This window comes from Prosthecobacter fluviatilis, from assembly GCF_042655725.1.
In the GTDB taxonomy this organism is placed as follows: Bacteria; Verrucomicrobiota; Verrucomicrobiia; order Verrucomicrobiales; family Verrucomicrobiaceae; genus Prosthecobacter; species Prosthecobacter fluviatilis.
The window spans coordinates 922,745-1,036,153 of the sequence record NZ_JBHSMQ010000001.1; the positions used below are offsets into that span (position 1 = coordinate 922,745).

General features: G+C 58.6%; 96 protein-coding genes and 1 tRNA gene (2 of these 97 only partly in view). 54 read left to right on the forward strand and 43 right to left on the reverse strand.

The window, feature by feature from the left end:
• Positions 1–574 carry the 3' portion of an ABC transporter permease gene (locus ACFQDI_RS03505; RefSeq protein WP_377163451.1) on the forward strand. It extends 413 nt beyond the left edge of the window, so 574 of the gene's 987 nt are visible here — the last part of the coding sequence; the start codon falls outside the window, past its left edge; the stop codon is at positions 572–574.
• Between the two features lie 25 nt (positions 575–599).
• On the opposite strand, the gene polA is transcribed toward ACFQDI_RS03505, so the two are convergent.
• On the reverse strand, positions 600–3,401 hold the full coding sequence (polA, locus tag ACFQDI_RS03510; RefSeq protein WP_377163453.1) for a DNA polymerase I: 2,802 nt from the start codon (positions 3,399–3,401) through the stop codon (positions 600–602).
• A 110-nt stretch (positions 3,402–3,511) separates the two neighbouring features.
• Positions 3,512–5,539, reverse strand: coding sequence for a monovalent cation:proton antiporter family protein (locus ACFQDI_RS03515; RefSeq protein ID WP_377163455.1), 2,028 nt, complete (start codon positions 5,537–5,539; stop codon positions 3,512–3,514).
• A 49-nt stretch (positions 5,540–5,588) separates the two neighbouring features.
• Here ACFQDI_RS03515 and ACFQDI_RS03520 point away from each other — a divergent pair, with 49 nt between their 5' ends.
• Positions 5,589–5,726: a hypothetical protein gene (locus tag ACFQDI_RS03520; RefSeq protein WP_377163457.1), complete on the forward strand. Its 138-nt coding sequence runs from the start codon at positions 5,589–5,591 to the stop codon at positions 5,724–5,726.
• 50 nt (positions 5,727–5,776) lie between these two features.
• Here the strand turns inward: ACFQDI_RS03520 and ACFQDI_RS03525 are convergent, their stop codons facing one another.
• The 3 genes from ACFQDI_RS03525 to ACFQDI_RS03535 all read right to left on the reverse strand — a co-directional run bounded on the left by ACFQDI_RS03525 (position 5,777) and on the right by ACFQDI_RS03535 (position 10,745).
• Positions 5,777–7,471 carry a cation:proton antiporter domain-containing protein gene (locus ACFQDI_RS03525; protein WP_377163459.1) on the reverse strand — a complete coding sequence of 565 codons (1,695 nt, stop codon included), beginning with the start codon at positions 7,469–7,471 and terminating at the stop codon, positions 5,777–5,779.
• 196 nt (positions 7,472–7,667) lie between these two features.
• A complete protein-coding gene (locus ACFQDI_RS03530; protein WP_377163462.1) occupies positions 7,668–9,542 on the reverse strand; it encodes an ABC transporter ATP-binding protein in 1,875 nt (624 codons plus the stop codon).
• 72 nt (positions 9,543–9,614) lie between these two features.
• Positions 9,615–10,745: a glycosyltransferase gene (locus tag ACFQDI_RS03535; protein WP_377163464.1), complete on the reverse strand. Its 1,131-nt coding sequence runs from the start codon at positions 10,743–10,745 to the stop codon at positions 9,615–9,617.
• Between the two features lie 603 nt (positions 10,746–11,348).
• Here ACFQDI_RS03535 and ACFQDI_RS03540 point away from each other — a divergent pair.
• The 13 genes from ACFQDI_RS03540 (at position 11,349) to ACFQDI_RS03600 (ending at position 23,414) form a co-directional block, all read left to right on the forward strand.
• On the forward strand, positions 11,349–12,644 hold the full coding sequence (locus ACFQDI_RS03540) for a nucleotide sugar dehydrogenase (RefSeq protein ID WP_377163466.1): 1,296 nt from the start codon (positions 11,349–11,351) through the stop codon (positions 12,642–12,644).
• A complete protein-coding gene (locus ACFQDI_RS03545) occupies positions 12,641–13,588 on the forward strand; it encodes an NAD-dependent epimerase/dehydratase family protein (protein WP_377163468.1) in 948 nt (315 codons plus the stop codon). Before ACFQDI_RS03540 ends, ACFQDI_RS03545 begins: the two co-directional genes overlap by 4 nt.
• A 37-nt stretch (positions 13,589–13,625) precedes the next feature.
• On the forward strand, positions 13,626–14,702 hold the full coding sequence (rfbB, locus tag ACFQDI_RS03550) for a dTDP-glucose 4,6-dehydratase (RefSeq protein ID WP_377163470.1): 1,077 nt from the start codon (positions 13,626–13,628) through the stop codon (positions 14,700–14,702).
• Positions 14,703–14,709: 7 nt separating this feature from the next.
• Entirely contained in the window at positions 14,710–15,579 is an 870-nt protein-coding gene (gene rfbA, locus ACFQDI_RS03555) for a glucose-1-phosphate thymidylyltransferase RfbA (protein ID WP_377163472.1), read from the forward strand.
• 13 nt (positions 15,580–15,592) lie between these two features.
• On the forward strand, positions 15,593–16,321 hold the full coding sequence (locus ACFQDI_RS03560; protein WP_377163474.1) for a WbqC family protein: 729 nt from the start codon (positions 15,593–15,595) through the stop codon (positions 16,319–16,321).
• Positions 16,318–16,545: an acyl carrier protein gene (locus ACFQDI_RS03565; protein WP_377163476.1), complete on the forward strand. Its 228-nt coding sequence runs from the start codon at positions 16,318–16,320 to the stop codon at positions 16,543–16,545. The genes ACFQDI_RS03560 and ACFQDI_RS03565 overlap by 4 nt, the downstream gene beginning before the upstream one ends.
• Positions 16,542–17,294 (forward strand): SDR family NAD(P)-dependent oxidoreductase, encoded by a 753-nt coding sequence (locus ACFQDI_RS03570; protein WP_377163478.1) that lies wholly within the window; start codon positions 16,542–16,544, stop codon positions 17,292–17,294. The genes ACFQDI_RS03565 and ACFQDI_RS03570 overlap by 4 nt, the downstream gene beginning before the upstream one ends.
• 12 nt (positions 17,295–17,306) lie before the next feature.
• Positions 17,307–18,854: an amino acid adenylation domain-containing protein gene (locus tag ACFQDI_RS03575; RefSeq protein WP_377163480.1), complete on the forward strand. Its 1,548-nt coding sequence runs from the start codon at positions 17,307–17,309 to the stop codon at positions 18,852–18,854.
• Positions 18,851–19,531 (forward strand): acetyltransferase, encoded by a 681-nt coding sequence (locus ACFQDI_RS03580; RefSeq protein ID WP_377163482.1) that lies wholly within the window; start codon positions 18,851–18,853, stop codon positions 19,529–19,531. Before ACFQDI_RS03575 ends, ACFQDI_RS03580 begins: the two co-directional genes overlap by 4 nt.
• Before the next feature lie 3 nt (positions 19,532–19,534).
• Positions 19,535–20,410 (forward strand): formyl transferase, encoded by an 876-nt coding sequence (locus ACFQDI_RS03585; RefSeq protein WP_377163484.1) that lies wholly within the window; start codon positions 19,535–19,537, stop codon positions 20,408–20,410.
• Between the two features lie 88 nt (positions 20,411–20,498).
• Positions 20,499–21,467, forward strand: coding sequence for a glycoside hydrolase family protein (locus tag ACFQDI_RS03590; protein WP_377163486.1), 969 nt, complete (start codon positions 20,499–20,501; stop codon positions 21,465–21,467).
• Between the two features lie 25 nt (positions 21,468–21,492).
• Complete coding sequence (locus ACFQDI_RS03595; RefSeq protein ID WP_377163488.1) at positions 21,493–22,617, forward strand: DegT/DnrJ/EryC1/StrS family aminotransferase; 1,125 nt, start codon at positions 21,493–21,495, stop codon at positions 22,615–22,617.
• Positions 22,618–22,706: 89 nt separating this feature from the next.
• Positions 22,707–23,414, forward strand: a complete 708-nt coding sequence (locus ACFQDI_RS03600; protein ID WP_377163490.1) for a class I SAM-dependent methyltransferase — start codon at positions 22,707–22,709, stop codon at positions 23,412–23,414.
• 103 nt (positions 23,415–23,517) lie between these two features.
• Here the strand turns inward: ACFQDI_RS03600 and ACFQDI_RS03605 are convergent, their stop codons facing one another.
• The 6 genes from ACFQDI_RS03605 to ACFQDI_RS03630 are packed head-to-tail and all read right to left on the reverse strand — an operon-like array spanning position 23,518 to position 30,085.
• On the reverse strand, positions 23,518–24,453 hold the full coding sequence (locus tag ACFQDI_RS03605) for a hypothetical protein (RefSeq protein ID WP_377163492.1): 936 nt from the start codon (positions 24,451–24,453) through the stop codon (positions 23,518–23,520).
• Between the two features lie 33 nt (positions 24,454–24,486).
• The gene (locus tag ACFQDI_RS03610) at positions 24,487–25,716 is read right to left on the reverse strand and encodes a glycosyltransferase (RefSeq protein ID WP_377163494.1); all 1,230 of its coding nucleotides are present in this window, start codon (positions 25,714–25,716) and stop codon (positions 24,487–24,489) included.
• Positions 25,717–25,775: 59 nt separating this feature from the next.
• Complete coding sequence (locus ACFQDI_RS03615) at positions 25,776–26,927, reverse strand: hypothetical protein (RefSeq protein WP_377163496.1); 1,152 nt, start codon at positions 26,925–26,927, stop codon at positions 25,776–25,778.
• Between the two features lie 36 nt (positions 26,928–26,963).
• Positions 26,964–27,938, reverse strand: coding sequence for a glycosyltransferase family protein (locus ACFQDI_RS03620; protein WP_377163498.1), 975 nt, complete (start codon positions 27,936–27,938; stop codon positions 26,964–26,966).
• Positions 27,935–28,930: a putative lipopolysaccharide heptosyltransferase III gene (gene rfaQ / locus ACFQDI_RS03625; RefSeq protein WP_377163500.1), complete on the reverse strand. Its 996-nt coding sequence runs from the start codon at positions 28,928–28,930 to the stop codon at positions 27,935–27,937. Before rfaQ ends, ACFQDI_RS03620 begins: the two co-directional genes overlap by 4 nt.
• A 45-nt stretch (positions 28,931–28,975) precedes the next feature.
• Entirely contained in the window at positions 28,976–30,085 is a 1,110-nt protein-coding gene (locus ACFQDI_RS03630; RefSeq protein ID WP_377163502.1) for a glycosyltransferase family 61 protein, read from the reverse strand.
• Positions 30,086–30,295: 210 nt separating this feature from the next.
• On the opposite strand from ACFQDI_RS03630, the gene ACFQDI_RS03635 reads away from it, so the two are divergent.
• The 4 genes from ACFQDI_RS03635 (at position 30,296) to ACFQDI_RS03650 (ending at position 34,723) form a co-directional block, all read left to right on the forward strand.
• Positions 30,296–31,117, forward strand: coding sequence for a hypothetical protein (locus tag ACFQDI_RS03635; RefSeq protein WP_377163504.1), 822 nt, complete (start codon positions 30,296–30,298; stop codon positions 31,115–31,117).
• A 43-nt stretch (positions 31,118–31,160) separates the two neighbouring features.
• Positions 31,161–31,994 (forward strand): class I SAM-dependent methyltransferase, encoded by an 834-nt coding sequence (locus ACFQDI_RS03640; RefSeq protein WP_377163506.1) that lies wholly within the window; start codon positions 31,161–31,163, stop codon positions 31,992–31,994.
• A 186-nt stretch (positions 31,995–32,180) separates the two neighbouring features.
• A complete protein-coding gene (locus tag ACFQDI_RS03645) occupies positions 32,181–32,585 on the forward strand; it encodes a type II secretion system protein (protein WP_377163509.1) in 405 nt (134 codons plus the stop codon).
• Between the two features lie 80 nt (positions 32,586–32,665).
• Entirely contained in the window at positions 32,666–34,723 is a 2,058-nt protein-coding gene (locus ACFQDI_RS03650; RefSeq protein ID WP_377163511.1) for a prolyl oligopeptidase family serine peptidase, read from the forward strand.
• 14 nt (positions 34,724–34,737) lie between these two features.
• On the opposite strand, the gene ACFQDI_RS03655 is transcribed toward ACFQDI_RS03650, so the two are convergent.
• Positions 34,738–34,947, reverse strand: coding sequence for a transposase (locus ACFQDI_RS03655; RefSeq protein ID WP_377163513.1), 210 nt, complete (start codon positions 34,945–34,947; stop codon positions 34,738–34,740).
• 261 nt (positions 34,948–35,208) lie between these two features.
• Here ACFQDI_RS03655 and ACFQDI_RS03660 point away from each other — a divergent pair, with 261 nt between their 5' ends.
• Positions 35,209–36,147 (forward strand): TPM domain-containing protein, encoded by a 939-nt coding sequence (locus ACFQDI_RS03660; protein WP_377163515.1) that lies wholly within the window; start codon positions 35,209–35,211, stop codon positions 36,145–36,147.
• A gap of 3 nt (positions 36,148–36,150) precedes the next feature.
• Complete coding sequence (locus tag ACFQDI_RS03665; protein WP_377163517.1) at positions 36,151–36,357, forward strand: hypothetical protein; 207 nt, start codon at positions 36,151–36,153, stop codon at positions 36,355–36,357.
• 3 nt (positions 36,358–36,360) lie between these two features.
• On the opposite strand, the gene ACFQDI_RS03670 is transcribed toward ACFQDI_RS03665, so the two are convergent.
• Together ACFQDI_RS03670 and ACFQDI_RS03675 are read right to left on the reverse strand one after the other, a co-directional pair.
• Positions 36,361–36,921, reverse strand: a complete 561-nt coding sequence (locus tag ACFQDI_RS03670) for a hypothetical protein (RefSeq protein ID WP_377163519.1) — start codon at positions 36,919–36,921, stop codon at positions 36,361–36,363.
• A 5-nt stretch (positions 36,922–36,926) separates the two neighbouring features.
• On the reverse strand, positions 36,927–37,292 hold the full coding sequence (locus ACFQDI_RS03675) for a HesB/IscA family protein (RefSeq protein WP_377163521.1): 366 nt from the start codon (positions 37,290–37,292) through the stop codon (positions 36,927–36,929).
• Between the two features lie 153 nt (positions 37,293–37,445).
• Between ACFQDI_RS03675 and ACFQDI_RS03680 the strand changes: the two genes are divergently transcribed.
• The 3 genes from ACFQDI_RS03680 (at position 37,446) to ACFQDI_RS03690 (ending at position 39,806) form a co-directional block, all read left to right on the forward strand.
• Entirely contained in the window at positions 37,446–37,766 is a 321-nt protein-coding gene (locus tag ACFQDI_RS03680) for a hypothetical protein (protein WP_377163523.1), read from the forward strand.
• A 2-nt stretch (positions 37,767–37,768) separates the two neighbouring features.
• On the forward strand, positions 37,769–38,251 hold the full coding sequence (locus ACFQDI_RS03685) for a hypothetical protein (protein WP_377163525.1): 483 nt from the start codon (positions 37,769–37,771) through the stop codon (positions 38,249–38,251).
• A 178-nt stretch (positions 38,252–38,429) separates the two neighbouring features.
• Positions 38,430–39,806 (forward strand): Gfo/Idh/MocA family protein, encoded by a 1,377-nt coding sequence (locus tag ACFQDI_RS03690; protein WP_377163527.1) that lies wholly within the window; start codon positions 38,430–38,432, stop codon positions 39,804–39,806.
• A gap of 5 nt (positions 39,807–39,811) precedes the next feature.
• Here ACFQDI_RS03690 and ACFQDI_RS03695 read toward each other — a convergent pair whose 3' ends face one another.
• The 3 genes from ACFQDI_RS03695 to ACFQDI_RS03705 form a co-directional block, all read right to left on the reverse strand.
• Positions 39,812–40,066, reverse strand: a complete 255-nt coding sequence (locus tag ACFQDI_RS03695) for a chaperone modulator CbpM (RefSeq protein ID WP_377163529.1) — start codon at positions 40,064–40,066, stop codon at positions 39,812–39,814.
• Between the two features lies 1 nt (position 40,067).
• Entirely contained in the window at positions 40,068–41,030 is a 963-nt protein-coding gene (locus ACFQDI_RS03700) for a DnaJ C-terminal domain-containing protein (RefSeq protein WP_377163531.1), read from the reverse strand.
• 67 nt (positions 41,031–41,097) lie between these two features.
• Entirely contained in the window at positions 41,098–42,354 is a 1,257-nt protein-coding gene (locus ACFQDI_RS03705; RefSeq protein WP_377163533.1) for an MgtC/SapB family protein, read from the reverse strand.
• A 92-nt stretch (positions 42,355–42,446) separates the two neighbouring features.
• On the opposite strand from ACFQDI_RS03705, the gene hisC reads away from it, so the two are divergent.
• Complete coding sequence (gene hisC, locus ACFQDI_RS03710; RefSeq protein WP_377163535.1) at positions 42,447–43,541, forward strand: histidinol-phosphate transaminase; 1,095 nt, start codon at positions 42,447–42,449, stop codon at positions 43,539–43,541.
• Between the two features lie 59 nt (positions 43,542–43,600).
• Positions 43,601–45,124, forward strand: coding sequence for a L,D-transpeptidase family protein (locus tag ACFQDI_RS03715; protein WP_377163537.1), 1,524 nt, complete (start codon positions 43,601–43,603; stop codon positions 45,122–45,124).
• A 25-nt stretch (positions 45,125–45,149) separates the two neighbouring features.
• On the opposite strand, the gene ACFQDI_RS03720 is transcribed toward ACFQDI_RS03715, so the two are convergent.
• Positions 45,150–45,890 carry a glycosyltransferase gene (locus ACFQDI_RS03720; protein ID WP_377163539.1) on the reverse strand — a complete coding sequence of 247 codons (741 nt, stop codon included), beginning with the start codon at positions 45,888–45,890 and terminating at the stop codon, positions 45,150–45,152.
• 143 nt (positions 45,891–46,033) lie between these two features.
• Here ACFQDI_RS03720 and ACFQDI_RS03725 point away from each other — a divergent pair, with 143 nt between their 5' ends.
• Positions 46,034–46,789: a DUF3313 family protein gene (locus ACFQDI_RS03725; RefSeq protein WP_377163541.1), complete on the forward strand. Its 756-nt coding sequence runs from the start codon at positions 46,034–46,036 to the stop codon at positions 46,787–46,789.
• An 11-nt stretch (positions 46,790–46,800) separates the two neighbouring features.
• On the opposite strand, the gene ACFQDI_RS03730 is transcribed toward ACFQDI_RS03725, so the two are convergent.
• The 3 genes from ACFQDI_RS03730 to ACFQDI_RS03740 form a co-directional block, all read right to left on the reverse strand.
• The gene (locus ACFQDI_RS03730) at positions 46,801–47,889 is read right to left on the reverse strand and encodes a L,D-transpeptidase family protein (RefSeq protein WP_377163543.1); all 1,089 of its coding nucleotides are present in this window, start codon (positions 47,887–47,889) and stop codon (positions 46,801–46,803) included.
• A gap of 116 nt (positions 47,890–48,005) precedes the next feature.
• Complete coding sequence (locus tag ACFQDI_RS03735) at positions 48,006–49,274, reverse strand: glutamate-5-semialdehyde dehydrogenase (protein WP_377163545.1); 1,269 nt, start codon at positions 49,272–49,274, stop codon at positions 48,006–48,008.
• Positions 49,275–49,319: 45 nt separating this feature from the next.
• Positions 49,320–50,201: an alpha/beta hydrolase fold domain-containing protein gene (locus ACFQDI_RS03740; protein ID WP_377163547.1), complete on the reverse strand. Its 882-nt coding sequence runs from the start codon at positions 50,199–50,201 to the stop codon at positions 49,320–49,322.
• A gap of 152 nt (positions 50,202–50,353) precedes the next feature.
• Here ACFQDI_RS03740 and ACFQDI_RS03745 point away from each other — a divergent pair, with 152 nt between their 5' ends.
• From ACFQDI_RS03745 to ACFQDI_RS03760, 4 genes are read left to right on the forward strand one after another with little or no spacing between them, the layout of a single operon-like run.
• Complete coding sequence (locus ACFQDI_RS03745; protein ID WP_377163549.1) at positions 50,354–51,703, forward strand: tetratricopeptide repeat protein; 1,350 nt, start codon at positions 50,354–50,356, stop codon at positions 51,701–51,703.
• A 3-nt stretch (positions 51,704–51,706) separates the two neighbouring features.
• The gene (gene lptE / locus ACFQDI_RS03750) at positions 51,707–52,273 is read left to right on the forward strand and encodes an LPS assembly lipoprotein LptE (RefSeq protein ID WP_377163551.1); all 567 of its coding nucleotides are present in this window, start codon (positions 51,707–51,709) and stop codon (positions 52,271–52,273) included.
• Positions 52,274–52,288: 15 nt separating this feature from the next.
• Complete coding sequence (gene rsmI / locus ACFQDI_RS03755; protein WP_377163554.1) at positions 52,289–53,068, forward strand: 16S rRNA (cytidine(1402)-2'-O)-methyltransferase; 780 nt, start codon at positions 52,289–52,291, stop codon at positions 53,066–53,068.
• A 23-nt stretch (positions 53,069–53,091) separates the two neighbouring features.
• Entirely contained in the window at positions 53,092–55,554 is a 2,463-nt protein-coding gene (locus tag ACFQDI_RS03760; protein ID WP_377163556.1) for a glycogen/starch/alpha-glucan phosphorylase, read from the forward strand.
• 68 nt (positions 55,555–55,622) lie between these two features.
• Here the strand turns inward: ACFQDI_RS03760 and lpxB are convergent, their stop codons facing one another.
• The 7 genes from lpxB to ACFQDI_RS03795 all read right to left on the reverse strand — a co-directional run bounded on the left by lpxB (position 55,623) and on the right by ACFQDI_RS03795 (position 63,523).
• Positions 55,623–56,744 carry a lipid-A-disaccharide synthase gene (gene lpxB / locus ACFQDI_RS03765; RefSeq protein WP_377163558.1) on the reverse strand — a complete coding sequence of 374 codons (1,122 nt, stop codon included), beginning with the start codon at positions 56,742–56,744 and terminating at the stop codon, positions 55,623–55,625.
• Positions 56,741–57,694: a Gfo/Idh/MocA family oxidoreductase gene (locus ACFQDI_RS03770; RefSeq protein WP_377163560.1), complete on the reverse strand. Its 954-nt coding sequence runs from the start codon at positions 57,692–57,694 to the stop codon at positions 56,741–56,743. Before ACFQDI_RS03770 ends, lpxB begins: the two co-directional genes overlap by 4 nt.
• A 22-nt stretch (positions 57,695–57,716) precedes the next feature.
• The gene (gene ffh, locus ACFQDI_RS03775) at positions 57,717–59,150 is read right to left on the reverse strand and encodes a signal recognition particle protein (protein ID WP_377163562.1); all 1,434 of its coding nucleotides are present in this window, start codon (positions 59,148–59,150) and stop codon (positions 57,717–57,719) included.
• Positions 59,151–59,240: 90 nt separating this feature from the next.
• Positions 59,241–60,554, reverse strand: a complete 1,314-nt coding sequence (locus tag ACFQDI_RS03780; protein WP_377163564.1) for a polysaccharide deacetylase family protein — start codon at positions 60,552–60,554, stop codon at positions 59,241–59,243.
• A gap of 4 nt (positions 60,555–60,558) precedes the next feature.
• Positions 60,559–61,329, reverse strand: a complete 771-nt coding sequence (locus ACFQDI_RS03785) for a hypothetical protein (protein WP_377163566.1) — start codon at positions 61,327–61,329, stop codon at positions 60,559–60,561.
• Entirely contained in the window at positions 61,326–62,813 is a 1,488-nt protein-coding gene (locus ACFQDI_RS03790; RefSeq protein WP_377163569.1) for a hypothetical protein, read from the reverse strand. Before ACFQDI_RS03790 ends, ACFQDI_RS03785 begins: the two co-directional genes overlap by 4 nt.
• Complete coding sequence (locus ACFQDI_RS03795; protein WP_377163571.1) at positions 62,810–63,523, reverse strand: hypothetical protein; 714 nt, start codon at positions 63,521–63,523, stop codon at positions 62,810–62,812. The genes ACFQDI_RS03790 and ACFQDI_RS03795 overlap by 4 nt, the downstream gene beginning before the upstream one ends.
• A gap of 118 nt (positions 63,524–63,641) precedes the next feature.
• On the opposite strand from ACFQDI_RS03795, the gene ACFQDI_RS03800 reads away from it, so the two are divergent.
• From ACFQDI_RS03800 to ACFQDI_RS03825, 6 genes are all read left to right on the forward strand, one after another.
• Positions 63,642–65,516, forward strand: a complete 1,875-nt coding sequence (locus ACFQDI_RS03800; RefSeq protein WP_377163573.1) for an alpha/beta hydrolase-fold protein — start codon at positions 63,642–63,644, stop codon at positions 65,514–65,516.
• Between the two features lie 200 nt (positions 65,517–65,716).
• Complete coding sequence (locus ACFQDI_RS03805) at positions 65,717–66,865, forward strand: hypothetical protein (protein WP_377163576.1); 1,149 nt, start codon at positions 65,717–65,719, stop codon at positions 66,863–66,865.
• Positions 66,866–66,867: 2 nt separating this feature from the next.
• Complete coding sequence (locus ACFQDI_RS03810) at positions 66,868–67,104, forward strand: hypothetical protein (protein WP_377163578.1); 237 nt, start codon at positions 66,868–66,870, stop codon at positions 67,102–67,104.
• Positions 67,105–67,126: 22 nt separating this feature from the next.
• Complete coding sequence (locus tag ACFQDI_RS03815; protein WP_377163580.1) at positions 67,127–68,710, forward strand: sulfatase family protein; 1,584 nt, start codon at positions 67,127–67,129, stop codon at positions 68,708–68,710.
• A 102-nt stretch (positions 68,711–68,812) separates the two neighbouring features.
• A complete protein-coding gene (locus ACFQDI_RS03820) occupies positions 68,813–69,841 on the forward strand; it encodes a sugar phosphate isomerase/epimerase family protein (RefSeq protein WP_377163582.1) in 1,029 nt (342 codons plus the stop codon).
• A gap of 403 nt (positions 69,842–70,244) precedes the next feature.
• The gene (locus tag ACFQDI_RS03825) at positions 70,245–70,913 is read left to right on the forward strand and encodes a L,D-transpeptidase family protein (RefSeq protein ID WP_377163584.1); all 669 of its coding nucleotides are present in this window, start codon (positions 70,245–70,247) and stop codon (positions 70,911–70,913) included.
• 4 nt (positions 70,914–70,917) lie between these two features.
• On the opposite strand, the gene ACFQDI_RS03830 is transcribed toward ACFQDI_RS03825, so the two are convergent.
• A complete protein-coding gene (locus ACFQDI_RS03830) occupies positions 70,918–71,550 on the reverse strand; it encodes an NAD(P)H-dependent oxidoreductase (RefSeq protein WP_377163586.1) in 633 nt (210 codons plus the stop codon).
• Positions 71,551–71,655: 105 nt separating this feature from the next.
• Positions 71,656–73,170 carry a hypothetical protein gene (locus tag ACFQDI_RS03835; RefSeq protein ID WP_377163588.1) on the reverse strand — a complete coding sequence of 505 codons (1,515 nt, stop codon included), beginning with the start codon at positions 73,168–73,170 and terminating at the stop codon, positions 71,656–71,658.
• Positions 73,171–73,292: 122 nt separating this feature from the next.
• Here ACFQDI_RS03835 and ACFQDI_RS03840 point away from each other — a divergent pair, with 122 nt between their 5' ends.
• The 3 genes from ACFQDI_RS03840 to ACFQDI_RS03850 all read left to right on the forward strand — a co-directional run bounded on the left by ACFQDI_RS03840 (position 73,293) and on the right by ACFQDI_RS03850 (position 77,487).
• Entirely contained in the window at positions 73,293–73,868 is a 576-nt protein-coding gene (locus ACFQDI_RS03840) for a DUF4339 domain-containing protein (protein ID WP_377163590.1), read from the forward strand.
• Between the two features lie 111 nt (positions 73,869–73,979).
• The gene (locus tag ACFQDI_RS03845; RefSeq protein ID WP_377163592.1) at positions 73,980–76,148 is read left to right on the forward strand and encodes a DUF1549 domain-containing protein; all 2,169 of its coding nucleotides are present in this window, start codon (positions 73,980–73,982) and stop codon (positions 76,146–76,148) included.
• Between the two features lie 37 nt (positions 76,149–76,185).
• Positions 76,186–77,487 carry a DUF1501 domain-containing protein gene (locus ACFQDI_RS03850; RefSeq protein WP_377163594.1) on the forward strand — a complete coding sequence of 434 codons (1,302 nt, stop codon included), beginning with the start codon at positions 76,186–76,188 and terminating at the stop codon, positions 77,485–77,487.
• Positions 77,488–77,587: 100 nt separating this feature from the next.
• On the opposite strand, the gene ACFQDI_RS03855 is transcribed toward ACFQDI_RS03850, so the two are convergent.
• Positions 77,588–79,018 (reverse strand): Gfo/Idh/MocA family protein, encoded by a 1,431-nt coding sequence (locus tag ACFQDI_RS03855; protein WP_377163596.1) that lies wholly within the window; start codon positions 79,016–79,018, stop codon positions 77,588–77,590.
• Positions 79,019–79,171: 153 nt separating this feature from the next.
• On the opposite strand from ACFQDI_RS03855, the gene ACFQDI_RS03860 reads away from it, so the two are divergent.
• Positions 79,172–80,518 carry an alanine/glycine:cation symporter family protein gene (locus ACFQDI_RS03860; protein ID WP_377163598.1) on the forward strand — a complete coding sequence of 449 codons (1,347 nt, stop codon included), beginning with the start codon at positions 79,172–79,174 and terminating at the stop codon, positions 80,516–80,518.
• Positions 80,519–80,582: 64 nt separating this feature from the next.
• Positions 80,583–80,656, forward strand: a tRNA-Gln gene (locus tag ACFQDI_RS03865).
• Between the two features lie 94 nt (positions 80,657–80,750).
• Here the strand turns inward: ACFQDI_RS03865 and ACFQDI_RS03870 are convergent.
• The 4 genes from ACFQDI_RS03870 to ACFQDI_RS03885 form a co-directional block, all read right to left on the reverse strand.
• Positions 80,751–81,098, reverse strand: coding sequence for a hypothetical protein (locus tag ACFQDI_RS03870; RefSeq protein ID WP_377163600.1), 348 nt, complete (start codon positions 81,096–81,098; stop codon positions 80,751–80,753).
• Between the two features lie 78 nt (positions 81,099–81,176).
• Positions 81,177–81,464, reverse strand: a complete 288-nt coding sequence (locus ACFQDI_RS03875; protein WP_377163602.1) for a GIY-YIG nuclease family protein — start codon at positions 81,462–81,464, stop codon at positions 81,177–81,179.
• A 28-nt stretch (positions 81,465–81,492) separates the two neighbouring features.
• Complete coding sequence (locus ACFQDI_RS03880; RefSeq protein ID WP_377163604.1) at positions 81,493–82,857, reverse strand: DUF1501 domain-containing protein; 1,365 nt, start codon at positions 82,855–82,857, stop codon at positions 81,493–81,495.
• 63 nt (positions 82,858–82,920) lie between these two features.
• Entirely contained in the window at positions 82,921–83,814 is an 894-nt protein-coding gene (locus ACFQDI_RS03885; protein ID WP_377163606.1) for a metallophosphoesterase, read from the reverse strand.
• 42 nt (positions 83,815–83,856) lie between these two features.
• Here ACFQDI_RS03885 and ACFQDI_RS03890 point away from each other — a divergent pair, with 42 nt between their 5' ends.
• Both ACFQDI_RS03890 and ACFQDI_RS03895 read left to right on the forward strand, forming a co-directional pair.
• On the forward strand, positions 83,857–85,365 hold the full coding sequence (locus ACFQDI_RS03890) for a N,N-dimethylformamidase beta subunit family domain-containing protein (RefSeq protein ID WP_377163608.1): 1,509 nt from the start codon (positions 83,857–83,859) through the stop codon (positions 85,363–85,365).
• A complete protein-coding gene (locus tag ACFQDI_RS03895) occupies positions 85,362–85,730 on the forward strand; it encodes a hypothetical protein (RefSeq protein ID WP_377163610.1) in 369 nt (122 codons plus the stop codon). Before ACFQDI_RS03890 ends, ACFQDI_RS03895 begins: the two co-directional genes overlap by 4 nt.
• A gap of 18 nt (positions 85,731–85,748) precedes the next feature.
• Here ACFQDI_RS03895 and ACFQDI_RS03900 read toward each other — a convergent pair whose 3' ends face one another.
• Complete coding sequence (locus tag ACFQDI_RS03900; protein WP_377163612.1) at positions 85,749–86,864, reverse strand: zinc-binding dehydrogenase; 1,116 nt, start codon at positions 86,862–86,864, stop codon at positions 85,749–85,751.
• A gap of 102 nt (positions 86,865–86,966) precedes the next feature.
• Here ACFQDI_RS03900 and ACFQDI_RS03905 point away from each other — a divergent pair, with 102 nt between their 5' ends.
• Together ACFQDI_RS03905 and ACFQDI_RS03910 are read left to right on the forward strand one after the other, a co-directional pair.
• Positions 86,967–89,150, forward strand: coding sequence for a hypothetical protein (locus tag ACFQDI_RS03905; protein WP_377163614.1), 2,184 nt, complete (start codon positions 86,967–86,969; stop codon positions 89,148–89,150).
• A gap of 13 nt (positions 89,151–89,163) precedes the next feature.
• Positions 89,164–90,942, forward strand: coding sequence for an ABC transporter ATP-binding protein (locus ACFQDI_RS03910; RefSeq protein WP_377163616.1), 1,779 nt, complete (start codon positions 89,164–89,166; stop codon positions 90,940–90,942).
• Between the two features lie 266 nt (positions 90,943–91,208).
• On the opposite strand, the gene ACFQDI_RS03915 is transcribed toward ACFQDI_RS03910, so the two are convergent.
• Both ACFQDI_RS03915 and ACFQDI_RS03920 read right to left on the reverse strand, forming a co-directional pair.
• Positions 91,209–92,399, reverse strand: a complete 1,191-nt coding sequence (locus tag ACFQDI_RS03915) for an ABC transporter permease (protein ID WP_377163618.1) — start codon at positions 92,397–92,399, stop codon at positions 91,209–91,211.
• A gap of 43 nt (positions 92,400–92,442) precedes the next feature.
• Positions 92,443–92,988, reverse strand: coding sequence for a YidB family protein (locus ACFQDI_RS03920; protein WP_377163620.1), 546 nt, complete (start codon positions 92,986–92,988; stop codon positions 92,443–92,445).
• A 44-nt stretch (positions 92,989–93,032) separates the two neighbouring features.
• Here ACFQDI_RS03920 and htpG point away from each other — a divergent pair, with 44 nt between their 5' ends.
• A complete protein-coding gene (htpG, locus tag ACFQDI_RS03925) occupies positions 93,033–94,871 on the forward strand; it encodes a molecular chaperone HtpG (protein ID WP_377163622.1) in 1,839 nt (612 codons plus the stop codon).
• Positions 94,872–95,062: 191 nt separating this feature from the next.
• Complete coding sequence (gene ruvA / locus ACFQDI_RS03930; protein ID WP_184343852.1) at positions 95,063–95,668, forward strand: Holliday junction branch migration protein RuvA; 606 nt, start codon at positions 95,063–95,065, stop codon at positions 95,666–95,668.
• A gap of 356 nt (positions 95,669–96,024) precedes the next feature.
• On the opposite strand, the gene ACFQDI_RS03935 is transcribed toward ruvA, so the two are convergent.
• A complete protein-coding gene (locus ACFQDI_RS03935; RefSeq protein ID WP_377163624.1) occupies positions 96,025–98,778 on the reverse strand; it encodes a DUF6797 domain-containing protein in 2,754 nt (917 codons plus the stop codon).
• A 176-nt stretch (positions 98,779–98,954) separates the two neighbouring features.
• Between ACFQDI_RS03935 and ACFQDI_RS03940 the strand changes: the two genes are divergently transcribed.
• On the forward strand, positions 98,955–100,667 hold the full coding sequence (locus ACFQDI_RS03940; protein WP_377163626.1) for a chloride channel protein: 1,713 nt from the start codon (positions 98,955–98,957) through the stop codon (positions 100,665–100,667).
• Positions 100,668–100,682: 15 nt separating this feature from the next.
• Here ACFQDI_RS03940 and ACFQDI_RS03945 read toward each other — a convergent pair whose 3' ends face one another.
• Positions 100,683–101,912, reverse strand: a complete 1,230-nt coding sequence (locus tag ACFQDI_RS03945; protein ID WP_377163628.1) for a serine hydrolase domain-containing protein — start codon at positions 101,910–101,912, stop codon at positions 100,683–100,685.
• Positions 101,913–101,998: 86 nt separating this feature from the next.
• Here ACFQDI_RS03945 and ACFQDI_RS03950 point away from each other — a divergent pair, with 86 nt between their 5' ends.
• The 4 genes from ACFQDI_RS03950 (at position 101,999) to ACFQDI_RS03965 (ending at position 109,139) form a co-directional block, all read left to right on the forward strand.
• Positions 101,999–103,075 (forward strand): sugar kinase, encoded by a 1,077-nt coding sequence (locus ACFQDI_RS03950; protein ID WP_377163630.1) that lies wholly within the window; start codon positions 101,999–102,001, stop codon positions 103,073–103,075.
• Positions 103,076–103,237: 162 nt separating this feature from the next.
• Complete coding sequence (nspC, locus tag ACFQDI_RS03955; RefSeq protein ID WP_377163632.1) at positions 103,238–104,434, forward strand: carboxynorspermidine decarboxylase; 1,197 nt, start codon at positions 103,238–103,240, stop codon at positions 104,432–104,434.
• Between the two features lie 397 nt (positions 104,435–104,831).
• Positions 104,832–105,650, forward strand: coding sequence for a 3-keto-disaccharide hydrolase (locus ACFQDI_RS03960; protein WP_377163634.1), 819 nt, complete (start codon positions 104,832–104,834; stop codon positions 105,648–105,650).
• A 138-nt stretch (positions 105,651–105,788) separates the two neighbouring features.
• Positions 105,789–109,139, forward strand: a complete 3,351-nt coding sequence (locus ACFQDI_RS03965; RefSeq protein WP_377163636.1) for a PVC-type heme-binding CxxCH protein — start codon at positions 105,789–105,791, stop codon at positions 109,137–109,139.
• A gap of 112 nt (positions 109,140–109,251) precedes the next feature.
• Here the strand turns inward: ACFQDI_RS03965 and ACFQDI_RS03970 are convergent, their stop codons facing one another.
• Both ACFQDI_RS03970 and ACFQDI_RS03975 read right to left on the reverse strand, forming a co-directional pair.
• On the reverse strand, positions 109,252–109,728 hold the full coding sequence (locus tag ACFQDI_RS03970; RefSeq protein WP_377163638.1) for a glycine cleavage system H family protein: 477 nt from the start codon (positions 109,726–109,728) through the stop codon (positions 109,252–109,254).
• A gap of 123 nt (positions 109,729–109,851) precedes the next feature.
• Positions 109,852–111,615, reverse strand: a complete 1,764-nt coding sequence (locus tag ACFQDI_RS03975) for an ATP-binding cassette domain-containing protein (protein ID WP_377163640.1) — start codon at positions 111,613–111,615, stop codon at positions 109,852–109,854.
• An 89-nt stretch (positions 111,616–111,704) separates the two neighbouring features.
• Between ACFQDI_RS03975 and ACFQDI_RS03980 the strand changes: the two genes are divergently transcribed.
• A complete protein-coding gene (locus tag ACFQDI_RS03980; RefSeq protein WP_377163642.1) occupies positions 111,705–113,354 on the forward strand; it encodes a UxaA family hydrolase in 1,650 nt (549 codons plus the stop codon).
• Positions 113,355–113,380: 26 nt separating this feature from the next.
• Here the strand turns inward: ACFQDI_RS03980 and ACFQDI_RS03985 are convergent, their stop codons facing one another.
• Positions 113,381–113,409: the 3' portion of a HEAT repeat domain-containing protein gene (locus tag ACFQDI_RS03985; protein WP_377163644.1), read on the reverse strand. Its footprint extends 529 nt past the window's final position; the window shows 29 of its 558 coding nt (coding positions 530–558); its start codon lies beyond the right edge, outside the window — the gene reads right to left on this strand; its stop codon occupies positions 113,381–113,383.

Sequence of the window (113,409 nt, forward strand, 5' to 3'; positions counted from 1 at the left end):
GCGCATCCTCTTCATCATGATCCTAATCGCCGCGCTGGATGATTACGTGAAGGAGTGGGTGGATGGCTTGCGGCTCTACGCGCAGGCGCATGGCTGGCCGAAGTTTGCCGCCATGATGACCGACCTTAAGGCCTACTCCAAGGTGCTGGTGATGATCGTTTCCCTGGGGCTGGTGGAGTGGCTCACCATGGCGCGCATCGTGCGCGGCCAGGTGCTCGTGCTGCGGGAGATGACCTTTGTGACGGCTTCCCGTGCCATGGGCCAGAGCCCCTGGGGGGTGCTGCGGCGGCACCTGCTGCCGAACCTGAGCACCATCATCCTCACCTACCTCACACTCACCATTCCTGCGGTCATTTTGGATGAATCCTTCCTGAGCTTTCTCGGGCTCGGCATCGAGGATCCCGCTGCCAGTTGGGGCTCTCTGCTCAAGGATGGTGCGCAGGTCATCAACCCGATCGAGAGCAAGTGGTGGCTGCTCGTCTTCCCCGCACTGCTCATGTCAGCCAGTCTGCTGGCCCTAAACTTTCTCGGTGATGGATTGAGAGATGCGTTTGATCCGAAAAGTGGGGAGTAAGAGAGCTTGTCTTGATGTTTAAATGTTAATGCGCCTGCAGCCAGTTCAGTCCGGTCCCGGCCTCGACTTCCACGGGCACGCCTTCCAGAGGCAGGGCGTTTTTCATGGCTTCGAGGATGATGGGGCGGGCCTGCTCCACTTCGCCTGCGGGCATTTCAAAGAGGAGTTCATCGTGCACCTGGAGGAGCATGCGGGCCTGCAGTCCGGCTTTGGTCAGGGCGGCGTCCACGTGGATCATGGCCAGCTTGATCATGTCGGCGGCGGTGCCCTGGATGGGGGTGTTCATGGCTACGCGCTCGGCCTGGCCGCGCACGGTGGCGTTGGCGCTGGTGAGATCGCGGATGACGCGGCGGCGGCCCGTGAGGGTCTCCACATGGCCGCTCTTTTTGGCGTCTTCGACGATCTTCTCCATGAAGCGTTTGATGCCGGGGAACTGCTTGAAGTAGTTCTCAATGATGGTGGCGGCTTCACCGCGTGGGATGCCAAGGCGCTGGCTGAGGCCGAAGGCGGAGATGCCGTAGATAATGCCAAAGTTCACCATCTTGGCGGTGCGGCGCATCTCGGGAAGCACGCCGTCTAGCTCCACGCCATACACACGCGCGGCGGTGGCCTGGTGAATGTCGTGCCCGTTGGCAAAGGCCTCGATCATGGCCTTGTCCCCGCTGAGAGCGGCCATGACACGCAGCTCGATCTGCGAGTAGTCCGCACTCAAGAGCACCCAGCCATCAAAGCCCGGCACGAAAGCCTTGCGGATCTCGCGGCCCAGATCGGAGCGGATGGGGATGTTTTGCAGATTGGGGTTGGTCGAGGCCATGCGGCCCGTGGCGGCCATGAGCTGATGGAAGGTGGTGTGCACCCGCCCTGTGACTTTGGAGACTGCATGCGGCAGCGCCTCGACGTAGGTGCTGTTCAGTTTGGTGACCTCGCGGTAGTCCAGAATGTCCTGCACGATGGGGTGCAGACCCAGCAGGGACTGCAGCACCTGCTCGTTGGTCTGGTACTGACCGGTGGCGGTCTTCTTGGGTTTTTCGAGCAGCTTGAGGCGGTCAAACAGCACCTCGCCGAGCTGCTTGGGGCTGTTGAGGTTGAAGGGGGCGCCCCCGTATTCCTGAATGCGGCGCTGCAGCTCTTGCGCCTTCTTTTCCAGCTCCAGACCGTACTCGCGCAGCGCCTGCACGTCGATCTTCACACCAAAGTTTTCCATCTTCGTCAGCACAGGCAGCAGCGGGCACTCGACCTTTTCAAAGACATACTGCTGCTGTTTCAGCTCAGGACGCATTTTGGCGGCCAGCTGCCACGTCACATCCGCGTCTTCGGCGGCGTAGTCTGCCACCTTGCGGGCGTCCTTCTCCGCCACGTCGGCCATGGTGGCCTGGCTGAAGAGGTCGTCTTTCTCCGTGCCGATGAGGCTGGAGATGGGCACGGGTGTGTAGTGCAGGTACACCTCCGAGAGGTAGTCCATGCCATGGCGCTGCTCGGCGTCGATGAGCGAGTGCGCGAGCATGGAATCGAAGTACGGACCGCTGACCTCCACGCCATGCGCGAGCAGCACACTGAGGTCGAATTTGAGATTATGTCCGATCTTCTCCACACCCGGCCGTGTGAGCACCTCGCGGAATTCTTCCAGCGTGGCCTTGGCCGCTGCCTTGTCGCGCGGAAAGTGCACAAACCAGCCCTCATGCGCCTGCCATGACAGAGCGATGCCGACAATCTGCGTGTCGCGCGGATCGAGGCCTGTGGTCTCCAGGTCAAAGCAGAAGGATGAAAGTGTAGCAAGCTGCGCGATGAGCTTCTGCCGCTCCTCGGCTGTCTGCACGAGGTGGTAGGTGTGAGGTGTGTCTGCGATGGTGCTGAGCTTGGCCGGCGCGGGGGCGGAAAAGAGATCATCCTGCGCAGGCGCATCGGCTGCTGCGGGGCTGGCGGCCTCCATCTTGCGGCTGCGGCCTGCCTTGAAGTCATCGCCATAGAGTCGGCGGCCGAGCGCGTTGAATTCAAATTCGGTGAAGAAGGCTTTCAGCACTTCATCGTTGTGCGGCTTCACCACGAGATCCGCCACCTGAGCCTCGTAAGGCGCGTCGTGGAAGATGGTGGCCAGTTTCTTGGAGAGCAGGGCGTCTTCCTTGCTGGCCTCCAGCTTTTCCTTCTGCTTGCCTTTGAGCTGGCCGACATTGGCCAGCAGATTTTCCACGCTGCCAAACTGTTGGATGAGCGCCGTAGCGGTCTTTTCGCCAAAGCCTTTCACACCAGGGATGTTGTCCACGGCGTCTCCCATGAGTGCGAGAATGTCGATGACCTGCTCCGGGCGCTCGATGCCCCAGCGCTCGCAGACTTCCTTCACACCGAGGATCTCGGTGTCCGCCCCGGAGCGCCCAGGCTTGTAGATCTTCACATGCTCGGAGACGAGCTGGCCGAAGTCCTTGTCAGGCGTGACCATGAAGGTCTCGATGCCTTCTTTTTCGGCACGCTTGGCCATGATGCCGATGATGTCGTCCGCCTCGTAGCCGTCGCGCACCAGGATGGGCACGTTCATTGCCTCCATGAGCCGCTTGATTTGCGGGATGGCCATGCTGATGTCTTCTGGCATCTCCTCGCGCTGCGCCTTGTAGGCGGGAAACATCTCGTGGCGCGGCGTTGGTGCCGAGGTGTCCAGCGCCACGGCGAGATGCGTGGGCTGCTGGTTTTTCAGAATGTCGAGCAGCGTGTTGGCAAAGCCGTAGAGCGCAGACGTGTTCAGGCCGTCGCTGGTGCGGATGGGAGCTTTGATGAAGGCAAAGTGCGCGCGGTAAAGCAGCGCCATGCCATCGAGGAGGAAGAGGCGTTGGGACATTTGTCCAAAGACTAAACAGCCCAGAGACATGCGCAAACGAAGCTGCTCAGGGCGGTGCCCGGAATCGCGCAGCTTTTCACCGCCCGCTCACTGCGCCAGTGCGCTCAGGACTAGGCATGAACCAGCAAAGTGCGCGCCTTTTCGATCTGCGTCTCACTGCCCAGCAGTAGTACGGAATCTGCTGCATGGATTTCCTCGGAGATGCCGGGATTGATGATGCTCTCCCCCTGCCTCTCAATACCGACGATGCTGGCCCCGGTGAAAGTGCGCAGTTTGAGATCGGCGAGCAATTTCCCGACGGCCGGAGAGCCGGTAGGCACCGTTACCGTCACCAGAGAGGCGTCCCGCAACAGGGATGGCAGGGCTGGGGCGCTCGCATCATGGTGAGGGAGCGGTGTCTCGTTGAGCGTCTCATGCAGGGCGAACTGCGCTTTCGTATGCAGCTGGATGAAGGTGCGCCGCAGCAGGAAGGCGATGGCCACCAGTACGGGCACCAAGGCGATAAGCAGATTTCGCGAAGGGAGCACGGCCGTGCTAAGCACCAGCATGAATAGGAAGAGTCCGGCGCATCCGGCCAGGAAGATGACAGAGGACACGATGCCACGGAGTCCCTGAGTGCGCTCGCCCGCAGCGGCGCGGGTCACACTCATCTCGCTGACCATCATTCCAAAGGCCTGCCACTTGCGCACGACGGCGATGGTCATCGGCAGGCTGAGGATCATGGCGCTGAGCCAGAGCATTCCTTTGATGCCATCCATCCCGCCCGGTGCCTCGGGCCACCAGCGCTGCACACGGTCCTTGAGGAAAACAGCTCCGATAAAAACGGCGGCGATGAGCAGCAGGTTCAGCGCGATCTGCCAGCCCCACTTGCGCAGAAACTTGCCGGGTGTTTTCTTGTTGCCGCTGCCTGCCAGGTTGCCCACCCAGATGGTGTAGGCGTCCAGCATGCGCATGAGCCCCCCGGGCATGATCTTCTCCATACCTCGCACGGCCGCGTCCGAGCCCTTGATGAGATACGGAGTGGAGAGAGTCGTCAAAGCCGACACCGCCACGACGATGGGGTAGAGAAACTCGCTTGTCACCTTCAGTGAGAGGCCGAGTGCGGCGATGATGAAAGAGAATTCGCCGATCTGCGCCAGCCCCATGCCGACGCGCATGGAGGTCCGCATGTCATTGCCCGCGACATAAGTGCCGAAGCCGCAGGAGATGACCTTTCCAGCGATCACCACAAGGGTGATGATCACCACCGGACCGATGTGCTCCATGATCACATGAGGGTCGATGAGCAGACCGATGGAGACGAAGAACACAGCGCTGAAGAGATCCCTCACCGGATGCATCAAGGTCTCGATATGGGCAATGTGGCGGGCCTCGGCAATGATGGCGCCGATGAGGAAGGCCCCCAGTGCCACGCTGTAGCCCATCTTGACCGCGAGGAGTGAAACTCCAAAGCAGAGGCCGATCACCGTGACGACGGTCGCCTCGTTGCTCTTAAACTTGGCGACCCAGTTAAGCAGGCGTGGCACCACAATGAGTCCGGCAACGAGCAGCACACCGAGGAAGGCGGCCAGCTTGCCCACAGTCGTGGCCACATCGCCCATGGCCAGGGAGCCCGTGGTGGCGAAGCCTGAGAGCATGGCAATCATGAGAATGGCCAAAATGTCCTCGACGATGAGAATGCCGAAGATCATCTGGGCAAAGCGCTCCTTGGTCTTTCCCATCTCTTCCAGCGCCTTGATGATGATCGTGGTGGAGGAGATGGAGAGGATCGCGCCCAGAAAGACACTGTCCATCGTAGCCCAGCCGAAGGCCCGGCCAATCTGGTAGCCAGCCCAGGTCATCAGAAAGATCTCAAAGAGGGCGCCCAGCAGCGCTGTTACACCCACTTTGGTAAGCTTTTTGAGGCTGAACTCCAAGCCCAGCGCAAACATGAGAAAGATGACTCCCAGCTCTGACAGCGTCTCGATGTTATGCAGATCATTGATCAGCAAAAAAGGCGGCGTGTGCGGCCCGATGATGACCCCTGCCAGGATATAACCGAGCACGACCGGCTGCTTGATGCACCGAAATAACAAGCTGACCACCGCGGCGATGATCATGACAACGGCAAGGTCTTGGAGGAATACAACGTGGTGCATCAGAGGTTAACTTATTGAGGGTTTTCTGCATGCCGCCCAGGAACCATTCATGGACGCCTTTTTTACCCTGCACGCCGGGGACGATGCAGGACACTGCTTATACGCTTCACGAGACGGTTTGGCTCCCGTGGAATTAAAAAAAGATCATGCCAAAAATGCCCCCGAAACTGCAATGAAAATGATTTAAGCGAAGGGAGAAAGGTCAAAGTGAAGGAGCGGCCATCGGCTGCTCTCCGATCATGTTCCTTGCAGCATTTCAGCCTGCTCTACGATGGAATTTGCAGCCTCCGTCTCATCATTGACGACCTGAGTCGCCCCTAAGCGTTTGAGACGTTCGACGTCCGAGCTAAACCGGGCACGGGCAAGCACCGCAATGTCTGGGCGCAGCGCCCGGATCAAGCTCAGGGCCTGTGCATTGATCGTGGCATCGGGGAAGGTGAGCGCGACGATCCGTGCGTTTTTCAGGCGCGTGAGTTCCCAGGTTTCCTCATGGCATGCGTCGGCAAAGAGCACAGGCTGCCCTTCACGATGGAGCTTGCGGACGGTCTCAGCATTCAGTTCTACGACGAGGGTCTGCACGCCTGCATCAAGCAGGGCATTGTTGAGCTTTTCGCCCACGGGACCATGCCCGCAGATAATGGCGTGGTTCGAGAGCAACGCGACACGCTGGCGGAGGCTGCCTGCGTCAAACTTCACCGGCTTGCCGCGGCCCCAGCCGCGCTTCACCAGCCAGTCGCCGAGAGGAATGCCGAATTTCAACAGCGCCGGAAGCAGTCCCATGGAAAGCGCGCTGGCCACCAGCATCGTCTGCTGTGTGTCATCGCTCCATAGGGCGGCGGCGCGCGTTTGCTGCAGCAGCACGAGGGAAAACTCCCCCGCGCTGCACAGGCCGATGCCGGCCATCAGAGCCTGCTTTTGCGCCAGTCCCAGGCGGCGCGCCACGAAGGTGATGATGACTGCCTTCGCCAGCATGAAAACCAGTGTGAGGGCGGAGATGGGCATCCACAGCCGGGCTGCCGTTTTGATGTCAATCATCAAGCCGACCGAGACAAAGAAGAGCGTGAGGAAGAGATCCTTGAGCGGCATCACATCCGCGAGGATGCGATGTTTAAAGATCGACTCGCTAACCGCCAGGCCAGCAACAAAAGCTCCGAGCGCGAGGCCCAGGCCTAGAAGGCCTCCTGTGAAGGCAAGGCTCACACAGCAACCAATGACCGTGAGCGTGAAAAGCTCCCGGTTGCGCGTGCGCGTCACCGCATTGAGCAGCCAGGGAATGACCCAGCGCGCCATCACGCCGGACAAAACCACAAACGCTCCGCCACGCAGGACGAGGGAACCGAGACGTGGCAGGATGGCCTCGTCGGGTCCTTCATGCGGCAGCAGCAGCGGCAGAAACATGAAGAAGACGATGATGAAGAGGTCCTGAAAAATCGCCACGGCCAGCGCCATGCGCGCGCCGGGGCTGGCTTCGAGCCCGAGATCCTGAAAGCTTTTCAAACTGACTGCGGTGGAGCTCAGGGAGAGCGCTACCGCGAGGATGACGCCTCCATGCCATGAGCTGGTATGGAGCACACTGGAAACCGCTGCAACCACGATGCCGCAAAGCCCCATCTGCCAGCCGCCGCCAACGAACGCCAGCCGTCGCAGGAATCGTAGCTCACCGAGTGAGAATTCCAGCCCAAGTGTGAACATCAGCAGCACGACGCCGAACTCCGCCATCTGCGAAATCTGTTCGTGTGATGCTCCCCCCCCGAGAATCCCCAGCACGCCGGAGTTCGCAATCAGCACGCCGCAGATAAAGTAGCCGGCCAGCATGGACTGCCGCAACCGCAGCAGCAGCAGGGACACCAGCACCACGCCTGCAAGCATCAGTGCCAGCAGCGCAAAGAGCGGTGGGATGGCGGAGGTGGCGATGGTGAAATTCTGAATCATGCGCTGCCTCTTTCTTGGCGGTTCAAGTGCGACAGATCAAGTTTTGATGAATGGCTTTCCCCTCAAGCCGTGAATGAATTGAGTTAAAGAAAACATTTAGCCCATGCTCTGTCAGCACTGATTCATTGTGGCTTTCTCACATCGCCAGCGGAGGCATTTCACTCAGCAATGATGTGTCAGTGGCAAGCCCTGAAGATCAGGCGTCCCTCCGCTCGTCAGCGCTATACTGCAGGTTATACAGGTTTTGGTAGATGGCATTGCGCGTCAGCAGTTCCGCATGCGGACCGCGGTCTACGATGCGGCCCTGGTCCATGACAATGATCTGGTCTGCCTCGAGGATGGTGGAAAGGCGGTGGGCAATGGCCACCACCGTTTTGCCAGCGGACAAAGTGTGGATGGCGTCCTGCACAATCTTTTCGCTCTCGGTGTCGAGTGCCGAATATGCCTCGTCCAGCAGCAGGATGGGGGCGTTGCGCAAAACGGCGCGGGCTATGGCGATACGCTGCTTCTGCCCACCGGAAAGATTGCAGCCGCCCTCACCCACAACCGCATCATAGCCATTGCTGATCTGCACGATGAATTCATGAGCATGAGCCTTTTTCGCGGCAGCGATGATCTGCTCTTCAGTGGCATCGGTGCAGCTGTAGCGGATGTTTTCACGAATGGTGTCGTGAAACAGGAAAGTGTCCTGGTTGACGATGCCGATGTTGCCGCGCAGGGACTTTTGTGAGATCGATTTCACATCCCGACCGTCCAGCAGCACTGAGCCCTGGTCGGGATCATAAAAACGCAGCAGAAGAGAGAAGAGAGTGCTTTTACCAGCGCCACTGCGTCCGACAAGTGCGTAAAACTTGCCAGGTTCCAGGTGGAGATTGATGTCTGTCACGGCGGGAAGATCTTTTTTCTCCCCATTGCTTTCGCGGTAGTAGAGAGCGGTGTTTTGAAAGGTGATTTCACCCCGTGAGCGTCCGATGTCCACGGCGTTAGGTGCGTCCTGAATGTCCGGAGTGCGTTCCAGCAGTTCAAACACCATGCCCGCCGCCACGGTCGTTTTGTGCAGCATCATTTGCACGCGGCTCAGTTCTTTCACGGGAGGGTAGATCTGAGTGAGCGCCATCACCATGATGAAAAAGTTTTCCGCCTCAAGGCCCCGGTCCCATGCATACACAAGGCCTGCGGCGATTCCGAGCGAGGCAATCGTTTCCACACTGGGGCCGACAATTTCGATGGCCTTGGCCCAGCGGATCATGTTGCGCGTCATGCTGGCGTTGGTCCGTTCAAAGCGGTCCTCGGCGTGCTTTTCACCGGCATAGGCCTTCACCAGCCTGATGCCGGCAAAGGATTCCTGCATGGCCACCATCAGTTCTCTGGAGTCATATTCTTCCCGCGCCCCGCTCTTGCGCACCTTTTTGCCGATGCGGATGATCGGCAGCAGGCATGCGGGGAAGATAACGAGGGACATGAGGGTGAAAAGCCAGTCCTGCGCAAAGAGGACGACCAGAATGGAAATGATCGTCAGTGGGCGCTGCGCGACGATTTGAATGATCTGCATGGCATTCCGCTGGACCACCGCCGTCTGACTGGTGACCGTCTGCATCAGTTCACCAGTCTTGGCGGAATTGAAGAATGCGGGGGACTGACGCATGACGCATTGAAAGGCGTCATTGCGCATCTGGTAGGCCACCTTGCTGGTCACCCAGGCCTGCATGTAGGCGGACAGGTAACCAAAAAAGCCGCGAAAAAAGATCAGCACCGGTATGAAGGAGCACGCGATCATGACTCCCGTCAGGCCAATGGGGGCGTCAGCATCGAGGTTGAACATCTTTGCCAGGTTGATTTCACCCACCAGAGGCAGATCAGTCCCCTCTCCCAGAGTGCGGGTCTTGCCTTTTAGAACCAGGGAAAAAATGAGCTGAAACCCGATGAGCATGAACCCGTTGAAGGCTGCACTCACCATTCCCAGCAGCAAGCTCAGCACGAAACGCCCGCGATAGGGAAGCAGATACTTCCAGATGGAGGCGAGCGTCTTTTTGATCAGGATTGAGAACTGAGGGTCTTCTGGATGTTGCATGTGAAAATTGCGAGTGGGGAGTGCTGGCTCTCACCGGGGACACTAACTGCCTTTACAACCTGAGCACAAGGCTCAACAACCGCCCAAATGCTGGCAGTAAACGGCCTCGAGCCGGTCAAGCATGGCCTCAAGGCTGTGCTGAGAACGGACAAGCTGAAGCCCCGCCTGCCGCATGGCTTGTGTCTGGGCTTTTTGCTCCAAGGTTTCGCGAATGGCAGCCGCCAGAGCGACGGCATTTTCAGGAGGTGCGAGGCGGCCTGTTTCACCATTCCTGATGATGCTGGGTATTCCTCCGACGTCACTGGCAACGACCGGGATGCCTGTGGCCAGGGCCTGCAGGCCTGACTGAGGTATGGCCTCATGAAAGGAGGGGATTGCCACGATGTCCAAGGCACGCATGATTTCCGGCACATCCTCCCGGTGGCCTAGCAGAGTGAAATGATCTTCAACGGCAAACCGTGAAATCTCAGACTTGATGTAATCGAGCGCCGGCCCCTCTCCCGCGATGATGCAATGGACGCGAATGCCGTGATTTATTTTGAGCAGACGAACGGCCTCGGCCAGGACCTGAATGCCTTTTGCCGCGCGGATCACCGTGATCATGCCAACGAGTGGTGTCTGAGGTGGCAGCGAGTAGGCAGAAAAATCAGCCTTGGGGCCCTCTGGGCGGAAACGATCCAGGTCAACGCCGGTCGGCAGCGTGGTGATTTCGTTTGGATTGAGCTTGAAGGTGGAGAGCAGCGAAGCGGTGATTTTTGGACTGGTCGTGATGATGTGGTGACTCCAGTCCTTGTACATCAGCTGGCTGAGGGCTTTGTTAGGGATGGGAACATCGAAGTGTCGGCTGCGGATAATCAGAGGCACTCGTGCGATGCGTGCTGCAATGGTGAGCAGCCACCCATCTCGTGAGCTGTGAGGATTTACTATCTCGATGCGGTGGCGGTGCAGCCACCACGCAACCCGAAGGATGTGAAAAGGCAGCAGGTGACGCTGATCGAAGCGCTGGGCGAGCAAAGGGATGTCGGCCTGGCTGGCGCGCCGATAAATCTCACTGTTTGCCGGTGCGATGAGCCAGACAGCGCTGCCGCGTTTCCTGAAGCCGCTTATTTCTGCCAGAATGCGGTGTTCCTGTCCTCCCCAGCCAAGGGATGCTTCGGAATGGGCGATACGCCATGTGCGTCGGGGGGGGATTGAATCAGCCATGTACTCCTCTCTGCTCTATTACCGTGGGGGCGTGAAGCCAACACCTTTTTTGGCGCGAAGTCTCAGAAGGCAACTGTCCTGTGCCATGCCAGCGGTTTGTTCATGAACCAGAACCATGCACGCGGTCAGAGAGGGAGCGTCTGCTCCATTTTTGAGAGTGTGAAACCAGTTTGCGCATGAGTGATGGGATGGATGAACAGGGCCTCCTCATGTCTGAAATGTGAATCATTCATCCGGGATCAAGTGGTCTGTGGGCGCGTGGAAAAAAGCTGGATTTCCGCTGCTTGGTTGGGAGGGCCTACCCTCTCACCCCTAGGCCAAAGAGTGGCCATCAGGCGTGACTTGAGCCAAATTTCTGGTTTGTTTCCAAGTCTTTATTTACTTCGTTCAAATTCAATGATTAAAATTTAATATAGGTGTGGTTTTAGGTGGTTTTTGATTTGATGATTTTAGATTTTTTTTGATTGATGTTAAGGTTTGTGGTGTCGCCAAGTGTGGCGCTGGGGGCTCCAAAAGGCTCAAAGGCCTTCCTTTTTGAAAAAAAGTTCTCGCATGCCTTCCGCCTTGCCTTCATATCCAATTTTCACACTTCTGTCTTTTTACATGACGTCATCCACCATCGGTATCATCGGTTTAGGCTATGTCGGCCTGCCCTTGAGTCTCCAGTTTGCCCGGACGGGGAGTACTGTGCTGGGATTCGACATTGATCCCGACAAAATCAATTCTCTGCAAGCTGGGGAGAGCTACATCCTGCACATTTCTGCTGATTCCATACGCTGCCAGCGCGATGCGGGGCGTTTTTCAGCCACCACAGATTTTGCCCGTGTGCGCGAATGTGAGGCGGTAATCATCTGTGTGCCCACGCCGCTGGCGAAACACCGGGAACCTGACCTGACTTATGTGCTGAACACCGGCCGCGCCATCGCGCCTCATCTCCAGCCGGGACAGCTCGTGGTGCTGGAGTCTACCACGTATCCAGGAACGACAGATACCGAGCTGCGCAGAGTGCTGGAAGAAGGCTCCAATCTGAAAGCGGGTGTGGATTTTCATCTGGCATTTTCTCCAGAGCGTGAAGACCCGGGCAATCCACAAAGTGATGTGGCAGTCATTCCTAAAATCGTCGGTGGCTACACTGAGGACTGCCAAAAACACGCCTTAAGTGTGTATGGCAGGGCCATCAAGACTCTGGTGCCGGTGGAGTCATGCCGGGTGGCTGAGGCGGTCAAACTGACCGAAAACATTTTCCGCGCGGTAAACATCGCCATGGTCAACGAGCTCAAAGTGGTCTATGCAGCGATGGGCATCGACGTCTGGGATGTGATTGATGCTGCAAAGACCAAGCCTTTTGGCTTTATGCCCTTTTACCCTGGCCCCGGTCTTGGCGGGCACTGCATTCCGATCGATCCCTTTTACCTCACTTGGAAAGCTCGTGAATACGGGCAGGAGACGCGTTTCATCGAGCTTGCTGGCGAAGTCAATACCGCCATGCCCGCTTACGTTATTCAGCGAGTGGGGGAGGCTTTGTCCTCGCTGCACCTGACCATCCGTGACAGTCGGATTCTCATGATAGGCATCGCCTACAAGTCGAATGTGGATGATGATCGCGAAAGCCCTGCCTATGTGCTCTGGGACATGCTTGAGCAGCAGGGAGCAGAAGTGGACTACCACGATCCGCATGTGCCAGTGATCCGCCCTTCCCGCGAACATGCGCATTTCGCTGGCCGCAGAAGTGTCGAACTGGATGCTGGCACGCTTGCTGACTACGACTTGGTTCTTGTGGCCACAAACCACAAAGTGGTGAATACCGCCCTCATCGCGGAGCACGCACGTCTGGTGGTTGATTCGCGCAATGCGCTCAGCACACTGATGAAAGGAAGGCCAAATTATTTCAAAGCATGAAAGCTCTCGTTACTGGTGGTGCAGGTTTTATTGGTTCTCATATCACGGAGGCGCTTTGCCGCAAAGGGGCAGAGGTCATTGTGCTGGACAATCTCTCGCTGGGGAATCCTAACAATCTGAGCTGGAAAAAGCCCGGGGACAAAGTCGATCTCGTCGAGGGAGACATCCGCGACCGCGACCTGCTGGCAAAACTGATGCCTGGAGTTGATTGGGTTTTCCATCAGGGCGCGTTGCCTTCAGTGCCGCGCTCCGTCGCCGAACCGCTTGAGAGCAATTCGCAGAACCTCGACGGAACGTTGAATGTGCTGCTCGCCTCACGTGATGCCGGAGTAAAGCGACTGATGTTTGCGTCCTCGTCATCTATCTACGGGAATGCAGATGCTCCTGCAAAATATGAGGGACTGCCAGTGCAGCCGCTTTCACCCTACGCGCTGCAAAAGTATGGCGGGGAGCGTTACTGCCAGCTCTTCCACCAGCTCTATGGTTTTGAGACCGTGGCACTCCGCTATTTCAATATCTTTGGTCCCCGCCAGGCTTTTGATTCGCCATATTCTGGTGTGATCGCCAAGTTCTGCACATTCATGCTGGAAGGCAAGCCGCCGGTCATCTTTGGGGATGGAAGCCAGGCGCGTGACTTTACCTTTGTTGACAATGCGGTTGCCGCAAACCTGCTGGCTGCTGAGGCGCCTGCAGACCGGGCAGCAGGCAAGGTCTTCAATGTGGCTGCCGGTCATTCCATAGACTTGATCAGGCTTGTCAACGATATTAACAAGCTCACGGGCCAGCAGCTCCAGCCGCGGTTTGAGCCTGCACGTGCAGGTGATGTGCTTCATTCCCTGGCGGACATCAGCGCCGCCCGCGCCGGCCTGAATTACGACGTCAAAGTCGGCTGGGAAGAGGGATTGCGCCGCACTTTGGAGTTTTATCAAGCGACAAGCGCATGAACCTGCTGGCACAATCTGGCGCAACTCGTATGAGCAAATGACCATCTTAGTTACAGGAGGGGCTGGCTTTATCGGCTCCAATTTGGTGCGTCAGCTGATCGAGGAGACTGATCATGAGATCATCAATGTTGATAAGCTGACCTACGCCGGAAACCTCAGTTCCCTTGAGGGTGTGCTGAATCACCCCCGGCATCATTTTATTCAGGCGGATATCAACAACGCCGAGGCTGTGGGGGAGATTTTCAAGCAGTTTGAAATCGGATCAGTCATGCATCTGGCTGCTGAAAGCCATGTGGATCGTTCGATTGATGGTCCTCAGCAGTTCATTCAGACCAACGTGATTGGTACCTACAACCTTCTTCAAGCGGCCTTGCATTGGTGGCAGGCGATGAAGGGCGAGCAGGCGCGGGCATTTCGCTTTCTCCACGTTTCTACTGACGAGGTTTACGGCTCGCTTAATGCCGATGATCCAGGGTTTACAGAGACCAGTCCGTACAAGCCGCATTCGCCCTACAGTGCCACCAAGGCCGCTTCGGATCATCTTGCCAGGGCATGGAATGATACTTTTGGCCTCCCTGTGTTGATCACGAATTGCTCGAACAACTATGGCAGGTTTCAGTTTCCGGAGAAGCTGATCCCCGTCGTGATTCTCAAGTGTCTCCGCCGGGAGCCTATTCCGGTCTACGGACGCGGTGAAAACATCCGCGACTGGCTGGCTGTTTCAGATCATTGCCGTGCTCTTCGCCTGGTTCTTGAAAAGGGCAGGGCGGGGGAGACTTACAACATTGGCGGCAACAATGAATGGAGCAATCTGGATCTTGTGCGTCTGCTATGCAGGCTGGTGGACGAGACCCTTGCTCCGCCATCTCCGAGTGAAGATCTCATTACCTTTGTCACAGACCGTCCGGGTCATGATCTGCGGTATGCCATAGACTCTTCCAAAATCCGTTCGGAACTCGGCTGGCGGCCGCTCGAGTCCAAAGAGCAGGGATTTCGTGAGACTGTGCAGTGGTATTTGACCCACCGGTCTTGGTGGGAAGCCATTCTCGGAGGTCAGCATTCATTGCAAAGAATCGGCACGGCTGGAAAAGCTGAGGTAAACCAAGCCAACTAAACGACCCATGAAAGGCATCCTACTCGCCGGTGGTTCCGGATCTCGACTACGCCCTGTGAGCCAGGCTGTCAGCAAGCAGCTGCTGCCTGTCTATGACAAGCCGATGATCTACTATCCGCTGTCAGTGCTCATGCTTGCTGGAATTCGCGAGATTCTGGTGATTTCCACACCTGAAGATCTGCCCCTTTACCGGCGTTTGTTAGGGGACGGTTCTCGTTTTGGCATTCGGCTTAGCTTTGCTGAGCAGCCTCGTCCCGAAGGGCTGGCTCAAGCCTTCCTCATCGGAGAAGAATTCATCGCCGGAGACGGTGTCGCGCTCGTGCTGGGAGACAATCTCTTCTATGGGCAGGGTTTTTCTCCCAAGCTTCAGGCCGCTGCCGCACGCAAGACAGGAGCGACCGTTTTCGGCTATCAGGTGCACGACCCTGAGCGTTTCGGCGTCGTGGAGATTGATGCCAGCGGGCGTGCCAAATCAATCGAGGAAAAACCCGCCCATCCCAAGTCCAACTTTGCCGTCACCGGACTGTATTTTTACGACAGCAGTGTGGTTTCGATTGCAAAAGGGGTCAGGCCTTCAGCCCGAGGGGAGCTTGAGATCACCTCAGTCAACCAGGAATACCTCTCGAGGGGGCTGTTGCATGTGGAGCAGCTTGGTCGTGGGCATACCTGGCTGGACACCGGCACCTTCGAGTCACTGCTTGAAGCTTCGCAGTTCATCCGGACGATCCAGGAGCATCAGGGCTATTTGGTGGCCTGCTTGGAGGAAATAGCATTTCAAGCGGGTTGGATTGGCAGGGCCGAGCTGCACGCTGCCGCCGCTGAAATGGGTGGGAATGCCTACGCCCAGTATTTGCTCAAGCTGACAACCAGCCCATAGAAACGACTCTGAAATGCGTCTCGCCATCATGCAGCCTTACTTTCTGCCTTACATCGGTTATTTTCAGCTGATGAAGGCGGCGGACAGGTTTGTTTTTCTGGATGACGTCAATTACATCAATCGTGGCTGGATCAACCGGAACCGGCTTCGCACGCCTCAGGGGCCTGCCTGGTTTACTTTGCCGCTGATCGGTGCCAGCCAGAACCGTCTGATCTGTGAGATTGATATCAAGACGGATGACGGATGGAAGCGTTCACTTGAGCGCACCATTTCCATCACCTATTCCAAAGCCCCTTTCTTTGCCGACATTTTTCCGTTGTTTCAGTCCTGGCTTTCTTCCGCTTCTGGAAACTTGGCCCAGTATCTGAGCCGTAATCTGCAGGATATTGCGGCATGGCTGGGGCTCGATACGCAGATGGTGCCTTCATCGAGCATTTACCCCAAAGGGGAACTGCGGGGGCAGCACCGTATTCTCGACATATGCCTGCGCGAAGGCGCGGATATGTATGTAAATCCGCCGGGGGGACGGGAGCTCTATGACGCCTCGGTATTTTCATCATCCGGTGTGCAGCTTCAGTTTCTGAAGCCCGAGCTGCAAAATTTGCAGCTTGTCTCAGCCGGAGAGGATGGGCCGGTGCTTTCTATCCTTGATTTGATGATGTACAACTCCCAACAGTCGCTGCGGCAGGCCGTGAGCACTTTCCATGTGGAAACCGCCTGCCCTACTTCTTCTTTATCATGACTCTTGAAAAAATATTCACTGAGGTGTTCGCCATTCCTGAAAGCACTGTTACGGACACTCTTGAGCTTCGCCAGATCAATACCTGGGATTCCATGACTCACATGCTGCTCATCACCCGCATCGAGGAAGTATTCTCCGTCCAACTGACCGGGGACGAAATTGCCGACATGAAAAGTGTGGGGGATGCACGCCGCGCTCTTCAAGCCCACGCCGTCGCTGTATGATCGTCAAAGATAGCGTGGTTTTGATCACCGGTGGTGCTCGCGGCATCGGTCGTCATTTGGCTGAGCGTTTTGTCGCGGATGGTGCCCGGGTGGGGGTGATCGACCGTGATGATGTCTCCTGTGCCGAACTGCGTGAGGCCAGCGGGGGGCAGATCCAAGCCTGGGCCTGTGACCTCACAGATCCTGATGCCGTGGACACCACTATGCGGTCCATCTTTGAAGAGGGCCATATTCCGGATCTCCTGGTCAACAATGCTGGCATCATCCACAGCGAGCCACTGGTGAACATGCTTTCCCGCAATGAACGAGTCCATTCTCGTGAAGCCTGGCGGCGTGTCATGGCGGCGGATCTTGATTCCGTTTTTTATGTGACGAGTCGTGCAGTGGATCTCTGGATGGCTCGCCGGAAAAGAGGGGTGGTAGTATCGATTAGCTCTATTTCTGCGCATGGAAACCCTGGCCAGTCCGCCTACTCGGCCGCAAAAGCTGGCGTGAATGCGCTGACGCACACCTGGGCCAAGGAACTCGGGCCGCTCGGATTCCGCTTCGCAGCCATTGCTCCTGGATTTCTGGATACTCCCTCGACTCGCGCAGCTCTGAGCGAGTCTATCATCACCCGACTTCAGCAGCAGATCCCGCTGCGCAGGCTGGGCAGTGTGGAGCATATCTATTTGAGCGCCCGGCACATTCTGGAGAACGATTACCTCAATGGGATGGTTCTGGATGTGGACGGTGGGCTGGTCCTTTAAAATTTGCACCGAATGGCTTTCATTTCGAATCTCCCCATCGCTTTTGCCGAGGTCATTCGCTCCCATGCCGGGCGCACAGCCCTGAGCTATCCGGCCTCCGGTGAAAAGGTGACGTACAGTGAGCTATATAAGCTGGCGGAATCCATCGCTCAGGAGCTGCACATGCGCGGGCTGCGACAGGGGGATGTGGTGGCGTTTTTTCATGACAAGAGCCCTGCCGCCTATGCGGCAATGCTGGCCTGTCTCAGGCTGGGAATCATCTACACGAACCTGGATGCAGACAGCCCCTGGGAGCGGCTTCGCAAAATTTTGGGCAGCTGCCAGCCACGTCTGATTGTGAATGCATTCGAAGATTTGCCCCACGGGGCAGACCTCACTGCTGCTGGGCACACTGAAACTTTGAATCTGCGGGAGCTTGTACCATCAAAGGTTGCCGAGCAGCCTCTGCCAGACATGAAAGGCATCAGTGGCGCGACGCCGGCATACATCATGTTCACCTCCGGCTCTACAGGCATGCCTAAAGGCGCAGTGATGTCCCATGCCAATCTGCTGTGGTTTATCGCATGGGGGAGAGACCGCTTTGGCATCACGCCCGAGGATGTTCTCACGAACGCCAATCCCATCTATTTCGACAATTCCGTCTTCGACTTTTACACGGCGATTTTTTCCGGGGCCACGCTCGCGCCCATCACCAATTCACAGGCGCGAGATGCCCGACTTCTGGTCAGGCTCATCAACACGGCGAACTGTACTGTTTGGTTTTCTGTGCCTTCGCTCTTGGTCTACCTGCTGACGACGCGTGCACTGGGGGCGACTGACTTCCCCAGCATCCGGAAGATCATCTTCGGTGGAGAAGGCTTTCCCAAGCCCAAGCTCAAGCAGCTCCACACGCTCCTGGGGCATAGGTGCGACTTGGAGAACGTATACGGCCCCACGGAATGCACCTGCATCTGCTCCGCTCATACCATTACGGACGGAGATTTCGAGGACATGCAAAACCTCGCTACGCTAGGCCCGCTGGCACAGAATTTTGATCATGAAATTCTTCCGCTGGATGAGTCAGACCCTGATTTTGGCGAACTGTTCCTCCGGGGGCCGCAGGTGGGTTTGGGCTATTACCGCGACCCAGAGCGCACTGCCCGTGCCTTTGTTCAAAATCCCCGGCATCAAGACTACTCAGACGTCGGCTATCGCACCGGAGACCTCGTTCGGCGGGACGAGCGTGGCTGGCTTCATTTCAAGGGGCGTGCCGACTTCCAGATCAAGCACATGGGCTATCGCATCGAACTCGAGGAGATCGAAGCGGCTCTGGGCACCTTGTCGGGTGTGAAAGAGTGCGCGGTCATCTATCAGCGCCTGGGAGATGGCATGGGGCAGATCCTTGGCTACGCCGCCATGCCGGATCAGGTCGCTTCGGAGGAGCTGGTGCGCCAGGTCGCCGCTATCGTGCCCCCTTACATGGTGCCGCGCCGCATCACTGTGCTGGACACCTTGCCAAAGAATGCCAACGGTAAGATAGACCGTGTCGCCCTCCTGGCCCTCGCTTCATCCCCATCATGAAACCGATCATTCTTTTTGGCACCGGCAAGATCGCCGAGATCATGCTGTACTTCCTGCGCAATGAAAGCGACCGCACAGTGGCCGCCTGCACGGTGGACAGGGCCTACATGCCGGGGGCGGAGTGGCAGGGGCTTCCCGTGGTGGCGTTTGAAGAACTGGCCGCAACTTATCCTCCCGATCAATATGAAGTCTTCGTGGCTCTGGGCTATCAGGACATGAACGAATTGCGTGCCGGCAAATGTGCCGCGGCGCGTGCGCTCGGCTACACGCTGGCCTCCTACGTGCACCCCCAGTCCGGCGTGCCGAAAGATTTGGTGCATGGAGACAACTGCTTCATCATGAACCATGTCATGATCCATCCCTGCGTGAAGCTCGGCAGCAATGTCTTCGTCTGGAGCGGAGCGATGATCGGCCACCACAGCACCATTGGAGACAATGTCTGGCTCACCTCATCTGCCAATGTATCTGGGGTAGTGACGGTCGGAGCCAATACATTCCTTGCCGTGAACAGCACCATCGGCCACGGTGTGAAAATCGGTCAGCGCTGCTTCATCGGCGCCAATGCCCTTGTGACCCAGTGCACGGAAGATGATCAGGTCTTCGTGAGCGCAAGCACCAAGCCCTTTCGCCTGAGCAGCCAGCAGTTCATGCGCATGTCGCGCTTTGCGGACCTGTGACCAATGAATGGCGAGAAATACATTTATGCCGGTAATCGCAGCACGGTTCTGCGCAGAATGATCTCGCTCGGGCTGGATGTGAAGCATGTGCTGCCAACGGTCGGCTCGTGGCTGGAGCGCGAGATGCCTGAGCTGGGGCTGCCGTTTACCCCGGTCGCTTCGAAAAAGCAGGCAACAGACTTTCTTGTCGCGGAAAAGTTTGATGTCTTTGTTTCCACCGGCTTTCGCTATATTCTGCCTGTCACGCAGCTGCGAGGAATTCATCCGGACGCCAAATTCGTGAACATTCACCCGTCCTTCCTGCCTGATCTGCGAGGTGCTGATCCGATTCCAGGGGCCGTTTTGTTTGGTCGAGACTCCGGTGTCACCTGCCACCTGATGGATGATGGCATAGATACGGGTGCCATTGTTGCTCAGCGCAAGATTCCATATTTTGACGGCCTCGATTCCAAGCTGCTTTACAAGCTGTGCTTTAAGCTGGAGCCGGATGTTTTTGAAGAGGCTTGGAAGCTGAAGTTCGTGCCTCAATCCGTAGCTGGCAGGTCAGAAATAAAGCAAGTATACTATACGTGCGCGGCAGGCGACGATGTGTTTCATGAATCTGACGATGCCGAACAATTGGTGCGGCGTGTCAGGGCTTTTAACACTCCTAGGAGGGGCTTCCAGTTTGCTCTTGGCGAACAAAAATACCGAGCTTTCGATGCTTCTGTCATCAGCCATGAAATAGGTTACGACCTCGCTTCCTCGGCAGAGTGCTGGCAGGTGATTGAATCCTATGAAGACTGCCTGCTGCTAGCAAAAAATAAAATGCTTGTGAAACTGTCCGGCGTTACGCCGACTCCGGTCGGACCTTTGCGCGGGCGTATGCACACCAATTGATATCAATACAAAGACTGGCAAACGAATGACTCCAACAGATTGCCTGAGTGCTTTCCTGGTAGAACAATTTTTTTACTAAAGATATCCTATGAGTTGGAAAAGAGAAGGTTTGGCACTCAAAGCCGACGGGCAGTTTGAATGGATGAATTCTCATACAGGTCCCATTGCCGGCTGTAAACTGGGCAGCCACTATCGGATCTTTTTTGGAACACGGTCCAAAAAAGATGCCAAGGGCAACTACACCAGCCGGATCAATTATGCCGACTTCGATGTCAAGTCTCCTGCAAAGCTGCTTCAACTGGGGGCATCTGTACTGCTTCCCTTGGGCAGGGTAGGGACCTTTGATGAGTTCGGTCAGATGCCGGCCGACGTTGTGCAGGTGCATCCCGATCTATTCCGCCTGTATTACATGGGCTGGCAAAGATCCATCAACGCTCCTTATATTATTAACATAGGCGTGGCGGAATCGAAAGATGGAACAAGGTTCGATAAAATTTCAGAGGGACCAGTGTTTGGCGTAAATCGCTTCAATCCGCTTGGAGTCGGTAATTTGTCGGTCAGCAAGCAAGGGACAGGCTGGCGCATGTGGTACACTTGTTTTAACGATTGGAGGCTGCAAGGTGAGCAGTATGCTCCCACCTATGACATCAGAACCTGCTTTTCAGATGATGGACTGATATGGACTGAGTCTGGAACTGTGTGTGTCGCGCCCGGGAATGAGGAGGCTCTTGCGACGCCTCGTGTCATTAAGCTGGGGCCGTATTATCTGATGTGGTTTTCCTACCGGCAGGCCACGGATTTTCGCTCAGGCAACAAAGGCTACCAAACGGGCTTTGCCTATTCTCACGATGGCATTCAATGGTCCAGAAATGACAGCATGTTTGGCTTGAAGGGAAGCGGAAGCGGCTGGGATTCCGGCATGGCTTGCTATCCGGTGGTTTTCATAGATGAAGAGGAAAAAAAATTGATCATGTATTACTGCGGAGACGGCTTCGGAGAAGGCGGCTTGGGGGTTGCGTCTATTGAAATTTCAGAAGTGCTTGCCGCACTAGAGTAGAAAAATGACCGCTTAATGTGAATTTATGCAAACTGACCGTGAAATTTTCCACGTTGGCCGCCCAAATATCGGGGATCGCGATAGTTTAATGCGGCGGATCAATGATATTATTGATCGTCGCTGGCTGTCCAATAACGGCCAATATGTTCAGAAGTTTGAAGCCCGTCTGGCGGCTCTTCTCGATGTGAAGCATTGCATAGCTGTATGCAATGCCACCGTCGGGCTGGAGATTGCCATTCGTGCCATGGAACTCTCCGGTGAGGTTATCATCCCGTCATTCACGTTTATTGCGACCGCGCATGCACTGCAATGGCAGCAAATCACACCGGTTTTTTGTGATGTGGACCCTATTACTCACAATATTGATCCGAAGAAAGTGGAGGCTCTGATCACGCCCCGGACTACCGCAATTTTGGGGGTGCACCTGTGGGGCAGGGGCTGTGATGTGCAGGCGCTGAAGGGGATCGCCGACCGGCATGGACTGAAACTGCTTTTTGATGCCGCCCATGCGTTTGGCTGTTCTCACGAAGGCCGCATGATTGGCGGCTTCGGGAACGCGGAGGTTTTCAGCTTTCACGCCACCAAGTTTATCAACACCCTTGAAGGAGGCGCCATTACCACCAACGATGACGACTTGGCCTTAAAAATACGGCATATGAAGAACTTTGGCTTCACGTACTATGATCGGGTGGAATCCATCGGAACAAATGGGAAGATGAATGAAATCTCCGCTGCCATGGGGATTACAAACCTGGAAGCCATGGCTGAGTTCATTTCAATCAATAAGCGCAATCTGCTGCACTACGGCCAGGGGTTGGAAGGCGTTCCGGGCCTCAAACTGATATCTTATGACAGCAGCGAACAGTGCAATTGCCAGTACGTGGTCGTCGAAATGGATGCTTTAGCAGCGGGTATAACCCGTGATGAGCTGGTGTCGAAGCTTCACGAGCATCAAATTTTTGCCCGCCGCTATTTCTTCCCGGGCTGCCACCGGATGGAACCCTATTTGACCCTGTATCCCGAAGCCGGCAAGAGACTGCCGCATACCGAAGCATTGACCCAAAAGCTTTTTTGCCTGCCGACGGGCAGCGCCGTGGACGAAGACGATATCGTTGGCATCTGCAGGCTGATTCGCAGCATGATATGCTAATGCTTGGAGTGCAAAACACGCTATCTATGCCTTAATAACTGCAGCATGGGGCGGGACCTGCCACTATATTCAAAACAAACATTGCCAAGATGAAAGAAGACGTAAAACAAGCCTATTCCAACTTCCACCTGAGCAACAAATCACACCATCTATACCCCACGGAATGGGTGATCCGCACGATGCTTGGCAACTACCCAAACCTGAAATATGACAGGTCAAAATATGCAGGTGGCAAAATACTGGATCAAGGGTTTGGTGATGGGCGCAACATGCCATTGCTGCACAATTGTGGTCTGGAGATATATGGGGTTGAGATTACACAGGAGACTGTGGACATGGTGTCGTCTGCCACAAGCAAGCTTGGCATACCGACAACGCTTAAGGTTGGGAACAATGCCAACATCCCGTTTGAAACTGAGTTTTTCGACTATGTTTTGGCGTGCGCTTCCTGCTATTACATCGACAAAAATGGAACGTTTGATGACAATCTGGAGGAGATAACCCGTGTCCTGAAACCGGGAGGTTATTTCATTGCCAACTTTCCTGCCTTCACAGATTTGCCAATACCTTCGAATTTCATTCTGAACAACAGCATAGCCACTGAGGATGGGCATGTGATAATAACCAACGACCCTTTTGGGATTCGTAACGGGTATAAATTTAAAGCATTTCGTTCAGAGCATCAAATAATAGAGGAACTCTCTGACAGGTATTGCGACATATCAGTTGGCTACACCTTTGACAACTTTTATGGCCTGCAGCAGAACCTTTATATCGTCACGGCAAAAAAGAAGTGATCTTACTCGTTGAAGGTGTTGAGATTGCTCCATGCCCCGTCTGGTGTGCTCTGATGGAGCAACGTCTAGCGTAGATGGTAAGCGTCAGAATCTTGCGGGTTTACTAACGATGAAGTCTGTAATTTAAATATCTGATGAGCAAATAGAAGCTTTTCATAACAAGGTTCTGCTTTTTGGAAAAACTCCATATCATGTACATGTTCCGGGCGACGCGCTGGTCAGGAGAGACATCATCTGTGAAATTTTTGGGTCGGAATTGGGCGTTAGCTTTGTGAAAAAATTTATCATCACTGCTGTGGCAATGAAGTCCGGATCCATCAAAACCAATGTTTTCAATCATCGTTTGCCGTGGCTGAACTGAAAACATTTGATGCTTTAGCATCGTAACCGTGGCCAGGAGATCAAATTTTGCCGCAAGTTCAACTTCTGTAACGCTTTCTTTGCACAATGCTTTGTATCTTCGGACAAAATCTTTGCCCAGATACTTGAGGGAGTTGACTATGTCTGGCTCCACTCTCCTGCTCCAGGTGGTCTTTGCATGATTGACTAACTCAAAGCGATCTTTCCACATGCCCAATCCCCAAGGGCAAAAGATTTGAGAAAAGAAAACATCGGAAGCATAGTTTTTGGGAAATGTGACCGGGGGGCAGTAGCCACCTATCGACATCACTCTTTTATTGGACTCATATTTTTCGAGGCTTTCGTTCATGAATTCCAAAAAATAAGGTGATGTGACAATGTCATCTTCTATGAAAATAGATCTGCCATAGTTTTCATTCAGCCGCATGTTTGCATTGGTGGTGTTTTCAAACATGTTGTTGGTAGGCTGAAGTTGCAGATGCACCTTCTTAAAACCGGTGATCGTTGTCAGGTAGTTGCGCAATTCCTGAACCTTGGCTTCGTCTCCCGCACGTGGACCATCCGAGAAAATATGAAGCTCTGTCTGATGGGCCAGCGTGTTGGCCTTCAAAGCGTCGACCGTCTTCATCAGATGATCGAGCCTTGTGTAAGTGCAAATTCCTACAGGGGCTAATGTCATGGGGGGGGGGCTTGTTGTGTTTTTTGTTGCCCGTCAGGGAGTGCGTTGCAAAACGCTTTGATAAAGGTCCATGTGCTGGTGAACTTGGCGCTGAGGTTCAAAATTTTGCAGTGCAAAACTGCGCGCTCTTTCGCCCAGTTCCTTCAGTGGCCAGATGTCTTTCTGGATGTCTTCTAGAAGGGCGGCCAGTGCCAGGTGGTCCTGGCTTGGGAATAGCAGGCCGCTCTCACCGTGGGAGATCCGCTCTGGAATTCCTCCCACGCGACTGGCCAGCACCGGGGTGCCCACGGCCATGGACTCCATGACGGTGAGTGGGCCTGTGTCTGCTTTTGTCGGACAGATGAAAGCGTCCACTGCCGCATATAACGAAGCGACCCTGTCGGTTTCGCTCACATATCCGGCGTTGCGTATGGTCAGATCTTTGATGATCGGTTGCTGGTTGGACTCATGTCCCCATATCAGCAGACCCAGTGAGCGGCAGTCTGCATGTGCTAGCGCGCGCCACAAGACGTCCATCCCCTTGCGGCTGTTGTTCCAGGTCGATCCGATGCCGATCCAGGTCTTGTCTGAGGTGAGGCCCCATTTTTCTGCTGCTGCCGCATGATCCTGCGGGCGGAAAAAGCCGCGGTTGATCACATAAGGAATCACCGCGCAGGGGACCTGATGGCGCGCCGCGTAATGGCGGACCACCCTCTGCACATAGGCCGAAGGGGCCACTAGAGTCAGATTTTTCCGCTGAGAGAAAAAGGCGTCACGTTTCTGCAGCAGCGCTGCACGTGACCAAGTGCCGATTTTATAGCGCTGCAGTTGTTTGTCCTCCCGTTCACTCCATGAAAAGGCTATGGCCTTAAGCGGCCAGAAATCATGCAGTGTCCATACGATGGGAATGTCTGCCGGAAGTTTTTGCAGGGTCGAATGGTCAATGTCTGCAGAGTGGATGTTGTGAACGTGAATCAGGTCCGGGCGTTCACGTTTCACTGCTTCCAGCAATGCGAGCTCGTTGCGTTTATGGCGCATCACGGAAGCGACTTTTTTCGAAAAGTTTTTGACGATACGCTCTACGAAAGGCCGTTTGCGATTCCGGTACAAGCTTTTTTCCTGCACGCTTGGCTGAAAAAAGGCAGGGGTGGCAGGTGGCGTGAAATGCCAGCGGTGCACTTCATAGCCTTCCTGGGCCGAAAGATCATTCGCCAGCAAATTCGGCACCAGGGCGGCTCCGCCCTGAAGGTTGTCTGACAGCAAAACGATTTTGTGTTTTTTCATGCTGTGTACAGGTGTTTTTCGACAGGGGGCATTGAGCAACAGATTTTCAAATGCTCTGTTTAGGATTCAAAAAAAGGCGCGGAGCAGTGGAAGACATTGGGGCGCGTTCCTGCTTTATACATCACCTTGGCCAGGAGGTTTCTGGCTCGGCGGATTAAGTTTGAATGGAGCGAGGAGTTTGGCTTTACCAAGGGGGGGGAATGCTTGGACGCGTAAACCAGCTGCCTGTAACTAAGGTCCAGAACTTCCTGCAATCTTTCTCTCTGGTGGCGCACTACCTCCAGTCTTAACGAGTTAGAATTCTCCAGTTGATTGATTTTTTCAGCGAGTTCCAACTCGCTTTCATAATAACAGTAAGGGGGCATCGGCACTCCGCCAAAGCAGTCAGTTGGGCTTAAGAAGCAAACAAGTCCTGCGGATATGGCTTCGATGAGTGAATTGCCTCGCGTTCCCCGGCCGCCAAGCTTCACGAAATACTTGGATTTCACCAGTGAATCGATGTGACCTTGGGTTGTATTGGGATGATACACCACGTTCTGAACAGTGCGTTCAATCAAGGCATCCAGGCCTGGAATGTTCTCCCTCCAGTTATGTCGCTTGGTCGGATGGCAGCTATTGACTTCGAGGTAGATGCCTGAGCGCTTTTCGTGTTTGCCAAATTTGCTTTCAATGAAAAAAGGATCAAGCAGCGTGTAAGGCATGTCGATGATTTTTCCCTGCGGCAAAGGTCCATTTGGACAATTGTGCGAAATCAAATAGTGCCACCCATCAACGCTGCATGGCAGTGTTCCTTCGCCGGGCATGCAAATCCAGGTCACGCCAGGGTGGGCAATTCGGATTTTATACGGAATGGCGATGTTGAGGCAGATGACCACATTGTACTTGCTCCAATTGACCGTTTTTGGATCCCTGGCATACTCCAATGGAATGCGTGTTGTTTGTGAATGTTCTCCCGGGGTTCCTTCACGGCGCTCCAGTTGCTGGCAAAAAGCAGGGGTGGCACGCTTGACCTGTGATGTCCTGAAAGCGTTGGACTTGCTTTCGTAATTCGAGTTCACGATAAGGAAATCGGCCTTCCAATTCGAAAGAAGTGCCAGGGGGCCCAGCCTCAAATGGGTATGCACAGCAAGAGCTTCCGGCGCCTCGTCAGGGGTGCCGACCCATAAGTCCTGATAACAGGCCTCTTTGACGATTGCTATGCTGATACTCATATTAAAGAAGTTTGCCGGCAGTAACTCTGCCGTTGGTCATTTCCCCACAAGATATGATTTCCACAACGGGTAGGTGATCGCTGTGGAGTAGTGCGCCTCAAAAACATCCCTTGCTTGGACGCCCAGCTCTTCACGCCTCTTGGTTTCTGCAATCAGCGACGTCAGGCTCGCATGCCATTCGGCAGGAGTCTTGGCGAACATTATAGCATCGGATTCATGGCTGAGCTCCAGCGCACCGGCTTGAGGGGTTGCTACCGTGGGAATGCCTGCTGCCATGTATTGCAGCGCCTTGATGGGCGACTTGCCTTGGGAAAAAGCGTCAGTGGGCAGGGGGAGCAGGCCGATGTGAAAGGTCTTCACCGCAGCCGCCTCGCCACCCTGTCGCCATGGCAGGTGAATGTAGGGCGTCTCTGCTGAAAACTGGGGCTGCTTGCCACAAAAGACCGCCAGTTCTACGGTCGGATGCTCACGCATGATCTGCGCAAGCACCGTTTCCAAAGATTCGAGGTATCGCAAGTTTACCGGGGCACCCGACCAACCAATGCGAACGCGACTGGCTGTATTAGGGACCGGCGGGGGCCAGTCTTCCGGCTTCAAAGCCATGGGCAGTACCTGCGTCTTGGCTCCGAGTGCGGAGAGATGACTGGCGATGTAATGGTTAGCCACCAGAGACATGTCGGCTGCTCGCACGATGCTCTGCAACCGGCGGTTAGTCCGCCAGCGCGTCAACCAGCTATGCTTGCGCCCGTGGGGGTGCCAGGTCGCATCATCGATGTCGAACAAGAGTCTTTTTGCGTGAGATCTGAGTGTCCGGACCTGGGAGGTGGAGAACAGTTTCTTTTGGACAAGCACGGCATCATAACCCGCAATGGTCGCTGGTGCCGGCATGGACCCAGGAGGTGAGATGTCGCACCCGATGTCATCCGCCTTCAGCATCTCCAGATACTGGATCACCCGGTAGTGGGTGCTGGCGCAAGTTGCGTCACCAAAGGGGAGGACAAGAATTTTCATGCGCTTGCGGAAGTGGGGAGCGCGAGAAAGCGTGCGACAGCGCTCTCGACTTCGTGCAGCGCGGAGATCTCGTCCGATTTGAAACGGACCACCTGACTTGGCGTTTTCCAGGGCCCCCAGTTTCCGACATTGGAGTCCGGGCCAAAAAGCGCCACCGTGGGGCAGCCTGTGGCTGCTGCCAGGTGCATGGCGGCTGTGTCTACTCCGACAAATACACGGGCTTCGTAGAGCAGCCATGCGAGGTGCCGCCAGTGCAGTTTTCCAGCGGTGCTGAGGCACTCCGGCCCGATGCCCTGCGTCAGCCGCTCGCCTTGTGCGATCTCTTCAGGGTCCGGACCCACACTGATGATGAGCTGGTAATTTTGGGCGATCAAAGCTTTCCCGAGGCTGATCCAATGCGCATCCGTCCAGCGCTTGCGCTGCCAGCGTGTCACCGGATGAAAAACAACCAGGGGTTTACCCGGGACAAGCGAGATGGGCGGTCGGCTGGTGCAGCTTTTTTCAAAGATCAGAGGGCCAGGTTCCTGCTGCGGCAGATCAATGAAGTCTTTCACATTCAGGAAATCAGCCTGCACCCGGTGGATGACCGACCAGTCGCTGCAGCCTATGTCGGTCAGGAACTGTCTCCACAGCCACTTGATAGGGTACAGGTAGGAATTGGCGCAGCGCATTTTGGCACCGCTCAATCCGACAATGGTTCTTCCCCGGTCATTGTTGCCCAAATCGACGGCCACATCATAGCGTTCGCTGCGAACTTCTGCCTGCAGGCGTATCGCATCCACAAAGCTCCAGACGGACCGTTTGCTTTTTTCTGGCGAAGCCGTGATGTAAATTTTCCGGATGTCCGAGCAGCCTTTTAGGATGCCTTCCGTTCCTGCCCGCACCAGCACATCGATCTGTGCTTCAGGGTAGGCTTCTTTCACCGCCCTGACCGTGGGCGTCAGCAAGAGGGAGTCTCCGATGTGGCGGAGTTTAACTAGAAGCAGGCGCATTAAAATATGATGGATGGAAAAAACGATGCTGAGGGACGGAAAAAACTACTGAATGAGCATTTTGACACGCTCAAGCATCTGGCGGAGAGCATCTGGCGGAAAGGTGAACGAGCCGTCCGCTGTCCGTGGTGTTTTGGAGTACAGCGAAAGAGCCCGATTGCCGCAGATAGTGGCCACATCACGGAAGGCGTCGCCCCAAGAGTCGGGACCATGGCCGGCATCCAGATTGATGAAGATGGAGCCTCTGGCGAAGAGCGATGTTGCCAGTGCCTGTCCTAGAGGACCGACGACAACCGAGGCTGATGAAATCAGATCGATCTGTTGATCCAAAGGGGTTTTTGAGAGCTGAATGGAGCGGCAGGAACCAAATACTTTTTCAATTTCAGCAATGGCTTCGTCCTCATTGATCAGGTAGCGGTTGGGGGCGTCTTTTCGGGAGAGAAACAGCGCGCGTTCCGTCTTGGCCTGAGAACGGTGGAAGAACTCGTTCATGGAGCGGTAATCCTGAGGGCGTGAGATGCAAGCATCCTGCCCGCGGAGTTGTGGGAGGTAATAGAGGTCTTTGCAGCGGGATGTGCCATCTCCGCATTCCAGAATTTGCTCTTCGCTGGCTCCGGTCCTAGTCAGATAGCGGGACTGCCATCTGAGGTGGCCTTTAGCCACCAAAATTTTAAAATGAGGGTTCGCTTCCTGCATTTTTTTTTGTGCAGCCAGCCAACGTGGCATGTGCTGAAACAGAAAATGACCGTGATTCTCATGGTCTCTGCCAGAGAGGTGAAACATTGGGGCGTTCAGCTTGGTGGCTCCGAGGTAGATGGGCGGTCGAACTTTTTTCAGAGGGAGCGTACCTAAACTTGGGCAGACCCGCAGCCATTTCCCATTCGCCAGAAACACGTTCGCCTGATCACCCACAACGGTGGCGTTTTCGACTCGGTATAGGTTGACGGAAGGCCACCGGATCAGTGTGGAGGTTTCTGTCTGTTTTTTGAAACGTGCCTCCAGTTCACAGGAGACCGATTCTTCACCGGCCTCGATCAGAGGCATCACGGTGACCTGTTTTGCGCTGCCCGGGTCTGACTCGATTTTGGGATACAAATGAACTGCTGCCCGTAGATTCGCATGAATGTCATGTATGCGTCGACGGAAGGATTTCATGATGTGAATGAAGTGTCAGCAATGAAAGCAGCTCTTGTTTTCCCCGGCCTGTTTCTCAGAGGAAGCGAAGTGAAAAGATGAGGCGTGAGTGGGTATTGGAGACAGGGCGGATTGCAACCCTGATTTGTAAAAAATAGACAATTCTTTGTGGTGCAACCAATTAACAGTTTGGTTTGCACCTCACCCCATTCAATTGAATGCTGTGCTTGCATGCCATCGAAGCCCAACACGCAGAACGTAGCCACGGTCATCTCATCTTGTGATGCCTATTCAGACCTGTGGCCTGTTTTCTTCCACTTTTTTTTCAAGCACTGGCCTGAATCCCCCTTTCCGATTTATCTCATCTCCAACCGTCGGCATTACAAGGATCCGCGTGTGATCACCGTCACGGTTGGTGAGGACAAAAGCTGGTCTGACAACCTCATCACCGCATTGCAATCGATCAAGGAAGAAAATTTGTTTGTCTGGCTTGATGACTTCTTGGTGGATCGCAAAATTGACACTGCGGAAATGCTTTCATGCGTTGAGCAGCTTGATCAAGTCGGGGGCAAATACCTTGCCCTGGACCAGTTTGGTGACTTGGGGGCTCCTGTTGAGGATGGCTGGTTGCGCCAGATCGAAGGGGGCAATCTTCGTGCAGGACTTAACCTGTCACTTTGGAAGAAGGCATTCTTGAGTCAGATCCTGGCTCCCAACTGTTCAATCTGGGCTGCAGAGAGCCGCCTGCGCAAGCTCAACCGAGAGGGGGAGCAGGGATTGTACTACATGAAAAATGAGGCTCCTGAAGTGGTGTCTTATGTGGAGGCGGTCAAAGGACAGTTTTGGAAGCCTCAAGGGGTTGCCTATCTGCGCGAGCAAGGGGTCAAGGCAAACCTGAAAAGACGCCCGTTTCCGCCTCAAGGAAACAATTTTGTGGCCAAGTTTTTCCGCAGTTGCTACAAGCGCAGGATGAAAGCGCAGTCAGCCAAAGAGGTTCGCGCTGCGTTGGATGGAAAAGGGTTGGAAGTGCTACCTCTGCAGGGCGCCTCTTGATCTGAAAACGGACTTTGGCCGCAGGCATTAGAATTTCAGCAATATGGAAGGTGACACCGACAATCAATCTTATGAGCTTCTCGACAGCGGCGGTGGCCGTCTGCTGGAGAGATTGGGGGCTGTGGTTTCTTCCAGAAATTGCAGTTCGGCTTGGTGGCGCCGCAGGCTGCCGGGTGGCGAGTGGCGCAAGGCTGTGGACATCAAGCGTGAGCTGCAAGGGCCTCTGAATCTGCGTATCGGCGCTCTTCGCTTTTTGCTAAGCCCTCAGGGCGGAGTTCGCAGCCTGGCCCCAGAGCTCCAGGAGCTGTGGGGAAACGTTATCGCAAACTGCACGGCTTTTGCTGACCAACAGCGGAGGCCTGCTCGTGTCCTCAACTTGTTTGGTGGCTCCGGGGGCTTTACGCTAGCTGCCGCTCGAGCAGGGGCGGCTGTGGCGCATGTGGATGCTTCGTCAGATGCTATCAAACGCGCACGTGAGCATGCTGCACTCAACACGCTTGCCAGCCGAGACATCCGCTGGATCGTGGATGACCCGGTGAAGTTTGCCCAGCGTGAGCGATCGCAGACAACCCGCTACGATTTGATTGTGATCGATCCGTATGTGAGCAAGGATGCCAAGCGCGGTGGATTTGAAATGGAGCGTGATCTCGCTGCCCTGCTGAGCACGGTCAGCGGCTTGTTGTCTGACAAGCCGGTGGGTGTTTTGCTTTGCTGCCGACAGGGCGCGGTTTCGCCCACGACTTTGCAGCATCTTTTCCGGCAGGAGTTCGGTGTTTTCGGGGGTGCTGTGGAAACTGGGGAAATTTTGCTCAAGGGGGCGGCTGGAGTCCCCGCGGTGCCATTCGGCGTATTTGTCAGCTGGTGCAAGGCCGCCTGAGAGCAGGGACTGCTAATCTGTCCCGATCATCGGGCTCGATTGACACCAGGAGCCTGCGCGAAATTCGGCAGGGCTTGAGTGCAGTTGAATATTTACTCAGTGGATCAGCATTCCCTGTGCGGGAACCTTGGAGGGTGGAGACGACAGAGATGCCCCCTTTTACAACCTGCCTCACTGATCAAGCCCATGAAAACAAGCCTTGTAGGCCAATCTCGCTCCGGGTTCAGCTTGGTGGAACTCGTGATTGTGATTCTCGTCATTGGACTCATCGCCTCAATCGTCATGCCCAATCTTGTCTTTGTCTCAGGAGAGGCGGACAAGGTGAAAGACAAGCGTAATGCTCAAAATATCATTCTGGCTTATACCACTGGCCTCGCCGCTGGTGTGGAATGGCCTGAGGGCAATGTGGCAGCACAAGTGTCGGCAGTTCTTGAAGGTCGCAAGCCGCCCAGTGGTTCACTGGCAAGCATGATGTTTCAATCGTCGGTCACAGCTGGCCAAGCTGCGAGAACCTATCAGTACATAGGCATTCGGGGCAATGGAGAACTCTTTTTTGATTCTTCGGGCGGTCAAAACCCCGCAGGAAATTGATCTTCTGAGAGTGTGTCATAGGCGTTCAAGGAGTGCATCTATTGGTTAAATTTGGCTCCTGGCGGCGTTTATGCTGGTTCATGAAATACTTTCTTCTTTTCTCCCTCTGGGCGGTGACGGCGCAGGCGCAGCTTAGTCCGAATGGTGCAACGGCTTCGTTCAAGGGCAGCCTGCCGCCAAAGCCTGTGGCGGCTCTTTCGGCAGAGCAGGAGGCGGGCATAGCCAAGGAGCTGGCGGCCGTGACCCAGTCCTTTAAGGCGGTGAAAAAGCACCCTCGCGCCGCGGATGCGGACATCTTTCTCAAGGCCGTGCGCTACGCGCTCGAGTTTGACGAGTGGTATGACAAAAAGTCCGAAGATGGTGTCAAGAAGGCCATGGCGCTGCTCGACGAGGCGAAGAAGCGCATCGCCTCGCTTGCTAAAAATGAAACGCCGTGGATGAACGGCAGCGGGCAGAAGGTTCTGGGATTCTACTCTAAGATCGACGATTCACCTCAGCCCTACGGAGTTGAAGTCCCTGAGGGCTTGGAGTTTGGCGCAGGCAAAAAACCGGTCCCCATGTGGATCTGGCTGCATGGTCGCGGGGATACCGCCACCGACCTGCCTTTCGTTTACTCGAGGCTCATGGCGAAAAAAACAGGGCAGTTTCAGCCGGCAGGCACGATCGTGATTCATCCCTTTGGGCGTTACTGCAACGGCTGGAAGAGCGCGGGGGAGACAGATGTCTTTGAATGCCGTGACGATGCCATGAAACGCTTCAATGTGGACACAAACCGCGTGGCGTTGGCGGGCTTCAGCATGGGTGGCGCGGGCGCATGGCACATGGGCGCTCATTATGCCGATCAGTGGGCCTGCGTGCACACCGGCGCTGGCTTTGCCGACGTCAAGAGGTATCAAAAACTCACGCCCGAAAAATATCCTGTCTGGTATGAGCAGAGTCTGTGGGGCGTTTACGACGTGCCGGACTACGCGCGGAATTTCTTCAACGTTCCGCTGATCAGCTACAGCGGCGAGGTCGATGCCCAGCGTGACTCAGCGGAGTACATGATGGAGGTGCTTGCAAAGCAGGATCTGCATCCACCTCATCTCATCGGTCCGGGGATGCCGCATAAATACCATCCTGAAGTCATCAAAGAGGTGCAGGCATGGATTGAAAAAGCCGTCGCCAGCGGACGTGTGCTGTTTCCTGACGAAGTCCACATTCAGACAAAGACACCCTTTTACGGTCGCATGAAGTGGCTCAACCTTCACGGCATGGAGGAAAGCTGGAAGGAGGCGCGCCTCGATGCACGGGTGGTCGATGGGCAGACGATTGAGATCAAAACACAGAATGTCACACGCATCGTTTTTTATCCGCCGCCCCAAGCGCGGAAGGGCGGGGGATCTTTGAAGGTGATGATAGACGGTTCTGAGTTGAAGCTGCGGGTTGGCCCGTTGTCGCCGCAGTTTGAGACTTTCATGAGTCCCGGTCCCAAGGTGGCGGGTGCGCTGTGCCGTTTGATCAAAGAGAATGGCGTTTGGCGCGACTTTGGCAATGAGGAGCCTTTCCAGCACGAGGGGCCGGCTGGCGGCAAGGCAGGGGCTCATCCCGGTCCGATGGACGCCAGCTTCATGAAGCGTTTTCTTGTCGTGCTGCCGGACGGCAAATCGTCCTCGCCTGCGGTTGATGCCTGGGTGAATGCCGAGTCAGCGCATTTCATCCAGCGTTGGAAGGGCCTCATGCGGGGGGAAGTGCGTGTGGTGAAAGCATCGGACGTGGGGGATGTTTACGAGGCCGGCAAAATGCAAAGCCTCATTCTTTGGGGGACTCCGGAATCAAATTCCTGCCTCAAGCAGATAGCAGGATCTCTGCCGCTGCAATGGAATGCAGAAAAGATGGCTATGGCAGGCCAGTCTTTTGATGCAAAGACCCACGTGCCGCTGCTGACCTACCCCTGCCTGAAATCCCCTGGCTTCGAAGTCGTGGTCAACACCGGCCTCACCTTCCGTGAGGCGCATGACAAGACCAACTCACTGCAAAACCCCAAGCTTCCTGACTGGGCCATCCTGGAAATCAGCCAGCAGCCTGGAGCCGAGTCAGCCGGCAAGGTGGTAGCCGCAGACTTCTTCGATGACCACTGGCAGGTGAAGAAGAAATGATGCGAGCTCAGGTTTCACGCCGAGCGATTGCGCGGCATGCACGGAGGTAGCGGCGGGTACAACATGTCGAGCGTTGATTCCCGCAGCCAGCCACGCAGGGAGGGCTGGTTCACCCCCAGGCGCTGGGCTATCTCGCCAAAGTTTTCTCCGAGACGGATCCTGGAACGTGCGGCAGCAACGATGGCGGCTTTTTCTGCGGGTGAGTAACGAGATGGGCGTGGCATGGTGTTGTGTTTTGTGGGAAGTGACCTGGCATCATTTCCATCAGCAACTCCCAGCCCATCTCTCGATGCCACGTAGTCCCCAAATCGCGCAAAGCTGACGCAATTTGTGCAGGGGGCGTATTTGGCCAGCTACGGACCAAGGCTGCGAGACTTCCATACACCATCCCTGAAACGCCTGGCAGTGCGACTACAAAAACAGGTGTGTTTCGCAGGTGCGCTGTTCGTATTTTAGGTCATGCTCCGCTCGTTCCCCCCCCCTCCATGAACACTCTCACTCGTCGTTTACTCCTTCCCGTCCTCGCCTGCACGCTGCTGCTCGGCGTTGCAGGGGCCCGCGCAGCAGGTGGCATTCAAGATGATGGAGCTTTTTTCTCCGAATTCGCCAAGGTGAATGCTGCAGGGACCATCAAGGACGTCGCAGCAAGGCTTCACAAAGACATTGCGGTACAAACTTTTGCTTCGGTCCCAGAGGACATGAAGGCAACCGTGCTCCAGCCCAGCAAGGCTTCTGCCAATCAGGGCTTTTCCAAATGGGCCGATCAGCTCGCCCGTGAGAAGGGGGTAAACGGTGTGCTCATCCTTCTGGTCAAACAGCCCGCTCATTTGCAGGTTGTTGTCGGGACGGACACGCAGCGGCAGGCATTCACACTGCTGGACCGCGAGACTCTCGTTAAGCGCATGCTCGGACAGTTGCGCCAAAAAAAGAATGATGATGCACTCATTGATGCTGTGAATTTCATCTCCACGACCATGGGCGCGCATCACAAAGGTGTTGCGGCTCCATATGCTTCCAAAACGCATTCTGCACAGCAGGGCGCGGGCTCCTGGTTGCCCACGATCGGCATTGTTCTGCTCATCTGGCTGGGCTTCAGCCTCATACGAGGTCTTTTCCGCGCCATGTCTGGCGGCACCAGCGGTGCAGGCGGCGTGGGCCAGCCTTCTTACGGCGGCGGTGGCTTTCTGCAAAACATGATGGGCAGCATGTTTGGTGCTGCGGCTGGCATGTGGATGTATGACCAGTTCTTTGGTTCGCACAGCTCTGCCGCCTCTTCTTTTGGCGCAGACTCGTCAGACGCCACTCCGCACGACTCCGGATTTTCCGGCATTGATACGGATTACACCAGCTCAGGCGGCAGCTTTGGCGATGATTCTGGCAGCAGCTTTGATGGCGGCGGGGATTTTGGCGGCGGCGACTTTTAAGCCATGAGCCGCTACGCCAGCAATCAGGACGTGGTCTGTTTCTTTGCCTCCCATGGCATCGAAGTGACCCACGTTCGTCGTGAAGGGGGACTGCGTCACTTGCGTGTTCAGTCCCGGCCGCTCACGCTCCCCATGGATGCGAGCCCGGACGAATGCCTTCGGCGTGTTCGCGAAAGTATCGTCGACACAGAGGTCTCGGATAAAAAATAGAGCTTACATCAAGCCCAGCAGGGCCTCACGCACCTGGGCCTGCCATTTCCCAAAGTAGGCAAGATGAGCCTGCAGGATTTGCAGGTCAGCGAGGGCTGTCATATCGCCGGCGCTAAGGCGGGCGTCATAGGCTGGCAGGCTCGCTAGCAAGGTGGTGCGCTCTGCATCCAAGGTGGCACCAAGATCCTCAAGCTGTTCGCGCAGACGCATTTCTTCCTGAGCCAGCAAGGCCTTGGCGAGTGCGGCCGTGGCGTTCTGTTTGCGCTTGAGAAAAGCGGTGGTGCTTTGCAGCGCAGGGCCAAGTTTGCTGAAAAGCGACATCATCGCCTCGTTGATGGGGACCGTGCGCCAGGGCACAGAATGCAGCTCAAGCAGGTGCTTCAGCCGTTTCTCCGGAGCCTGCAGGGTTTCGTAAGCGGTGTTGATCTCCGCCGCCCGGATGGCATCACCTCCAGGCTGGTCGGGGTGTGCGCTGCGACTCGCGGCCAGCCAGGCCTGCTGCAGAGCATCGTCATCCAGCGCGGCGATGCGGGGCAGCCCCAGGAGAGAAAAGGCGTTCGACATCTTTCTCAGGCGGAAAAGCTTTCGCCACAGGAGCAGGTGACGACGGCGTTGGGGTTTTTCACCTTGAAGCCTCCGCTTTGAATGTCGTCACTGTAGTCGAGTTCGGACCCAGAGACAAACAAAGCGCTCTTTGGGTCGATCACTACACGCACATCGCTGGAGGTGACCATGATGTCGCGGTTGGCGGGCCCATCGACCAGATCCATTTTGTATTGCAGGCCTGAGCAGCCTCCACCCACCACGGCCACACGAAGGGCTCCGCTTTCTGCGCGGCCCTGCTTTTTGAGCAGGCCCAGCAGGCGGTTGGCGGCGTTCGGCAGCACCTTGATGAGCTTTTCATTGCCGATTTTAAAACTGGGGGCGGCGGTCATGGGGCGGGACTTATAACGCAGGGATCGAATGAAAGAAAGCAAAGCGTCGCACTGTCAAGCTCACTGGGCGGATTCTATTTTGCCGCATGAGTGGATTATGCTTGCCTCATCAGCGGATTTTTGAGACCTAAAGGGAACAACTTCAATATCTCCATGAGCGCATCCGAGGTTTTACCTCTCCCACTGCAACTCTTCACTCTGAAAGACGGCCTCGTCGCCAGTGACAGTGGCCAGGAGGCTGTGAACAATTACGCCGCCGACTTTCAGGGACTCAGGCACTTTGGACTGAAAGTAGGCGAATGTCTTGACCTTGGAGCCCCGTGGATGGGAACTCTCCAGGAAGATGACTTCACTTTGAATTTTGCTTATTTCGACGCTGGTACCGATGCTAAAGATCCCGGAGCTGGGGCGCTCATCGGTGAACGGACGCCGATGTTCGAACTTCTCACCCGCGCCAATTCAATGGAGGCATAACCATGGCAGCATCCATCACTCCCTCTCTACGGTCTGCTCTCGAACGGCTGAAGCACGCCGGTTCCGTCAATGGTCTGCTGCTTTGCTGGCGGCGGCAAATACTGATCAACCTGCTTCCTTTTGAGGAGTTCCGTGCCGAACGCCTCCTCCAATGCCTGCATGATGCCCGCGCTCATTTTGGCAGCGGGGGGGATCGGGATGTGAAAACCTTCTGGTTCGGGTACGAGGGCGTGTTTGTCCTGGCGCTTTTCCAAGGGGAGTGTCTCCTGATCACGCTGCATACCCATGCTTCGGAAGTTGACTTCATGCGTCGTGCCGGCCTGACCTTTTTGGAAGACACTCAGCTTCTAGTGGATGCGCTTCTCCAGCCCTCGCCTGATGATGAAATCAGCCGTATCGAGACGCAGCCGCTCAGCCCCATGGAGGACGGTGGGCATCCGCCGCAGTCTTCTGGGCTGACAAAGGTGATTCCCCGCCACGCCTGAGCCTTTTCTTCATCCTGCCGTGAGCTGTTTTGAGAAATGTGTGATCCGGCAAACTCTGGCTGCCTGTTAGTATGCTCCTAATGACCTGTTCATGAGACCGGTGCAATCTGCCCTTTGCTGAAAGGTTTGCCGTTCCGGTGGCGAAATCTCTGCTCTGTTTACAACCTCATCCTTTCCCATGTCTGATCCAGCTGCCACAGCCTTTTCTCGTCGTCGTTTTCTCAATGCCAGCGGCGGGGCGCTTCTCGCGCCTGCTGTTCTGACTTCCGCAGGCTCCTTGCTGGCGCAGCAGAAGGCTGACTCCAACGAAACCTTGAAGATTGGTCTCATCGGCTGCGGCGGTCGCGGGACTGGCGCGGCGGCACAGGCGCTCGGAGCAGATTATAACTCAAAAATTGTGGCGATGGCTGATGCCTTCGACTCACAGATCGAAAACAGCATCAAAAATCTCTCCACCCAGTTTCCTGACAGGGTTGATGTAAAGCCAGACAAAAAATTTACCGGTCTCGATGCCTACCAAAAACTCATCGATTGCGGAGTGGACGTCGTCCTGCTTGCCACGCCGCCAGGGTTCCGCCCGCTGCACCTGACTGCTGCGGTTGAAGCCGGAAAGCATATCTTTTGCGAGAAGCCCATGGCGGTGGATGCAGCCGGCTATCGTGTGGCCCAGGCAGCGGTCGAAAAAGCGAAGCAGAAGAAGCTCAACCTGGTGGCCGGCTTTTGCTGGCGCTATTCCACCAGCCGCATCGAGTGCTACAAGCGCCTCCACGAAGGGCAGATTGGTGACATCACCAGCATTCTGGCCACCTACTATGCTGGTCCGGTGAAAGTCATGCCTCCAGCCGCCGGTCGCCCTGCGGGAATGGGGGATGTGGAGTGGCAGGTCCGCAACTGGTACAATTTTTCCTGGTTGAGCGGGGACAGCATCGTCGAACAGGCAGTTCACAGCCTGGATAAGATCTGCTGGGCCATGAAGGATGCGCCTCCGGTCAGCGTTATCGGCACCGGGGGGCGCCAGCGAAAGGCGGAGGGTGGAAACATCTTCGATCACTTTCACTGCGCCTATGAATGGGAGGGCGGAATCATCTGTCACCTCACCAACCGTCAGATCAACGGCTGCCACAACGAAGTCATCGACAACATACAGGGCACCAAGGGCAAGCTGGTCATCGGCAAGGGCTCTGCGCCCTACATCGACGGTGAAAAGCGCTGGCGCTGGCGTGGTGAGGAGAAAAACATGTACGACCTGGAGCACCAGGCGCTCTTCAATGCCATCCGCAAAGGCGAAGTCATTAATGATGGTGATCGCATGATGAGCAGCACGATCATCGCCATCATGGGGCGCGAGGCCGCCTACACAGGTCAGAAAATCCTTTGGAAGGAAGAAGCCGCCGCTGAAGGTGGTGGCAAGGATGCGAAAGCGGACAAAAAACCGTCGCGCACAGCCTTGGCGATCATGTCCTCAAAGCAGGATCTTGCGCCAGACAACCTGCAGTTTGCCGACCATTTTGAGCCAGGGCCTTTGCCCATTCCTGGCGAGACGCAGTTTGTCTGAGGAGCTCAGCGTCTGGAGCGCAATTCTTGGCGCAGCTGTTCGACTTCGTCGAGCAGCTGCGTCAGCAGCTTCAGCCCTTTAAGATTCATCTCGCAATTTTCCCTGAGGTGCTCGAGGCGGCGCAGGGTGCGCAAGGTGTCATCATCAAGATGATCGGAAATCATGCCGTTCTGCTGATACTGCACGATCATTTGCGTGGAGACACCGGTTGCCTCCGCAAGGATTTCCAGCGAATAAGTCTGCGGGGTATGGTCGTTCATCTCAGGCGCGTGGGTTGAAGGTGGAGGCACTGCGCAGCTGCTCCCACAGCTTGCGTTCGGCATCGCTGGTCTTGTCTGGCAGCACGATCTGCAGTTTCACAAAAAAGTCGCCGCGCTCGGCAGTCTTGCCTTTGGGCAGGCCGCGGCCGCGCACACGCAGGCTCTGGCCGTTTTCACTGCCTGCTGGGATTCGTAGTTTGATGGAGCCGTCCAGAGTCGGCACGATGATCTCCGCACCCAGCACGGCCTCCCATGGAGCAATGGCGAGATCATGATGCAAGTCGGCCTCCTGAGTGGTGAAGTCGGGATGCGCGGCATGGCGCACGCGCAGGTATAGATCGCCTGCTTCTCCTCCATTGCGTCCGGGCTCGCCCTGGCCAGGCACCCGGATGCGGCGGCCGTCCGTAGCCCCGGGCGGGATGCGGACTTCAAAGCTGTGTGTCTGCACCGCTCCCGTCTGGCGGTTCACAGTCTGCAGTGAAATCGGCCGTTGGGTGCCATGCATGGCTTCCTCAAGAGTGACGAGGATGTCGCCCTCAATGTCATGCCCGCGCCTTGCTCGGCCTTTCCTGCTGCCGCCAGACGGGATTTCTTCTTCAAAGCCCTGCGGGAAGCCATAGCGGCTGCCGCCACTGAAATATTGCTCGAAAAAGTCGCTGAACCCCGTGCCTCCAAAGTGAAATTCTTGCTCACGGCCGCCAGCTCCAGAGGGGGGCGGTTGGAAGTCGCCAGCTTCTTGCCAGTTGGCTCCCAGGGTGTCGTATTTCCTGCGCTTTTCGGGGTCGCTTAGCACTTCATTGGCTTCATTGACCTCCTTAAATTTGGCCTCCGCCGTTTTTTTGTCCTTCGCAGTGTCGGGGTGGTAGAGACGGGCCAGTTTCCGGAAGGCCTTTTTGATGTCGTCCGCGCTGGCATCACGCGGGACACCCAGGGTGGCGTAGTAGTCTTTAAATTCTGCGGGCATGGTTGGAAATAATTACGTGGCACATGAGGATGTCGTTGTGAATCATCCTGCATTCTTTGGCCGGAATTCAGTGCCAGAGTGTGAGAATGGCCGCGCCTCCGGCGACAGACAGCAGCAGGCCCAGCAGTGCAGGTTTGATGTAGGCACGCGAGCCGAGTATGATCACGAAAAACATCTTGAAGACGAGGTTGGCCATGCCGCCGACGAGAATCATGCGCCAGGCGACGGACGTTTCAAGATGACCGGTGGAGACCAGCCGGGAGGTGGAAAGAGTGATCGCCGACATGTCCGGCAGGCCGGAAAGAAACGCCGCCACATACAGCCCGGATGAACTGTTGTGCTGACGTGTGTAGGCCACGACGACCAGCACCAGCGCGTAGAGCAGGCCTAGGAAGACGGCGTTTTTCAGTTCAGAGGGCGGAGGCTCATCCACCGGCTGCGTATCTGTTTTTTCAGCGAGTCGATGCGCTACGGCGGCGATCAGAGTCACCCAGAGCATCATGGCCGTGAGCGGAGGCAGGAGTTCACGGATGTGTTCGGAGGCAACGATCACCACCTCTGCCAGCAGCCGCACAAAAGCCACGGCTGAGGCAATCAAGGCCATGGCAGCGAGCGAGCACTCGCCCCGTCTGGCAGAGGCGCTGCGGCGTGCACTACTCGCCGTGGTGGCCGTGCTGGAGACCAGGCCGCCCAGAAGACCGGCCACGACAGCACCCTTGGCACCTCCCAGATACTTTTCTGCCATGTACGCTGCCAGACTAATGCCGACGATGAGCACCACAATCAGCCAGATGGCAAAGGGATTGAGCACACCGAGATAGCCCATCTCACGGTTTGGCAGCGCAGGCAGGATGACCAACGCCAGCAGCACCAGGCGCACGATGGCTCGCAGATCGTCTTCGCCAAAGCGCCTCACCATCGTATGCAGCGCCTTCTTGCTCTGCAGCAGCGCCATGACTCCACCGGCGATCATTACGGCGATCAGCCGCTCCCCGAGCATGATGATGATGCCCGTGACAAACATCACCAGCATGGCCATTTCAGTGGTGAGGCCGGAGTCTGGCTCGCGCGTGGAAAGGCTAAGCCAGGTGCTGAACACCACGATGCAGGCAAAGGCGACGAGACCTGCCGCGACCACCCATGTGCCGTAGGCGTTTCCGAGCAGCCCGGTCAATGCGCCAAAAAGGGTTAGCAGCGCAAAGGTGCGGATGCCCGCCACGCGGTTCTGCACCCACTCGCGTTGCAGGCCGACGAGCAGCCCCAGCCCGGTGGCAGTGCCGAGGGACAGGAGCAGTTCGGAGGTTTCAGGCAGGCTGGCAGGCATAGGGGTTTAAAACGAAGTCTGAGCGGAACTTTACACGGACTTGCCTTCGACGCCATCCCAGTCCAAGAAATGGTCCTATTACGCCTCCAACCATGTCCATCTGGAACTACGCCAACCCACAGCTCAAAGATCTCGTCGCCTACGAACCCGGAAAGCCCATCGAGGATGTGGCCCGTGAACGCGGACTGAAGCCGGAGGACATCATCAAGATGGCCTCCAACGAGAACCCTCTGGGCCCTTCGCCCAAGGCCATCGTGGCCATGCAGGAGGCTGTGAAAGAGGTGCACATCTATCCTGACGGCGCCTCATGGAAGCTGCGCAATGCCCTGGCGGAGAAGTTTGGCCTGGAGATGGGCAACATCATCATGGGCTGCGGATCCAACGAGGTGATCGAGTTCATCGGCCACGCCTTCCTCAAGCCGGGGGACAACATCATTACCGCCGAGCACGCCTTCCTGGTGTACAAGCTGATGGCCAAGGTCTTTGGCGCTGACACCATCGAGGTGCCGGACCCCGGTTACGTGCACGATCTGAACGCCATGGCCGCCGCAATCACGCCAAACACGAAGGAGATCTTCATCGCTAACCCGAACAACCCAACGGGCACGCTGGTGACGCAGGAGCAGATTGACCGTTTCATGGACAAGGTGCCGGATCATGTGGTGGTGGTGTTTGACGAGGCCTATTATGAGTTCCTCGACAATCCGCCGGACACGCTGAAATACGTGCGTCAGGGACGCAATGTGGTGGTGCTGCGCACTTTCTCCAAGATCCAGGGCCTCGCGGGTACGCGCGTGGGTTATGGCATCGCCAACAAGGAGCTGATCGACGTGCTGCAGCGCACGCGCCAGCCCTTCAATCTGAACTCCATCGCGCAGGCCGGTGCACTGGCCGGCTTGCTGGACGAAGAACACCAGAACAAGACCAAGGCCATCACTGACGAAGGCCGTGCCTACCTGCAGAAGCAGTTCGGGGAAATGGGCCTGGAGTATATCCCGAGCTACGCCAACTTCGTCTTGGTGAAGGTGGGCGATGGCAACGCCGTCTTCAAAGGAATGATGGACAAGGGCGTAATCGTCCGCGCCATGGCCGCCTACAAACTCCCCGAATGGGTGCGCATCAGCATCGGTACCATGCCGCAGAATGAGCGCTGCATCGAGGTGCTGAAGCAGGTGCTGGGGAAATAGACCCCAGCTGCGTCCAGAACAGGCACTTGTGCCGGCGGCAAATGCGGATTGAATGCTGCATGAAACCGTGTCTTTCGCCTCAAAAGGTAACATGGATGCTCTGTGCGCTGGCGGGCTGCCTGCCTTGCGGCATTCTTGCACAGGTGGAAACCGTGAAGCCTGCGGTTCCTGCCATTGAGCCTGGGCTGGAGCAGGCTGTAAAATGGCCTTGGCAGGTTGAGCCATCCGCACCCGCTGACTGGGGCCTGCCTGTCGAGGTTCCTGTCGAAGCCCAGGCGGGTGCCATGCCTTCAAAACCCGCTGGGGCGACTTCTCCAGCCAGGGGCACGCCAAAAGGGCCTCCGGCAACCATGGTCGAGCATGTGGTGGTCAAGGGGGATTCGCTCATCAAAATCGCAAATGCAAATGGCGTTACCGTGGATCAGATCAGGATTTTCAATGATCTGAAAAACGACCGGATTGTCATCGGGCAGGTCGTCAAAGTTCCGGGGGAGAGTGACATCAAGACCATGGTTGATGCTGCATTGGCTGCGGAAAAAGAAGCAGCCAAGGATCCGGCCAAGAATAAGGAAAAAACAAAAAAGGCCCCTTCGCCCGTGAGGGAGGAGCCACCGGTCTTGATCGCCACGAAGCCCCATCGTGCACTGCCTCCTGCGGCTTGGGGGGCGGCATCGTTGGTGCTCATTCAGGCTTTCCTGGACCGCCAGGGGTTCACCATCGGTCCGATCGATGGCACTGCGGGGCCTGTGTACGATGCGGCATACAAAGCTTTTGAAAAAGCACATCCTGGAGAGTTGCATACCCCGGAAGGCCAGCCTTCGGCCGCCATGAAGGCCATTGGCGGACCTTATGCCGAGTATGTACTCACGGCGGCGGACATGCGCTGGATTTCCCCCCATCCGGGGAGCGATGTCTCCGGCAGGGGGAAGGGCAGGGCCGCTGAGCCGCCGCCCACGTTCGAAGAGCTGACCCGTGAAACTTTCATGGCCTACCGTTCCGGCTGGGAGTTTGTGGCGGAGCGGTTTCATGCAGCCGAGTCATTTCTCCGTCACATCAACCCGGGTGTTAAGAACCCTAATGCCCCAGGTGCCGTCTTTTTGGTTCCCAATGTGGTGCCTTTCGAAATTGAAAATGCACTCACAGAGCCACTGCAGCCAGCCGCAGATCCGCAGGCGCCGATCTCCGCCAGCATGCTGGGGGTGAGTCGCCTGGTGATTCGTCGTGGGGATGTGGTTGTTGCCAGCATGCCGGTTTCCGCCGCGCGCCCCGGGTTGCACGGACGCAAGATTTGGAAGATCCTCGAAGTCATTCCCCGGCCGGTGTTCACTAGCATGGGAGATCCCGCGGCTCCCAAGACCATCCCTTATCGGTTTCATGCCGGGCCCAACAATCCGGCGGGCATTCTCTGGATCAATCTCGCGAAGAGTGGAGACCCCAAGCCTCTTCCTTATGGCCTTCATGGCACCAGCATTCCTGGATCCATGACTAAACAGGAGAGCATTGGTGGCTTTCGCATGACCAACTGGGATATTGCACGTGCTGTGCGCCTTCTTCCCGCTGGGACCGAGCTCAGGTGGGAGTAGGGGCTGGTAGGGGCGGCTGGTCTGTTCAGTGCTGCCCCCGCCGCCTGCGGATGGCCACCACATCCCGTGCCATGCGGATGGAGTCACGGATCAGGTGCACATGGCCGCCGGGCGTCTCATGCCAGGCTATGGAGACCTCCTCAAAGCCGCAGCCGCTGTCATGCAGTGCTGCAAGCAGCTCCACATCAAACGCAAAGCCCTGAATGCGCAGAGAGGGGGCGATGCGCTGATACGCCGTGCGCGGCACCAGCTTGAGCCCGCACTGGCTGTCGTGGATGGGAATGCGCAGCAGGGTGGCCACCAGCGTGCCAAAGATGCGCCCCATCAGCCGGCGCTTCCACTGGCGCTGCACCCGGGGGCTTGTCTGATCCCAGCGGGAGGCAAAGAGAGCCGTCTCAGGCTTCGATTGCTTGCGCGCCAGGTGGATGAGATTTGCCACCTCCGTGGCGGAGCACGAGCCATCAGCGTCCACAAAGGCCAGCCAGTCCACCTCCGGCGCCTGGTCCCACCCGGCATACACCGCACCTCCCTTGCCCCGGTTCTGCGGCAGAAAAAGTGGCGGATGCAGATGCGCATGCATGCGGCACAGCGGCGTGATGATTTCCCGCATGCGCTCGGCCTCTGCTGCATCTGACCCGTCCTCCACCACCCGGATGCTCACGTCTCCGAGCCCTTTCGTCACCTCACACAGCTCGGTCAGGAAGGGACCGATGCGTCCGCTTTCCTGATAGCAGGGGATCACGAGATGGACGGTGGCTGGCTGCATGCAGTGTGTGGTGGTGGATGTTCGGCAGAAAGGTACGCCGGTGAAAGCTAAAACCACCGTGGCCGCTCATCTTTTCCACGGCTGCAGAGTTCTGGCATTGCACAGCGGGCGATTTTTATGTCTTTATCTGGGGCTTGTCCCTCATGCGATTTCCGCACTTCATTCTCGCGCTGGTGCTGCTGCCCGCCTGCAGTTCGACGAATCGCATGCTCAAGGCAGGGCCGGTGGCTCTTTCGCCTTTTTTTGAGCAGCCCTCGCTCGCTCAGGATGCCAGCAGACAGCTCGGATTTCAAAAAATATGGACCACGCTGGATCCCCAGGCGCTGGCGGCGGGGATTGCCAAGCGAAAGCTCTACATCGCCCCGGTCACATTGGACTACCTGCGCCGGGTGAACCGCGCCATCGCTTCCGGAGAGGTCGCCTGGGGCGGCGTGCAGCGGCGGGAAGTCGAGGTGGCCGTGCGCCTGCGAGAGGAGTTTGTGGCTGCCTTCCGCCGCTCTCCCACCCCCTACTACCGCCTCGTGAACCAGCCGGGCAAGGACACCCTCACGCTGCGCCTGGCCGTCATTGAACTCAATCCCACCAGCCCCAAGGGCAACGCGGTGGTGACCATGCTGAAGTTTGTGGTCACACCGATGGTCGGGCTGGCTGCTTATTTCACCAAGGGTAACATGGCCATCGAAGGCAAGGTGGTGGACTCCGGCTCCGGCCGTCCCTTTTTCCAGTTTGCCGACAATGAGAGCGACAAGCTGACCTTCATCAACCTCCGGGATTACCAGCCCTACGGTCACGCGGTCAACACCATGCACTACTGGGCCACGCAGTTTGAGCTGATGACCCGCACTCCCCATGGCTGCAAGGTGAAGGACTCAGGCTCCATCACCCTGCGGCTGAACTGACCTGCACATTCTTACTTCCTGCCAAAAAGCCGGGAGAAAAAGCCGCGCTTCTGCCCCTCTGCGGGCAGGGCCGCTGGTGGCTCCACCACCGGCAAAGCCTTGGCAACCTCCACAGGCCGCGGCGCTGGTGGCGGTCCTTCGATGATGACTGTCATGCCCTTCGTGAGCAGCTTCACCAGCCGCACCACGTCCCAGTTGGCCGTGCGCATGCAGCCGTGGCTGGAGCTGCGGCCGATGTTCTGCGGAGAGTTGGTGCCGTGAATGCCGATGCCCGGGCGGTTCAGCCCGATCCACATGACCCCCACCGGATTGTTGGGACCGATAGGCAGCTGGTAATACGTGCTGCTGCGGACGCCGTACTCCAGCACGCTCTTGTCCCAGCGGAAGGTTGGCATCTGCGTGATGCCCAGGATGCGCCATGTGCCCGGCGGCGTGGCCAGATGCCCGCTGCCCGGAGTGATGGGCAGGCTGGCCAGCATCTTCTCACCATCCCACACGCCCAGCAGCTTTTCCTTGGTGTCGATCTTGATCACCCGCTGCTGAAATTCCGGCACCTCCGGCAGTTTGGCGATCTCCGTCAGCTCCTCGATAAGAAACGGCTGCACCGCTGGCGCTTTCACCACATCTCCCGGCTTGAGATCGTCCATCTTCATCGGCCGGTTGAGAAACTCCAGCAGCTCTGGCGCGCAGTGAAAGCGCTCGGTCAGAAACTCCAGCAGCGAGTCATACGGCAGGTACTTCTTCTTGCTCTGCTCTGAGGGCTGGCGTGGCAGCTCGCCCACAAACTTGAGATCCTCCTGCCGGATCGTGTAGCTGGTGTACAGCTCCGTGACGCTGGAAAGGTCCAGCGTGCAGTCCGCCAGTTCCGTCTCCGGCATTCCGTGGGAACTCTGGTAGCGCTTCAGCGCCTTGGTGGTGAACTCTCCAGGCCGCCCGTCCAGCTTTCCAGGGCCAAAGAGCTGCGTATCCAGAAAGATCTGCAGCCGCAGAATGTCCTCCACCGGCTCCGGCGCCTTGGGCAGCGGATCAGGGATCGTCAGCGCAGAGGTGGCGCTGAAGGCAAGCAGCAGAGAAATGGCGAGGGTGAGCGATTGCTTCATGGGGATGTGCAAAGCGGGGCGCGAAAATGCGCCGGAGTCCGTGATTCAGACTCGGCAAAAAACACAGGGACGCAGGGACTCGCAAGCGAAGATGCGCGGACATTCACGGGGGCGACTCACCCCCGCACCTGACCGCTGCCGTCCACCAGGTATTTGTAGCTGCACAGCTCCGCCAGCCCCATGGGGCCGCGTGCATGCAGCTTGTCGGTGGAGATGCCGATCTCCGCGCCGAACCCGAACTCGCCGCCGTCGTTGAAGCGCGTGCTGGCGTTGTGGAGGACGACGGCACTGTCCACTTCGTGCTGGAAGCGCTCGGCCGCTGCACGGTCCTTGGTGATGATGCTGTCCGTGTGGTGCGAGCCATAGCGGTTGATGTGCGCAATGGCCTCGTCCAGCCCGCTCACGGTTTTCACGGCGAGGATGAGGTCCAGATATTCCGTGCTCCAGTCCTCCTCCGTGGCGGCGATGGCGGGCACGCCCAGATGCTGCAGCGCGGTGGCATCTGCATGGATCTCCACCTTGGCCTCGGCCAGGCGCTGGCCCAGCTGCGGATAAAACCTGGCCGCGACACCTTCATGCACCAGCACCGTCTCCAGCGCATTGCACACGCCGGGCTTCTGGCACTTGGCGTTGACGATGATGCTGGCCGCCATGTCGAGATCAGCGTCTGCGTTCACAAATACATGGCATACGCCGTCGTAGTGCTTGATCACGGGCATGCGCGCTGTGGCCACCACTTTCTCGATCAGCCCCTTGCCGCCACGCGGAATGATGAGGTCCAGGTACTGGTCCATCTGAGCCATGTGCTCCACGCTGGCGCGGTCGGTGAAGGGGATGAGCTGAATGCTGTCCGGAGGCAGTCCGGCGCGCTCGCCTCCCGCCTGCAGGGCGGCGGCCAGGGCGCGGTTGCTGTCGATCGCCTCACTGCCACCGCGCAGGATGGTGGCGTTGCCGGTTTTAAAGCACAGAGAGGCCGCGTCCGTGGTCACATTCGGCCGGGACTCAAAGATGATGCCGATCACACCGATGGGCACGCGCACCTTGCGGATGTGCAGGCCGTTCGGACGAGTCCAGTCGGTGAGCTTTTCGCCCACGGGGTCGGGCAGCAGTGCCACCTCGCGCACCGCATCGGCGATGGCCTTGAGTCGTTTGGGGTCCAGTGTCAGGCGGTCGATCATGGCCTTGCTCAGGCCGTTCTGGTTCGCGCGCTCCAGATCCAGGGCGTTGGCGGCCAGGATGGTGTCCTGCCGGGCCGTGAGCTCATCAGCCATGGCTGCGAGGATGGCGTTTTTTTGCTCGCTGCTCAGCTTGACGAGGGCATACGAGGCAGCGCGGGCACGGCGGCCCATGTCGAGGATGGCGGACTTGATTTCGGAATCGGTCATTGAAAATGAAAAGGTCTGGCTTGGAAGCGGTGCGGCACTGCGGGCTTACTTGGAAGGAACGGCTCCTTCGGGGATTTGGACGTCTTTGCCCAGCAGGTGCCGTGCGTTGAAGGCGTACATGCGCTCCACCAGCGGTCCGCTCAGAAAGACGTGTCCGCCTCCGGTGCCGGTCAGCAGGATGGAGGGGATTTTGGCGCTGTCGAGTGCGGCATCCAGCTCCGTGGCCTGGGAGTAGGGCACCACGTTGTCCTTGTCCCCATGAATGATCAAAAAAGGTGCGTCATCTGGCGTGATGTAGCTCACCGGAGAGGCTTTGCGGGCCTTTTCCTTGCAGTCCTTGAGCGGTGCGCCGAGCAGCTTGGCCAGCACCCCGCCGGGTTCGTCCGGGTCTATGATGCTGCCCTTGCCGCCAAAGGTCAAAAAATCCGACGGGCCGCAGAAGTCCAGCACGCAGGTGACGCGGCTGCTCTGGCCCAGGTGCCTGCCCAGCTCACCCTCCAGCTCCTTCACGCCGCCGGTCACACCCAGCATGCTCACCAGGTGCCCGCCGGCAGAGATGCCGAAGGCGGCGATCCTGTCGGGATCGAGGTTGTACTCCCTGGCATGGGCACGCAGCCAGCGGATGGCGGCCTTGCAGTCATGGATCTGTGCTGGCCACTGCGCCTGGTCGGTCAGGCGGTAGTTCAGGCTGGCACCGGCATATGGCGTGCCGTCTTTGATCAGGCCCAGCAGCACGTCCGCCTCGTCCTTGCTGCCCTCAGACCAGCCGCCGCCGTGGACGTACACCAGCAGAGGCCTGGGCTTCTCGGAGTCCGTCTCGGGCAGGTAGAGGTCCAGCCTCTGGCGCGGATCTCCGGCCCCGACGTAGTCAATATTCTGCACCTTCCGGTATCCCGGAGACAGCGGGGCCTTCTGGCACTGGGCCAAAAGGGGAAAGCCTAGGGCTAGCAAAAGCAGGGGGCGCAACATGAGGCCGTAATTAGACCGTGGCAGCGGTCAAAACAAGGGCGGGCAGGCCCTTGCGATACAAGTGCGTTGGCACCTTGACGCAAGCTTAACCAGAACTTACTATCGCCTCGATGAAATTCCCCCCCCACGCCCGCCTGTCAGTCCATCTGGCATGTGCCGTTTCATTTCTAGCCCTGACGACTGCATCTCCCGCTATCTGGCCGTTTTCAGGCAAGAAAGACCAAGTGGTTCCCGTGGACAGTGAGCGAGATTCTCAGGAACTTGCCGCCGCCGGCATGCTGGCACAGGCTCGGCAGGCGGAGAATGCTGGCAAAATCGGCAAGGCTCAGGCGATGTACCAAGCCATCGTAAAAAAATACGCATTCACCCCGAGTGCTGCTGAAGCCTCTTTCCACAACGCCGTGATCATCCGGCACAACGGCAAGATGGATGATGCATTTGATGCCTTCCAGAATTTCATTCAATCTTATCGTGACAGTCCTCATTTCAGCGAGGCCATCGAGAAGCAGTATGAGATCGCCGAAGAGGCCAAGGGCGGCAAAAAGCAGAGGGGAATGCTTCTGATCAGCATGAAGATGAACTCTTCTGACGTGATCAAATTCTACGAGAAAATCATCAAAAATGCTCCTTTCGGCAAGTATGCTCCGCTGGCCCAGTTCAGCATCGCTGAAATCCAGCAGGACCTGAAGGAAAAGGACAAGGCTGTGGCTGCCTACAACAAGGTGGTGGAAAACTACCCGCATACCTCTCAGGCCGCAGAGGCCCAGTTCAGGATTGGTTCCATCAGCAACATCGCTGCTCAGCGCAGCGAGGATGCCTCCAATCTTCTGGCTGCTCGTGATGCCCTGCGCACTTACATCGCCACCCATCCCACCGGTGATCGTAAACAGGAGACTGAAATGATCCTGCATCAGGTCAACACGGCCGAGGCGAATCAATCTTTGACCGTCGCCAAGTTCTACCAGCGTGTTGGCAAAACCAAAGCCGCGGCCATCTACCTTAACGAGGCTCTCAAGTTTGGTTCTCCGGAGGTTTCGGCACAGGCACGAACCATGCTCGCCGAACTTGCTTCTGCGGACCCAGATGGAGTGGAAGATGCCAAAAAAGGACCCGGGCAGGACTACACCGCACTTACTGCGGAGAACTTGAAGGCGCGTGACGATTATGTCGGGCCTATGGCTCCTGAACTCGCACGTCTTAGCCAGAAGCCCAAGATGCGCACTGGCGATGAAGGTTTTGTGCCTATCCCGCTGCAGGAGCCCACCCTGCCTCTCCGTCCTGGCGCTGCTGCTCCAGGAGCAGGCTCTCTTCTGCCACCTGTGCCTGAGACAGAAAAGCCAGCTTTGCTGCCCGTGCCGCCCAACCCGAACGCTCCATCCATGCTGCCGTCGTCGCCGGGGTCTGCTGTCCCTACGCCGCCAGTCCCACCAGTTCCTTCCACGACGAAGCCTGCGTCATAATTCTTGCGCCGCCATGGCAGCACGCCATTACTCGGCAGGGTCACTTCTCAAATTATTTGGATGAAATCGCTTTTTCTTCTGCTGGCAGCTGGCTGCCTCATGCTCTCCGGATGTGCAGGGTACACTCTGGGTGCTCACAAACCTGTTCACCTGCGCCATATCACCAAGATTGCGGTGCCCACGTTTGAAAATCTTACTCTTGAGCCCCGCATTGCCTCGCTCGTGACAAACGCTGTCATCAAGCAGCTGCAAAACCATGGTTCCTATCAAATCGTGGCCAAGAGCGAAGCTGAGGCTGTGCTGCAGGGGAAAGTCTCCAACATCAATCGCACTCAGTTCCGTTCTGATCTGAACAATGTGCTGAGCAGCTCACAGCTTCAGGCGACCATTGTCTGCCCGTTTACAATCACTGACACCGCTACAGGAAAGACCCTTCATTCCGGCTTTGCCACCGCAGATTCTTACATCATCCTCGAGGCGAATTTGCAGTTGTCAGAGACCCAGCTCTTTGAGGACGCTGCGCAGCGTCTGGCCAACAACCTGGCAGATCAAATTTCTGAAGGCTGGTAACCCCTGTCCGTTGCAATGTCGTCGGATCAGGATTTAGCCGAAGAACAGTCCGACAGGGCAGACGAGGGGGCACTGGAATCTTTGACAGCCACGGGGCGCCTGCCCCCCGGCCTCCACTTGGTGGCCACCCCTATCGGGAACATGCGCGACATCACTCTGCGTGCCCTCGACACCCTCCGCTGCGCTGACTTGGTGGCCTGCGAGGACACACGGCATTCAGGCATGCTGCTCAAGTATCATGACATTCGTGCGAGGCTCATCAGCCTCAATGAGCATAATGAAGCAATGCGCATTCCCCAGCTCCTCGAGCACATGAAGCAGGGGGGGAGTGTTGCTCTGATCTCGGATGCCGGAATGCCCACCGTGTCTGATCCCGGGCAGCGGCTGGTGGGAGCCGTGGTAGCTGCCGGTTTGCATGCAGAAGGGATTCCCGGGCCTAGCGCAGTCATTACAGCGCTGGCTGCATCGGGACTGCCCACCACGCCTTTCTATTTTGGCGGGTTTCTTCCTCATAAAAAAGGCGCCCGCTCATCAGTCCTGACTGCGGCTCTGCAGCGTGACTGCACCAGTGTTTTCTTCGAAAGTCCCTACCGTCTGGTCGACACATTGGCGATTCTGGCTGAGGCCGCGCCGGATCACAGGGTGGTCGTCGCACGGGAACTGACAAAAAAGTTTGAGGAATTCAAACGTGGTCCGGCAAGCATCTTGCTATCCTATTACCAAACCAAGACGCCCAAAGGAGAAATCACCCTCCTCATCGCGCCGGTCGATCCCCCCAAGTGGTTGACCTGGTAAATTATTCACCACCCAGCAATCTCATGGAAGCCCTCGCCAACTGCGCCGTTCTCAATACCACCGACAGTCTCAAGCTTTCGATCACCAATCACCTGCGTTTCACACTGGGGGCCTACATTGAGACAGCCAGTGAAAATGACTGGTACGTCGCCACCTCGCTCGCGGTGCGTGACCGAGTCATGGAGCGTGCCACGCAGTCTCGCCGTCAGCATCGTGCCCAGGGGGTGCGCCGTGTGCATTATCTCTCCCTGGAGTATCTCATGGGCCGTCTGCTGGAAAACAACCTCCGCAACTCAGGCATCTATGAAGCCACGAAGGTGGCTCTTTCTGAAATGGGCAAAGACCTTGATTCCCTGGTGCAGAAGGAGCCCGATATGGGGCTTGGCAACGGAGGTCTGGGCCGCCTGGCCGCCTGCTTCATGGATTCTCTCAGCACCATGGACCTGCCCGCCATTGGGTATGGCATTCACTATGAGTTTGGCTTGTTCCGTCAGGAGTTCGTCAACGGCAAGCAAGTTGAGCACCCTGACGCCTGGATGCGCGATGGCAGCCCTTGGAAAATTGCGCGGCCCTCCTATCGGCAGACCGTCCACCTTTACGGCCACACCATCCAGAAATTTGACGAATTCGGCCGGCCACATCACGAGTGGGTTGAGACCAAGTGCCTCCTCGGTCTTCCGTGGGACATTCCCATCGTCGGTTATGACAGCAACACCGTGAATGTGCTGCGCCTCTGGCAGGCTCAGGCAGATGAAGACTTTAACTTCAAGGTCTTCAATGAGGGAAGCTACATTGAGGCCCTGCGCGAAAAAGCCATCGCAGAAACGGTCTCCAAAGTGCTCTACCCCAACGACGCCACCGAGAGCGGCAAGGAACTTCGACTCGTTCAGCAGTACTTCTTCGTGGCCTGCTCTCTCGCTGATATCGTGCGGCGCTTCAAAACTGGCTATGATCTGCCATGGAGTGAGTTTCCATCCAAGGCGGCCGTCCAGCTCAACGACACCCATCCTGCCGTCGCCATTCCTGAGCTCATGCGCATCCTTGTGGATGAGGAAAAGCTCGAGTGGAGTCAGGCGTGGGAAATCTGCCAGAAGACCTTCTCCTACACCAATCATACCTTGCTGCCTGAGGCCCTTGAGACTTGGAATGCAGCACTCTTTGAGCGCGTGCTTCCACGTCATCTGCAGATCATCTTTGAAATCAACAAACGCTTCTTGGAAGGTGATGTAGAGGCTCGCTGGCCTGGTGACGGGGAGAAAAAACGGGCGCTTTCGCTTATCGAGGAGACGGGCGGGAAAAAAGTCCGCATGGCCCACCTCTCCGTATTGGGCAGTCATGCGACCAACGGGGTTGCCGCGCTGCACACACGTCTCCTTTGTGAACGTCTCTTTCCCGAATTCTTTGAGCTCTACCCTGATCGCTTCCTCAACCTGACCAACGGTGTCACCTTCCGCCGCTGGTTGGACGTATGCAATCCGCAGCTTTCCGCGCTCATCACCGAATCCATCGGCTCCGGTTGGCTGAAAGACTCCACCAAGCTCATTCAGCTCGACCGCTTTGCGGATGACTCCTCGTTCCGCGAGAGATTCCATGCCATCAAGCGGGGGCACAAGGTGCATCTTGCCAAGATCATTCAGGACACCTGTGGTGTCAGCGTCAGTCCTGATGCCATGTTTGATGTGCAGATCAAACGCCTGCACGAGTACAAGCGCCAGCACCTCAACCTGCTGCATATCGTTTCTCTTTACCGGAAGATCATCGCCAATCCAAATTTTGAAATGGCTCCCCGTGTCTTCATCTTTGGGGCCAAGGCCGCGCCGGGGTACTACCTGGCCAAGAACATCATCCACGCCATCAATGCCGTTGCGAGCAAGGTCAATCACGACCCACGCGTGAATGGCCGCCTCAAAGTCATCTACATTCCGAACTACGGTGTTTCCATTGCTGAGAGAATCATCCCTGCGGCGGATCTTTCCGAGCAGATCTCCACAGCTGGCAAGGAAGCCTCCGGCACTGGCAACATGAAGCTCGCCCTCAATGGAGCGCTCACCATCGGCACGCTTGACGGTGCTAACGTGGAAATCCTCGAAGAAGTTGGGCCGGAAAACATCTTCATCTTCGGGCTCACCGTTGAAGAGGTGACGGAACTTTATGCGAAGGGGTACAATCCGTGGGACTTCTATCATGCCAGTGAAGACCTGCGCCTGAGCATCGACTGGCTCGCCTCAGACTACTTCACAGGCAATCAGGACGAATTCAAGCCGTTCCGCGACAGCCTGCTTTCCCATGGTGATCCCTTCCTCGTCATGGCCGACTATGAAAGTTATGCTTCCTGCCAGGCGGAAGTGGACAAGGCTTACAGAGACCAGCCCCGCTGGCAAAAGATGGCCATTCACAACACGGCACGCATGGGCAAGTTCAGCAGTGACCGCACGATTTTGGAATACGCCAAAAACGTCTGGAACCTGCCCCAGATCGGGGTCTGAAGCCGCACGTGCCCCTGGAGCTTTGCCTTGCATGCAAAGCTCCAGAGCTGCGTCAGAAGCAGCAGAACTCAGAGTTCCTCATGCACTGCCTGCGCAGCGCGTGCATAGGCACCGCTGCCGCCAAGGGTTGCAACGACTGCCGCCAGCTCTTGCTGCAACTGCTCCCTCCTGGCGTCGTTGGTCAGCAGTTCGAGAGTCGCTTCGGCGAGTGTTTGCGCAGTGAGTTCCCCTTGCACCAGTTCCTTCACCACTTCGCGCTGGGCCAGGATGTTGACGATGCCCAGGTGCTTGATTTTCACCACCAGCTTCCCAATCACGTATGTGGGCCAGCTGACATTGTAGATCAGTGTGTAGGGCAGGCCAAAGCAGGCGGCTTCCAGTGTGGCAGTTCCTGAGGCCACCGCGCCGGCTTGGCAGCGCTGCATCAAATCATAAACTGTTCCAGTCTCGATCCAGCGTTTCGCCTCAGGCATTCCATGCTCATCGGTCATGTTGCGCATGAAGCCCGCCAGCGCTTCGTTGGCGGCCGAAACTGCAAAGCGTGCGCCAGGCATGGTTTGTTTGATGATCTTGGCCGCCTCCATCATGAGCGGGAACAGCCGGCGCACTTCATTGAGGCGGCTGCCTGGAAACCACCCAACGAGGCCGGTCTCGCGCTTCCAGTCGCGCTTCAGAGTCACCACCCGGTCCACCATGGGGTGGCCGCTGAATTCCGTGCGCAGCCCGCTCTTCTCATAAAACTCTTTCTCGAAGGGAAAGATGCAGATCATGAGATTGAGGACCTGCGCCATGGTCTTTACCCGGCCCTTTTTCCAGGCCCATACCTGCGGGCTGATGTAATAGAGGATTCGCCCTTTGTACCCCGCTGAGCGCAGTTTTTTGGCCAGACGCAGGTTGAAGCCAGGGTAGTCCACCAAGATTACCGCTTCGGGTTTTTGATCGAGGATGGAGTCCAGCACGGCATCCATCTTTTCTTTGAAGTAGCGGTACATTTTCACCACTTCCCAAAGTCCCACGACCCCGGCAGTTTCGACCCAGTCTTCAACTCCTTCGCCGACGACTTCACGCATCTTCGGGCCGCCTAGGCCGATGACCTTCATGTCGGGCTCCAAAAGTTGCAATTCACGCAGAAGGCCGGCGGCATGGGTGTCGCCGCTGACCTCACCCGCGATGATGAAGATCCGGTTCATGAGGCGCTCAGAGCAGCGTTCTTTTCGATCTGGTCGGTGATCTCCAGCGCGATGCGCACAGCCTCTGCGCCTTCCTGGCCGGTAACGACGGGGCGGCGGCCATGGCGGGCGCATTCCACGAAGGCGGCGATCTCGAGCTTGAGAGGTTCGTCTTTCTCCACCTCCACAGCTTCGCGCACGATCTGCATGCCGTCCTTGCGGTAGATCCAGCCGCTCTGCTCCTGATAGTCGAGGCTGAGGTAGCTGGAACTCTGGAAGACGCGGATCTTGCGCATCTTCTCCGGGCTGATGCGGCTGGCGGTGATGTTGGCGATGCAGCCGTTGGCGAATTTGAGGCGGGCGTTGGCGATGTCCTCGCGCTTGGTCAGCACGGGGATGCCCACTGCGTCCACCTGGATGAGCTCGGACTTCACGAGGTGGAGCACGATTTCGATGTCGTGGATCATGAGGTCGAGCACGACGCCGATGTCGATGCTGCGGTTGGGGAAGGGGGAGAGGCGGTGGGCCTCGATGAAGCGGGGGGCGTCCATGCGCTGCTCCAGCTGGAGTAGCACGGGGTTGAAGCGCTCGATGTGGCCTACCTGCAGGATGACGCTCTTGGACTTGGCCAGCTCAATGAGGGCCTGCGCCTCGGCGTAGGACTCGCTGATGGGTTTTTCCACCATGACGTGAATGCCGGCCTGCATCAGGGGCTCGGCCACCTTGCGGTGGAAGATGGTCGGGACGGCCACGGTGGCGGCATCCACGCGGGAGGCAAAGTCGGCGAGATCGCTGGCGGCATGCGTGCCATACTGCGCTGCGAACTCGGCGGCGCGTGCCGGGTCGGCGTCATACACGGCGGTGAAGGCGATGGCACCGCCGCTCTTCGCGGCGATTTCCGCCATGATGCGTGCGTGGTTTTTGCCAATGGCGCCGACTCCGGCGACTCCGATACGGAAAGGGGAACTCATATTTCGAACTTATAGCGCTGGATTAAAACTTGCCTGGGAACTTCATGCCTGGGGGCAGCTTGGGGGGCTTGCCTCCTCCGCCGAGCATGCCACCTAGGCCGCCAAGTCCGCCCATGCCTCCGGGCCCTCCCATGCCGCCGCCTCCCATCATGCCACCCATGAGCTGTGTGAGCATGCCCTTGTTGCTCATGAGCTTCTTCATCATCTCAAACTGCTTGAGGAGCTGGTTCATCTCCATCACGGGGCGTCCGGCACCGGCACAGATGCGCTTGCGGCGCTGGCCGTTGATAATCTCCGGGCGCTGGCGCTCCTTGGGCGTCATGGAAAGGATGAGCGCCTCCACGTGTTTCATGCGCTTGTCACCATCATCGCCGATCATGTCCTTCATTTTGCTCATGCCGGGGAGCATGCCCAAAATGCCGCCGATGGGGCCGAGCTTTTTCATCATGCGCAATTGCGCGAGCATGTCCGTGAAATCGAATTTGTTCGACTGCATGCGGGCGGCCAGTTTCATGGCCTCCTTCTCGTCAATTTCTTCCGCTGCTTTTTCCACGAGGCCGACGACATCGCCCATGCCGAGGATGCGCTGGGCCATGCGGTCCGGGTGGAAGATTTCCAGCTGGTCGATCTTTTCACCCACACCGAGGAATTTGACTGCGCAGCCGGTGACCTGGCGCATGGACAGCAGGGCACCGCCTCGGGCGTCACCATCCAGCTTGGTCATGATGAGACCGGTGATGCCGACAGCGGCATTGAATTTCTGGGCGACGCTCACCGCCTGCTGACCTGTGGCAGCATCAGCCACCAGAAGGATTTCGTTGGGCTCCACTACGGCGCGCACGCGTTTGAGTTCTGCCAGCAGCTCTTCATCCAGATCCTGTCGCCCCGCGGTGTCAAAGATAGCCACCCCGTTGCCTTGCTCCTTGAGCCACACCATGGCAGCTTTGGCGGCCCTCACCGGATCAGTCTCCCCCTCGGCTGGGGCAAAAACGGGCACATTGAGCTGCTGGCCCAGCACCTGCAGCTGCTTGACGGCGGCCGGCCGGTACAAATCCAGGGCCAGCAGCAATGGGCGGCGGCCCTGTTTCTTGAGCCAGTTGGCGAGTTTGGCCGAAGTGGTAGTTTTGCCGGCGCCATTGAGGCCAGTCATCAGAATGCGCTGTGGCGGCTCCAGATTGAGCGCGCTGGACTCGCTGCCCAAAAGCTTCACCAGCTCATCGTGGAAAATTTTGACGATTTGCTGCCCTGGGGAGACCTTGAGCAGCACCTCCGAGCCCACGGACTGCTTGGTCACCGTTTCCACCAGGTCCTTGGTCACCTTGAAGTCCACATCCGCCTCCAGCAGGGCCATGCGGATGTCCTGCATGGCGTCGCTGACATTGGATTCACTGATGCGGGCCTGGCCGCGCAGTTTTTTGAAGGCGCTTTCGAGTTTTTCAGAGAGGGCGGAGAACATCGGGAGGAGGGAGAAATGGGGCGCTGGATAGTCGGCAGCAGCCTTCATATGGCAACTGCGAAGGCGGGGCTAATCAGACGTGGAAGTTAGCTATTGGACGGGCTGGTAGGCGGCTTCCAGGTCAATCTTGAAGCGCCAGCTCACGACTTCGGCCGGCTGGGTGGCCCCCCGCTGGAAGCTGAGGCTGAGGGCGCAGTCTTCTCTGCGCAGCTTGTAGGGGAACTGGAAGCGCACGACCATGGTGGCCGGATCATAGTCCACGGGGACGGTGCCGAGACCTGCGATTCGCAGCTTGATGCTCTCAGGCAGGATGGTGCCTATTTTTTTCAGGTCAGCTTCGACGAGCGGACGGCGCTCAGTGATGACGGAGTCTGGTTTGGGTTTGAGCTGGATGAGCTGCTCTCCTTTGTCGTCCTTGGCGTCAGCGACGAGAATTTTGCTGGATCCGACATCTCCGCGGCCCCTGAAGCTGGTCGCGAGCTTAAAATTGATGTCGTTGTCGCCATGCACAATGTAGCGGCCCAGCTTGCCATTGGGGGTGTCCCAGCTCACTTTCTGGCCGTTGACCGTGACGAGAGATTCGTAGCCAATCTGCAGGCCCGTCTCCTGAATGGCATCGTCAAAGTTGCCGTAGGGGTAGGCAAAGGAGAGGCATTTGATGTGCAGGTTCTGCTCCAGAAAGTCACGGGAGTCCTTGAGTTCGCTGAGGACCCACTGCTGCCTGTCAGCGTCTGATTTCAGATTTTTCGGGGGGCTCTTGAGGCTTGCATGAGACACGCTGTGGCTGCCCACTTCACAGCCGTGCTGCATCATCTCTTTGATTTGCTCCCAGCTCATGGAGCGGCCGGCGCCGCCGACATAATTTTTGTAAAGGTAAATGGTGAAGGGAAAGCCAAACTCCTTCAGCACAGGATAGGCATAGGTGTACACGCCCTCCCAGCCGTCATCCATGGTGATGACGATGGCTTCTTCAGGGATGTTTTTTTCACCCCGCTTCCAGGCCATCATTTCACTGAGCGAAATGACAGGGATCTTTGAATCCTTGATGGCCTGCATCTGGGCTCTGAACTTTGGGGCGGCGATAAGCATGGGGCTGCCTCCGCGATCTCGGAAATCGTGGTAGCCGAGGATGGAGACGACCGAGGATTTGTTGAGTTCGAATGCAGGAGCCTCCGGAATCTCTGGCGCCGGTGCGGCAGCATTCAGCAGTGCGCTCTCCTGCAGCTTTTTCTCGATCGCCTGTTCTTCCGGGGTCAGCGCAGGCTCTTCAGGCTTGGGCGGCGGCGGTTTTGGCGTGACGCCGCTTTGCTCTGCCAGGCGGCGCAGTTTGGCTTCAATGCGTTTGCAGCCAGGCAGGGTGCCGAGAAGAAGTATGACGATAAGAAACTGAAAAGCAGAACGCATGGCGCTAGGGATGGATGGCAGGGGGGCGCGGCCGGGTGATGAGCAGGCTTTTGACAATGACTTGCGGTTTGGTGCCGTCGCCTGCAGCAAGGCGCAGTGTTTCTCCACGAAGGTCACTGGTCAAGGTGAGGCTGCCCAGTCTCAGTATCCGGAAGGTTTGCCCATCTTTGGTCACTTGTTCGACCTCCAGTTCTTTTTCGAGTGTCTGGCCGTTGCATTTGACCACGATCTTGAGCGGTTTCTCAAGATCTGGGCAGGCGTAATGCAGCAGGATGTCGTAGGTGCCTGCTGCAATGAATTCGAGGCGCCAGGCGATCTCGCCGACTGTGGCAGTCGGCGCATCTGCCGAAACTTTGGGAGTGATCTCCTGAGCCAGCGCGGGGGAAAGGGCAATGAGCGCATTTTTCTGCTCGGTCGGCGTCGGAGCGGGTGCCGGTGCAGGCATTGGCATGGTGCCGGACTGAGCCTGCTGAGTGGCGATCAGGTCCAGCACTCCGCCGGCGCTGATGATCTGCTGGATGCGCGCGATCTCAGCATTGTAGGCAGACTTGTCAGCGGCGGTGGCTGCCTGCCTTTGCAGTTCGAGGAGATATTTTCCCAGCAAAGGAATGTGCCGCGCGCTGAGCTCTTTCTGATAAATGCCTTCCATCTGCTGCAGGCGTGCCGTAGCCGCCGGTGCGGCGGGGGCCGAGGAAGGTTCTGGCTGCTGCGCACTGGCTGGGCCAGACAGCAGCGCCAGTCCGGCGGAAAGTATCCAAACCCAAACAGGCTTCATGGCTGCTTCCCTCCCTGAGTTTCCGCTGAGAGCGCCCAGGCGCCCGGGGCTGGTTTGCGTTTCCTGGCTGTGTTTTCGAGCGTGGTCAGGGTGGAGAGGAAGGCCCGCTCCATGGCATTGCGCTGCTGATCTCGCGCGGGTATCACGACAGCGGCCAGCCCGTGATTGACGAGGACGTTTTGGTAAAGGCCCACATTGGGCAGGAACAGAAGAGCGGCCATGGTGCCGTCTTTGTCTCGATCCGGGCGGATCAGCAGGCGCAGCGGTTTGTCCCGCAGGTAGCTTGAGGTGAATTCACGCGCGGTTCGTCCCACGGCTATCACGTCCTCATTTTCGATGCTGAAATGTTTGGCAAAGCGTTTCACTGCGTTTTCGTCATCCTCTTCGACAGGAGCACAGTCGACCCATAGCAGGCGCACCGGCAGGGTGCGGCCTTCATGTACAACCTTGAAGCGTTCACCGGAGGCTGGTTCCTCATCCGCGAGACGCGCATCGCTGATGTCTTCAAAGCCACCGAAGCCCCCGCTGGTTGCAGTGATGGCGTTGATGCCGCTTTGGCCGGTTTTTTGCTCACCCAACCGCTTCATTCTGCGTATTTCAGCATCGACCTGCCCTTTCAACTCGGGTTTCGTCACTGCGAGATCATTGAGCTCATCGAGATAGTTGGCGGTCGCCGTTTTTTTTGCGTTTTCGATCGCTTCTTTCAAAGTCATGCTGGCCTGCTGCATCGCCGTTGCCGAGCCCGTTTTCGGGATCGGGGCGGGGCTGGCGCTTGCCGTTTCCGTGACGGGGACGAGCCGCAGGTTGCGAATACGGATGATGTTCGCGGGATAGCCATCCGTAGCTGTGAAACGCAGTGTGACAGGATTGCGGCTGAATGTCAGAGGGCCGACACGCACGGTGGTGAACGTGGTTTCATCCGTGCTGCGTGCGATTTCGAATGTCCGGCGATTCTCCGTGGCTGTGCCCAGCAGCGTGACCTCATCAAATTCAAACAAGGCGCTCTGCTGCGGCTGAAACTTGGAGGACGCATAGATGCTGCCTGCCACAGGCGCATCGCTCATATTGGCTTCGAATTCGAGATGATAGCTGCCTGGCAGCAGGCGGAAATTCTGCCACTCCGCTCCGCTGCCGCCTGAGCGCCAGCCGCCTAGTGTTTCCCCGGCAGCCTGGGCGGAGCCCATCATTCGCGCCAGGGTCAGGGGAAGAGGGGTGGCCAGGCTGGACACCGTCCCGGCATACAGGGCCTGCAGCTGCTGCCGCCTCTGGCGGATTGCCCGCGCTTCTTCATAATCTCCTGTGGCGGCCACTTCGGACTCCACCTTGGCCAGTGCACGCTCGTACTGCTGTGTCAGCAGCTGGGAGTCTGCCATCACCTGCCGCATGAAGGCCGCGCGTGTTGCAGTCAGTGCCGCAGGCTCCTGCGCCAGCAATGCAGTGCAGGCATGCAGGAGGAAAATCACGGCTGGCAGGCGGGCTTTCATCGGGTGGCTGGCACGAGTTCCAGGGCCAGCAGTTGCATGAGATTGTCAGTGATCAGTGCTGCGGCGGAAAGCGTCAGCGTTCCTGAGCCATCACTGACTTTGAGGGTGCCAGCACTGCGTTCTTCGGGGCCTTTCAGAGTGGTTTCAATGCTCGTGGTCAGGGTGAAGCGTGTTTCTTTGATCAGCAGTTTGCCTCCCTCCGCAGTGCCGCAGCGGTAGCGCAGCATCACCTCATATCCCCCGGGGGGCAGGTCTGGCAGCTTCCAGGTGGCGGAAGCTCCGACTTTGGACCATCCTGTGATGGCCCCGCCCTCAAGCCGAAGGCCGCTCAGGCTGGCATTGTCGAGGGGAAGTTTGATGCGCTCAGGCAGCAGTGAAGCTCTGAGTGTCTGTTCACGGGTCTGCAGCAGGAGCAGCTCTTTGTCCAGCCGGGCCAGTTCGTTTTGCAGACGCTTGCGTTCATCGCGCGCGGTGATGGCATCATCGTAGTCACGGTCAGCGGCAAACTGTTTTTCCAAGGCCCCGAGTGTGGTGATCTGCTCTTTTACCGGGGCCAGGCTCGCTTCAATCAGCTCACGCTCATAGTTCAGCCGCAGCAGGGCAATCTCAGCACTCGCCCCGGGGTCGTCCGTGCGCTTCTCCGCCACCGGGGCCGACATGGCAAGCCCCGCGCAGACGACTGTGCATGCGAGAACGAAACCGAGTTTCAAATGGAGAGATGAGGGGGGTGAAACAAACTGTCTCATGCTAGCCGGACCGCACGGTGAAACAAGCCCGAACTCATAGTCTCGAAATAGGTGTTCTATTCATCCAACCATCTGAAAAATCATGCTGGCAGCCTGCGGCTGCATCTGCCAGCATGCTCAGATGCGTTCTTTCCTCGCCTTCTTACTATTTTCCCAGGCAGTCTTCAGTGCAGAGCCGGAGTTCCCACTTTCTGAAGACTCAAAGCCACAGCCTAGCGCCCCCAAAGGCGACATGCTCAAGGGAGACTACTCCGGCGGGGAGGGAAGCGTTTTCCCCGGAACCACGCGCGAATACCAAATCTACCTCCCTGCGGGTTTCGACAAGTCGAAACCCGCAGCCTTCATGGTCTTTCAAGACGGCGTCATTTATCAGGCTCCCGTCGTTTTCGACAATCTCATCGCGCAAAATGACATCCCGCCGCTCGTTGGCATTTTCATCAAGCCCGGCGTCGTCCCTGCGGCAAATGACAAGGCCCTGCCGCGCTACAACCGCAGCTACGAGTACGACAGCATCACACCTGCCTACTCGGAGTTCCTCATCGACGAATTTCTGCCCGCCATTGAGGCAAAGCACGGCATCAAGCTGAGCACCGACCCCAATCACACTGCCATCTCTGGCAACAGCAGCGGCGGCATCTGTGCCTTCATGGTCGCATGGCACCGCCCGGACCGCTTTCGCCGGGTCTTCACCGGCGTGGGAACCTACGTCGGCATTCACGGGGCCGACCAGCTCCCTGTGCTGGTGCGCAAATTTGAGCCCAAGCCCCTGCGCGTCTTCCTTCAGTCTGGCACTGGAGACAACAATCTCTACTGCGGCGACTGGTGGATGGCCAACCAGATGATGGAGCGCAGCCTGGTCTGGGCCGGCTACGATGTGAACCATGCCTGGGGGGAAGGTGGACATAACGCCAAACATGCCACCCAGATCTTCCCAGACGTCCTCCGCTGGCTCTGGCGTGACTGGCAGGCAAACATCGAAGTCAAAGCGAATGTCCAAGCAGAGTCGAAGTGGAAAGGCTATGAGGTGGTCGGGGAAGGGGAGTGGCAGGACGTCCTGAACGATCCCGAAAAAAGCGGCTCGGAAGAATCGTCACTGATTTCTGAAATGGCCGCTTTTGCTGATGGTACAGTCTTTGTCCGGCAGCGCTCACTGGAGGAGAATACCCTGCGCTTCAGCCGGCTTGGCGTTTCAGGGGAAAAAGACGAAGTCAAAATGCAGGTGGCTGGCGCTCTTGCGGGCTTCACAGCCGGTCCGGAAAACCGTCTGCGCCTCTTCTTTAATGCCCGGCATCCCAGCAAAGCCGCCCGGATCGTGGATGTCTCCCGGGACGGCAAGGTGGAACGAGAGATCGAATTCGGAGACAAGGGCAACAAATACGATCCTCCTTCCACCAGGCACCAGGGCATTTGCTGTGACAGCTCAGGCCGCTTGTACTTCGCAGGAAATAATGATGCGCTGATCGGCAGAGTGGATGGCGATGGAAGCTATCATTATCGTCATGGTCAGGAGCTTCACAGTGGAGTGCTGAGAACGTCTGCAGGAGAAGTCTGCCTCTCCCCCGATCAAACCCTGTTTTACGTCGCGGGGCCAGGTGGACGTATTGACTGCCTCCATCTCCGATCTGAGCCGCCGCTGTTTGATCATGCACAGCATTTTTATCTCACTGAAGACCCTTACGGCCTGATGTCTCGTGTGACAGTCCGTGCCATGTGCGTGGACACCAACGGCTGGCTCTACGTCGCCACCTCGCTTGGCATCCAGGTCTGCGATCAGGCGGGCCGCGTGAACTTCATCATCCAGACACCGGATGAGCCGAAGGACATCTGTTTCGGCGGCAAAGATCTGAGCGAGCTTTTCATCGCCTGCGGAAATGCCATATACAAACGTCCCACCAAGGCCCACGGCATCGTCAGCGGCCAGATGGCCCCGGTCACCCCGCCAAAGCCGAAGCTCTGATGCGCTCTGCTTGCCCTACGAAATGGCAAAAATACAGCAGTTTGAGATTTGAAGCAGGGGCTTTCTGTGCGATGGAGTCTGCCCCTAAAATCTGAATGCCGAGAACAGAAGCAGCGCCGCCAAAGTCAGACTCAAATTTAAAGAAAAAGTTCGCGCCTGCCGCTTTACTCACGATAGGCGTCCTGCTGGGGGCTCTGCTGATGAAATGGTACGATCATGCCGAGGGATCTGGCGTCGTGGCGGCGGTTGCTCTTGGCAAGCCCTTGCGTCCTGGTCCCTGGGGAAGCGTTTATTCCACGGCGTTCACCATCTCCGCCCCCGAGGAATTGCTGCCGCTTCGAAGGCTGGAGGAAAATGGCACCCGCTGGGTCTTTCCCAACGCCCGCTACAACGATGTGGAGCGTGTGCTGGCATCCACAGGCATGCCGGCACACTTGCAGGCGGAATTGATGGAGCCGGCGGTGTTGGTGCAAAATCCCGGGGGCATGGAAATGATTCCATCTGCCCAGACTCTCCTGGCACTGCCTGCCGGGCCACGCAAAAAGCTGTATCAGGCTCTGTTGCAATATCCGGAAAACCGTGGGCAGATCACCTTCATCCACAAGGACACTTTGGGGGATCGCTTCGGGGGCTCACACCATGGTGAGCACACGCTCATGCTCTTCAAGCAGCTCTGCTGCGAGCACGGGGACTATCTCGTCTTCAGCGGCCTCTCCGTCGTGCTGGCGCAGCTGCCCACCTATGAGGAGAAGAGGGATTTTATGCGCGGGCTCACGTGCCAGCGCACCCTGACCATGCGGCTCCTCATCAATCATGGTGCGGATGTCAGCGCCATGGCAAATTACTGGGGGAAAGGCATCCGCGGCACCGATGTGCGTACCATTTTCGAATCTATTGCCGATTCTCCCACCGGCGGGACGCTGGGCATCATCAATGTACTGCCTCCCCAGCCCTCATCTCAGATGTTTGTGTATCCCACACCGGACAATCCATTGAACGGTCCAGCTCCGGTGCGCGACTGCCACTGGTCTTCGTTCAATTTCTTCCAGGATGTGCCTGACCAGCAGTTGGGAGACCCGGCGCATTTCATGGAGAAGCTGAAGGCCGATTACGCTCCTGCTGCGGGAGACCCGCGCTACGGAGACATCGCCTTGTTTTCCAAGCCCTCCGGAAACGTTGTTCATTCGGCCGTGTATTTGGCTGATGACATTTTCTACACCAAAAACGGGGCCACATTTACGTATCCTTGGATGCTCGAAACTCTGACGGACCTGCTCAAGCAGTATTCCTTTCAGGTTGAACCGGGAGAAAAATTGGTGGTGAGTTACTTCCGCCTCAAGAACATGTAGGCATGTCATCCTTTGATATATTGCGCACTCTCCTGCAGCGTCGCCTAGAGTTCATAGCCGACCATGAGTTTCGGGATCGTGACTCTGCGGCGCACCTGGAGGCGTTGAAAAAGGTTTCGGAAGAGCTGGGTGCTGAGCATCTCAGGCTGCGCGCACAGCTCCCTCCACGGCTGAATCATTTCCTCACCCAGGCCAGTTTCTCAAAGGCCTTGGAATATCTCGATAGCTCGGAGGGCTGAGCGCGTTGAAGTCGGTTCAACCATGAGCCGCCTCTTTTCCCTCACAACCCTGCTGTGTCTTGCTTTCGCCGCCTCTGCCATTGCCGGCGACAAGCCCAACATCATTTTCATCCTCTGTGATGACCTAGGTTATGGCGATGTGAAGTGCCTCAATCCAGATGGGAAGATCGCCACGCCGAGTTTTGACCGGCTCGCCAAAGAGGGGATGATTTTCACTGACGCCCATTCCGGCTCCAGTGTCTGTACACCGACACGGTATGGAGTCATTACGGGGCGTTATGCCTGGCGTTCCAAGCTGCAGAGCGGTGTTCTTGGCGGGCTAAGCCCCAGGCTGATCGAGCAGGGGCGAATGACGGTGGCCGGCATGCTCAAAGAGCAGGGCTACTCGACGCATTGCGTGGGCAAATGGCATCTGGGCATGGACTGGGTGCGCACCGGGCCCACCGAGGAGCTCAATATTGAAAAGGCTGATCAAGTGAACAACGTGGACTACACCAAGCCCATCACCAACGGCCCCACTAGCGTCGGCTTTGACACCTACTTTGGCATCAGCGCCTCGCTCGACATGGTGCCTTACTGCTTCATTGAAAACGATCATGTGGTAGCCAATCCCACGGAAAAAATGAAGCTTGCGATGAATGCAGGCGGTCGCATGGGCTACACTCGCGAAGGCCCGGGCTCCCCCGGCTTCCGTGGTGAAGACGTGCTGCCCACCTTCACCCGCGAGGCGAAAAAAATCGTTGAGGCAAAAGCGAAAGCGGGAACGCCTTTTTTCCTCTACATGCCTCTCAACTCCCCCCACACGCCCATCCTGCCCAGCGAAAAATGGCAGGGCAAAAGCGGTATCAGCCTGTATGCGGACTTTGTCATGGAAACAGATGACGCCATCGGCCAGATCATGCAGGCCACGGAAGATGCCGGCATCGCCAAGGACACGCTGATCATCGTTACGAGTGACAATGGTTGCTCGCCCAGCGCGGACTATCCCAAGCTTCTCGCCGCAGGTCACAACCCCAGCTACAACATGCGCGGCCACAAGGCGGATATCTTTGACGGTGGTCATCGTGTGCCCTTCATTGTTCGCTGGCCTGCCAAGGTCAAAGGCGGCCAGACCTCCGCGCAGATCGTCTGCCTCACCGACTTCATGGCCACGGCTGCGGATGCCGTCGGCGTGAAACTGCCCGAGAACGCTGCCGAAGACAGCTTCAGCATCCTTCCAGCACTGCTGGGGGAATCCGGCAAACCCGTGCGCCAGAGCGTGATCCACCATTCGATCAACGGCTCCTTCGCGCTCCGTGAAGGCGACTGGAAACTCGAACTCTGTGCCGGCTCCGGCGGCTGGAGTGATCCCCGGCCAGGCAGCCCCGGAGAGAAAGGCCTGCCCGATACCCAACTCTACAATCTGAAGACCGACATCGCTGAGAAGGACAACTTGCAGGGCAGGAACCCCGAGATCGTGACCAGGATGACTGCCGAACTCGAACAGATCGTCACCAGCGGCCGAAGCACGCCCGGTACGGTGCAGCAAAACGCCGTTCCCGTCGTCCTGCGCAAGCCCGCCCCCGCCGCCCAGCCGAAGGGCAAGGCAAAGAAAAAGGCGAAGTGATCTGTCCCAGGCCTGCCCCGGTGAAATCACGTCACTTTTTTACGTGCTTTCCCAAACCATCCCGCTAACCTCGGCGCTCGCTTCCCAAACCAAGCAAACATCATGAGCTACTCATCTCCTAAACTTCACAATGCAATGTGGCCCGGACTCGTCGGCAAAGGCGATGGCGAAGGCCAGGAACCACCGATCAGCCTGGAAAAGATGCTGGACCTCACTGCCGCAGCGAATGTGAACGGCCAGAAATTTGAGGGCATCGACTACTTCCTGTTTTTGCCGCATACCAATCCTGAGGCCAGCGATGATGAGATCAAAAAAATTGCCGACCTGATCGCCGGCAAGGGCTTCAGCGTCGGTTCCCTTGTGGCGCCCGTCTGGCCCGGCACCGTCGGTGATTCCGCCATGGGCGACGACGCGCAGCAGGAAAAGTTCCTGAGTGCTGTGAAGATGGCCTGCCGCATTGCCAAGATCTTCAACAACCACGGTGTGCGCAAGTACGGTGTGATTCGCATCGACTCCGCTGAGTTTGGCGTGGCCAAGTGGCGTGAAAACCCCAAGGCCAACACCGCCCGCATTGTGGACACCTTCAAGAAGGCCGCCCAGATCGCCGCAGACAATGGCGAGCGCCTTGCCGCCGAAGGTGAAATCTGCTGGGCCGGCATGCACTCTTGGAAGGACATGCTCGACGTCCTCGAAGGCGTCGGCATGCCAAACGCACTCGGCTTCCAGGCCGACCTCGCCCACACCTACCTCTACACCCTCGGCTACAACGCCCCCGAGCATGCCCTGCTCAAGGAAGGCTACAGCGACGCCGAGTTCTGGGCCGCCTATGAAAAGATGACCGACGCCCTTCGCCCATGGACCATCGATTTCCATGTGGCTCAAAACGACGGCACAGTGCACGGCGCAGGCTCACACGACAAGACCGGCAAGCACTGCCGTGCTGATGATCCTAACGGCAAGCTCGACATCACGAAGGCCTCCGGCTACTGGCTCAAGGATGCTGCTGCACGTGGCATCCAGCACATTTGCTGGGACGGCTGCATGTTCCCCAATGCGGTGCTCGAAACTCCAGACACCTGGAACAAGATCCTTGCCGCCATGATCAAAGTGCGTGATGCCCACGGCTGGTAACAGCTCTGATCAGATCCTTCTGGCAGCGCCGCAGAGGAAACTCTGCGGCGTTTTTTTGGTCTTGTCAGGGAGCGCTGCCCCTGTGTTAGCCTCGCGTGTATGCGCACGCGCCAGCTTATCCATCTTTCTGCCTTGCTGTTCCATGGTTTACCAAGGCCCAAGATGAAAATGCAGCTGGAGAGAAGGCGGGCATCGGGGGAAATCCAGATGCATGCAATGTCGGGAAGCTGGCCAATGACAATGAGGAAAAGAATGCCCCGCACAAAGCGCCCGCCAAGCCAGGCGAGACCGAAGCCAACCCTAAAGCACCATGAGTGGCGCCACCTTGCTTAATGGCTGCTGATAGATGGGCGCTATGCATCGTTTTCTTGTCATACCCCTCGTGCTCGCCTCCTGTGCGCGCATGATCACTCCTGTCCACCTGAGCCCTGAAATAGTCGCAGTGCTGCCGCCGGAATGCAGGCAGGTGATTTATGTGACTGCGGCCGATCAGCGCACGTCGGCTGCGGAAATGAGGCTGCTCGAGCGCAATTCCAAAGATGAATGGCTGGCTGCAAGCGGCTCCATTCCTGTGCGCGTCGGGCGCAATGGCATGGCGTGGGGGCATGGTGAATTCAAGCTTGCGGTCCCTGCTGGCTGGCGCGTCAAGCAGGAGGGGGATGGTTGCGCTCCGGCCGGGGTTTTTCGCATCACCCAGGCGTTTGGTGATGAGACGCGGCCTGGCTGGATCAAGCTGCCATACCTTCACTGCACCAAGCATCACTGGGGCATCGATGATGTGCGCTCCCGGCACTACAACCAGATTGTTGATGATCGCAGCACTGCCTGCGACTGGGAGGGCCCCGAAAGCATGGTTCCCGGCATCGGCTGTTACAAACTGGGAGCCGTCATCGCGCACAATCCGTACAACAAACCGGGGCTTGGCTCATGCATATTCATGCACCTCTGGCAGGGGAGTGAGGTGCCGACTGCGGGTTGCACCGCCATGTCTGAGGCGCATCTGCGCAGCGTTCTTGCTTGGCTGGAGCCTTCCGCGTGCCCGTGCCTCGTGCAGCTTGTGCAGCAACCTTGAAGCCCTAACGGTGCTCGATCACGTCACTGTTCTTGAAGCGCACTTTTGGCAGTGAGGCATACCGGTCGTCGACATGACGATAGCCTGCAGGGCAGAGCACGGCAGTCGTAAACCCCTGCGCGGTCAGTCCCAGGACTTCATCAAACTTTTCAGGGACGAAGCCTTCCATTGGGCAGGTGTCGATGCCCAGCATGGCCGCCACAGCCATGAACTGGCCTAGGGCGATGTAGGCCTGCATTTTGGCCCACTCCTGGGTCATGTAGCCCTGCTGCAGCGTGCCAATGAGCATTTTGCGGAAACCTGCCAGTGCTTCTGGAGTGCCTCCGCGCACTTCGATCATGCGTGTGATATTTGCGTCGATTTCGGTCTCGCCCATGCTGCGCTTGGTGGCCATCACAACCAGGTGGGAGCAGTCAGCCACCTGGCGTTGCCGCCATGCGTGAGCGACGAGCTTTTCACGCAGTTCCTGATCCTGCACCACAATAAACTTCCAGGGCTGCAGGCCAAAACTCGATGGCGTGAGCACCAGGGATTCCTCCAGAGCCGCCCAAGTTTCAGCAGGGATCTTCTTTGTGGAATCGAAGACCTTGGTAGCGTAGCGCCATTGGAGAGCAGAGAGGAGTTCAGCGGGAGTCATGGAGGCGCGACTATGAAGTGACAAGTTTCAGGTTTAAAGCCGAAAAGTTGACGATGGGCATAACCGACTCATGCAGCCAGAAGCTGTGTGCTGCGCATAAACTCTTCACTCCAGCTCTGGCGGCACATTCCCGTAGGTCCAGGGCTGGCTGAAAGGAGGTGCTTTGGGCGGTTCGGGGCGGGGTTCTGCGGTCATTTGATTCGCCAGTTCGACGCCCTTTTTGGCCATCTGTGTCCCGGCGGTGATTTCGAGGTTGGAGTAAGCCGTGAGCCTGGTTTCATAACCGCCGCCGTGCGGGCCGAAGGCTTCTTCTGTGGGGACGTAGCCAACGATGCCGTTGGAAAGCTCACATGGAAAAGTGAAGGCATGCTGGCTGCCCTTTTTGATGTCGAGCCCATACTGGACGAAATATTCGGCGGGATTGGAAACGAAGCATGCCGGACCGACTTTGATGCATTGCACTTCGCAATCGACGACAGGCATTGTCTTGTTCAGGTGGTCCAGCAAAAGAATTTCCTTGGCAAAAAGGTAGTCCGTCGTGTCTCCGGCAGGGCGGGGCAGGCTGGCAAGAGCGAGGCTTTTTGCCACCCGCTGTGGTGAAGGGGGACGGCGTTTGATTTTCAGGACTTCCTGGCGCGTTTCGATGGGCGCAGTGCTGATTTTGGGCATGGCCAGCAGAACACGGATGGCCTCGGCCCCGACACGTCCGCCGACAAGGCGGCTCCATTCCTCGGGTTTTGGATTCTGGTATGGGCTGAGGTTATCCACTTGTGTGATGTCCCCACAGGCTCCCTGCATGAAGACAACCGGGGCATGTGTATCCAGGCCGCCCTGGATGGTCTTTTCAAGATATTGGATCCAGTTGGCAGAAATGCCGCCTGGGTTGGTGGTGGCATGGCAGGCATAGTTGACCACGACGCCCACAAGCTGCCCCTGCAGGTCCCAGGCACCGATGACGCCAACCTGCGGATCGATTGGGCCTGCATATTCCAGGATCTCGGGATTGCCAGGGCGGGGGTGGCTCCAGCTCTGACCGTTTTTCATGCGCAGCCTTCGGTTGAATGCCACCTTGTCCTCATGGCCAAAGCCGCAGCTCAGCAAAACGGGCACTTTGCTTTGATTCGCGGCCACGACTCCGGACACAATCTCATGGGTCAGTCGCAGCAGGTAGCCGGGATCAGCACAGGAAGATTCTTCATAGGCCAGCTTCTTCACCAGATCTGAGGCGGTGTCATATTCTCCCGGCATGACCATGCCCACAGGGCCTGAGCTGTGCGAATGAGAGGCTCCTATGAGAACCGCGTCTCCAGTGATGCCTGTGGCTTTTTCAATTTGTTCGCGGGCGTCCAGCACCACCTGACGAGGCACGACAAGGGAGTCGAGGCCTATGACAACAGCCGTTTTCTTACCGTCATCAAACAGGGCCACGCGCACCTTGCAGGCGTCGTGAAAGGTGCGGTGATAGCTTTTGCCGTAGCCTCCCGGCTGTTCCATGCCGATGTCTGGCGTGATGTCCCGCTCCGCAAAGCCTGCCTTGATGCTGGAGGTGGGGGCAGGCGGCAGGGCGTTTAGCTTCAGAGCAAAAAGACTGGCAAAGAGAGGGAGAAAGCAAAGTCGCATGACTGGACTACGCTCATTGCGGGCATGTTTAATGATAAAAAACTTACATTACATCTTGGTGCGGATATTGCATATTACCCGTGTTCCGATCTATTGTAGAACCGCTTGATTCCTACTGATTCGTGCATGCTGCCTATTACATCGCCAAAGGCCAAAAGACACTGGGCCCGTGCTCCAAGGATGATCTGCGCAATTTTCTTGCCTATGGTTCCATTCGGGACAGCGATCTGGTGAAACGTGAGGACGAGGAGCAGTGGCACCCGGTTTCCTCTCTGCTGGAGCTGCATGCCGAAGGGCAGATTGTGGCTGATGGCCTCACCGTCCGCCCCATCCGCCGCCGGGTAGCTCGCTACCGCGACTACAACCGTGTGCCTTACGATCAGCGTGGCGGCACCGTGCTCAGGCGCATGATTCTGGGTTTTTTGTTTTTCCCGCCAATGCTGTGGTGGGCGGCTGTGTCGTTGTACACAGACCACATTTTCCGCCAGAAGAAAGATGAGAACGGCTATCTCGTCGTCTGGGGGCGCTGGGTGGAGGTGCTGGTCACGCTCATGATTATTTTGAATGCGGTTGGCTGGTGGCTGATCATTACCTATTCCTCCTGGATTTTGGGTCCCGGGCTTTCTGAACTGATGAAGGGCATGGGGGAGGCTTGGGACGTGATCAAAGGGCTGCTCAACGACACCGCTGCAAAATAATTCCCATCCGCCGGCTCGGCTGGCAAGGACTGGATTGCCATTTGGTGTGCAGGATTTGGCATCCTGAGGAGGCGTTGACATCTGCCGTGGGAGTGCCGCGTTGGTTCTGGCATGAAAGCCAGCACAACACTTTCGATTTTCGCCGCTGCCTTGTCCGCCGTCACGCTGCATGCCGCTTCTGTGGACACAACTGCCGCATCCAGGCAGGTCGATGCCCTGCTTGCCAAAAGCTGGCAGAAACATCAGATCAAGCCCAACGCTCCAGTGGACGACGCCACCTTCCTGCGCCGTGTCTATCTGACTGTCGTCGGCCGCATTCCCACGCTGGATGAGGCCCGCGCCTTCCATGCCTGCCAGATGCCGGACAAGCGTGCCAAGCTCATCGATTCGCTCCTGGCCAGCGAAGGATATGTGCAGAATTTTTTCAACTACTGGGCCGATGTGCTTCGCGCCCAAAGCCAGGGCGTCGCTGGCAACACCACCTCGCAGAATTACCTGAACTACATCCGCAGCGCACTGCGGGAGAACAAACCATGGGACCAGGTGGCCCGTGAGCTCGTCTCCAGTGAAGGCACCTGCTTCGACACCGGGGCCATCGGCTATTACATGCGCGATCGTGGCATGCCGCTGGACAATCTGTCCAACACCACCCGCATCTTTCTAGGCACCCGCATGGAGTGTGCCCAGTGCCACGACCACCCTTTTGACAAATGGACGCAAAAGCAGTTCTACGAGATGGCGGCTTTCACGCACAACATGAGCGCCACCAGCTACCGCTCCCAGAGTGCCGAGGAGGCTCAGAAGATGATCCGTGCGGACAAAAGCCTCGACGCCGAGACCCGTGACCTCATGCGCCAGGCCATCACCGAGGCGGTGCGTCCGCTGCGTGATACGCAGGTGGTGCAAAACAAAGGCCAGCTCCGTCTGCCGCATGACTACAAATACAAAGACGCAAAGCCCAAGGATGTGGTTCAAGCGGCGGTCATGTTTGGCAAGCCCGTCACGCTGCAAAAGGGGGCAAACACCATCGGGGAATTCGGACAGTGGCTGACATCTCAGGAAAACCCGCGATTTACCACGATTATTGCCAGCCGCCTCTGGCAGCGCGTTTTTGGGGCAGGCCTCTATGAGCAGGTGGATGAAATGATGGACAGCAGCGTGGCCTCCAACCCCGAGCTGATGCACTTTCTGGAGCGGCAGATGGTCGCGCTGAAATACGATATGAAGGCCTACTTGAGGGTGCTGCTGAATACGCAGGCCTTTGCACGTGAGAGCATCAAGGAAGTCTCTCCCGGCACGCCTTGCTACTTCCAGGGACCGGTGTTTCACCGCATGCGCTCAGAGCAGGTCTGGGATTCCCTCGTCACTCTTGTCAGCCCAGATCCTGACCAGGTGAACTGGAGCACCCGTGAGCGCGAACGCCGTGACCTCGAAAACCGCCATCACCTCGCGCAGCTGCTGGACAAGACCGAGGCACCGCTGCTGTTTGAGGCCGCCAAAGAGGTGGCTGCGGGAATGCGCGAACAGAACAAGGAGTTTGAGCAGCTCCGCAAAGAACTCGATGAGGCCCGCGCAAAAGACGACAAGGCCAAGTCTCGAGAAATCCAGCGTCGGCTGGGGGAAAGCCAGCGCATTCTGCGTGAGCAGGTTTCGAAATGCTTCTATGAGGCTGCTAAAAAGTCCGGCAACCAGGAAATTCAGAAGCAGCTTGCGGCGGTCAGCGGAGATGGGCCCATGGAGATGGCCATGATGAATCTCATGCAGGACAGCCGCGTGGATCCCAAGGACGCACCTCTTGACGCGAGGGTCTTGACCACCCTCAAAGCGGACGAAGAAGTGCTCGGCATGAAGGATGCAAAAAGCATCAAGAGCTTCGAAAATTTCCAGCGAACACTGCACCAGACCTGGAGCCGGGCTGCTGAGCTGCCCTCTCCTGCGCCGCGGGGGCATTTCCTGCGCGAGTTTGGCCAGAGCGACCGCGAGATCATCGAAAACGCCAGTGATGAGGCCAGTGTGCCGCAGGCGCTGACGATGCTGAATGGCTCTCTCCTCAACCAGCTTACCAGTGCCTGGTCCACGCTCAGCATCAATCTGCGCAAGGCCAAAACCAACGAGGAGAAAATCGACACGCTCTTTCTCAGCCTCTACTCGCGCAAGCCGAACGCCAAGGAGAAGGCTCACATGCTTCAGACTCTGGAAAGCTACGCCTCCTCCAAGACTCTGTGGGAGGACATCACCCTGGCTGCTCTTAGCACCCAGCGTTTTATCTTCGTCGAATAGAGCCGGACCTTTCATCAACACCTCATTCAAACGCATCATGAAAACGCCCAACAACGACCTCTCCCGCCGCGCTGTGATGACCCGCATGGCCCAGTCCTGCCTTGGGGTCGGTTTGCTGCCCTCCATGGAGCAGCTGTTCTCCGGCAAGGCTTTCGCTGTCGGTGAAGGAAGTGCCACCGCCAAGCAGGCGGCCACCGCACGCAATGTCATCTTCCTTTACATGACGGGTGGGCAGAGTCATCTGGACACCTGGGATCCCAAGCCGGACAACAAGGAGGTCGCGGGTCCGGTCAAGGCCATCAAGACGAGCGCCGACGGTGTGCAGATTAGCGAATACCTGCCGCGGACGGCCAAGCAGATGCATCACGCATGTGTGATCAATTCCATGGCCACCAACACCGCCGCGCATGAACAGGCGAATTACTTCATGCACACCAGCTTTGGCCTGCGTAGCACAATCAAGCATCCCGGCATGGGCGCATGGCTCAGCTTCTTCCAGGGCCCTGGCAATCCCGCCCTGCCTCCCTATGTGTATGTGGGCAATGACAGCCGCCATCCCGGCGCGGGCTTCTTTGCCAAAAAGCACGGCCCTCTCATGGTGAACAATCCCGAGGCCGGCCTGCAAAACGTCAAGCCTCAGAAGGGCGTGACCGATGAACGCTTTGCTATGCGTCGTGATCTTGCGCATTCGCTGGATGCAGAGTTTCAGGGCAAGTGGGACACGCGCGGCGTCAAAGCCTACTCAGACGTGTATGACGATGCCGTGAAACTCATGAAGAGCGAGGACCTCGTGGCCTTTGACCTCACCAAGGAGCCGGATGCGCTGCGGCAGGCCTACGGTAAAGACACCTTCGGACAGGGGTGCCTGCTTGCACGCCGCCTTGTTGAGCATGGGGTGCGTTTTGTCGAAGTCAGCCTGGGCAGCTGGGACACTCATGTCGCCAACTTCATCAACACACCCCGGCTCTGCGACACGCTGGACACTGCGCTGGCGGCGCTCATCTCCGACCTCGAACATCGCGGAATGCTGGAGAGCACCATGATTGTGGTGAGCTCCGAGTTTGGCCGCACACCGAAGATCAATCAGAACCAGGGGCGTGATCACTACCCGGTTTTTTCCTCCGTCATCATTGGCGGCGGCATCAAAGGCGGGATGAAATATGGAGCCACCACGCCGGATGGTTCCGGCATCGCCGCAGACAAGGTTGGACCGCCAGATTTGAATGCCACCATAGGGTATGCCTTGGGCCTGCCATTGGATCAGGTGATCTACTCGCCAAGCAAGCGTCCTTTCACCGTGGCCGACAAAGGGCAGCCTCTCACGCATTTATTTGCGTGAGGCATGGATGGTTTCAGGGAAAAAAGACGCCCGGCAGTGTGTAGCTGCCGGGCGTCGTCGTTTGAATGTTGGCACTCAGGCTTGCCGCCTGATTCAGAGCCTAGATATTCGCGGCGCTGTAGTCCCAGCCCTGGCGGTAGGCCGCACGGGTGATGAGCTTGTTGGCTTCTGCGTTGTCGGACTCCTGCTTGGCGGCGTCCCAGTTGATGACCTTGCCCGGATTGGCGATGGCCAGGTTGCCGAAGAGGCAGAGCTTGGTCAGCGGCACGGAGTAGTCGAAGTTGCTGCCACAGATCTTGTCCTGTTCGATCGCACGGATCAGTTCGAGCTGCGGCTCACCTTCAGCGATGGAGGTTTCAAGCTTGAGCTCAGGAGACTTGCCGCCGAGGAAGTCGGCCATCTTGGTGTTCGGAATGAGGCGTGGGCTGCCGCAGTAGTCGTCGGTGTTGAGGATGACACCGGCGTCACCACGGAGGAGGAAGCCGCCTTTGATCTTGTCCCAGTCGCGCTCAGCTTCGAGTTCAGCAGGCCGCTCGGGCTTCAAGCTGCCTTCGTACCAGTGCAGTTTGATTTCGCCGTATTTTTCCGTCTTGAAGTAGAAGATGACGTGGGAGGATTTCGGCCAGCTCACGTCGGTGAGTTCGGTGCACTCGGCTTCCATCTTGTAGGGTTCGCCAAGGCCGCAGGCCCAGAAGGGGCCGTCCAGAAGGTGGCAGCCCATGTCGCCCATGGCACCGGCACCGTATTCACGATGACCACGCCAGGCGAAGGGGTGCAGGCCGTCGGTGAAGGGGACGGAAGGGCAGGCAGCCAGCCAGTGCTCCCAGTTGAAGAGGTCTTCGGCGGTCTCGACGATGATGTCCTTGCCGTCAGGGCCTTTTTTCTTTTCCTTGATCTTCGGTACGGTGCCCTGGATGTACTTGGCCTTGGCTTCGTTCCCCTGAGGCCAGATGGGGCGGTTGGTCCAAACGTGGATTTCTTTGACGTTGCCGACGATGCCTTCGCTGACCCACTGCTTGAGGAAGCGGATGCCCTTGCCGGTGTGGCCCTGATTGCCCATGTTCGTCTTCACGCCTTTTTTCTTGGCGGCCTCGTGGAGCTGGTTGGCCTCCCAGATGCGGTTGACCAGCGGCTTTTGCACGCACACGTGCTTGCCACGCTTGATGGCTTCCATCGCTGCAGGGTAGTGAGCGTGGTCCGGCGTGGAGACGGTGCACATGTCGATCTTGTCTCCCATGGCATCGAACATTTCGCGGAAGCTTTCGAACATCTTGGCGTCAGGATACTTCTGCTGGGCCTGCTTGAGGCGCTCACGGTCCACGTCACAGATGGCCACGATGTTGGCTCCTTTGGCCGAAATGCCCACGTCGGAGGCTCCTTTGCCGCCTGCGCCGCCGATGCCGGCGACGTTGATCTTTTTGACGACCGCCGCGTCCTGGCCGATGAGCAGGTTAGGGAAGAAGATGCCGCCTGCGGTTGCGGCGGTGCTACGAAGGAAGGTACGACGGTTGGGGAAGAGCGAGGGCTTCATGTGGGTGGATTGGGACCGCAAAGATAGCGGATTGGCGCAGAAATACGCAATGGGAATGTAGTCGTGCGGAAAAAACTTGGCTTGTGGTGGAGAAATTTCTTCAGGGCATTGTTTGTGCTTGGCGCATGACCGTATCACACCTTAAAAGACTTCATGGACTTTGCTAAATTTGCTGCTGATCTCTCCGGTTTTGTCTGGGGGGCGCCTCTCATCATTCTGCTTTTCGGCACTCATCTGTTTCTGACGCTTCGCACCGGCTTCATTCAGAAGCACATGATTCAGGCCATCCGCATCTCATTCTCCCGGCACAAGGAGGGGGAAGGGGACGTGTCTCAGTTTGGCGCGCTGATGACGGCGCTGGCCGCCACCATTGGCACAGGCAACATCATCGGCGTGGCAGGTGCGGTTGCCATGGGTGGGCCGGGTGCGGTGCTGTGGATGTGGCTCACGGGCGTGTTTGGCATCGCCACCAAGTATTCGGAGGCTGTGCTTGCGGTGAAGTATCGCATCACCATGCCTGACGGCAGTATGGCGGGCGGGCCCATGTATGCGCTGGAGCGTGGGCTAGGGCAGAAGTGGCTGGGAGTTGTGTTTGCCGTCTTCACCTGCATCGCTGCCTTTGGTATTGGCAACATGACACAGGCCAACAGCATCGTGGAGATGCTCATCGAGAAGGTGAAGCCGGAATCAGTGACCCAGTTGCGCTGGATCGCCGGTGGGGTGATGGCGGCGCTGACGGCGGCCGTGGTGCTCGGTGGCGTTAAGAGCATCGCCAAAGTGTGCGGCTTTTTGGTGCCGGTGATGGCCGTGGGCTACGTGGTAGGCTGTGCGCTGATCCTGATCAAAAACTATGCGGTGCTGCCGCAGACCTTCCTGGACATCTGGAATGGAGCGTGGAACGGGCAGGCGGCGGTGGGCGGTTTCGTGGGGGCAGGATTGAAGGAGGTGGCTCGCGCGGGCATCGCTCGGGGACTTTTCTCGAATGAGTCCGGCCTGGGCTCCGCGCCCATCGTGGCTGCAGCGGCGCAGACGCGGAATCCGGTGCGTCAGGCGTTGGTGAGCAGCACGGCCACCTTTTGGGACACCGTGGTGGTGTGCCTCATGACCGGCCTGGTGGTGGTGAGCAGTGGCCACTGGAAGGACGGCCTGCCCAAAGCTGCGCTGACCAGCGCTGCCTTCAATGATTTGCACGTCTGGGGGCCGTACATCCTCATGTTTGGCCTGATGACCTTTGTTTTCTCCACCATTCTCGGCTGGGGCTACTATGGTGAAAAAGCAGCGGAGTACCTCTTTGGCTCTCGCGCGGTGAAACCCTACCGAGTTCTCTGGGTGCTGGCCGTGCTGTTTGGCTCGGTCCAGCCCGCGCAGGCTGTCTGGGACTTTGCTGACGCGGCGAATGGGCTGATGGCACTGCCAAATCTCATCTGCCTGATCTGTCTCAGCGGGGTGATTGTGGCTGAAACCAAGGCCCATCGTCATGAATTGACCGGCGGGGAGTGAAAAAGTCTGCTGTCCCACTTGCAAGAACGCCACTATCCACTATTCTCTCCGCCCGCCTTATCACTGCCTCATGGTGTAATGGTAACACAGCAGATTCTGAATCTGTTATTCAAGGTTCGAATCCTTGTGAGGCAACCACTTCGTTTCCTGCAGCAATGCAGGCATAAAAAAGAAGGCACGGCCATCTAATTAAGACGCGCCGTGCCGTTTCGCTAAACTTAAAGCTGCTGTCTCAGGACTTGGCCTGTGTGGCTGCGAGGATGGCTGAGTCCAGCCGTGCCAGGCGGTGAGTGCTGGAGGCTGTTTCGATGCCTTCCAAAGCACGGTAAGTTTTGCCAACTTTTTTGACCAGTCCGCAGTTCGTCAGCTTGAGAATCTTTTCATACGACCTCAGGCGCAGCATCTCTTCGCCTCCGCTCACAGCGTTTTTCAGCTTCAATCCCTCAAACACCTTCGCAAAGAGAGTTTTGAACTCAAAAGTTTCCCCTGAGGAAAGAACATTCACCAGCTCATCGGTGACGTGATCAACTACCCGACGGGAGAAAGGCGCTTTTTTAGTGACTGCTTTTGTTGTGACCATCTGTTCAAGTACCACAAGAATGGCGCGCTGTCTCAGAAACCCTTCGCAAAACACATATTTCTGCCTTGTTATGCGTGCTTAGGCAGCGAGATACTCTTCTTTGCCTGCTCGGCTAAGTTTTTTGAAAGAAATTTCGGCTCTTAAGGCTGTGGATTTGTTCTTTTGAGGCCAGGAACGCAGCAGAATTACCGGGCCTCGTCCTCGGGTGTAGCGTGCGCCCTTGCCTGCATTGTGCTGGGCTATCCGGCGGTCCAGATCATTGGTGATGCCACAGTAAAGTGTCTCGTCTTTGCAGAGCAGGACATAGAGGTGCCACTTTTTAGCAGCTTTGCTCTTGGCTTTGGCAGGCTTTTTCTTCTTCGGCACGGCGCAACATAGCCGGAGTGGCTGGAAATCAAAACAGCTCGCTGATCATCGAGCCTTCGGTCAGCGCGATGGGGCGGTCGTCCGAGGAACGGTAGCTGATCTCGCGGTAGTCGTAACCCAGGGCGGAGTAGATGCTGGCGTGGATGTCTGCCGGAGTGATGGGGCGGTCCTTGGGGTAGGCCCCGCTGGCGTCCGAACTGCCGATGACCTGGCCGCCGCGCACGCCGCCGCCTGCCAGCACCACGGTGTAGCAACCCGGCCAGTGGTCACGCCCGGCGTCGGTGTTGATCTTGGGCGTGCGGCCAAATTCTCCCATCCAGACTACGAGGGTGCTTTCCAGCAGCCCGCGCTCCTCCAGGTCGTCCAGCAGCGCGGCATAGGCCTGCTCCATGGGCGGTACGAGGCGGTTTTTGAGACCGTTGAAGTTGTCCTTGTGCGTGTCCCAGGTGATGGACGGGCCGTTCACCGTGGTGACAAAGCGGGTGCCGGACTCGATGAGACGGCGCGCGAGGAGGTGGGACTGGCCCCAGCTATGGCGGCCATAGCGCTCGCGCACTTTGTCGGGCTCCTTGGAAAGGTCAAAGGCAGCGGCGGCCTTGCCGGACTGAAGCATGGTGTAGGCCTGCTCATTGAAGATGTCCATCTGCGCCACCTGCGGGGATGCGATTGGGCGCGAGACGGCGCTCATCTGATTGAGCAGCGAGAGGCGCTCCTGGAAACGTGCGGGCGTGAGGCTGGAGTCGAGGCCCATGTTGCGCACACGGAATGTGGCGGCATTGGGGTCGTCATCCAGCACGTAGGGATCGTAGCGTGTGCCGAGGCAGCCGCCGAACTGGCCGGGGGTGAGGTACACCTTGCTGTCGCAATGAGGGAAGGGGGTGATGACGTAGGGCGGTACGCCTTTGCTAAAGCCGTCCCGCTGAGCCAGCCAGCCCACGAGGGTGCCCACGCCGGGCAAGTCCGTGGGGCTGGGGGTGATGAGCGTGCTGTCCACACGATAGGGCCGCCCGGTGGTGGCCCAGTGCATGCCGCCATTGTGGCTGCTGTGGCCGTGGTGCACGGAGCGGATGAGTGCCAGCTTGTCCATGCGCTTTGCCATCTGCGGCAGCAGCTCGGTGACGTGGATGCCGGGCACGCTGGTGCGGATGGTCTTGAACTCACCGCGAATCTCCGAGGGGCCGTCGGGCTTGGGATCCCAGAGGTCGATGTGGCTAGGAGCGCCGCCATTGAAGATCATGATGACGGACTTCGCCTTGCCGATCCCGATGCCGGGGCGTGACGAGGGCGCGCCCAATGCAGCGAGTTGGTTCAGCCCATAGCCTAGCATCCCCACGCCACCTGCATGAAGCAGGCTGCGCCGCGAAATACGAATCTCTGGAACGTGAGAGGACATGACCGTCCAGAACCTACGCGGCGAGAGGCGCGTTCTTGCGAAACGAAAATAAGTGAGCGGTTTTCACGTCCGCCACTGGAGATCGACCTTCGCACCATTCCACTCGTGCTCCGGCAGGTGCGTGTGGGTGGTGAAGCTGCCGCCGGTGGCGCTCAGCGTGGCCATGGTCCAGCCGGTGGTGCTTTCCTTGGGATTGGACACATAGGAGGTGGCCGGGGTATTGAGGATGTGGATGCCGCGGTGGTGGAAAAAATTGCGGTGGTGGATGTGCCCATGGATGTAGGCCTTCACCTGCGGGCGGGCGACCAGCAGCTCCCACAGCGGCTCGGAGTCCTCCAGGCCGCCGGGGAAGTGCTTCTCTTCGCCACCAAGGCGCGGATTGTGATGGGCAAAGACGAGCGCGGGCTTGTTGGCGTGTGTGTCCAGAGCCTTGGCCAGCCAGGCGAGCTGCTCATCCCCGAGCAGTCCCTGCGCCACCATGCGCGCTTTGAGGGAGTCGAGCAGAAAGAGATTGGCACGAGCGGTCTGCACTACACCGACGTGCTTGGAGGCCACGGCTGCGGTGGCGGGCTTTTCAGCGGTCAGCACTTGATAAAAGACATCGCGGTCATCGTGGTTGCCCATGCTGAGGTGCACGGGGATGCCCGCCTCATGCAGCGGGGCGATCAGTTTGGCAAAATGGGTGTAGTCGTCCGGCAGGCCGCTATTGAGCGCCAGGTCGCCATTGATGACGACTGCCGCAGGACGCTTGGGCTGGGCCACGAGCCAGGCGACGGTGTCACGCAGGTGCGTGGGGATGGAGGCCGTGGCCGGGTGCTTGCCGCCCACATGGGTGTCATTGAGAATGGCGATGAGGTTTTCATCCACCTCGGCTGCACCAGCACTGCTGTGTGCCAGGGCTGCTGCGGCACCCATCTGGGCGATGAAATTTCGGCGGGAGGTCAGATGAATCGGCATAGGCTGCTATACGCGACGCTTCCGGCCCGTATTGCTCCAACTATGGACCGCCGCGAATTCATCAAGACCACCAGTGCCGTTGCCGCAATGACCAGTGCCCGCAAGCTGATGGCGGCACCCACCACGAAGAGGCAGCCGGAGCTGATCAAGGCTGAGAATGCGAAGGCGGGGGCCAGCTTTCAGCTCACGCGCATGCGTCCGGATGGCGCGAAGTCTTACCGCACCTCTCTCATCGAGGGCTACTGCTCGCGACAGTCGGTGAAGGCGGGGGAGAAGATGGACATCTTTGTGAGCACGCGGCCGGTGGCGCGCTTCAGCGTCGAGATTTTCCGCATGGGCTACTACGGCGGCTCGGGTGCGCGGCTCATGACCACACTCGGCCCCTTCGAGGGCAAGGAGCAGCCCGTGCCGGAGATGGCGGACAAGCGCCTGCGCGAGTGCCGGTGGGAGGCCAGCACCACGCTGACGATCCCGCAGGACTGGCCCAGCGGTGTGTATCTGGGAAGACTGAGCACGATCCCCGAAGCTGCTGACAAGCCCTACTGGCAGAGCTACATCGTCTTCATCGTCACGGACGACCGTCCGGCGGACATCCTTTTCCAATGCAGCGACAACACCTGGCAGGCCTACAACCGCTGGCCGGTGAACGAGTCCCTCTACACCGATCCGCGCGCGGCGCATGCCCCCGGTGTGAGCGTGAGCTTTGACCGCCCGTATGGCAAATACGTGCAGATCTTTGACAATCCGCAGAGCATGGGCAGCGGTGAGTTTTTGCTGTGGGAGTATCCGCTATGCTACTGGCTCGAGAAGGAGGGCTACGATGTGACCTACTGCTCCAATGTGGACAATCTGAACCCCGCCAATCTGGCGCGCGCGAAGTCGATGATCAGCGTGGGCCATGATGAATACTGGGACATGCGCCAGTATGCGAACGTGAAGCAGGCCATTGCGGACGGTCTGAGCGTGCTGTGGCTCTCGGCCAACGATGTGTATATGGTCACGCCCTTTACCCCGAATGCGAAGGGCGAAGCAAACCGCCGCCTGACCCGCGAGACCTGCTACGGCGAATTCCGCGAGGAGGAGAAGGAGGCGTACTCGAAAGTGCTGGGCCCGTTTGAGAATCCGGGGCCGGATGAGCGCGACATCATCGGCGCGCGCACGACGGTGCCTTTCAACGGCGGCGGCGACTGGACCTGCGCCAAGCCGGAGCACTGGCTGTTTGAAGGCACGGGTATGAAGAAAGGGGACAGCATCCCCGGTCTCGTGGGCTGGGAGTTTCACGGCGATCCCGACACGGCGCGTCCGGGGTTGGAGGTGGTGGGCGAAGGCAATGTGTGGGCCAGCGGCACGCGGTTGGGCAAATACGCCGCCACGGTTTATGAAGGCCCAAAGAAAAACATCGTCTTCAACGCCACGACGATTTTCTGGTGCCAGGGCCTCAGCGATCCCCCCGGCCACATGATCCCCTGGAGCCACTTCTCCCGCCCGCACGGGCCGGATGAGCGCGTGCAGCAGATGACTAGGAACGCACTGAAGCGGGCTCTGGCATGAAATGGCAAATCGCCAGTGCTCGAGCACTGGAAATGGCCGCCTGGGCAATGGCGCCTTTCACTGCGCTAGCGACGCATCATGCTGTTCGACTGAAAATTGCATTTCTCCACAAGCATCAGTTGCTCGTGGCCAACGCCGAAGATCGAACCCTGTGGGCGGATCGTTGTTGGAACTGGGTGGAACAGCACTTTGGCTGGTTGTGCGTGGCTGCTGTTCTAGTTCCGGTCCTGTGCAGCTTCGTTCAGCATCTCGGTATGCGTGGGTGGTGGCGCGCACTCGTAGGTGCTGCCGTCTGTGCGCCAGCGTTTTGGTATGCATGGGCCGTTCTGCAGATATTTGGCAAGGTAATCACCCCTATCTTTTGAAGAAGCTTTACGGCTCCCTCACTCAAACACGATCAAACTCCGCGCCACCTCACCGCGCTGCAGCGCAGCATACGCTTCATTGATGCCCTCCAGCGGATACCGCTTCGTTACCAGCTCATCGAGCATCAGCCTGCCGGATTGGTGCATGGCGATGAGGAGGAGCAGGTCTTTGCGGGGCTGGGTGCTGCCGTAGAGGCTGCCGCGCAGGGTTTTCTCGGCATAGACGAGCTGGTTTACATTGATGCTGGCGCGGTCGGCGGCGCTGGTGATGCCCACCATGACGCACATGCCGCCTTTCTTGGTGGCGTCAAAGGCCTGCTCGGCGGTCTTGCCGGAGCCGTATGCCTCGAAGGCGTAGTCCACGCCTTTGCCATCGGTGAGGTCTTTGATGGCCTGCACGGGGTCGCCGGCGTTCACGTCCACGTAGTCGGTGGCGCCGAACTGGCGGGCGTCGGCTTCCTTGCGGCTGAATTTGTCCACGGCGATGATCTGGCGCGCCCCGGCCATGCGTGCACCCTGCACGATATTGAGCCCGATGCCGCCGCAGCCGATGACGGCCACGGTGCTGTTGGGCTGCACGCGGGCGGCTTTTTCCACCGCGCCCACGCCGGTGATGACGCCGCAGCCGATGAGCGCGGCTTTTTCAAAGGAGAACTCCTTGGGGATCTTCACCACGGAGGCCTGGGGCATGGTGGCCAGGGAGGAGAAGGCGGAGACGCCGGCGTAGTGGCGGATGCTCTCTCCGGCGGAGTTTTGAAAGCGGGTGGTGCCATCCGGCATGAGGCCGGTGAAGCGCATGGCGGTGCCCATGTCGCACAGTGCGGGGCGGCCGCTGCTGCAGTACTCGCATTTCCCGCAGGAGCCACGCCAGACGAGAATGACGTGATCTCCCACCTCCACGGAGGTGACGCCCTCTCCTATGGCCTCGATGACGCCGCTGCCCTCGTGCCCGAGGATGATGGGCATGGGCATGGAGAGGTCTCCCTTCATCACATGCAGGTCGCTGTGGCAGACGCCGGCGGCCTTCATCCGCACGGTGACCTCTCCCGCCTGGGGCGGCAGCACTTTGACCTCCTCGACGCGCAGGGGCTTCTTGGCTTCGTAGAGGACGGCGGCTGGGGCTAGGGTGGACATGGTTGGGGCAGATGATGACGAAACCGGCCCGCTGCGCAACCCTGTGCCATAAACGCACTCGCCGGTTGCAGCCGTGGCCGGGCTCGCTGAGATAGCGGGCGCATGTTTTCCAACCGCAAGACATTCTCCATCCTCGGCACTCTGGCGTTGCTGGGCGTGACCGGTCTCCGGGCTCAGGCACCTGCCACCCCGGTGCCTGCGGCTCCTGTACCTGCTGCTGAAACAGTGCCGGACTTGCCGGCCCTCCAGGCTGCGGCGCGAGCTGCTGAAGAAAAACTGCCTTCGCCGGTCGTGCTGCCTCAGACCTATTTCGATCTTTCTCCTGTCCAGCGGGATCGCTGGAGGAAATATCTGCCGCAGACGCTGCTGAAGCTTACGCGCCGTGAGCGTGTGCAGATCGTAGTGCTGGGAGATGCGATCTTGGATGGAGTGACGTCTGAAGCCGGTGTGGATCCGATGCTCAAAAGCTTTGCCGGTGTCTTTGCGAAAAAGCTGGCATCACAGTTTTACTACACCGGCGGCGTACGCATTGTGCGCCCGGGTGGCAAATTGCGCGACAAGGATTCCAAGGTGATGGGGCCGGAAATTTTGATTCAGCCTGTCCAAACCTCCAGCATCATGTCTGCGGCCTCGGCCCTCTCGACCTTAGGCTTTCAGGGGCTGCCGGACCTGGTGCTGCTGGCCCAAGGACTGGAAGACGGGCTGGCAGGTGTGTCTGCAGCGGATGTGGCGGTGGCATTTCGCAGTCTGCTGGACACGGCGCGTGGCAAACATCTTGAAGTGATCGTTGCCGGCCCTGTTCCTCAGGCGGCAGAACCGGAGGAGGCCAGTCTGGCATGCACACGCGGCCCTTCCTGTGTGCTGCGTGAAGCCAGCATCCGGGAAGGGGTCATTTTCTCAGACATGGGCGATTTGTCACGCCTTCTTGAGGCTCCCGCAGGCGCGAAGGGAGCGGACCAAATCTTCCCAGCCTTGATGCAGCAGTATCAAAGTTTGCTGAACTCCCCTTCGTCTCAAGGGCCGATGACACCCACGACCGCCATGCATGCGGAAATGGGGCGCATCCTGTACCAGGATGTGATGCAGGGCGCGCCTGCGGTTTCTTGGGAAATCAGTGCTGCCACAGCGACGTTGGCGGGCCAGGGGCAGATGACGCTGGAATTTTTGCTGGCCAACACTCGCCGCGAACCTCTGGCCCTGACTGTGCTGCCGCTGGTGCCCGCAGGGTTAAAGCCCAAAGACACCAATCCGGAATTTCAGCTGAATGCTGGCGCAAAGCAGACGGTGAAGCTCAGTTACGCCATTACCGACACCAGGGAGCTGCCGCTGGTCGATGGCAGAATGCGCCTGCCTGTTCTTGTGGTGGCTGGCAAACAGTCCCGAATCGAGGACATCGTCGTGACTCTGCGTCCGTTCAGCATTGCCTGGAACGCACGTGTGGCTTTCAATCAGGAGGCGGAGTTCTCCCCTGAACTTGAAATCGAAAATAGCGCTGGCACCGGGCTCTCCGTGGCATGGGAGTCTGAATGGGCTGGAAAAAAGCAGGCTGGAAAGCTGGCGCTGGATGCCGGCAACTCGGAGCTTCTCAAGCTCGCGCTGCCGCTTCCATCTGAAGGTCAGAATCAGTTTCGCCGGGTGCTGCCACTCAAGCTGGCCTTGAGTTCGAATGGGGGGAGGCAGATTTTTGACCGTGACGTCGAGCTCACCCGCAACATGGGGCTGAAAGAGTCTGTGAAACTGAGTGCTGCGGATGCTCAGGAAAGTGCTGTGACACTGCGGGCAGATGCGGACAGCATGAAGCTGTTTCTTACGCTTGACCTGACCGGCGTCAGTCTTGTGGACGATTCCTCCGGCAAGGCATTTGAGCTCCTGCTAAACATCGACGCCCGCAGCTATGGCGAGCGCCTGACACCCGGGGCTACGGCGGCGCTTCGCATCAGCGGTAAAGCTGCCGATGGTGATTTGGAGGTCAGTCCGATCGCTCCTTGGGCGTTTGGCAGCGGCTATGCAGCTGTGTTTGACCCGAAGGAAATCCAGGCGGCTCTCACCAGTTCTGCCGGTGGTGGGCGCAGGCTGACGATCTCCCTGCCAAAAAGCTATTTGTACCGTCACGAGTGGGCTCTGGGAAATGGCAACAGCCAGCTTGGACTGAACGTGCGCTTTAGCGGAGGTGGGCGTGATTATTTCCTCACGCGAAGCAGACGTCAGGGGGATGATGCTGAAAGCCTCAGCGTTTTGGAGCTGACTGACAAACCCACGCTGCGCTGGACGGTGCGTGTCGATTAGAAGAATAACCATCATGGCTGAAGAACGAGCGAGTAAAAAACTGTGGGACCGTGCGGCGTGGAAAGACGCTGGCTTTTTCCTGAACTACCTGCGTCCGCACTACAATGTGTTCATCCCCGCACTGATCGCGCTGGCGATCACGGGCGGCATGACGATCCTCTTCATCAAGGAGCTGGCGGCGGTGGCCGGAAAGGGGATTGGTGGCGCTCATGGGCCGGAATGGATGGCCGAACTGAATCACAGTGTCTGGTATCTTGTAGCACTGATTTCCGCGCAGGCGGTAATCGCGTTTTTCCGCATCATGCTCTTTGCCAAGGCCTCCGAGCGTGCGCTGGCGGCCCTGAGGCTGGATACTTTCAGCCGCATCATCCGCCTGCCGATGGGGACGCTGAACCACCGCCGTGTGGGCGAGCTGGCCTCCCGGCTGGCCAATGATGTGGAGGCCATGCGCGAGACGCTGGTGGTCACAATTCCGATGCTGATCCGGCACACGGTCATGCTCTCGCTCTGTCTGGTGCTGATCCTGAACATGTCCGTGAAGCTCTCTCTCTTCATGGTGGGCACGATCCCGGTGGTGATCGTGATGATCGCCATCTTTGGCGCTCGCATCCGCAAGCTGACGCGCCGTGCGCAGGACAATCTGGCCGCCTCCCAGGTGGTGGTGGACGAGAGCCTGCAGAGCATCGTGAGCGTGAAGGCCTTCCGCAACGAGGCGTATGAGCTGGCGCGTTATGACAAGAATCTGAGCGAGTACCTGCGCACCGTGCTGCGCGCTGCGGTGCCGCGGGCGTCTTTCATCGCCTTCATCATCTTTGCCTTCAGCGTGGCGTTGATCCTGGTCACGTGGTTTGCCATGCGCATGCTCAATGACGGCGGCATTGGCAAGGAGGAGCTGACGCAGTTTGCGGGGCTCAGCGGCATGATCGCAGCGTCCTTCATGCAATTTCCGGAACTGATCACCCAGCTCCAGCGCTCTCTGGGTGCCACGGAGCGTGTGCGCGAGATCCTGCGGGATGACACTGAGCCCGAAGACGACAATGTGGCCAAGCTGCACTTCAAAGGCGAGATCGACATGCGCGACGTGAGCTTTGCCTACCCCACGCGGCCAGAGGCCGTAGTGCTGCGGGATTTCAGCCTGCAGGCCAAGGCCGGGCAGCGTATCGCTCTCGTGGGTCCGAGTGGCTCGGGCAAGAGCACCAGCGTGTCCCTGCTGTTCCGCTTTTATGACCCGACGAGCGGGGAGATCCGCATCGACGGGCAGCCCATTCGTGACATGTCGCTGACCACGCTGCGGCGGAATCTCGCGCTGGTGCCGCAAGAGGTGCTGCTCTTTGGCGGCAGCATCCGGGAAAACATCGCCTACGGCAAGCCGGACGCCACCGAGGAGGAGATCATCAGCGCGGCCAAAAAGGCCAATGCGCACGATTTCATCGCGGGCCTGACGGAAGGCTACCAGACGCTGGTGGGAGACCGCGGCACGCAGCTCTCCGGCGGCCAGCGCCAGCGCATCGCCATCGCACGCGCCATTCTTGCCGATCCGGCCATCCTGATTCTCGACGAAGCCACCAGCAGCCTCGACGCCGAAAGCGAGCGTCTGGTTCAGGACGCGCTGGACAAGCTGATGGAAAACCGCACCAGCATCATCATCGCGCATCGTCTCAGCACCGTGAGGCGTTGCGACCAGATCCTCGTCATGTCCGGCGGCGCCATCCTGGAGCGCGGCACACATGAGGAGCTGGTGGCCCGCCCCGGCGGCCTGTATGGCTCGCTGGCGAAGCTGCAGCTGGAGTAGGGGGCGGTGGTTTGGAGTGCGATGGGCATTGCCTCACTGCGTTCGCTCTGCGGGCAGGCAGTGCTCCGGCGGAGTGGGATCGTCCCGATCCCACACATTCCCGCATCGCCCAGCGTGCTCGATTCATCCGCAAACACGCCGCATGTGTGGGCATCAAGATGATCCCCCTCCGTCTGCTCGTGCTTTCGCCATCAAACCCGTTTTCAGCACAGCATGGCATCAGCCATCCGTGAGCGATGATCAACGGGCGGGAGTGTCAGTCGCACTCAGCTCCGGAACACCATCGCGGGTTCCAGCTTGCTCACGCGCCAGATGCCGAGAAGGGCGGCCAGGGCGCAGATGCTGAGGACGACGCCCAGTACTGCGAAGGGGACAAACTCCGGCATGTAGAAGGGGGGCTGCTCATTCTTCAGCGCGCCCATGGCAAAGCCGGAGGTGCCCAGCAGGCCGATGCCGTAGCCGATGATGCCAACGGTGAAGGCCTGGGTGATGAGCATGAGGCAGAGGGTGCCGTTGGAGGCGCCCATGGCCTTGAGCGCGCCGAGGTGGCGCATGTTTTCCAGCACAAAGGAGTAGAAGGTCTGGCAGCTCACGGCCATGCCCACCAGCAGGCCGATGATGACTGTGGTGCCAAAGGAGATGGGAATGCCGGTGTTCTTCACATACCACCACACGGTCGAGACACTGAAGTTGTTGGTCTCGCCACCTCCGCGCTGGGCCCAGAACTCGCTGAAATTGGCCTCGCGATTGATGAAGGCCTTGAGCCCGGTGGTGCGGCGGATGTCCTCGACAGCCTGCTCCAGGCTGACGCCTTCGCGTGGGGCGCAAATCACGGCCTGCAGCATCTTGCGTTGAGGGGGCACATACTGCAGGGCGCGCTCGTAAGTGGTCCAGACATAGGGGCCGCCGGTGAAGGAGGTCACTGCATCGGCGATGCCCACCACGCGGGCCTCCTGGTCGTTGAGCTCGAAGACATCGCCCACCTTCACCTGTTCACCGCGTTTGCGGGCCAGGCGCGTGACGCCGAGGTCGTCGATGACGACAGAGTGCGGCAGGCGCAGCTTCATCAAATCCCCCGCAAGCATCTTGGCCGGGGCTCCGGCAAGGGTGTTGGAGTCGATGCCAATGAGCTGGATCATCTTGAAGTTGCCGTTTTCCAGACGCACGCGCTGGATGCCGGAGTAGATGGGGCTGGCCCAGGCCACGCTTTTGACGCTGCGCACACGGGCCACGTCGGTGTCCAGCAGCGGATTGGTTTCATTGACCTGCTCCACCTTGTCCTCCACCACCCAGATGGGGGCTGGCACGTTTTTCAGGGTGGACTTGGTCCAGTTCATCAGCCCGCAGAAGACGGCGGTCTGCTGCGCCATGAGAAAGGTGGCCACGGCCAGCCCTGCGACGAGCATGAGATACTTCGCCGTGTCGCCAAAGAGCATCTTGAGGGCCAGGCGTAGCATAAGCGTGAATACGTGCAGGAGGCGCGCCGAGGCGCAGGGAATCTCAGCGACCGCCGCCAAACAGGCCGCCGAAGCTGCTGCTGATGACGCTGGTGAGCACGCTCTGGATCTGGCTGCCGGTGGGGTGATCTTCGTGGATCTGGCCCTGAGGGGTCAGCTTGTCGATGACCTGCGGAAGGAACTGCGCCAGCAGGGGGAGAACGGTGCTGTCCCGCATGCCCACCTTGGCGGCGAGAGCCTGGAGGGAGTCGAGGCCGATGGCCTGCTGCATCTGCTCGGGGGTGATGGGCTGATTGGCCCCGGTGCCGACCCAGGAGGAGAAGGCCTCGCCAAAGCCTGCGGATTGAAATTTGGACATCATGCCGCTGAGGCCACCGGCCTCGCTGAGCAGGCTGGAGAGCATGGCTGCGGGGTCCTGACCGCCGAGCATGCCGCCCAGCGCGTTTTTGGCGAGAGAATCGAAAAGTCCCATAGAGGCGGCGAGTGTGCGGGAGCGCGTGGGAAAGTCAAGGGGACGGGGTGGAATGACTGTGGCGATTCTTTGGCCCAGCCATCTTGCACCGCGCAGCTCTTGACCCGCGTTTTCCACCAGCTACTCTCTCCGCCCCCTAACCCTCAAAACCCATAACAACCATGAGCCAGACACACGAATTCCAGGCCGAAGTCAAACAAGTCCTCGATATCGTCATTCACAGCCTCTACACCGACCGCGAGATCTTCATCCGTGAGCTGGTGTCCAATGCGTCTGATGCGATGGAGAAGATGCGCCTGACGCAGCTGACGGAGAAGGAGGTCTTTGATGACACCGCCGCGCTGGAGATTAGCATCACCACGGATGAAGCCGCCCGCACGCTGACCATCGCCGACCACGGCATCGGCATGACACGCGCCGAGTTGGTGGAAAACCTGGGCACCATCGCCCACTCGGGCTCCAAGGCCTTTGCCGCCGCGCTGAAAAACGCGGGCAAGCAGAACGACGCGCAGCTCATTGGCCAGTTTGGCGTGGGCTTCTACTCCGCCTTTATGGTGGCGGACAAGGTGGAGGTGCATACGCACTCCTGGCGCAAGGAGGGCGAACACCTCATCTGGACCAGCGATGGTAGCACCAGCTACACCATCGACGACTCCTCCGACCAGGCACGCGGCTGCAAGATCGTGCTGCACTTGAAGGAAGATGCGGCGGAGTTTGCCCAGAAGCACCGCGTGAAGCAGATCCTGGAAAAGTATTCCAACTTTGTGAGCTTCCCCGTCATGCTGGACGGCGAGCGCGTGAACACGGTGGAGGCGCTGTGGCTGAAGTCGAAGGACGGCATCACCGATGAGCAGTACACGGAGTTTTACCGCTTTGCGGCGCACGCCTTTGATGAGCCGAGCTACCGCCTGCATTTCCAGGCCGAGTCCCCCATCGCCATCAATGCGCTGCTCTTCACCCCGACGCAGAACATGGAGTCCTTTGGCATGGGCCAGATGGAGCCGAATGTGGGCCTGTACTGCAAGAAGGTGCTGATCGACCCGAAGCCGAAGAAGCTGCTGCCGGAGTGGATGCGCTTTGTGCGTGGTGTGATTGACAGCGAAGACCTGCCGCTGAACATCTCCCGCGAGTCCATGCAGGACAGCGCGCTGGTGAAGAAGCTGGGAGACGTGGTGGTGAAGCGCCTGCTCAAGCACCTGGACAAGGAAGCCGTGGAGGACCCGAAGAAATACAATGAGTTCTACTCGAACTTCAGCCGCTTCTTCAAAGAGGGCATCGCCACGGATTACACGAACCGCGACGCCATCGCCAAGCTGCTGCGCTTTGAGTCCAGCATGACCGAGCCCGGCGAGACCGTGAGCCTGAGCGACTACGTGAAGCGCATGAAGGAAGGGCAGAAGGAGATCTACTATCAGGTGGCCACCTCGCGCAGCTCCATCGAAAGCGGCCCGTACGTCGCCGCTTTCAAGGCGAAGGGCTATGAAGTGCTCTACATGTTTGAGCACATCGACGAGTATGTGATCTCCAGCCTGAACAAGTTTGAGGACAAGGACCTGAAGTCTGTGAACGCCCCGGACATCGACCTCGGCGACAGCAGCGAGGAGGGCGAGGCTCTGGCGGAGGCAGATGCCACCTCCCTCTGCGACTGGATCAAGGAGCGCCTTTCCACCCAGGTGGAAACGGTGCGCACGGGCAAACGCCTCGTGGGCAGCCCTGCGCTGGTGCTCACCCCCGAGGGCGAGATGAGCCCGCAGATCCGCCAGATGATGAAGGCCATGGGCAAGGACGGCGACATGCCGGGCTCGAAGGTGATCTTTGAAATCAACCCACGCCACCCGCTGGTGCGCAATCTCTCCGGCCTGCGCGCCAAGGACCCGGAAACCGCCGGGCTCATCACCGAGCAGATTCTGGACAATGCGCTGCTCTCCGCCGGGCTGCTGGATGAGCCGCAGCGGATCATCGAGCGCACGCAGAAGCTGATGGAGAAGCTGTCGGCGTAAGGCTGCCAAGAAAGATCAGAGCGCCCTGCGGTGAGCCATCGCTGCAGGGCGTTTTTTTGTGGCGTCAAAGAGTGGTCCGCACAACGCGAAGGCAGGCCTGAAGGCGGCCATTTTGTCGTGCGAGCGTGGTGGAGGTTGAGAAGCTGCAAACCAGTGCTTGCACCTTTGCGCCCTTCCGCCTTCATGGCGGCATGATCGCCTTTCTTCGCGGCCGCCTGGCCGAAGCTCTTCCTCACCGTGCCACGCTGGATGTCCATGGCGTGGGGTATGTCGTGCTCATTCCGCTGAGCACCTTCGACAGGCTGCCGCAGATGGGCGAGGAAGTGCAGCTGCTGACGCACTACCACGTGACGGAGCGCGAGCACACTCTCTTTGGTTTTATGACCTCGGATGAGCGCGATCTCTTCCGCCTGCTGATGGACCGGGTGTCGGGGATCGGGCCGAAGATGGCGCTGAGCGTGATCAGCGGCATGCCGGTGGCAGCGTTCAAGGATGCGGTGATCAGCGGCGATGTGAAATCGCTCTCCCGCATTAAGGGCGTGGGCGGCAAGACCGCCGAGCGAATCGTGTTGGAGCTGAAGGACAAGGTGGGCGTGGTGGAGGCGTGGCAGGCCTCCCGCACCGCGAAGGGCGCGCATGATCCGAAGCAGGAGGCGCAGTCAGATGCGGTGCTGGGCCTGATCGCGCTAGGCTACAAGCAGAGCGAAGCGATCAAGGTGGTGAATGATCTGGCCAAGCAGCCGGGCATGGATACAGCGGACAAGCTGATCAGGGAAGCGCTGAGGAGTTTGAGCTAAAGTAGCCTTGTTGCTGTGCAACAAGGTTCAGCTCCGCTGCGCATTGAGCGTGCGGTGGTCCCTCATGCTGGGCTCTTATACCAGCAACAGTTGAAAAGAAGCCTCGGAGCGCTGGGGTAACATGCGACTGGAGTCCATCGAGGCCCGCCCCCCTCCTTTCGACATCCCAAGGACGGCGCACCTTTTTCAGCACCCGCGACGCCGTAGACCCAAAACTTCGGCCCCGACACAGCGGGGCCCTACCAGCACTGCTGCACGTGCAGCGCATGCAGACCTATTTTCAATGGCTCCTGGCATGAGCGGAGCGTTTCCCTGTTCCGCAGGAACAGGGCTACTTGGCAAGTGGGACGCGTGCGCTACTTCAGGCTCTTGATGTACAAAATCAGGCTTTCGATCTGGGAGTCGTTGAGGATGCCATTGTAGATGGGCATTCCCGTGTCGAATTTCTCAAAGCCTTTCACGACCTTTGCGCTTGGATTGAGGATGGATTCGCGGAGGTAGGCTTCGTCGGCTTTGAACTTGCCTTTCTGGCCTTTGGCGATTTCGCGCTCGCTCCCGTAGAGGCCTTTCCAACTGGGGCCGACTTTGCCGACGAGGGTGCCGTCGGTGCTGTGGCAGGCCATGCAGCCAAACATCTGGTAGAGGCGCTCGCCTTCTTCGGCTGTGGCTTTCACAGTGGTGGCGGCGACGGCCTTGCGTGGGGTCAGGTCCACCTTGAGGTTTTCGTCAAAGCCTTCCTTTTTGGCGTCGAAGGTGAGGAGTTCCCAGGGGGAGAAGTAGGCGGTGTTTTCAGCCTTGAGGCCGTCGGCGCTTTTGAGGCCCCAGCCGATGCGCATCTGGTGGATGCCGGCCTTCATGTCGGGGAAGCCGACGAGCACGCTCATGCCGTCCTTGCTGAGATAGGCGCTGCTGGCGGTCATCCATTCCTGGCCGCTGCTGCCGTCGGGTTTGAGGTGCGGGGAGCCATACTCAAAGGTGCGCTTGTAGTTCCAGCGCTCGCCGTTGTAGCTGTCGGGATTGGTGGCCAGCGTGGGGTCCAGCTTGGCATTGAAGCGCAGGAGCAGGCCTTTGTCTGTCGGGGTGACTTCCTTGATGAGCACGCGCGGCTTGTCGGTGTAGCGCACGCGGGCGAGGCCGCTGATCTTTTTCACTACTGTGCCCCAGACCTGGAAGCCGGTGACGTAAAGCTGGCCGTCGGCGGGATTGACGACTGCATTGAGCGTGGGGAAGTCGAAATTGCGGTTGAAGCTGACGACGGCGGCCTGGGGCTTTTCAAAGTGCGTGTTCATCAGCACGCGGAACAGCTCCGGCCGGTTGTAGCCGATGTGGATGAGCTCGTCGTTCACGGGTCCCATCTTGGCGCCGATGAGCCAGGTCTGGGTGACGCCGCTGGGGTTCACCGGATGCGGCAGCCAGGTGAGGGGCTCGGTGATGGTCTCGGGGTATTTCTCCTTGGGCGCGATGGTGGGCAGGTGGCCGTAGAAGTGGTGGTCTGAGATGATGTGCAGCGGCGTGGAGGGGACGTAGTTGCCCTGCTGGTCGCTGGCGGTGACGAGGCCCGTTTTTGGATTCACGCCGATGAAGGGCTGACGCAGGCCGTAGCCGATGACCTCGATGGATTTGCCATCGGGTGCCACTTTGATGACGGTGCCGTTGTGCTTGCCATAGGTGGTGCCTTCCTGGCCGCCTTTGGAGATGTAGAGCTCGCCCTTGGGGCCGAGCTTCATGGAGTTGGGGAACTCGCGCGTCTCGGCGGTTTGAGCGAAGAGGTTGCAGAATATCTCATAGCGGTCGCACTCCTTGTCGTTGTTGGTATCGACGAGCTTCCAGATGCCGTTGCGGTCGAAGACGAGGATGTCGCTACCACGCACGACGATGCTCATGGGCTCGTGGAGACCGCTGGCGAAGCGCTTCCAGGTGACTTTTTCGAGATCGCCCTTCAGGCCGGAGATCAGCCACACATCGCCATCGAAGGTGACGCCTGCGGCATCGCCCTGGTCATTAAGGAAAGCGAGATCCGCGAGACGGACGTTGCGCTTCCAGGGGTTGTCGAGGGGAAGCGGGATTTCGTCGATAACGTAGGCGTCGGGTTTGGTGGAGAGTGTGGCGGTGGTACTTTGTTCGCCGTTAAATATTCCGGGTATTTCACTGCCAAATGGCCGACCAGCTCCTGCATTCGGATATTTTTTCCGATCTAGCATGCTGGTCTCGTGCGTGACATAGAGTTGAGTTGGCTCCTTAGAAGGCGACAGGCATAGCCATTGAATTCCATCGGAAGATTTGAGTTGAGCCTCGGCGGGTTTACCTTTGTCGCCGACAACAAAGTAAGCTTTGCACTCGCTTGAGGGTTCGCATTTTCCGCAAATGGCAATAAGGGGCTTTGTGTGAGGCCCAACTCTCATTTGGCGTGTGGTTGCAAACTTAAGAGAAGGCTGATTTTCTGGTATGTCGGTATGAAACACCGACATCACGGCGATCTTTTCCGAGACGGGAACGCCATTGATCGAATAATCCAAAAACCAGCTGCCGACCTTTCCTTCTTCTGTCATGTGCGTGTAGGAGAAATGGATGTCCTTGAACTGCGAGCCAGCAACCGGCCCTCTTCCCACCTCTTCCGGACTCGGCGTCGCCTCACGCGGATCCACAAAGTTCGGCGTCTCCCCAATCTGCCACCCCGGATAAATCCCATTCGCCAGCCACACCTTGCCAATCGGCTTCGGCAGATACTCCTGCCCGTCCTTCGTCTTCTGTCCCGCCACATGGTACGACCCTGGTGCCAGCGCATCGGGCGTGACGGGTGGCTTGCCGGGTTCGCCTTCCCAGATGGCGGCGATGCGCAGCAGATCCGTGTCAAAGCAGGCCCAGAGGTTGTTGCCGAGATTGAGGATGATGCCTCGCGGGGTCAGATTGTCTTTCGGGAAGCCTCCACCGATTTCCCGGGCATCCAGCACGCTGCTGAAGAAGGGGAAGTCTTTTTCCACGAAGTCGCCCCAGGGTGAAGGTGTCGTTGGCGCGTCGGCTGCGGCTGCCTTGGGCTTGGAGGGCTTGTCGGCGGCAAGTGCGCAGGTGGTGAGTGTGAGCAGGAGCGCGAGGAGCGGGAGGGACTTCATGGGTGGGAGAGAACAGGCTTGCGGAAGGGGATCTGTCAATCTTCGTTGTTCGCGTGTGGGTGACTTGTGGCGGTGTGCGGGACGTTTGTGGCGTTTTTGCAGGTGAGGCCGTGCTGAAAATAGCCTGATGCGGGGATCGTGAGTGGACGGTGTGCGGGGCTATGCTTCTTGTCCTGATGAGCCTCCGCAACCTATTGGCCAAGCTGCCGCCACGTCCACGCCTGTATGCCGCGACGGCGATCTATGGGGTGGCGGGCGGGGGCATTGCGGTGGCGTTTCATGAGTGCATTCAGCTGCTCTACAGCCACACGTTTGAGGCCTGGGCGGTGCAGGCACCGGAGTCGTTTGCGTGGCGTACGCTGGTGCTCATGCTGGCGGCGGCGCTGGCCTCGGGCGTGCTGCTGCATGTGGCGGGTCCGGCTGCAGCGGGCAGCGGCATTCCGCAGCTGAAGCTGGCTTTTTGGAAGGAGTTTGGCTGGTCGCCTCCGCGCATCATGTGGGTGAAGTTTGTGGCCGGGGCGCTGAGCATTGGCAGCGGGATGAGCCTGGGGCGGGAGGGCCCCTCGGTGCAGATGGCGGGCACGCTGGGATCGGTGATGGCCACGCGGCTGGGGCTGGTGAAGTCGAAGCACCGCATGCCTGCGGCGGCGGGCGCGGCGGCAGGACTGGCGGCGGCCTTTAACACCCCTCTGGCGGCGGTGACGTTTGTGCTGGAGGAGATCATCGGAGATCTGAACAGCCGCTTTCTGGGGAATGTGCTCATGGCATCGGTGATCGGTGCGCTGGTGGTGCATGGCACGCTGGGGGCGGAGCCGGCCTTCAGCATGGTGGTGACGAAGGAACCGGGCTGGCAGGTGTATGTGCTGACGCCGTGGGTGGCAGCGTGCGCCACGTTTACAGGGCTGCTGTTTCAGCGGGGCAGTCTGGGCCTGCGCGGGTGGTCGCGCACGCAGCGGACGCTGCCGCCGTGGGCACGGCCTGCGGTGGGCGCGCTGCTGACGTGGGTGCTGGGGGTGCTGGTGTGGAAAGCCACGGGGCGTCTTGGCGTGTTTGGGCTGGGATACCATGACCTCTCAGATGCGCTCTCAGGCCACCTGGAGTGGAAGCTGGCGGCGCTGCTGCTGGCAGCCAAGCTGCTGGCCACCGTGCTGTGCTACGGGCTGGGCGGGTGCGGAGGCATCTTTTCCCCCACGCTGTTTTTTGGCGGCATGGCGGGACTGGCGGCCGCCGGACTGGCGCGGCTGGTGCTGCCGCTGCATGAGGCGGACATGGTGGTGCTGGCGGTGGTGGGCATGTGTGCGTGCCTGGGCGCGGTGGTGCGCGCGCCGGTCACGGGCATCCTGATTGTCTTTGAAATGACGCACCAGTTTTCTCTGGTGCTGCCGCTCATGCTCGGTGCGCTGGTGAGCCAGGCGATCAGCCGCCGCATGATGCATGCAAACTTTTACGAGGCCGTGCTGGAGCAGGACGGCCACCACCTCAGCCACATCATCCCGCCGCGTGATCTCGGTGCATGGCAGCAGATGCCGGTGTCCAGCATCGCGAACTTCCACCCTGTGTCGCTGCCGGACCTAGGATGCGAGACGATGCGCGCCGTGCTGGAAAAGCATCCCTATTCCAGCTTTCCCGTGGTGAAGGATGGAAAAGTGGCGGGCTTGCTGACGCGCCGTGAGATGGAGCGTGCACTGCTGAGCCAGGAGACATCGGAGTGCGAGCCTGCGGTCACGGCCGAGCCGCAGGAGAGCATCGGTGCCATCCAGTCGCGCATCATTGAATCACGCGCAGGCATTGTGCTGCTGTGCGATGAGAAGCAGGGACTGCTGGGTGTGGTGACGCTGCACGACCTGCTGCGCGCGCAACTGGCCTATGGGAATGCGGGGCAGGATTGAGCGGATGTGACTCCCTCAGTCGAGGCGCACCGCCGCGCAAACTGCGGCGAGGACGCGGGTCAGATTGGCGACGCCGCCGGGTTCGTCGAAGCCGTTGCCGAGCTTGGGCTGCCAGGTGTCGCGGCTGTGATCCTGCTCGGGCTGGGGGATGAGGGTGAGCTTGGGGTCGTACTGGCCGTCTTTGCCGCCGAGCTTGTAGATGACGAGATCGAGCGAGGGAACGATGTAGAGGCAGAAGCCGCCGGCGCCAGATTTCCAGAAGGCGTCTTTGGGCACACCGGCCACGTGGCCGTCTTCGTTGTGCTCAAACTGGAGGGAGAAGGGCGTGTGCGGATTGTAGGGGCTCCAGGTCTGGCATTTTTTGATGTAGTCGGCAGGCACGAGCTGCTTGTCCTTCCACTTGCCGCCGTGGGCGAGGCAGTAGCCCATGCGCAGGGCGTCGGTGGCATGCAGGGCGGTGCTGCCAGCGCCGTTGGCATGGGGCATCACGTAGTCGCCACGGTGCAGGCAGTAGTCCCAGGCACCCCAGCCCTGGGGCTTGGCGAGACGGGTGTCGATGTAGTCCTTCAGCTCCATGCCGGTGACGTGGCGGAGCACGATGCTGGCGATGTGCGGGGAAGGGGAGGAATAAGAGTAGCCTCCACCGGGCTCGATCCACAGCGGGACATTGAGGGAAGACTTGTCGAGGTCCTTGATGTTCTGGCCGGGTACGGGCTTGAGCGGGCGGGTTTTGGGGTCGCCTTTCACATAGCCGCTGGGGGTCTGGCCTTCGCCCCAGTAACCGCCGGTCATGCAGAGGAGCTGGCCGAGGGTGATGTCGGCCTTGCGCGGATCATTGAGGGGAAAGGCTTCGGGCAGGTACTGCTCGGTGAAGACCTTGGTATCGAGTCCCTGGGGGATCTTGTCTTTGAACTCGTGAAGCATGATGCCGCAGGCGATGCTGCAGAAGGCCTTGCCGGTGGAGGCCATGTCAGGATTGCAGTTCCGGCTTGCGCGGCCGAAGTACTTTTCAAACACCAAGTAGCCCTTGTGCACCACCAGCAGCCCTCCATGCGCCGTGGCTCGCTCGGAGAGGGTGTAGGCGGGCTCGATCTTACTGAGGTCCATGCCGGCGAGTTCGCGGCATGCTTTCTCCGTTTTGGCCTCGCGCCAGCCGCCTTCGCTGTCGGGTGGCGGGAAGTAGGTGTCTGCGGCGTGCAGGGAGACGGCGGCGAGTGCGAGGGCGGTCAGGATGCGGGAGCTCATGGTGCGCGCATGCTTATCTGCGACGGCTGCATTTTCCAGTGAGGAGTTATTTGCCACCGCCCCACCGCGCTTCATATCTAGCCCTCATGCCCGCCCAACCTGCCTACGACCTCCTCTCTCTCGGTGAAGTCCTCCTGCGCCTCGACCCCGGCGAGGGACGCGTCCGCACCTCCCGACAGTTCACGGCCTGGGAGGGCGGCGGAGAGTACAATGTGGCACGCGGCGCGCGTCGCTGCTTTGGCATGCGGAGCGGCATTTTGACCGCGTTTGCCGACAACGAAATCGGCCGTCTCATCGAGGACCTCATCTTTCAGGGCGGTGTGGACAGCTCCCTCGTCAAATGGGTGCCGTATGACGGTATGGGCAAGCGTGTGCGCAACCCCATCAATTTCACTGAGCGCGGCTTCGGCGTGCGCGGCGCCAAAGGCAGCGTGGACCGCGGGCATAGTGCGGCCTCGCAGATCAAGCCAGGCGACTTCGACTTTGACTACATCTTTGGCACCCTGGGTTGCAAATGGCTGCACACCGGCGGCATTTTTGCCGGGCTCTCCGAATCCACCGCCGAGGTCACAATCCAGGCCTGCGAGGCTGCCAAGAAGCACGGCGTAACCGTGAGCTATGACCTCAATTACCGCCCGTCCCTCTGGCAGGAGCGCGGCGGCTTTGCCGGTTCCCAAGCACTGAATCGCCAGCTCGCCCCCTACGTCAATGTCATGATCGGCGTGCTCAGCGATGATCCCCCTGTCGCCTCCTCCACGCCCACAGATCCAAGCGACATCTTCGCTGCTGAAGACGCCAAGCTGCGCCCCATGATGGAAAAGCTCGCTGCGCAATACCCGAACCTGCACACCATCGCCGCCACTCTGCGCCGCGTGCACACCGCCAGCATCAATGACTGGGGTGCCCTCTGCTGGCACAAGGGCTCCTTCCACCGCAGCCGCAACTACCCGCGATTTGACATCCTCGACCGCATCGGTGCTGGTGACAGCTTTGTGGCCGGTCTCATCCACGGCCTGCTGGTGGAAAACGACGCGCAGAAGGCGGTGGACTACGGTGCCGCGCATGGCGCCCTGGCCATGACCACCCCCGGAGACACCAGCATGGCTACTTTCCCCGAAGTCCAGAAACTGGCCGAAGGCGGAGACGCCAAGGTGCAGCGATAGGAAATGACGAATGAGTCAATCCGGATGACGAGTGTCGAGATGTTGTTTTCGACATTCGTGTTTCGGACTTATTTCGTCATTCGGATTTCGTTATTCGTCATTTTTGCCGCTTGTCTCCCGCGCCTGGCGTTCCCTATTTTACAGCCCCAGTTATTTCCCTGAATGGCCACCACCGACTTCACTCCTCCGCACGTTTATGAGCAGCCTTTTCCGGCCTTTGACATCAATGCCATCGAGACACCCGCGTATGTAGTGGATGTGGCACTGCTGCGCCGAAACATGGAGAAGCTCGCCCAGGTGCAGAGCGAATCCGGTGCGCGTGTGCTGCTGGCGCTGAAGGGCTTTTCCATGTTCAGTGTGTTCCCCATCATGCGGGAGTATCTGAGCGGCTGCTGCGCCAGCGGTCTGAATGAGGCGCTGCTGGCCCAGGAGTTTGGCAAGGAGGTGCATGTATACTCCCCGGCCTTCAAGGAGCATGAAATGCGTGAGATCATCCCCATCTCGCATCATCTCAGCTTCAATTCCCTCGCTCAGTTCCGGAAGTTCAAGCCCATGCTGGATGCCGCCAAGGCCGCCACCGGCCACGCCCCCAGCCCCGGCATTCGTGTGAACCCGGAACACTCTGAAGTGGAGGTGTCTCTCTACGATCCCTGCTCCCCCGGCTGCCGCCTCGGCATTCGCTCGGACCTCCTCGAAGACGAAGATCTCACCGGCATCGAAGGCCTCCACTTTCACGCCCTCTGCGAACAGGACAGCGATGTACTCGAGCGCACCGTCGCGGCCGTCGAACAACGCTTTCCCCGCCTCCTCAAGCAGGTGCAGTGGGTCAACATGGGCGGCGGCCATCACATCACGCGCAAAGACTACGATGTGGACCTTCTCATCCGCGTCCTCCGCACCTTCCGCGAGAAGTGGGGCAAGGACGTTTACATCGAGCCCGGCGAAGCTGCTGGCCTGAACACCGGCTACCTCATTGCCGAAGTGCAGGACATCATCGAGGCCCCCACGCCCACCGCCATCCTCGATATCTCCGCCACCGCCCACATGCCGGACACCCTGGAGATGCCCTACCGCCCTCACATCTTCGGGGCAGGGCTCCCCGGAGAGCATCCCTACGAGTACAAAATGGGGGGCACCTCCTGCCTCGCCGGCGATGTCCTCAGCGGCTTCTCCTTTCCTGAGCCTTTGCGCGTCGGCCAGCGCCTCGTCTTTGCGGACATGGCACATTATACCATGGTGAAAACCACCACTTTCAACGGTGTCCCCCATCCCGACATCGCCATCTACGATCCCGCCTCCCGGGAATACCGCGTTGTTCGCAAATTCGGCTACGCCGACTTCCGCAACAAGCTCTCTTAGGGCTGGATGAACGTGCTGCCGGGCTTTGGCCCGCTCTCAAAACGTCGAATCTTCATCGCTCCGTAGTCCAAAGCGCACGTCTTGCAGGACTGGGTATGCTTCGCGGCTGCGCAGCTGCCGGCTCCGGTCGAGTTGCCGAGAGCCATTTTTGAATGCCTCCAGATGGCGGAGCCATCTCAGCCTGTAGCGGGGCGGTTGATCGAAGCGATACTGCTCGTATCCACGCCACACCTCAATCGCGTGCCCCGCACAATCGAGTAGCGATGCCAGCGCAAGCGCACCATCCGCTCCCTCCACGCCCTGTCCCGTCACAAAAGCACCAAGTTTGGCCTCAATCGTGTCTGCATCGTGCTGCATCACGCCGTAATGATACGCTCACCCCCGCCATACTCACCTCATGCGCATCCTGCCTTTCTTGTCCATGCTGTCGGTCTGCTCCGTTGGCCTCATTCACGCCATCGAACCCGTCAAAGCGAAGATCAACCTTCTTGACGTCATCAAATCCGGCAACGTCGAGTACCACGTGAATCCCAAGGCGGATTTCCATGATGCCCCTAAGGACATCTGGACCTTTGACAAAGACGGCACCTTCCACATCAGCGGCCGCGGCTACGGCTACGTCGCCACCAAGGAAAATTTCCGCGACTACCACCTCGTGCTCGAATTCAAGTGGGGCACCAAGACCTGGGGCAAGCGTGAAAAGGCCGCCAAGGACAACGGCATCCTCCTCCACGCCTACGGCCCCCACGGCGCCTTCGGCGACACCTGGATGGCCAGCATCGAGGCCCAGATCATCGAAGGCGGTGTTGGCGACATCCTTGTCCTTTCTCCCAAGCTTGCCGACGGCACTGTGCTGACGACATCGCTCTCCGCCGAATACGCGCTCGATCGCGACAAGGAAAAAATCTGGAAGAAAGGCGAGCCTCGTCAGACCGTCACCGCTGGCCGTATCAACTGGAAACACCGTGATGTGGACTGGGCGGACAAAGTCGGCTTCCGAGGCCGTGAAGATGTCGAGTCTCCCTCCGGTGAGTGGAACCGCCTCGAAGTCATCGCCAAGGGCGACACGCTCCAGTACTTCGTCAACGGCACGATGGTGAACGAAGCCTTCGACTGCAAACCTGCCGAAGGCAAAATCCTCCTGCAGACCGAAGGCGCGGAAATGTTCGTGCGCCGCTACGAGCTGTATCCTCTCGGCGAGTTCAAAGGGAAGTAAGTACTCGGGAGCTTCAGCTCCCTCTGGAAAAAGCGCTCTGCGCCACGCATCACAAAAGCCCCCGGTTTTCCCTCAATCCTGTCTGCATCATGTGGCCTCCGGCCGTAATGACACGCCCACCCACGTCGTAATCATCTCATGCGCATCTTCTCACTCCTCCCCGTGTTTTTCGTGTGTGCCGCCGGACTTCTGTCCGCCGCCGAACCCGTCAAACAGAAGATCAACCTCCTCGACGTCATCAAATCTGGAAACGTGGAATACCACGTCAATCCCAAGGCGGATTTCCATGACGCCCCCAAGGACATCTGGACCTTTGACAAAGACGGCACCTTCCACATCAGCGGCCGCGGCTACGGCTACGTCGCCACCAAGGAAAACTTCCGCGACTACCACCTCGTCCTCGAATTCAAGTGGGGCACCAAGACCTGGGGCAAGCGCGAAAAAGCCGCCAAGGACAACGGCATCCTCCTCCATGCCTACGGCCCGCATGGCGCTTACAGCGACACCTGGATGGCCAGCATCGAGGCCCAGATTATCGAGGGCGGCGTGGGCGATATCCTCGTCCTCTCACCCAAGCTCGCCGACGGCACCGAACTGACGACCTCCCTCTCCGCCGAGTTCGCGCTTGATCGCGACAAGGAAAAAATCTGGAAGAAGGGCGAATCCCGCCAGACCGTCACCAAAGGCCGCATCAACTGGAAGCACCGCGATGTGGACTGGGCGGACAAAGTCGGCTTCCGAGGCCGCGAAGATGTCGAGTCCCCCTCCGGCGAGTGGAACCGCCTCGAAGTCATCGCCAAAGGCGACACCCTTCAATACTTCGTCAATGGCGCGATGGTCAATGAAGCCTTCGATTGCAAACCCGCCGAAGGCAAAATCCTCCTGCAGACCGAAGGCGCGGAAATGCTCGTACGTCGTTACGAACTCTACCCCCTCGGCGAGTTCAAAGAAAAGTGGAGCGCCATCCAGGCCAGCGGCGGCAGCGACATCGGTGCCGTGCGCGATGGCCAGTCCAAAGCCCTCTCCCCCGAGGAATCCCTCAAGCGCATCCAGCTCGATGGCGACTACGAAGTGCAGCTCGTCGCCGCCGAGCCCCTCGTTCTCGATCCCGTCGAATGCACCTGGGACGCCAAGGGCCGCATGTACGTCGCAGACATGCGCGACTACCCCCTCGGCCCGCCGAACCCCGGCGATCCCTGGCTCTCCCGCATCCAGCTCCTCACCGATGAGGATGGAGACGGCCGCATGGACAAGGCCGTCACCTTTGCCGACCACATGGACAACGTTCAGGGCCTCCTCCCCTACAATGGCGGCCTCATCGCCACCACGCGTTCGCAGATCCTATTCCTCAAAGATACCGATGGCGACGGCAAGGCCGATGAGATCAAGTCCCTCATCAAAGGTTTCAATCCCAAGCATGCCCAGCTTCAGGTCAGCGCCCCGCGCTGGGGCCTTGATGGCTGCATCCATTTCAACAACGGCCTCGACGCCCGTGAGATCTATCCCGCCGACAATCCCACCGATGTCGTGAACATCCCCGGCAGCAATTTTAAATGGGACCCCCGCACCGACAAGATCACCCCCACCGGCGGCAAAGGCCAGTACGGAGGCGCGTTCGATGACTACGGTCATCATTTCTACTGCTCCAATCGCAATCCTCTGATGTTTACCGTCATGCCTTACGAGGCCATGCTGCGCAATCCCCACGCCGGCATCACGCAAAACTTCGAGGACATTGCGCCCTTCGGCGCAGACACTCGCGTGTTCCCCCTGCAGATCACTCACACCACTGCAGACGCGCATGCCGGCACAAACACCGCCTGCTCCGGTCTCGGCGTCTATCGCGGCCCGCTCATGCCCGAGCTTAGAAATAACGTTTTCGTCCCAGATCCCACCGGCCAGCTCGTCACCCGTTATAAGATCGAGCCGAATGGCGCATCCCTCAAAGCCACCCGTGTTGGCGACCGCACCGAATTCTTCCGCAGCAGCGATGAATGGAGCCGTCCCGTGAACTTCACCACCGGCCCCGATGGTGCCATCTATATCTGCGACATCTACCGCCGCTGGATCGATCACGCCCGCTTCTTCCCCGAGGAGTTCGTCAAAACCCACGACATGCGCCAGGGCGAAAACGAAGGCCGCATCTGGCGTGTGGTTCCAAAGGGCACCAAAAAACTCGTCACCAAAACCCCCGGAAAATACCACGCCATTCCTGAAGTCGGCTGGGGCGATGTCCCGCCTGAACACGCCGAACGCGTGGCCTTCCTCAAAGCCCAGACCATCACCGATGCCAAGGAGCTCAGCGCTCTCATCGCGAAGTATCCCGAAGACCCATGGATGGCCAGGATGGTCGCCTCCTCCGCCAGCAAGCAGATGGGCCGCATCCTCAGCTCCCTCGGCGATGACTTCTTCAAGACCTTCTCTGAAACCCGAAGCACCACCATCCGCACCTTTACCTTGGGTGCCATCGCTGATGCTGAAGCCGAAGACATCACCGCTCTCCTTTCCCTCCTCCAAAAAGAGCCCGGCAAACTCCTCTGGTGGAAACCTGCTCTCCTGCAAGGCCTCGCCAAACTTCCCAAAGGCCACGAAGACGCCGCCAAAGAAATCGCCACCCTGCAGTCCGAGATTGACGCAATCATCGCCGACAACAAAGCCCCCCTCGATCAGCGCCTCGCCGTCATGCCCCTCCTCGGCCAGCGCAAATGGGATGCCGTGCAGCCTGTGGTAAAAACCCTCCTCACCACCACTCAGCCGCCGGAGCTCTCGCTCGCAGCGCTGGCCCTCCTAAGGAAATACCCCGCCACCACCACCGCTCCGCTCATCTATGAACTCCTTCCGAAAGCCGGCCCCGCATTGAAGCGCGACCTCGTCCCAGTCCTCACCGCCAATGCCACGACCGCGCTCGAACTCTTCAAGCGCATGGAGAAAGGCGAATTCCCCACCGCCTGGGTCGATGTCGAAACCCGCTGGCGCTACCAGCGCGGCACCGGCGAGATGCCCGCGCTCGCCAAGAAAATCTTTGGCGAAGCCAGCAGCGATCGCGCGAAAGTCGTGCAGGACTACATGGTCGCCACCACCATGAAAGGGAACGCCAAAAAAGGCCAGCAGGTCTTCGCCACCATCTGCATCACCTGCCACAAACACGGCTCTCTCGGTGTCGATGTTGGCCCGCCGCTCTCCGACGTCAAAGTGAAGCCCCCAGAAGGCCTCCTCTCAGACATCCTTGATCCCAATCGCATGTTTGAAGCCCGCTGGAGCGCCTACACCGTCGAAACCAAAGACGGCCGCACCCTCTCCGGCCTCATCCAAAGCGAAACCGGAGACGCCATCGTCCTTGCCATGATGGGCGGAGCCAAGGAGACCATACAGCGCAGCGTCATCAAGGAAATGAAATCCCTCGACCACACCCTCATGCCTGTGGGGCTTGAAGCTGCGATCTCAAAAGAGCAGATGGCGGATTTGCTGGCATTTCTGCTCGGCAAGTGATGCCGGGGATTCTCGGCAAAGTGATCAGGAGCCGCTCATTTGCATGCGTGTTGCTTGATTCCTGGGCTGCTGGCGGCGCACCTTGATCGAGGAGAGCCCGCTTAAGACATTGTTACTCTTCGGAGGCCCCCTCTTCGCCATGGCCTTCTTCCGCCATGCGGTGAATGGTGGCGCTGAGGAGGTCAATGTAGCCTTGGACATCCAAGCTTTCGGGTTCGGGCTCCCCACGCACGGCGTAGAGCCAGCCCTGCTCGTAGGGATCGCTGCGCACGATGCAGGCGTCCACTTTCAGCTCCGGATTGCCGCCTGCAAAAGCGCCGTTCATCACGCAATAGACGTCAGACGCGGCTTTGAATCCCTCCACCCAGCCGATGTTGTCGCCCGGCGTCACCTTGGCTCCGTCGCCGGGTTTCCATTCGCAATCGACGAGTTCGCCGAGCATGCGGGTGGCAAATTTGGTAAAGCCTACGCGCCACACCCCGGGCTGGCCCTCCACGGGTGCCATCCAGTAGTGCGAGCGCGAGTAGCGGAAGGTGTCAGGAAAGCGGGCGGAAAACCGGGCGTGCTTGAAGCGGACGAAATTGAGCATGGGAATGGATGAGCCGAAGATCTGGAGTTCGGGTGGTTTACGGCAGGTCAGTGCTGAGTGAAAAGTCGTGATCGTGTGTGCCCATGACTCGCTGTCAGACCACCTTGAGGCTGGCTGCCTGGATCAGGCACGCCGCTGCAGTCCCACAAACGTCAGCACCACACCGATGAGGAAATGCACCCCCAGCATGGTCATGGCAAGATCTGGTGTGGCAAACCACGTCTTCACCATTTTGTCGATGGGATCAAAATAAGCGGTCTTTTCCAGGGAGTCGATGATGCCCGACCAGCCATAATGCGCTGTGATGAACGGATGCACCACATGGCCCATGATCCGCGGAAAGCCCAGCAGCGCGCCGCAGAGCAGCACGTTGGCACACAGCAGCGTCAGAGAGATGCTATGCGCACGCTCCTTGCTGCCTGAATTTGCCGAGATGCCCAGGCAGATGGCCGCAAAGGCAGCACCCGAGAGGGCTGGCAGCAGCAGCTTGGCCGGTCCGGTGCCCGGAAGCCCATCGGAGACAATGTCCAGAAACATCTCCATCCACACACTCTGCACGAGAATGATGGGCAGCATGAACAGCAGCGAGCCCAGCAGCCAGGCGGTGGGGCTCACCCCGCCGATGCGCTCACGCTCGTAAAGGGCGCGGCGTTCGGCGATCTCACGCGCTCCGAGTCGCAGAGCCATGAACATCACCAGCAGGATTTGAATCAGCACAATCATCGAGACGGTGTTGGCTGCCGGCCACACCACATCCGGCGCAGTGCTGCCGCCGCGCATGTCCTTGAGCAGTTTTAAATTGGGCAGCAGAAGCAGGGCTGCCACGCCTGGCGCCCCAACCAGCAGCGAGGCGTGTGTGATCCACTCCCGCGGCGTCCGCCTCAGCAGAGACCAGCGGCGTTTCACCAGATGCTGTGCCTGGCTGAAAATGCCGGGCAGAGGAATGATCGGCCTCGTCTCGGTTTCAGCGGGCTTTTTGGTCTCCTCCTCATCCGAGTCGCCCTTTTGCTTCATGATGATCGTGCGGTCCTCGTCTCCGGGGTCTTCCTCTGCGGCGGAGAGCTTGTCCGCTACGCCGCCACCCAGCTTGAAGGCCGCATAATAGGCATCGCGGTGCTTCATCCAGGAGTCGCCCCAGCGTTGGGCCGGACGCTTGGCCAGGCGGGCATACACTTCATCATAAGTCGGCACCGTGAAATAGTGCGGCACGGCGCGTGCAGGACCATGGAAGGCCACATAGCCCTCATGCAGCACCACCACCGTGTCATAGGCTCCCAGATTGGCCAGCGCGTCTGTGGCATGGATCACAATGCGGTCCGGGCGGTCGCTGGCCACCAGCTTCAGCAATGCCTCAAATTCGCGCTCGCTGCGCACGTCCAGGCCCACAGTAAAGTCGTCGCACAAGACGATGACCGGGTCTGCCACCAGGGCCAGCCCCAGCTTGAGCCTACGGCGCTGAGGCAGCGCCAGAGCCGAGGTGCGCTCCGTGGCGATGTTCTCCAGTCCCACCGTCACCAGCACGTGGGAAACACGGGAGATCACCTCATCCCGCGTGCGCCCGGCTCCCCGCAGCATGGCCGCGCTGGTCAGGTTTTCCCGCACGGTGAGGTGCTCGATCAGATTGTCATCCCCCGCAGGCACCCAGCCGAGCTGGTTTGCATACAGCGGCTGCTTGATCAAATCCCGCTTCCCCAGGGTGACCGTGCCCGCCTCGGGCTCCGTGAGTCCTGCCAGGATGCGCAGCAGCGTTGTCTTGCCGCTGCCCGAAGGCCCGATCACCGCCAGCACATGCCCGCCCGGAGCCGAAAAGCTGACCTGTTCCAGCACGCGGAGAGGTTCCTTGCCTTTTCCGGGAACAACATGGGAGAGATTGTTGATTTCGAGCATATTCCCGATCTAACCCGGTATGGCGGAAAGAGCAAAGTTCAAAATTCCGTCTTCCCCAGCACCCTCCTGCGCTTTATTCCTGCCCCATCATGGCCTCCATCCTCCAAGTCCATCCATCTGACGATGCCATCGTCGCCCTTTCCGACCTCGCCGCCGGCACCGCCCTCTCTCTGAACGGCCGCTCCTGGACGCTGCGCGAAAAGATCCCCGCCAAGCAGAAATTCGCCGCCCATGACTTCGCCGTCGGCGACATCGTCACGATGTACGGCGTCACCGTTGGCAAAGCCACCCAGCCCATCGCCACCGGCGCCCTGATTCACACCCACAACGTCGTCCACGCCACCTCCGCCTTCAGCGGCAAGCAGCGCGACTACACCTGGACGCCCCCGGACGTCTCCAAATGGAAAACCCGCACCTTCAACGGCTTCAAGCGCTCCGTCGGCCCCGCTGGCACCGCGAACTACTGGCTCGTCATCCCCCTCGTCTTCTGTGAAAACCGCAACCTCGCCTTCATGCGCGAGGCACTCACCCGCAGCCTCGGCTACGGCAAAACCTCCCCCTACGAGCGCTTCGCCCAGCGCCTCGTGGATCTCCACCGCTCCGGTGCCTCACGGGATGAAATCGAAGCCGCCACCCTCGAAGCCGAAACCTCAGCCACCGCCGCCCGCGTCTTCAAAAACATCGACGGCGTCAAGTTCCTTGAGCACGGCCTCGGCTGCGGCGGTACCCGCCAGGATGCCCAGGCCCTCTGCCGCCTTCTCGCCGGCTACATCCACAGCTCCAACGTCGCCGGTGCCACCATCCTCAGCCTCGGCTGCCAGCATGCCCAGGTCAGCCTCCTCGAAAGCGAGATGGCCGCCCTCTACCCTAAATTGGAAAAGCCCCTCCTCATCTACGAACAGCAGAAGAGCAAATCCGAGCGCGACATGATGGCCGCCGCCATTCGCGACACCTTCCTCCACCTCGCCACCGCGAACGAACAAACCCGCGAGCCCTGCTCCCTCAGCAATCTCATCATGGCCGTCGAATGCGGTGGCAGCGACGGCTTCTCCGGCATCTCCGCCAATCCCGCCATCGGCCACACCGCCGATCTCCTCGCCGCTCTCGGCGGCGCACCCGTCCTCAGCGAATTCCCTGAACTCTGCGGCGTCGAGCAAAGCCTCAGCGACCGCTGCGTCACCGCCGCCCTCGCCGACAAATTCGTCGGCCTCATGCGCGCCTACGAAGCCACCGCCCAGGCCTGCGGCTCTGGCTTCGATGCCAACCCCAGCCCCGGCAACATCCGCGACGGTCTCGTGACGGACGGCATCAAATCCGCCGGCGCAGCCAAGAAAGGCGGCACCAGCCCCATCGTCGATGTCCTCGACTACGCCGAGCCCATCCGCCAGCACGGCGGCCTCACCCTCTACTGCACTCCCGGCAACGACGTCGAAAGCACCACCGCTCTCGCCGGCGGCGGCTGCAACATGATGCTCTTCACCACCGGCCTCGGCACCCCGACCGGCAATCCCGTCTGCCCCACCCTCAAAATCTCCACCAACTCCGATCTCGCCCGCCGCATGCCCGACCTCATCGACTTCGACACCGGCCCCATCATCTCCGGCGAAAAAACCGTCGAACAAATGGGCGAAGAAATGCTCGAACTCGTCATCGCGACGGCGAGCGGAGAGTACATGCCTAAAGCGGTAGCTCTGGGGCAGGATGACTTCCTGCCATGGAAGCGCGGCGTGTCGCTGTGACAATAAAATCCTATTTAGGCGGTTCCCTAGCCAGGTCTTTTTGCATCCAGCATCT

What these genes read in the sequence shown, in the direction of transcription:
- polA (WP_377163453.1), bottom strand. Translation starts at nt 3,401, where the DNA reads ATGTCCCAACGCCTCTTCCTCCTCGATGGCATGGCGCTGCTTTACCGC.
- ACFQDI_RS03515 (WP_377163455.1), bottom strand. Translation starts at nt 5,539, where the DNA reads ATGCACCACGTTGTATTCCTCCAAGACCTTGCCGTTGTCATGATCATC.
- ACFQDI_RS03520 (WP_377163457.1), top strand. Translation starts at nt 5,589, where the DNA reads ATGGACGCCTTTTTTACCCTGCACGCCGGGGACGATGCAGGACACTGC.
- ACFQDI_RS03525 (WP_377163459.1), bottom strand. Translation starts at nt 7,471, where the DNA reads ATGATTCAGAATTTCACCATCGCCACCTCCGCCATCCCACCGCTCTTT.
- ACFQDI_RS03530 (WP_377163462.1), bottom strand. Translation starts at nt 9,542, where the DNA reads ATGCAACATCCAGAAGACCCTCAGTTCTCAATCCTGATCAAAAAGACG.
- ACFQDI_RS03535 (WP_377163464.1), bottom strand. Translation starts at nt 10,745, where the DNA reads ATGGCTGATTCAATCCCCCCCCGACGCACATGGCGTATCGCCCATTCC.
- ACFQDI_RS03540 (WP_377163466.1), top strand. Translation starts at nt 11,349, where the DNA reads ATGACGTCATCCACCATCGGTATCATCGGTTTAGGCTATGTCGGCCTG.
- ACFQDI_RS03545 (WP_377163468.1), top strand. Translation starts at nt 12,641, where the DNA reads ATGAAAGCTCTCGTTACTGGTGGTGCAGGTTTTATTGGTTCTCATATC.
- rfbB (WP_377163470.1), top strand. Translation starts at nt 13,626, where the DNA reads ATGACCATCTTAGTTACAGGAGGGGCTGGCTTTATCGGCTCCAATTTG.
- rfbA (WP_377163472.1), top strand. Translation starts at nt 14,710, where the DNA reads ATGAAAGGCATCCTACTCGCCGGTGGTTCCGGATCTCGACTACGCCCT.
- ACFQDI_RS03560 (WP_377163474.1), top strand. Translation starts at nt 15,593, where the DNA reads ATGCGTCTCGCCATCATGCAGCCTTACTTTCTGCCTTACATCGGTTAT.
- ACFQDI_RS03565 (WP_377163476.1), top strand. Translation starts at nt 16,318, where the DNA reads ATGACTCTTGAAAAAATATTCACTGAGGTGTTCGCCATTCCTGAAAGC.
- ACFQDI_RS03570 (WP_377163478.1), top strand. Translation starts at nt 16,542, where the DNA reads ATGATCGTCAAAGATAGCGTGGTTTTGATCACCGGTGGTGCTCGCGGC.
- ACFQDI_RS03575 (WP_377163480.1), top strand. Translation starts at nt 17,307, where the DNA reads ATGGCTTTCATTTCGAATCTCCCCATCGCTTTTGCCGAGGTCATTCGC.
- ACFQDI_RS03580 (WP_377163482.1), top strand. Translation starts at nt 18,851, where the DNA reads ATGAAACCGATCATTCTTTTTGGCACCGGCAAGATCGCCGAGATCATG.
- ACFQDI_RS03585 (WP_377163484.1), top strand. Translation starts at nt 19,535, where the DNA reads ATGAATGGCGAGAAATACATTTATGCCGGTAATCGCAGCACGGTTCTG.
- ACFQDI_RS03590 (WP_377163486.1), top strand. Translation starts at nt 20,499, where the DNA reads ATGAGTTGGAAAAGAGAAGGTTTGGCACTCAAAGCCGACGGGCAGTTT.
- ACFQDI_RS03595 (WP_377163488.1), top strand. Translation starts at nt 21,493, where the DNA reads ATGCAAACTGACCGTGAAATTTTCCACGTTGGCCGCCCAAATATCGGG.
- ACFQDI_RS03600 (WP_377163490.1), top strand. Translation starts at nt 22,707, where the DNA reads ATGAAAGAAGACGTAAAACAAGCCTATTCCAACTTCCACCTGAGCAAC.
- ACFQDI_RS03605 (WP_377163492.1), bottom strand. Translation starts at nt 24,453, where the DNA reads ATGACATTAGCCCCTGTAGGAATTTGCACTTACACAAGGCTCGATCAT.
- ACFQDI_RS03610 (WP_377163494.1), bottom strand. Translation starts at nt 25,716, where the DNA reads ATGAAAAAACACAAAATCGTTTTGCTGTCAGACAACCTTCAGGGCGGA.
- ACFQDI_RS03615 (WP_377163496.1), bottom strand. Translation starts at nt 26,927, where the DNA reads ATGAGTATCAGCATAGCAATCGTCAAAGAGGCCTGTTATCAGGACTTA.
- ACFQDI_RS03620 (WP_377163498.1), bottom strand. Translation starts at nt 27,938, where the DNA reads ATGAAAATTCTTGTCCTCCCCTTTGGTGACGCAACTTGCGCCAGCACC.
- rfaQ (WP_377163500.1), bottom strand. Translation starts at nt 28,930, where the DNA reads ATGCGCCTGCTTCTAGTTAAACTCCGCCACATCGGAGACTCCCTCTTG.
- ACFQDI_RS03630 (WP_377163502.1), bottom strand. Translation starts at nt 30,085, where the DNA reads ATGAAATCCTTCCGTCGACGCATACATGACATTCATGCGAATCTACGG.
- ACFQDI_RS03635 (WP_377163504.1), top strand. Translation starts at nt 30,296, where the DNA reads ATGCCATCGAAGCCCAACACGCAGAACGTAGCCACGGTCATCTCATCT.
- ACFQDI_RS03640 (WP_377163506.1), top strand. Translation starts at nt 31,161, where the DNA reads ATGGAAGGTGACACCGACAATCAATCTTATGAGCTTCTCGACAGCGGC.
- ACFQDI_RS03645 (WP_377163509.1), top strand. Translation starts at nt 32,181, where the DNA reads ATGAAAACAAGCCTTGTAGGCCAATCTCGCTCCGGGTTCAGCTTGGTG.
- ACFQDI_RS03650 (WP_377163511.1), top strand. Translation starts at nt 32,666, where the DNA reads ATGAAATACTTTCTTCTTTTCTCCCTCTGGGCGGTGACGGCGCAGGCG.
- ACFQDI_RS03655 (WP_377163513.1), bottom strand. Translation starts at nt 34,947, where the DNA reads ATGCCACGCCCATCTCGTTACTCACCCGCAGAAAAAGCCGCCATCGTT.
- ACFQDI_RS03660 (WP_377163515.1), top strand. Translation starts at nt 35,209, where the DNA reads ATGAACACTCTCACTCGTCGTTTACTCCTTCCCGTCCTCGCCTGCACG.
- ACFQDI_RS03665 (WP_377163517.1), top strand. Translation starts at nt 36,151, where the DNA reads ATGAGCCGCTACGCCAGCAATCAGGACGTGGTCTGTTTCTTTGCCTCC.
- ACFQDI_RS03670 (WP_377163519.1), bottom strand. Translation starts at nt 36,921, where the DNA reads ATGTCGAACGCCTTTTCTCTCCTGGGGCTGCCCCGCATCGCCGCGCTG.
- ACFQDI_RS03675 (WP_377163521.1), bottom strand. Translation starts at nt 37,292, where the DNA reads ATGACCGCCGCCCCCAGTTTTAAAATCGGCAATGAAAAGCTCATCAAG.
- ACFQDI_RS03680 (WP_377163523.1), top strand. Translation starts at nt 37,446, where the DNA reads ATGAGCGCATCCGAGGTTTTACCTCTCCCACTGCAACTCTTCACTCTG.
- ACFQDI_RS03685 (WP_377163525.1), top strand. Translation starts at nt 37,769, where the DNA reads ATGGCAGCATCCATCACTCCCTCTCTACGGTCTGCTCTCGAACGGCTG.
- ACFQDI_RS03690 (WP_377163527.1), top strand. Translation starts at nt 38,430, where the DNA reads ATGTCTGATCCAGCTGCCACAGCCTTTTCTCGTCGTCGTTTTCTCAAT.
- ACFQDI_RS03695 (WP_377163529.1), bottom strand. Translation starts at nt 40,066, where the DNA reads ATGAACGACCATACCCCGCAGACTTATTCGCTGGAAATCCTTGCGGAG.
- ACFQDI_RS03700 (WP_377163531.1), bottom strand. Translation starts at nt 41,030, where the DNA reads ATGCCCGCAGAATTTAAAGACTACTACGCCACCCTGGGTGTCCCGCGT.
- ACFQDI_RS03705 (WP_377163533.1), bottom strand. Translation starts at nt 42,354, where the DNA reads ATGCCTGCCAGCCTGCCTGAAACCTCCGAACTGCTCCTGTCCCTCGGC.
- hisC (WP_377163535.1), top strand. Translation starts at nt 42,447, where the DNA reads ATGTCCATCTGGAACTACGCCAACCCACAGCTCAAAGATCTCGTCGCC.
- ACFQDI_RS03715 (WP_377163537.1), top strand. Translation starts at nt 43,601, where the DNA reads ATGAAACCGTGTCTTTCGCCTCAAAAGGTAACATGGATGCTCTGTGCG.
- ACFQDI_RS03720 (WP_377163539.1), bottom strand. Translation starts at nt 45,890, where the DNA reads ATGCAGCCAGCCACCGTCCATCTCGTGATCCCCTGCTATCAGGAAAGC.
- ACFQDI_RS03725 (WP_377163541.1), top strand. Translation starts at nt 46,034, where the DNA reads ATGCGATTTCCGCACTTCATTCTCGCGCTGGTGCTGCTGCCCGCCTGC.
- ACFQDI_RS03730 (WP_377163543.1), bottom strand. Translation starts at nt 47,889, where the DNA reads ATGAAGCAATCGCTCACCCTCGCCATTTCTCTGCTGCTTGCCTTCAGC.
- ACFQDI_RS03735 (WP_377163545.1), bottom strand. Translation starts at nt 49,274, where the DNA reads ATGACCGATTCCGAAATCAAGTCCGCCATCCTCGACATGGGCCGCCGT.
- ACFQDI_RS03745 (WP_377163549.1), top strand. Translation starts at nt 50,354, where the DNA reads ATGAAATTCCCCCCCCACGCCCGCCTGTCAGTCCATCTGGCATGTGCC.
- rsmI (WP_377163554.1), top strand. Translation starts at nt 52,289, where the DNA reads ATGTCGTCGGATCAGGATTTAGCCGAAGAACAGTCCGACAGGGCAGAC.
- ACFQDI_RS03760 (WP_377163556.1), top strand. Translation starts at nt 53,092, where the DNA reads ATGGAAGCCCTCGCCAACTGCGCCGTTCTCAATACCACCGACAGTCTC.
- lpxB (WP_377163558.1), bottom strand. Translation starts at nt 56,744, where the DNA reads ATGAACCGGATCTTCATCATCGCGGGTGAGGTCAGCGGCGACACCCAT.
- ACFQDI_RS03770 (WP_377163560.1), bottom strand. Translation starts at nt 57,694, where the DNA reads ATGAGTTCCCCTTTCCGTATCGGAGTCGCCGGAGTCGGCGCCATTGGC.
- ffh (WP_377163562.1), bottom strand. Translation starts at nt 59,150, where the DNA reads ATGTTCTCCGCCCTCTCTGAAAAACTCGAAAGCGCCTTCAAAAAACTG.
- ACFQDI_RS03780 (WP_377163564.1), bottom strand. Translation starts at nt 60,554, where the DNA reads ATGCGTTCTGCTTTTCAGTTTCTTATCGTCATACTTCTTCTCGGCACC.
- ACFQDI_RS03785 (WP_377163566.1), bottom strand. Translation starts at nt 61,329, where the DNA reads ATGAAGCCTGTTTGGGTTTGGATACTTTCCGCCGGACTGGCGCTGCTG.
- ACFQDI_RS03790 (WP_377163569.1), bottom strand. Translation starts at nt 62,813, where the DNA reads ATGAAAGCCCGCCTGCCAGCCGTGATTTTCCTCCTGCATGCCTGCACT.
- ACFQDI_RS03800 (WP_377163573.1), top strand. Translation starts at nt 63,642, where the DNA reads ATGCTGGCAGCCTGCGGCTGCATCTGCCAGCATGCTCAGATGCGTTCT.
- ACFQDI_RS03805 (WP_377163576.1), top strand. Translation starts at nt 65,717, where the DNA reads ATGAAATGGTACGATCATGCCGAGGGATCTGGCGTCGTGGCGGCGGTT.
- ACFQDI_RS03810 (WP_377163578.1), top strand. Translation starts at nt 66,868, where the DNA reads ATGTCATCCTTTGATATATTGCGCACTCTCCTGCAGCGTCGCCTAGAG.
- ACFQDI_RS03815 (WP_377163580.1), top strand. Translation starts at nt 67,127, where the DNA reads ATGAGCCGCCTCTTTTCCCTCACAACCCTGCTGTGTCTTGCTTTCGCC.
- ACFQDI_RS03820 (WP_377163582.1), top strand. Translation starts at nt 68,813, where the DNA reads ATGAGCTACTCATCTCCTAAACTTCACAATGCAATGTGGCCCGGACTC.
- ACFQDI_RS03825 (WP_377163584.1), top strand. Translation starts at nt 70,245, where the DNA reads ATGATCACTCCTGTCCACCTGAGCCCTGAAATAGTCGCAGTGCTGCCG.
- ACFQDI_RS03830 (WP_377163586.1), bottom strand. Translation starts at nt 71,550, where the DNA reads ATGACTCCCGCTGAACTCCTCTCTGCTCTCCAATGGCGCTACGCTACC.
- ACFQDI_RS03835 (WP_377163588.1), bottom strand. Translation starts at nt 73,170, where the DNA reads ATGCGACTTTGCTTTCTCCCTCTCTTTGCCAGTCTTTTTGCTCTGAAG.
- ACFQDI_RS03845 (WP_377163592.1), top strand. Translation starts at nt 73,980, where the DNA reads ATGAAAGCCAGCACAACACTTTCGATTTTCGCCGCTGCCTTGTCCGCC.
- ACFQDI_RS03850 (WP_377163594.1), top strand. Translation starts at nt 76,186, where the DNA reads ATGAAAACGCCCAACAACGACCTCTCCCGCCGCGCTGTGATGACCCGC.
- ACFQDI_RS03855 (WP_377163596.1), bottom strand. Translation starts at nt 79,018, where the DNA reads ATGAAGCCCTCGCTCTTCCCCAACCGTCGTACCTTCCTTCGTAGCACC.
- ACFQDI_RS03860 (WP_377163598.1), top strand. Translation starts at nt 79,172, where the DNA reads ATGGACTTTGCTAAATTTGCTGCTGATCTCTCCGGTTTTGTCTGGGGG.
- ACFQDI_RS03870 (WP_377163600.1), bottom strand. Translation starts at nt 81,098, where the DNA reads ATGGTCACAACAAAAGCAGTCACTAAAAAAGCGCCTTTCTCCCGTCGG.
- ACFQDI_RS03880 (WP_377163604.1), bottom strand. Translation starts at nt 82,857, where the DNA reads ATGTCCTCTCACGTTCCAGAGATTCGTATTTCGCGGCGCAGCCTGCTT.
- ACFQDI_RS03885 (WP_377163606.1), bottom strand. Translation starts at nt 83,814, where the DNA reads ATGCCGATTCATCTGACCTCCCGCCGAAATTTCATCGCCCAGATGGGT.
- ACFQDI_RS03890 (WP_377163608.1), top strand. Translation starts at nt 83,857, where the DNA reads ATGGACCGCCGCGAATTCATCAAGACCACCAGTGCCGTTGCCGCAATG.
- ACFQDI_RS03895 (WP_377163610.1), top strand. Translation starts at nt 85,362, where the DNA reads ATGAAATGGCAAATCGCCAGTGCTCGAGCACTGGAAATGGCCGCCTGG.
- ACFQDI_RS03900 (WP_377163612.1), bottom strand. Translation starts at nt 86,864, where the DNA reads ATGTCCACCCTAGCCCCAGCCGCCGTCCTCTACGAAGCCAAGAAGCCC.
- ACFQDI_RS03905 (WP_377163614.1), top strand. Translation starts at nt 86,967, where the DNA reads ATGTTTTCCAACCGCAAGACATTCTCCATCCTCGGCACTCTGGCGTTG.
- ACFQDI_RS03910 (WP_377163616.1), top strand. Translation starts at nt 89,164, where the DNA reads ATGGCTGAAGAACGAGCGAGTAAAAAACTGTGGGACCGTGCGGCGTGG.
- ACFQDI_RS03915 (WP_377163618.1), bottom strand. Translation starts at nt 92,399, where the DNA reads ATGCTACGCCTGGCCCTCAAGATGCTCTTTGGCGACACGGCGAAGTAT.
- htpG (WP_377163622.1), top strand. Translation starts at nt 93,033, where the DNA reads ATGAGCCAGACACACGAATTCCAGGCCGAAGTCAAACAAGTCCTCGAT.
- ruvA (WP_184343852.1), top strand. Translation starts at nt 95,063, where the DNA reads ATGATCGCCTTTCTTCGCGGCCGCCTGGCCGAAGCTCTTCCTCACCGT.
- ACFQDI_RS03935 (WP_377163624.1), bottom strand. Translation starts at nt 98,778, where the DNA reads ATGAAGTCCCTCCCGCTCCTCGCGCTCCTGCTCACACTCACCACCTGC.
- ACFQDI_RS03940 (WP_377163626.1), top strand. Translation starts at nt 98,955, where the DNA reads ATGAGCCTCCGCAACCTATTGGCCAAGCTGCCGCCACGTCCACGCCTG.
- ACFQDI_RS03945 (WP_377163628.1), bottom strand. Translation starts at nt 101,912, where the DNA reads ATGAGCTCCCGCATCCTGACCGCCCTCGCACTCGCCGCCGTCTCCCTG.
- ACFQDI_RS03950 (WP_377163630.1), top strand. Translation starts at nt 101,999, where the DNA reads ATGCCCGCCCAACCTGCCTACGACCTCCTCTCTCTCGGTGAAGTCCTC.
- nspC (WP_377163632.1), top strand. Translation starts at nt 103,238, where the DNA reads ATGGCCACCACCGACTTCACTCCTCCGCACGTTTATGAGCAGCCTTTT.
- ACFQDI_RS03960 (WP_377163634.1), top strand. Translation starts at nt 104,832, where the DNA reads ATGCGCATCCTGCCTTTCTTGTCCATGCTGTCGGTCTGCTCCGTTGGC.
- ACFQDI_RS03965 (WP_377163636.1), top strand. Translation starts at nt 105,789, where the DNA reads ATGCGCATCTTCTCACTCCTCCCCGTGTTTTTCGTGTGTGCCGCCGGA.
- ACFQDI_RS03970 (WP_377163638.1), bottom strand. Translation starts at nt 109,728, where the DNA reads ATGCTCAATTTCGTCCGCTTCAAGCACGCCCGGTTTTCCGCCCGCTTT.
- ACFQDI_RS03975 (WP_377163640.1), bottom strand. Translation starts at nt 111,615, where the DNA reads ATGCTCGAAATCAACAATCTCTCCCATGTTGTTCCCGGAAAAGGCAAG.
- ACFQDI_RS03980 (WP_377163642.1), top strand. Translation starts at nt 111,705, where the DNA reads ATGGCCTCCATCCTCCAAGTCCATCCATCTGACGATGCCATCGTCGCC.